This window comes from Oleisolibacter albus, from assembly GCF_003336875.1.
Taxonomy (GTDB): domain Bacteria; phylum Pseudomonadota; class Alphaproteobacteria; order Azospirillales; family Azospirillaceae; genus Niveispirillum; species Niveispirillum album.
In genome coordinates this window covers 1-112,784 of sequence record NZ_QGNJ01000008.1, presented here as the reverse complement: position 1 = coordinate 112,784, position 112,784 = coordinate 1, and the positions used below count along the sequence as shown (strand labels likewise).

The 112,784-nt window shown below is 67.6% G+C and carries 106 protein-coding genes, 1 tRNA gene and 1 rRNA gene (1 of these 108 running past the window's edge); 59 read left to right on the top strand and 49 right to left on the bottom strand.

Going from position 1 to position 112,784, the window contains the following annotated elements:
- Positions 1–587 carry the start of a glycosyltransferase gene (locus DK368_RS12580; protein WP_193552288.1) on the bottom strand. 2,026 nt of this gene lie to the left of the window's left edge, so only the first 587 of its 2,613 coding nucleotides appear in the window; its start codon is at positions 585–587; the stop codon falls past the left edge of the window.
- A gap of 336 nt (positions 588–923) precedes the next feature.
- Positions 924–2,018: an alpha/beta fold hydrolase gene (locus DK368_RS12575; protein ID WP_240002476.1), complete on the bottom strand. Its 1,095-nt coding sequence runs from the start codon at positions 2,016–2,018 to the stop codon at positions 924–926.
- Positions 2,019–2,536: 518 nt separating this feature from the next.
- On the opposite strand from DK368_RS12575, the gene phaR reads away from it, so the two are divergent.
- The 4 genes from phaR (at position 2,537) to DK368_RS12555 (ending at position 6,502) form a co-directional block, all read left to right on the top strand.
- Entirely contained in the window at positions 2,537–3,154 is a 618-nt protein-coding gene (gene phaR / locus DK368_RS12570; RefSeq protein WP_114394306.1) for a polyhydroxyalkanoate synthesis repressor PhaR, read from the top strand.
- 506 nt (positions 3,155–3,660) lie between these two features.
- On the top strand, positions 3,661–4,419 hold the full coding sequence (locus tag DK368_RS12565) for a glucose 1-dehydrogenase (protein WP_114394305.1): 759 nt from the start codon (positions 3,661–3,663) through the stop codon (positions 4,417–4,419).
- Positions 4,420–4,469: 50 nt separating this feature from the next.
- Positions 4,470–5,252 carry an SDR family NAD(P)-dependent oxidoreductase gene (locus tag DK368_RS12560; protein ID WP_114394304.1) on the top strand — a complete coding sequence of 261 codons (783 nt, stop codon included), beginning with the start codon at positions 4,470–4,472 and terminating at the stop codon, positions 5,250–5,252.
- A gap of 8 nt (positions 5,253–5,260) precedes the next feature.
- Positions 5,261–6,502 (top strand): phosphotransferase, encoded by a 1,242-nt coding sequence (locus tag DK368_RS12555; protein ID WP_240002475.1) that lies wholly within the window; start codon positions 5,261–5,263, stop codon positions 6,500–6,502.
- On the opposite strand, the gene DK368_RS12550 is transcribed toward DK368_RS12555, so the two are convergent.
- From DK368_RS12550 to rocD, 4 genes are all read right to left on the bottom strand, one after another.
- Positions 6,426–7,160, bottom strand: coding sequence for a type 1 glutamine amidotransferase domain-containing protein (locus DK368_RS12550; protein WP_114394303.1), 735 nt, complete (start codon positions 7,158–7,160; stop codon positions 6,426–6,428). The genes DK368_RS12555 and DK368_RS12550 overlap by 77 nt on opposite strands.
- A gap of 164 nt (positions 7,161–7,324) precedes the next feature.
- Positions 7,325–7,807: an Lrp/AsnC family transcriptional regulator gene (locus DK368_RS12545; protein ID WP_114394302.1), complete on the bottom strand. Its 483-nt coding sequence runs from the start codon at positions 7,805–7,807 to the stop codon at positions 7,325–7,327.
- Positions 7,808–7,851: 44 nt separating this feature from the next.
- A complete protein-coding gene (locus DK368_RS12540) occupies positions 7,852–8,784 on the bottom strand; it encodes a dimethylarginine dimethylaminohydrolase family protein (RefSeq protein WP_114394301.1) in 933 nt (310 codons plus the stop codon).
- Positions 8,785–8,850: 66 nt separating this feature from the next.
- The gene (rocD, locus tag DK368_RS12535) at positions 8,851–10,104 is read right to left on the bottom strand and encodes an ornithine--oxo-acid transaminase (protein ID WP_114394300.1); all 1,254 of its coding nucleotides are present in this window, start codon (positions 10,102–10,104) and stop codon (positions 8,851–8,853) included.
- Positions 10,105–10,438: 334 nt separating this feature from the next.
- On the opposite strand from rocD, the gene DK368_RS12530 reads away from it, so the two are divergent.
- The 4 genes from DK368_RS12530 (at position 10,439) to DK368_RS12515 (ending at position 18,147) form a co-directional block, all read left to right on the top strand.
- Complete coding sequence (locus tag DK368_RS12530; protein WP_162306019.1) at positions 10,439–11,662, top strand: murein hydrolase activator EnvC family protein; 1,224 nt, start codon at positions 10,439–10,441, stop codon at positions 11,660–11,662.
- 1 nt (position 11,663) lies between these two features.
- Positions 11,664–13,079 carry a S41 family peptidase gene (locus DK368_RS12525; protein WP_114394298.1) on the top strand — a complete coding sequence of 472 codons (1,416 nt, stop codon included), beginning with the start codon at positions 11,664–11,666 and terminating at the stop codon, positions 13,077–13,079.
- A gap of 14 nt (positions 13,080–13,093) precedes the next feature.
- Positions 13,094–14,344 (top strand): divergent polysaccharide deacetylase family protein, encoded by a 1,251-nt coding sequence (locus DK368_RS12520; RefSeq protein ID WP_114394297.1) that lies wholly within the window; start codon positions 13,094–13,096, stop codon positions 14,342–14,344.
- A 299-nt stretch (positions 14,345–14,643) separates the two neighbouring features.
- On the top strand, positions 14,644–18,147 hold the full coding sequence (locus tag DK368_RS12515; RefSeq protein WP_162306018.1) for an autotransporter domain-containing protein: 3,504 nt from the start codon (positions 14,644–14,646) through the stop codon (positions 18,145–18,147).
- 137 nt (positions 18,148–18,284) lie between these two features.
- Here the strand turns inward: DK368_RS12515 and rlmH are convergent, their stop codons facing one another.
- From rlmH to DK368_RS12495, 4 genes are all read right to left on the bottom strand, one after another.
- A complete protein-coding gene (gene rlmH / locus DK368_RS12510) occupies positions 18,285–18,743 on the bottom strand; it encodes a 23S rRNA (pseudouridine(1915)-N(3))-methyltransferase RlmH (protein ID WP_114394295.1) in 459 nt (152 codons plus the stop codon).
- Positions 18,744–18,758: 15 nt separating this feature from the next.
- The gene (gene rsfS, locus DK368_RS12505) at positions 18,759–19,130 is read right to left on the bottom strand and encodes a ribosome silencing factor (RefSeq protein WP_114394434.1); all 372 of its coding nucleotides are present in this window, start codon (positions 19,128–19,130) and stop codon (positions 18,759–18,761) included.
- A 72-nt stretch (positions 19,131–19,202) separates the two neighbouring features.
- Positions 19,203–19,844 carry a nicotinate-nucleotide adenylyltransferase gene (locus DK368_RS12500; RefSeq protein WP_114394294.1) on the bottom strand — a complete coding sequence of 214 codons (642 nt, stop codon included), beginning with the start codon at positions 19,842–19,844 and terminating at the stop codon, positions 19,203–19,205.
- On the bottom strand, positions 19,841–21,121 hold the full coding sequence (locus DK368_RS12495) for a glutamate-5-semialdehyde dehydrogenase (RefSeq protein WP_114394293.1): 1,281 nt from the start codon (positions 21,119–21,121) through the stop codon (positions 19,841–19,843). The genes DK368_RS12500 and DK368_RS12495 overlap by 4 nt, the downstream gene beginning before the upstream one ends.
- Before the next feature lie 112 nt (positions 21,122–21,233).
- Here DK368_RS12495 and DK368_RS12490 point away from each other — a divergent pair, with 112 nt between their 5' ends.
- A complete protein-coding gene (locus DK368_RS12490) occupies positions 21,234–21,464 on the top strand; it encodes a hypothetical protein (RefSeq protein ID WP_155524568.1) in 231 nt (76 codons plus the stop codon).
- Between the two features lie 61 nt (positions 21,465–21,525).
- Here the strand turns inward: DK368_RS12490 and pth are convergent, their stop codons facing one another.
- The 7 genes from pth to rfaD all read right to left on the bottom strand — a co-directional run bounded on the left by pth (position 21,526) and on the right by rfaD (position 27,875).
- Positions 21,526–22,143, bottom strand: a complete 618-nt coding sequence (pth, locus tag DK368_RS12485; protein WP_114394291.1) for an aminoacyl-tRNA hydrolase — start codon at positions 22,141–22,143, stop codon at positions 21,526–21,528.
- A gap of 19 nt (positions 22,144–22,162) precedes the next feature.
- On the bottom strand, positions 22,163–22,786 hold the full coding sequence (locus tag DK368_RS12480) for a 50S ribosomal protein L25/general stress protein Ctc (protein WP_114394290.1): 624 nt from the start codon (positions 22,784–22,786) through the stop codon (positions 22,163–22,165).
- A gap of 173 nt (positions 22,787–22,959) precedes the next feature.
- Positions 22,960–23,892 (bottom strand): ribose-phosphate pyrophosphokinase, encoded by a 933-nt coding sequence (locus DK368_RS12475; RefSeq protein ID WP_114394289.1) that lies wholly within the window; start codon positions 23,890–23,892, stop codon positions 22,960–22,962.
- A 265-nt stretch (positions 23,893–24,157) separates the two neighbouring features.
- Positions 24,158–24,925, bottom strand: a complete 768-nt coding sequence (pgeF, locus tag DK368_RS12470; RefSeq protein WP_114394288.1) for a peptidoglycan editing factor PgeF — start codon at positions 24,923–24,925, stop codon at positions 24,158–24,160.
- Positions 24,922–26,040, bottom strand: coding sequence for a class I SAM-dependent methyltransferase (locus DK368_RS12465; protein ID WP_114394287.1), 1,119 nt, complete (start codon positions 26,038–26,040; stop codon positions 24,922–24,924). Before DK368_RS12465 ends, pgeF begins: the two co-directional genes overlap by 4 nt.
- Positions 26,041–26,045: 5 nt before the next feature.
- Positions 26,046–26,858, bottom strand: coding sequence for a prolipoprotein diacylglyceryl transferase (gene lgt, locus DK368_RS12460; RefSeq protein ID WP_193552287.1), 813 nt, complete (start codon positions 26,856–26,858; stop codon positions 26,046–26,048).
- A 30-nt stretch (positions 26,859–26,888) separates the two neighbouring features.
- Positions 26,889–27,875, bottom strand: coding sequence for an ADP-glyceromanno-heptose 6-epimerase (gene rfaD / locus DK368_RS12455; protein ID WP_114394286.1), 987 nt, complete (start codon positions 27,873–27,875; stop codon positions 26,889–26,891).
- A gap of 214 nt (positions 27,876–28,089) precedes the next feature.
- Here rfaD and DK368_RS12450 point away from each other — a divergent pair, with 214 nt between their 5' ends.
- From DK368_RS12450 to DK368_RS12435, 4 genes are all read left to right on the top strand, one after another.
- A complete protein-coding gene (locus DK368_RS12450; protein WP_114394432.1) occupies positions 28,090–28,470 on the top strand; it encodes an accessory factor UbiK family protein in 381 nt (126 codons plus the stop codon).
- A 222-nt stretch (positions 28,471–28,692) separates the two neighbouring features.
- A complete protein-coding gene (locus DK368_RS12445) occupies positions 28,693–29,196 on the top strand; it encodes a type III secretion system chaperone family protein (RefSeq protein WP_114394285.1) in 504 nt (167 codons plus the stop codon).
- 52 nt (positions 29,197–29,248) lie between these two features.
- A complete protein-coding gene (gene proC, locus DK368_RS12440; protein ID WP_114394284.1) occupies positions 29,249–30,052 on the top strand; it encodes a pyrroline-5-carboxylate reductase in 804 nt (267 codons plus the stop codon).
- A gap of 4 nt (positions 30,053–30,056) precedes the next feature.
- Positions 30,057–30,551 (top strand): YbaK/EbsC family protein, encoded by a 495-nt coding sequence (locus DK368_RS12435; RefSeq protein WP_114394283.1) that lies wholly within the window; start codon positions 30,057–30,059, stop codon positions 30,549–30,551.
- A 24-nt stretch (positions 30,552–30,575) separates the two neighbouring features.
- On the opposite strand, the gene DK368_RS12430 is transcribed toward DK368_RS12435, so the two are convergent.
- Positions 30,576–31,448 (bottom strand): sigma-70 family RNA polymerase sigma factor, encoded by an 873-nt coding sequence (locus tag DK368_RS12430; RefSeq protein WP_114394282.1) that lies wholly within the window; start codon positions 31,446–31,448, stop codon positions 30,576–30,578.
- A 140-nt stretch (positions 31,449–31,588) separates the two neighbouring features.
- On the opposite strand from DK368_RS12430, the gene DK368_RS12425 reads away from it, so the two are divergent.
- A complete protein-coding gene (locus DK368_RS12425) occupies positions 31,589–32,197 on the top strand; it encodes a TetR/AcrR family transcriptional regulator (protein ID WP_162306017.1) in 609 nt (202 codons plus the stop codon).
- A gap of 121 nt (positions 32,198–32,318) precedes the next feature.
- The gene (locus tag DK368_RS12420) at positions 32,319–32,795 is read left to right on the top strand and encodes a phasin family protein (RefSeq protein WP_114394280.1); all 477 of its coding nucleotides are present in this window, start codon (positions 32,319–32,321) and stop codon (positions 32,793–32,795) included.
- 98 nt (positions 32,796–32,893) lie between these two features.
- Here the strand turns inward: DK368_RS12420 and DK368_RS12415 are convergent, their stop codons facing one another.
- The 3 genes from DK368_RS12415 to DK368_RS12405 are packed head-to-tail and all read right to left on the bottom strand — an operon-like array spanning position 32,894 to position 35,563.
- The gene (locus DK368_RS12415; protein ID WP_114394279.1) at positions 32,894–34,300 is read right to left on the bottom strand and encodes an ATP-binding protein; all 1,407 of its coding nucleotides are present in this window, start codon (positions 34,298–34,300) and stop codon (positions 32,894–32,896) included.
- Positions 34,301–34,330: 30 nt separating this feature from the next.
- The gene (locus DK368_RS12410) at positions 34,331–35,017 is read right to left on the bottom strand and encodes a response regulator (RefSeq protein WP_114394278.1); all 687 of its coding nucleotides are present in this window, start codon (positions 35,015–35,017) and stop codon (positions 34,331–34,333) included.
- Between the two features lie 48 nt (positions 35,018–35,065).
- Positions 35,066–35,563: a MarR family winged helix-turn-helix transcriptional regulator gene (locus DK368_RS12405; RefSeq protein WP_114394277.1), complete on the bottom strand. Its 498-nt coding sequence runs from the start codon at positions 35,561–35,563 to the stop codon at positions 35,066–35,068.
- Positions 35,564–35,638: 75 nt separating this feature from the next.
- Between DK368_RS12405 and DK368_RS12400 the strand changes: the two genes are divergently transcribed.
- Positions 35,639–36,538, top strand: a complete 900-nt coding sequence (locus DK368_RS12400; protein ID WP_114394276.1) for a branched-chain amino acid aminotransferase — start codon at positions 35,639–35,641, stop codon at positions 36,536–36,538.
- Positions 36,539–36,839: 301 nt separating this feature from the next.
- On the opposite strand, the gene DK368_RS12395 is transcribed toward DK368_RS12400, so the two are convergent.
- The 6 genes from DK368_RS12395 to DK368_RS12370 all read right to left on the bottom strand — a co-directional run bounded on the left by DK368_RS12395 (position 36,840) and on the right by DK368_RS12370 (position 42,735).
- Entirely contained in the window at positions 36,840–38,117 is a 1,278-nt protein-coding gene (locus tag DK368_RS12395; RefSeq protein WP_162306016.1) for an ATP-binding response regulator, read from the bottom strand.
- A gap of 83 nt (positions 38,118–38,200) precedes the next feature.
- Entirely contained in the window at positions 38,201–38,674 is a 474-nt protein-coding gene (locus tag DK368_RS12390; RefSeq protein ID WP_114394274.1) for a molybdenum cofactor biosynthesis protein MoaE, read from the bottom strand.
- Positions 38,675–38,699: 25 nt separating this feature from the next.
- Complete coding sequence (moaD, locus tag DK368_RS12385; protein ID WP_114394273.1) at positions 38,700–38,951, bottom strand: molybdopterin converting factor subunit 1; 252 nt, start codon at positions 38,949–38,951, stop codon at positions 38,700–38,702.
- Between the two features lie 31 nt (positions 38,952–38,982).
- Positions 38,983–39,582: a CDP-diacylglycerol--glycerol-3-phosphate 3-phosphatidyltransferase gene (pgsA, locus tag DK368_RS12380; protein WP_114394272.1), complete on the bottom strand. Its 600-nt coding sequence runs from the start codon at positions 39,580–39,582 to the stop codon at positions 38,983–38,985.
- 33 nt (positions 39,583–39,615) lie between these two features.
- A complete protein-coding gene (gene uvrC, locus DK368_RS12375) occupies positions 39,616–41,514 on the bottom strand; it encodes an excinuclease ABC subunit UvrC (RefSeq protein WP_162306023.1) in 1,899 nt (632 codons plus the stop codon).
- 426 nt (positions 41,515–41,940) lie between these two features.
- Positions 41,941–42,735, bottom strand: a complete 795-nt coding sequence (locus DK368_RS12370; protein WP_162306015.1) for an SDR family NAD(P)-dependent oxidoreductase — start codon at positions 42,733–42,735, stop codon at positions 41,941–41,943.
- 61 nt (positions 42,736–42,796) lie between these two features.
- Between DK368_RS12370 and DK368_RS12365 the strand changes: the two genes are divergently transcribed.
- Positions 42,797–43,534 (top strand): extensin-like domain-containing protein, encoded by a 738-nt coding sequence (locus tag DK368_RS12365; protein WP_114394269.1) that lies wholly within the window; start codon positions 42,797–42,799, stop codon positions 43,532–43,534.
- A 28-nt stretch (positions 43,535–43,562) separates the two neighbouring features.
- On the opposite strand, the gene msrA is transcribed toward DK368_RS12365, so the two are convergent.
- The 3 genes from msrA to DK368_RS12350 form a co-directional block, all read right to left on the bottom strand.
- Positions 43,563–44,246, bottom strand: a complete 684-nt coding sequence (gene msrA, locus DK368_RS12360; RefSeq protein WP_114394268.1) for a peptide-methionine (S)-S-oxide reductase MsrA — start codon at positions 44,244–44,246, stop codon at positions 43,563–43,565.
- 11 nt (positions 44,247–44,257) lie between these two features.
- Entirely contained in the window at positions 44,258–44,740 is a 483-nt protein-coding gene (gene msrB / locus DK368_RS12355) for a peptide-methionine (R)-S-oxide reductase MsrB (RefSeq protein WP_114394267.1), read from the bottom strand.
- Between the two features lie 181 nt (positions 44,741–44,921).
- Positions 44,922–46,820 (bottom strand): sensor domain-containing diguanylate cyclase, encoded by a 1,899-nt coding sequence (locus DK368_RS12350; RefSeq protein WP_114394266.1) that lies wholly within the window; start codon positions 46,818–46,820, stop codon positions 44,922–44,924.
- Positions 46,821–47,325: 505 nt separating this feature from the next.
- Between DK368_RS12350 and DK368_RS12345 the strand changes: the two genes are divergently transcribed.
- Complete coding sequence (locus DK368_RS12345; RefSeq protein ID WP_338045702.1) at positions 47,326–47,850, top strand: PAS domain-containing protein; 525 nt, start codon at positions 47,326–47,328, stop codon at positions 47,848–47,850.
- Entirely contained in the window at positions 47,819–49,123 is a 1,305-nt protein-coding gene (locus tag DK368_RS12340; protein WP_155524567.1) for a methyl-accepting chemotaxis protein, read from the top strand. Before DK368_RS12345 ends, DK368_RS12340 begins: the two co-directional genes overlap by 32 nt.
- A gap of 77 nt (positions 49,124–49,200) precedes the next feature.
- Here DK368_RS12340 and uvrB read toward each other — a convergent pair whose 3' ends face one another.
- Both uvrB and DK368_RS12330 read right to left on the bottom strand, forming a co-directional pair.
- Positions 49,201–51,510, bottom strand: a complete 2,310-nt coding sequence (gene uvrB / locus DK368_RS12335; RefSeq protein ID WP_114394263.1) for an excinuclease ABC subunit UvrB — start codon at positions 51,508–51,510, stop codon at positions 49,201–49,203.
- Between the two features lie 94 nt (positions 51,511–51,604).
- Positions 51,605–52,243 carry a hypothetical protein gene (locus DK368_RS12330; RefSeq protein WP_114394262.1) on the bottom strand — a complete coding sequence of 213 codons (639 nt, stop codon included), beginning with the start codon at positions 52,241–52,243 and terminating at the stop codon, positions 51,605–51,607.
- 195 nt (positions 52,244–52,438) lie between these two features.
- On the opposite strand from DK368_RS12330, the gene DK368_RS12325 reads away from it, so the two are divergent.
- Positions 52,439–53,644: a pyridoxal phosphate-dependent aminotransferase gene (locus DK368_RS12325; RefSeq protein ID WP_114394261.1), complete on the top strand. Its 1,206-nt coding sequence runs from the start codon at positions 52,439–52,441 to the stop codon at positions 53,642–53,644.
- A gap of 79 nt (positions 53,645–53,723) precedes the next feature.
- Here the strand turns inward: DK368_RS12325 and DK368_RS12320 are convergent, their stop codons facing one another.
- A complete protein-coding gene (locus DK368_RS12320; protein WP_114394260.1) occupies positions 53,724–54,293 on the bottom strand; it encodes a hypothetical protein in 570 nt (189 codons plus the stop codon).
- A gap of 210 nt (positions 54,294–54,503) precedes the next feature.
- On the opposite strand from DK368_RS12320, the gene DK368_RS12315 reads away from it, so the two are divergent.
- Positions 54,504–55,316, top strand: coding sequence for a universal stress protein (locus DK368_RS12315; RefSeq protein WP_114394259.1), 813 nt, complete (start codon positions 54,504–54,506; stop codon positions 55,314–55,316).
- A 110-nt stretch (positions 55,317–55,426) separates the two neighbouring features.
- Here the strand turns inward: DK368_RS12315 and DK368_RS12310 are convergent, their stop codons facing one another.
- Positions 55,427–55,906 carry a Dps family protein gene (locus DK368_RS12310; RefSeq protein ID WP_114394258.1) on the bottom strand — a complete coding sequence of 160 codons (480 nt, stop codon included), beginning with the start codon at positions 55,904–55,906 and terminating at the stop codon, positions 55,427–55,429.
- Positions 55,907–56,187: 281 nt separating this feature from the next.
- On the bottom strand, positions 56,188–56,553 hold the full coding sequence (locus DK368_RS12305; RefSeq protein WP_114394257.1) for a hypothetical protein: 366 nt from the start codon (positions 56,551–56,553) through the stop codon (positions 56,188–56,190).
- Between the two features lie 276 nt (positions 56,554–56,829).
- Between DK368_RS12305 and DK368_RS12300 the strand changes: the two genes are divergently transcribed.
- Positions 56,830–57,159, top strand: coding sequence for an SMR family transporter (locus tag DK368_RS12300; protein WP_114394256.1), 330 nt, complete (start codon positions 56,830–56,832; stop codon positions 57,157–57,159).
- A gap of 21 nt (positions 57,160–57,180) precedes the next feature.
- Here DK368_RS12300 and DK368_RS12295 read toward each other — a convergent pair whose 3' ends face one another.
- Positions 57,181–59,679: a ligase-associated DNA damage response DEXH box helicase gene (locus tag DK368_RS12295; RefSeq protein WP_114394255.1), complete on the bottom strand. Its 2,499-nt coding sequence runs from the start codon at positions 59,677–59,679 to the stop codon at positions 57,181–57,183.
- 120 nt (positions 59,680–59,799) lie between these two features.
- Here DK368_RS12295 and DK368_RS21850 point away from each other — a divergent pair, with 120 nt between their 5' ends.
- Positions 59,800–61,227 carry a 5'-methylthioadenosine/adenosylhomocysteine nucleosidase gene (locus tag DK368_RS21850; protein ID WP_205028207.1) on the top strand — a complete coding sequence of 476 codons (1,428 nt, stop codon included), beginning with the start codon at positions 59,800–59,802 and terminating at the stop codon, positions 61,225–61,227.
- 14 nt (positions 61,228–61,241) lie between these two features.
- On the opposite strand, the gene DK368_RS12285 is transcribed toward DK368_RS21850, so the two are convergent.
- Entirely contained in the window at positions 61,242–61,892 is a 651-nt protein-coding gene (locus tag DK368_RS12285; RefSeq protein WP_162306014.1) for a TenA family protein, read from the bottom strand.
- A 114-nt stretch (positions 61,893–62,006) separates the two neighbouring features.
- Between DK368_RS12285 and DK368_RS12280 the strand changes: the two genes are divergently transcribed.
- A complete protein-coding gene (locus DK368_RS12280; protein ID WP_114394429.1) occupies positions 62,007–63,299 on the top strand; it encodes a replication-associated recombination protein A in 1,293 nt (430 codons plus the stop codon).
- Between the two features lie 403 nt (positions 63,300–63,702).
- Complete coding sequence (locus tag DK368_RS12275) at positions 63,703–65,928, top strand: TonB-dependent receptor (RefSeq protein WP_193552286.1); 2,226 nt, start codon at positions 63,703–63,705, stop codon at positions 65,926–65,928.
- Between the two features lie 88 nt (positions 65,929–66,016).
- On the opposite strand, the gene DK368_RS12270 is transcribed toward DK368_RS12275, so the two are convergent.
- Complete coding sequence (locus tag DK368_RS12270; protein WP_114394253.1) at positions 66,017–66,346, bottom strand: hypothetical protein; 330 nt, start codon at positions 66,344–66,346, stop codon at positions 66,017–66,019.
- Positions 66,347–66,428: 82 nt separating this feature from the next.
- Here DK368_RS12270 and DK368_RS12265 point away from each other — a divergent pair, with 82 nt between their 5' ends.
- The 3 genes from DK368_RS12265 to DK368_RS12255 are packed head-to-tail and all read left to right on the top strand — an operon-like array spanning position 66,429 to position 68,742.
- Positions 66,429–67,349, top strand: a complete 921-nt coding sequence (locus DK368_RS12265; RefSeq protein WP_114394252.1) for a hypothetical protein — start codon at positions 66,429–66,431, stop codon at positions 67,347–67,349.
- Positions 67,346–67,723: a fluoride efflux transporter CrcB gene (crcB, locus tag DK368_RS12260; RefSeq protein ID WP_114394251.1), complete on the top strand. Its 378-nt coding sequence runs from the start codon at positions 67,346–67,348 to the stop codon at positions 67,721–67,723. Before DK368_RS12265 ends, crcB begins: the two co-directional genes overlap by 4 nt.
- On the top strand, positions 67,723–68,742 hold the full coding sequence (locus tag DK368_RS12255) for an RluA family pseudouridine synthase (RefSeq protein WP_114394250.1): 1,020 nt from the start codon (positions 67,723–67,725) through the stop codon (positions 68,740–68,742). Before crcB ends, DK368_RS12255 begins: the two co-directional genes overlap by 1 nt.
- Positions 68,743–68,770: 28 nt before the next feature.
- Here the strand turns inward: DK368_RS12255 and DK368_RS12250 are convergent, their stop codons facing one another.
- A complete protein-coding gene (locus DK368_RS12250; protein ID WP_205028206.1) occupies positions 68,771–69,082 on the bottom strand; it encodes a hypothetical protein in 312 nt (103 codons plus the stop codon).
- A gap of 252 nt (positions 69,083–69,334) precedes the next feature.
- On the opposite strand from DK368_RS12250, the gene DK368_RS12245 reads away from it, so the two are divergent.
- The 5 genes from DK368_RS12245 (at position 69,335) to DK368_RS12225 (ending at position 73,719) form a co-directional block, all read left to right on the top strand.
- The gene (locus tag DK368_RS12245; protein WP_114394248.1) at positions 69,335–70,015 is read left to right on the top strand and encodes an HAD-IA family hydrolase; all 681 of its coding nucleotides are present in this window, start codon (positions 69,335–69,337) and stop codon (positions 70,013–70,015) included.
- Positions 70,016–70,040: 25 nt separating this feature from the next.
- Entirely contained in the window at positions 70,041–70,736 is a 696-nt protein-coding gene (locus tag DK368_RS12240; RefSeq protein WP_114394247.1) for an ATP12 family chaperone protein, read from the top strand.
- Positions 70,737–70,813: 77 nt separating this feature from the next.
- Positions 70,814–72,847, top strand: a complete 2,034-nt coding sequence (locus DK368_RS12235) for an OPT family oligopeptide transporter (protein WP_114394246.1) — start codon at positions 70,814–70,816, stop codon at positions 72,845–72,847.
- A 166-nt stretch (positions 72,848–73,013) separates the two neighbouring features.
- Positions 73,014–73,301: a hypothetical protein gene (locus tag DK368_RS12230; protein WP_155524565.1), complete on the top strand. Its 288-nt coding sequence runs from the start codon at positions 73,014–73,016 to the stop codon at positions 73,299–73,301.
- Between the two features lie 115 nt (positions 73,302–73,416).
- Positions 73,417–73,719: an SCP2 sterol-binding domain-containing protein gene (locus tag DK368_RS12225; RefSeq protein WP_114394244.1), complete on the top strand. Its 303-nt coding sequence runs from the start codon at positions 73,417–73,419 to the stop codon at positions 73,717–73,719.
- A 104-nt stretch (positions 73,720–73,823) separates the two neighbouring features.
- Here DK368_RS12225 and DK368_RS12220 read toward each other — a convergent pair whose 3' ends face one another.
- From DK368_RS12220 to DK368_RS12210, 3 genes are all read right to left on the bottom strand, one after another.
- A complete protein-coding gene (locus tag DK368_RS12220) occupies positions 73,824–75,518 on the bottom strand; it encodes a methyl-accepting chemotaxis protein (RefSeq protein WP_240002474.1) in 1,695 nt (564 codons plus the stop codon).
- A gap of 302 nt (positions 75,519–75,820) precedes the next feature.
- A complete protein-coding gene (gene cydB / locus DK368_RS12215) occupies positions 75,821–76,831 on the bottom strand; it encodes a cytochrome d ubiquinol oxidase subunit II (protein WP_114394243.1) in 1,011 nt (336 codons plus the stop codon).
- Between the two features lie 12 nt (positions 76,832–76,843).
- Positions 76,844–78,265 (bottom strand): cytochrome ubiquinol oxidase subunit I, encoded by a 1,422-nt coding sequence (locus DK368_RS12210; RefSeq protein WP_193552285.1) that lies wholly within the window; start codon positions 78,263–78,265, stop codon positions 76,844–76,846.
- Between the two features lie 203 nt (positions 78,266–78,468).
- On the opposite strand from DK368_RS12210, the gene DK368_RS21655 reads away from it, so the two are divergent.
- Positions 78,469–78,723, top strand: coding sequence for a 2TM domain-containing protein (locus DK368_RS21655; protein ID WP_162306013.1), 255 nt, complete (start codon positions 78,469–78,471; stop codon positions 78,721–78,723).
- Positions 78,724–78,726: 3 nt separating this feature from the next.
- On the opposite strand, the gene lepB is transcribed toward DK368_RS21655, so the two are convergent.
- A complete protein-coding gene (lepB, locus tag DK368_RS12200; RefSeq protein ID WP_114394241.1) occupies positions 78,727–79,500 on the bottom strand; it encodes a signal peptidase I in 774 nt (257 codons plus the stop codon).
- A 310-nt stretch (positions 79,501–79,810) separates the two neighbouring features.
- Here lepB and DK368_RS12195 point away from each other — a divergent pair, with 310 nt between their 5' ends.
- Positions 79,811–80,095 (top strand): acylphosphatase, encoded by a 285-nt coding sequence (locus DK368_RS12195; RefSeq protein WP_114394240.1) that lies wholly within the window; start codon positions 79,811–79,813, stop codon positions 80,093–80,095.
- Positions 80,096–80,193: 98 nt separating this feature from the next.
- On the opposite strand, the gene DK368_RS12190 is transcribed toward DK368_RS12195, so the two are convergent.
- Positions 80,194–80,682 (bottom strand): hypothetical protein, encoded by a 489-nt coding sequence (locus DK368_RS12190; RefSeq protein ID WP_114394239.1) that lies wholly within the window; start codon positions 80,680–80,682, stop codon positions 80,194–80,196.
- A gap of 191 nt (positions 80,683–80,873) precedes the next feature.
- Between DK368_RS12190 and mscL the strand changes: the two genes are divergently transcribed.
- Entirely contained in the window at positions 80,874–81,323 is a 450-nt protein-coding gene (mscL, locus tag DK368_RS12185) for a large conductance mechanosensitive channel protein MscL (RefSeq protein WP_114394238.1), read from the top strand.
- A gap of 5 nt (positions 81,324–81,328) precedes the next feature.
- Here the strand turns inward: mscL and DK368_RS12180 are convergent, their stop codons facing one another.
- Both DK368_RS12180 and lipB read right to left on the bottom strand, forming a co-directional pair.
- Positions 81,329–81,538, bottom strand: a complete 210-nt coding sequence (locus tag DK368_RS12180; RefSeq protein WP_114394237.1) for a hypothetical protein — start codon at positions 81,536–81,538, stop codon at positions 81,329–81,331.
- Complete coding sequence (gene lipB, locus DK368_RS12175; RefSeq protein ID WP_275668515.1) at positions 81,538–82,233, bottom strand: lipoyl(octanoyl) transferase LipB; 696 nt, start codon at positions 82,231–82,233, stop codon at positions 81,538–81,540. The genes DK368_RS12180 and lipB overlap by 1 nt, the downstream gene beginning before the upstream one ends.
- 198 nt (positions 82,234–82,431) lie before the next feature.
- Between lipB and DK368_RS12170 the strand changes: the two genes are divergently transcribed.
- Positions 82,432–82,516: transfer RNA gene (locus DK368_RS12170), tRNA-Leu, on the top strand.
- A gap of 88 nt (positions 82,517–82,604) precedes the next feature.
- Here DK368_RS12170 and DK368_RS12165 read toward each other — a convergent pair.
- Positions 82,605–83,444, bottom strand: coding sequence for a LysR family transcriptional regulator (locus DK368_RS12165; protein WP_114394235.1), 840 nt, complete (start codon positions 83,442–83,444; stop codon positions 82,605–82,607).
- A 127-nt stretch (positions 83,445–83,571) separates the two neighbouring features.
- Here DK368_RS12165 and DK368_RS12160 point away from each other — a divergent pair, with 127 nt between their 5' ends.
- The 5 genes from DK368_RS12160 to DK368_RS12140 all read left to right on the top strand — a co-directional run bounded on the left by DK368_RS12160 (position 83,572) and on the right by DK368_RS12140 (position 92,481).
- Positions 83,572–83,973, top strand: a complete 402-nt coding sequence (locus DK368_RS12160; RefSeq protein ID WP_114394234.1) for a tautomerase family protein — start codon at positions 83,572–83,574, stop codon at positions 83,971–83,973.
- Positions 83,974–84,181: 208 nt separating this feature from the next.
- Complete coding sequence (locus DK368_RS12155) at positions 84,182–86,461, top strand: NADP-dependent malic enzyme (protein ID WP_114394233.1); 2,280 nt, start codon at positions 84,182–84,184, stop codon at positions 86,459–86,461.
- Complete coding sequence (gene mgtE / locus DK368_RS12150) at positions 86,458–87,864, top strand: magnesium transporter (protein WP_114394232.1); 1,407 nt, start codon at positions 86,458–86,460, stop codon at positions 87,862–87,864. Before DK368_RS12155 ends, mgtE begins: the two co-directional genes overlap by 4 nt.
- Before the next feature lie 327 nt (positions 87,865–88,191).
- Complete coding sequence (locus DK368_RS12145; protein WP_114394231.1) at positions 88,192–91,128, top strand: TonB-dependent receptor domain-containing protein; 2,937 nt, start codon at positions 88,192–88,194, stop codon at positions 91,126–91,128.
- Positions 91,129–91,308: 180 nt separating this feature from the next.
- On the top strand, positions 91,309–92,481 hold the full coding sequence (locus tag DK368_RS12140) for an isovaleryl-CoA dehydrogenase (RefSeq protein ID WP_114394230.1): 1,173 nt from the start codon (positions 91,309–91,311) through the stop codon (positions 92,479–92,481).
- Positions 92,482–92,540: 59 nt separating this feature from the next.
- Here the strand turns inward: DK368_RS12140 and DK368_RS12135 are convergent, their stop codons facing one another.
- Entirely contained in the window at positions 92,541–92,933 is a 393-nt protein-coding gene (locus tag DK368_RS12135; protein ID WP_162306012.1) for a Crp/Fnr family transcriptional regulator, read from the bottom strand.
- Between the two features lie 203 nt (positions 92,934–93,136).
- Here DK368_RS12135 and DK368_RS12130 point away from each other — a divergent pair, with 203 nt between their 5' ends.
- The 8 genes from DK368_RS12130 (at position 93,137) to DK368_RS12095 (ending at position 101,755) form a co-directional block, all read left to right on the top strand.
- A complete protein-coding gene (locus tag DK368_RS12130) occupies positions 93,137–93,736 on the top strand; it encodes a TetR/AcrR family transcriptional regulator (RefSeq protein ID WP_114394228.1) in 600 nt (199 codons plus the stop codon).
- A 122-nt stretch (positions 93,737–93,858) separates the two neighbouring features.
- The gene (locus tag DK368_RS12125; protein ID WP_162306011.1) at positions 93,859–94,674 is read left to right on the top strand and encodes an alpha/beta fold hydrolase; all 816 of its coding nucleotides are present in this window, start codon (positions 93,859–93,861) and stop codon (positions 94,672–94,674) included.
- 84 nt (positions 94,675–94,758) lie between these two features.
- Positions 94,759–95,151: an MAPEG family protein gene (locus DK368_RS12120; RefSeq protein WP_205028204.1), complete on the top strand. Its 393-nt coding sequence runs from the start codon at positions 94,759–94,761 to the stop codon at positions 95,149–95,151.
- Positions 95,152–95,214: 63 nt separating this feature from the next.
- Positions 95,215–96,402, top strand: a complete 1,188-nt coding sequence (locus tag DK368_RS12115; RefSeq protein WP_114394425.1) for an acetyl-CoA C-acyltransferase — start codon at positions 95,215–95,217, stop codon at positions 96,400–96,402.
- Positions 96,403–96,515: 113 nt separating this feature from the next.
- Positions 96,516–97,202, top strand: coding sequence for an SDR family oxidoreductase (locus tag DK368_RS12110; protein ID WP_114394226.1), 687 nt, complete (start codon positions 96,516–96,518; stop codon positions 97,200–97,202).
- Positions 97,203–97,224: 22 nt separating this feature from the next.
- Positions 97,225–97,854 (top strand): 2-hydroxychromene-2-carboxylate isomerase, encoded by a 630-nt coding sequence (locus DK368_RS12105; protein ID WP_240002473.1) that lies wholly within the window; start codon positions 97,225–97,227, stop codon positions 97,852–97,854.
- A 95-nt stretch (positions 97,855–97,949) separates the two neighbouring features.
- Positions 97,950–99,938: a S9 family peptidase gene (locus DK368_RS12100; RefSeq protein WP_205028202.1), complete on the top strand. Its 1,989-nt coding sequence runs from the start codon at positions 97,950–97,952 to the stop codon at positions 99,936–99,938.
- Between the two features lie 209 nt (positions 99,939–100,147).
- Positions 100,148–101,755: a carboxyl transferase domain-containing protein gene (locus DK368_RS12095; RefSeq protein ID WP_114394225.1), complete on the top strand. Its 1,608-nt coding sequence runs from the start codon at positions 100,148–100,150 to the stop codon at positions 101,753–101,755.
- A gap of 41 nt (positions 101,756–101,796) precedes the next feature.
- Here DK368_RS12095 and DK368_RS12090 read toward each other — a convergent pair whose 3' ends face one another.
- Complete coding sequence (locus DK368_RS12090) at positions 101,797–102,528, bottom strand: hypothetical protein (RefSeq protein ID WP_114394224.1); 732 nt, start codon at positions 102,526–102,528, stop codon at positions 101,797–101,799.
- A 138-nt stretch (positions 102,529–102,666) separates the two neighbouring features.
- On the opposite strand from DK368_RS12090, the gene DK368_RS12085 reads away from it, so the two are divergent.
- The 9 genes from DK368_RS12085 to DK368_RS12045 form a co-directional block, all read left to right on the top strand.
- A complete protein-coding gene (locus DK368_RS12085; protein WP_114394223.1) occupies positions 102,667–103,452 on the top strand; it encodes an enoyl-CoA hydratase/isomerase family protein in 786 nt (261 codons plus the stop codon).
- A 318-nt stretch (positions 103,453–103,770) separates the two neighbouring features.
- Positions 103,771–105,459 carry a methyl-accepting chemotaxis protein gene (locus DK368_RS12080; protein WP_162306010.1) on the top strand — a complete coding sequence of 563 codons (1,689 nt, stop codon included), beginning with the start codon at positions 103,771–103,773 and terminating at the stop codon, positions 105,457–105,459.
- Positions 105,460–105,578: 119 nt separating this feature from the next.
- Positions 105,579–107,297 (top strand): monovalent cation:proton antiporter-2 (CPA2) family protein, encoded by a 1,719-nt coding sequence (locus DK368_RS12075; RefSeq protein WP_114394221.1) that lies wholly within the window; start codon positions 105,579–105,581, stop codon positions 107,295–107,297.
- A gap of 29 nt (positions 107,298–107,326) precedes the next feature.
- The gene (locus tag DK368_RS12070; protein WP_114394220.1) at positions 107,327–109,327 is read left to right on the top strand and encodes an acetyl/propionyl/methylcrotonyl-CoA carboxylase subunit alpha; all 2,001 of its coding nucleotides are present in this window, start codon (positions 107,327–107,329) and stop codon (positions 109,325–109,327) included.
- Complete coding sequence (locus DK368_RS12065; protein ID WP_114394219.1) at positions 109,324–109,938, top strand: class I SAM-dependent methyltransferase; 615 nt, start codon at positions 109,324–109,326, stop codon at positions 109,936–109,938. The genes DK368_RS12070 and DK368_RS12065 overlap by 4 nt, the downstream gene beginning before the upstream one ends.
- Positions 109,939–110,025: 87 nt before the next feature.
- The gene (locus DK368_RS12060; protein WP_114394218.1) at positions 110,026–110,922 is read left to right on the top strand and encodes a hydroxymethylglutaryl-CoA lyase; all 897 of its coding nucleotides are present in this window, start codon (positions 110,026–110,028) and stop codon (positions 110,920–110,922) included.
- 108 nt (positions 110,923–111,030) lie between these two features.
- Complete coding sequence (locus DK368_RS12055; protein ID WP_114394217.1) at positions 111,031–111,372, top strand: acyl carrier protein; 342 nt, start codon at positions 111,031–111,033, stop codon at positions 111,370–111,372.
- 102 nt (positions 111,373–111,474) lie between these two features.
- On the top strand, positions 111,475–111,900 hold the full coding sequence (locus DK368_RS12050) for a DUF1489 family protein (RefSeq protein WP_114394216.1): 426 nt from the start codon (positions 111,475–111,477) through the stop codon (positions 111,898–111,900).
- 778 nt (positions 111,901–112,678) lie between these two features.
- Positions 112,679–112,784, top strand: a 16S ribosomal RNA gene (locus tag DK368_RS12045); the annotation flags it as partial.

Below are 112,784 nucleotides of genomic sequence, written 5' to 3'. Positions count from 1 at the left end.
TGGATGGTGATGTAGTCCACCGCATCGGCCAGCTCGGGATGCTCATGCCAGACATAGGGCGGCTCGGCCGTGGAAACCGGGACGTTGACCTGCCGCTTGACCCGCTCGATGTAGTCGATCAGCTGCGAGATCTCCAGATCCCCGCGGAACATGACCTCGTTGCCCACCATCACCCGCTTGATGGTGTCGGGATGGGTGCGGGCCATGCGGACGAGGTTGTTGATCTCCTGCTCGTTGACGGCCAGGTTGCCGTCCAGCCAAGCGCCGGCCGTGACCTCCAGCCCCACCCGGGATGCCAGCTCGGGGATCTGCTCGAAGCCGTTCAGCGATGAATAGCTGCGGATGGAGCGGACATAGGGGGCCACCACCCGCACATCGCGCTCGATCTCGGCGCGGCTGGGGAACTTCCTCTCGATCGGACCCTGGTTTTCCTGATAGGGGCTGAAGGCGACGCCGGCAATGGTGCCGGACCACAGCTTCTCCAGTTCGGCCGGACGGTTCGACAGCGACCAGCCCAGGATGTTGCCCAGGACCAGCAGGATCAGGACGATCCAGGCCGAACCGCGCATCTTCAGAATATTGCGCATCGCTCTCTCAATGCCCCTTCACGAACGCCACCGGATTAGCGCCCCGGCGGGCCTCTGGCTCCATCCCGCCCCTGCCAGGAGGGACGGTGGAGCCAGAGAAGACAACAGCAATGGCGTCCGTTTTTGGTATTTTCGTGATACCCCGGTGATCCTGCCGGAGAGGCTGGCCCGCATGCTCCGCATGCCGGCGCTCCACCGCGCAGGGTCGAACCACCATAAGCAAATCCACAGCAGCGTCCAGAGGCGGGCCTCTGCGTCCACGCTCTGTCACCCGTGCTTGCAAAGAACGGCACAAGGGTGCCCGTGGGTTCCACCGCTGAAGACTTGCCCGATGCTTCAGCGTCCGCCAGCGGAATGGGTGACCAGCCAGTCGCGCAGGGGCGCCCACATCGCGGCCTCGGCCGTGGCGCTGACGATCATGCCGATATGGCCCAGCGGCGGCGTCCAGCAGTCGGCGCCCGGGATGGCCGACGCCAGGGCCGTGGCCGAGCCGGGGGGCACGATGCGGTCGCGGGCCGGCACCACCACCAGCGCCGGCAGCCGCAGACCCTGCGGCCGGACCGGTTGACCCTCGACGCACCAGCGGCCGGCCGCCGGGTCGTTGCGGCCGTACCAGCCCTCCAGGCACTCCCGCGCCACGGCGGCCGGCAGGGGGACGCCGTCATTCAGCCAGTCCTCCAGCGCCACGAACTCCTCCACCTCGGGCGCGTCCGGCGGCAGGGTGGCGAAGCGGGTGAATTTCTTCAGGGCCAGAAGCGGATCGAGCTGGGCGAACAGGGTCTGGAGAGCATCCACCGGCAAGGCCCCGAGCAGGTGCAGGGCCGGTTCGAACACCGGCAGGGCCGCAGCAGTGCGGCGCGCCCCGGCGGGATCGTCGGCGTGGAAGTCCCAGGGGGTGGCCAGGGCCACGAAGCAGGCGAAATCATCGGGCTGACGCAGTGCCGCGGCCAGGGCCAGATTGCCGCCCATGCAATAGCCGACCAGCGCCGGCCGTGCCCCGCCCAGAACCTGCCGGGCCGCGGCAACGGCCCGGCCCAGCCGCCCGGCGATGACGTCGGTCAGGGTGAAGCCGCGTTCCTGGCCGCCCGGTGCGCCCCAGTCCAGCAGCAGCGGCCGGAGCCCGTGGGCCGCCAGCCAGCGCAGCAGGCTCTTGCGGGCTGACAGATCCAGGATATAGCCGCGGTTGACCAGCGAGGGCACGAACAGCACGGGCATGCCGCTGCCGCCGAAATCCAGCAGCCGGGTGCTGCCCTCCTGCCACGGCACCGGAGGGTCGGCGAGGTCGCGGCGATAGGGGTGATGCCGGTAACGCTCCAGCCCGGTCAGGAACAGGTCAAGGCGTCGGCGCATCTCCCGGTCGACGGCGGCGGCCAGACTCTCCGGCGGGACGTTTGCGAGGTCCGCGCGCAGTGCGGCCACCTTGTCCGCCATCGCCCCTGACCAGGGCAGCGACCTGTTGTTCAAGAGCGGCAACCCGCCCGGCGAGCTCAGCAAGACCGTCAGGGCACTGCCCAGGTGGAGGTTCAGCGGGCGTGGACCCAGACGGGACCGGGGTCGGGGCGGAGGGGGACTCATGGCCGGACTTCCGCGCTGCGGCAGCGGCGGACCCGGGCGGTGACATACCCGGACCCGCCGACAGGAACGGATTGAGCATCAGGGCCGACTGGCCCATGGCCTGGGCCATGCGGGCGACGCTGTCGGCCATGTCGGGATCGGCACTGACTGTGGCCCACTGCTCCTGCCACAGATCCAGATAACGCCGGGCCAGATCCTCCAGCGACGGGGGCTCCTCGCGCGACATCGAACGCATTTCCTTCCGCTCTGTCTGGGGTTGCGACGTCATAACCCTTCGGGCATGCCGGGGCATGGCCGCGGGATGCTTGCGCTGCGAATGCGAAATCGCGTACTTCTAGCGATAACGGGACGAACATCGCCGGGAAGCGCCTTCGATGGCCGAGAAAGAAGAGACCAAACCCGCGCCGGTGACCATCAAGAAGTACGCCAACCGGCGCCTCTATAATACCGCGACCAGCAGTTATGTGACCCTCGATCATCTGTGCCAGATGGTCAAGGATGGAACCGATTTTGTCGTCTACGACGCCAAGACGGGGGATGACATCACCCGCTCGGTGCTGACGCAGATCATCGTGGAGGAAGAGGCCAAGGGGCAGAACCTGCTCCCCATCCCCTTCCTGCGCCAGTTGATCAGCTTCTATGGCGACAACATGCAATGGCTCGTGCCGCGCTATCTCGAGCACAGCATGCAGTCCTTCACCCGCAACCAGGAAAAGATGCGGGACTATTTCCAGAACGCCTTCGGCGGGGTCTTCCCCTTCGGCACGTTCGAGGAGATGGGCAAGCAGAACATCGCCATGTTCGAACGGGCCATGCGCATGTTCAGCCCCTTCGCCGGCAGCGAGGGCGGCCTCGTCAAGCCGGAGGGGACGCCGGCCACGGCGGCGCCCGAACCGCGCAAGGCCGTCGACGACAAGTTCGGCGAATTGCAGAAGCGCCTGGATGAGCTGCAGTCGCAGCTGGAGAATCTGACCCGGCGCAAGGGCGACTGACCGCCCGCAATTCCGGAGAAAGGCGCGGGCGGCTTCGGCCGCCCGTCGCATGTCCGGGGGCCATTGGCGCATCATCCTTCGCCTGCGGATCAGGGGCGGGGAAGCGGGCGTTAGGCTGGGGCATGCCGCCCCACCTGCCCATTCCCGCCGGAGCGTCCCAGACCGCGCTGCCACGCCGCCAAGGACCGGGGCCGCCGACCCCGCTGATCATCGAGGGGGACTGGCGGGCATCACCCCCCGGCCCCGGACCGCCCTGTCCGCCGCCATCCGCCCTGCCGCCACCGCCAGACCGTGCGGCTTTCGCCCGGGCCTGCCGCGCCTATGACCGGCGCGCCCGCGCCGCCGGGCCGGTGACCGGGCCCGGCATCCAGATAGCTCCGGTCTGACCGGCATGCATATTTTCAGCACCACCGCAGAGAAGCATTTTCGTCCCGCACAAGCTGGGCTATCGTCCGGCAAAGGCCGACCTCGATGCCGGCCGTAACAACAAACACGGGAGGATGCCCATGAGCGGGCGCATGCAGGACAAGGTCATTATTGTCACCGGCGCGGCCTCGGGAATCGGGCTAGCCACGGCGCGCCGTCTGGCGCAGGAAGGCGCCAAGGTCGTGATGACCGACCGCAACCCGGCCGGTGAGTCCGCCGCCGCCGCCATTCCCGGTGCCCTGTTCCTCAGCCATGACGTCACCAGCGAGGCGCGCTGGGTCGAGGTGGTGCAGGCCACGCTCGACCGCCATGGCCGCATCGACGGGCTGGTCAACAATGCCGGCGTCGGCTCGATGAAGACCATCGAGGAGGAGACGCTGGAAGGCTGGCGCTTCGTCCACGCCGTCAATGTCGAAGGCGTGTTCCTGGGCTGCAAGCACGCCATCCGCGCCATGAAGACCACCGGCGGCGGCGCCATCGTCAACCTGTCCTCGGTCGCCGGCCTGATCGGCGCGCCCATGCTGCCGGCCTATTGCTCCAGCAAGGGGGCGGTGCGACTGCTGACGAAGTCGGTGGCCGTCTATTGCGCCGGCGCCAATTACAATATCCGCGTGAACTCGGTGCATCCGTCCTTCCTGCAGACGGCCATGGTCGAGCAGATGATCGCCGGCGCCCCCAACCCGGAGAAGATGCGCCGCGGGCTGGAAACCACGGCGCCGCTGAACCGCATGGGTGAGGCCGAGGACGCCGCCAACATGGTGCTGTTCCTGCTGTCGGACGAGGCCAAGTTCGTCACCGGCGCCGAGTTCGTGGTCGATGGTGGCACCACCGCCCGCTGAGCGGCGCGGCAGTCCCATAAAACAAAAATACTTCGGGAGGAGCAGTCCAGATGAGCAATCCCCTGTTCGACCTGACCGGCAAGGTCGCCCTGATCACCGGCTCCAGCCGCGGCATCGGCAGATCCATCGCCGAGGAGTTCGCCCGCGTCGGCGCCAAGGTCGTGATCTCCTCGCGCAAGCAGGAGGCCTGTGACGCCGTGCGGGCCGAGATCGAGGCGGCGGGCGGCGAGGCCATCGCCGTTCCCTGCAACATCGGCCGCAAGGAGGAACTGGAGCGGCTGGTGCGGACGACCCTGGACACCTGGGGCCGCATCGATGTGCTGGTGGCCAACGCCGCCATCAATCCGGTCTATGGTCCGCTGGCCGGCGTCAGCGACGAGGCCTGGGACAAGATCATGGGCACCAACCTGCGCAGCACCTGGCAGCTGTGCAACCTGCTGATCCCCGGCATGGTCGAGCGCAAGGACGGCAGCGTCATCATCCTGTCCAGCATCGCCGGCCTGCGCGGCAATCCGGTCATCGGTGCCTATGGCGTGTCCAAGGCGGCCGAGGCGGCCCTGGTGCGCAATCTGGCGGTGGAGCATGGCCGCGCCAATGTGCGCGTCAACGCCATCGCGCCCGGCATCATCGAGACCGATTTCGCCAAGGCTCTGACCGATAATCCCGACATTGCCAAGGCGGTAATGCGCCGGGCGCCGCTGGGCCGCTTCGGCACACCGGTGGAGATCGCCGGCGTGGCGCTGATGCTGGCCGGGGCCGCGGGCCGTTTCGTCACCGGGCAGGTGATCGTCGCCGATGGCGGCGCCACCATCGGCGATCCCACGGCGGTCTGAGGCCGGCCATGACGGGCGCCATCCTCATCGATGTGCTGCCGCAGCACCGCTTCGACGAAGCGGCGCTGTGGTCCCATCTCACCGCCGCCCTGCCGGACTTCCGCACCCCGGCCACGCTGCAGCAGTTCCAGGGCGGGCAGAGCAATCCCACCTTCCTGATCACCGCGGCGGACGGGCGCAAGCTGGTGCTGCGCAAGAAGCCGCCGGGCACGCTGCTGCCCAGCGCCCATATGGTCGAGCGGGAGTACCGGGTGATGCGGGCGCTGGCCGGCACGGCGGCGCCGGTGCCGTCGGTGCGGCTGCTGTGCGAGGATGCGTCCGTCATCGGCACGCCCTTCTATGTCATGGACCATGTGGATGGGCGCGTGCTGACCGATGTGGCCCTGGCCGGCATGGCGCCGGCGGAGCGCGCGGCCATCTACGACGCCATGAACGCCACGCTGGCCGCCCTGCACGGGGTGGACTGGCAGGCGGCGGGGCTGGGCGATTTCGGCAAGCCGGACCAGTATGTGGCCCGGCAGGTGGAGCGCTGGTCCAAGCAGTATGCGGCGGCCCGGACCGACGAGATCCCGGCCATGGACCGGCTGATGGCGTGGCTGCCCCGCCATGTGCCGGCGGGGGACGAGACCACCATCGCCCATGGTGATTTCCGCCTGGGCAATCTCATGCTGCACCCGACGGAACCGCGGGTCGTGGCCATCCTGGACTGGGAACTGGCCACGTTGGGCCACCCGCTGTCGGATCTGGCCTACAACTGCATGGCCTATCACCTGCCGGCGGGGATCAAGGAGTTCCCGGGGCTGAAGGGGTTGGACCTGCCGGCCCTGGGCATCCCGTCGGAAGCCGATTATGTGGCGGCCTATTGCCGGCGCACCGGCCGCGACGGCATTCCCGACTGGCCCTTCTTTCTGGCCTTCAGCTTCTTCCGCATCGCCAGCATCTGCCAGGGCGTCTATGCCCGGGCGCTTGCCGGCAATGCCGCGGACCGCAAGGCCCGGATGTATGGCGAGGTGGCGCGCGCCACCGCCGAGGGGGGCGGGAGCTGCGTGAGGGGAGAGGGGGCAACCCCGCGCCCGGAGCCGAACACCCCGCGCCTGTGTCACAAGGGGAAGGCGCGGGGAGGGGCGGGCAGCGGCTGGGGAGCCGCTGCCCGCTTTCATTCCCCATGCCGGCTTACCGACCGCCGTCCGCCAGGGCCTCCAGCACCAGTGCCGCCACCTTTTCCGAGGATTGCGGGTTCTGGCCGGTGATGAGGTGACCGTCGCGCACGGCGAAGGGCTGCCAGTCCGGTCCGCTTTCGTAGCGGCCGCCCAGCTGCTTCAGCCGGTCCTCCAGCAGGAAGGGGACGACCCGGGTCAGGCCGACGCCCTCTTCCTCGCTGTTGGTGAAGCCGGCGACACGGCGGCCGTCGACGATGGGCTTGCCGTCGGCGCGGCGGGCCGAGACCAGGCCGGCCGGTCCGTGGCAGACGGCGGCGACGACGCGGCCGGCATCGAACTGGCGGCCCAGCAGCCGGGCCAGGGTGGTGCTCTCCGGCAGGTCCCACATGGTGCCGTGTCCACCCGGCAGCAGCACGGCATCGAAGGTCTGGTCGGCCACGCTGTCCAGCGACGGACTGTTGCGTGCCACCGCCATGGCCTGTTCATCGGCCAGGAAACGGCGGACGGAGGCGGGGACCTCCTGCTGTCCGGCCGGCTCGTCTCCGTGTCCCTGTCCGGCGTCCGCCGGGACGCTGCGCGGATCGAAGGGGATGGGGCCGCCCTTGATCGACACCAGCGTGACCGTGGCGCCGCCATCGACCAGGGCGTAATAGGGCGTGGACAACTCTTCCAGCCAGACGCCGGTCCTGTGTCCGGTCGTGCCCATGTCGGCATGGGAGGTGGTCACCACGAGAACAGTCTTGGCCATTGCTTCGGCTCCTGCGGTTTCACTGCCACATCGTCATCGCGGGACGGCCCTGCCGGGGCCGCCGCCGTTGCGTGGCAGGGAGATGGGAGCGCAGCACCGCCGGCGGAAGGGGGGATGGAGCCATCCGCCCCATCACATCGGCGTGTCGGCCTGGCGCCGGGCCGTCAGGGCGGGGAGTCGAAGATCGGCAGCGGGCCGGTGTCGCGCACCGGACGCAGCACGATGTTGCTGGTGACACGGCTGACACCCAGCTGCACCTCGTCGATCCAGCCCTGGGTCAGGGCCTGATAGGCGGCAATGTCCGGGCAGACCAGCTTGGCGATGTAGTCGTATTCGCCGCTGACCTCGAAACACTCGACGACTTCCGGCGTCCCGCGCAGGGCGCGCTCGAACAGCAGGCGGGCTTCGCGGCCGTGGCGCTCCAGGCTGATCTGGGCCAGGACGACGACACAGGATTGCAGCCGCCGCAGATCCAGCACCGCCTGGTAGCGCTGGATCAGCCCCTCCCGCTCCAGCCGGCGCACCCGGTCCAGGCAGGGGCGGGGGGACAGCCCCACCCGCTCCGACAGGGCCTGGTTGGTGATGCGGCCATCGGCCTGGAGTTCGCGCAGGATGCGGATATCGATCTGGTCGAGCTTGCGGCGCATGCGGGCTGTATACCCCGAACGCCGGCCGGCCACCAGACGGCGCCTCAGTCCCCGGCGGCTGCCAGCGATCCGGCCTCTGCTCCCAGAAGGGCGGTGGCAGTGCCCCGCAGCGACGGGCGGTCCAGCCGCAGCACCAGGCACCAGGCGGAGCCGCCGGACAGGCCGAAACTGCGGATCGGCACCTCATGGACCTGATAGCCGCGTTCGGCCAGCATGGATTTCAGCCGGGACGAGGCCTCGGCCAGCACGATGTCGCGGTCCAGGTTGACGGAGTTGCAGGCCAGCTTGGCCGCATCCTCCATCGGCACCTCGATCAGCCGGTCGGTGCCGACGATCTCCCGCAATTGGCCCTGGCCCTGGGCGGAAAAGGCGCAGGGCACCCACATCACCTCGCCGCCGGCCAGCGGGTTCAGGCAGGTGTCCATATGGTAGAAGCGGGCATCCACCAGCTCCAGCGGCACCACCGCCTCGCCGAACAGCTCCGCCACCAGCGGCGCCGCCGCCTTGTCCGAGCGGAAGCCGTGGCCGAGGAAGAACATCTCCCGCCCGCGGTCATGCACACAGTCGCCGGCGCCTTCCAGGCAGAGGCCGGGGGGCATGTCCACCACCTGCCGCACCAGCCCGCGGGCCGCCAGCTGCTCGAAGGCCCGGCGGAAATGGGCGGTTTCGCCCTGGCGCTCGGCATGGCGGAAGCTGGCCACCAGCACGGTCCCGTCCAGCGCCACGGCGGCGTTGGCGGTGAACACCATGTCGGGCAGGGCCGGCTGGGGCGGCACCAGCTCGATGGCGGCCCCCAGCCGCTCCAGCGTGTGGCGCAGCATGGACCAGCCGTCGCGGGAGCGGCCGGTCAGCTCGTCGCGCCGGGACGACCACTGGTCCGGGTGCATCCAGGGATTGATGCTGTACCTGACCTCGAAATGCTCCGGGGCGCACATCAGGATGCGGGCGCGCGGGGTGGCCGGCCGGTGGTCCTGCATGGAAGTCTGCCTCTTGGCTGCCAGGGCGGTTGGGAAAGGGCGGATGCGGGTCTGCCGGCAGGCGGGTCAGGCCGGCGCCGGCACGGACGCGGAGGGGGAGGTGGCCAGGGCGTCAAGGCTTTCCGCCAGACGGTCGACGGCCCAGTCCAGCTCCTCCCGGGTGATGACCAGGGGCGGGGCCAGACGGATCACCGTTTCGTGGGTTTCCTTGCTCAGGACACCCCGGCGCATCAGGTCCTCGCAGACGGCGCGGGCGGACACACGGGCCGGGTCGATCTCCAGGCCCAGCCACAGCCCCTTGCCCCGCACATCCCGGATCAGCGGTGAGGAGAGCGCGTGCAGCCGCCGCCGCAGATGCTCGCCCAGCTCGGCCGAGCGCTGCACCAGCCCTTCCTCTTCGATCACGATCAGCGCCTCCAGCCCGACGGCGGCGGCCAGCGGATTGCCGCCGAAGGTGCTGCCATGGTTGCCGGGCTTGAACACGCCGATGACATCGCGGCGGGCGACGAAGGCCGACACCGGCAGCACGCCGCCGCCCAGGGCCTTGCCCAGGCAGAGGCCGTCGGGCTTCACCCCCTCATGCTGGTGGGCGAACCAGCGTCCGGTGCGGCCCAGGCCCGACTGGATCTCGTCCAGGATCATCAGCACATTGTTCTGGTCGCAGAGCCGGCGCACGGCGGCGAGATAGCCGGCCGGCGGCACCACGATCCCGGCCTCGCCCTGGATCGGCTCCAGCAGCACGGCGGCGGTGTTCGGGGTGATGGCGGCGGCCAGTGCGTCCGCGTCGCCATAGGGCACCAGGCAGAAGCCGGGGGCGAAGGGGCCGAAGCCGTCCCGGTACTCCGCCTCGCTGGAGAAGCCGACGATGGTGGTGGTGCGGCCGTGGAAGTTGCCGTGGGCGACGATGATCTCGGCCTGATCGCGGGCGACGCCCTTGACCGTGCCGGCCCAGCGGCGGGCGGCCTTGATGGCGGTCTCGACAGCTTCGGCGCCGGTGTTCATGGGGCAGGCGCCATCAAGCCCGGTCAGGTCGCACAGGCGGGCCAGGAACGGGCCGAGCCGGTCGGTGTGGAAGGCGCGGGAGACGACGGCCACCTGTTCCGCCTGCCGTTGCAGCGCCGCCAGGATGCGGGGATGGCCATGGCCGGTGTTCACGGCGGAATAGGCCGACATCATGTCGAGATAACGCCGCCCGTCCGTGTCCCAGAGCCAGACGCCCTTGGCGCGGGAGATCACCACCGGCAGGGGCTTGTAATTGCGGGCGCACCAGCGCTCCTCGACGGCGATGGCATCGGCTGCGGTCGTTGCGCGCATGTCCATGGGCGGCCTCCCTGCCTGCGTCCGTATCTGTCTTCAGTCCAGCATGGCAAAGGGCCGCAGCCGAAACGGCTGAAGGCGGCGGATGCGGCGACAGGATCGGCCACGCCCCACCCGCCGCCCGCCCGATCCGGTGGTGCCTGCGATCCGAACCGATTGGGACATTCGTGGGCCGGGGGCGGCACATATCCGCTGCTAGGCATCGACGCGGGCGTGGTGTGCCCCTAGTATGCCGCCCCGTCGATGCATATGTGGCGGCCGCAGCATGGCCCCGCCGGAGTGACCAGGTCCCTGTCCGCTGATGGTTTCATCTCGTCCGCCGATACCGGCCCCGGCCGTGACCGCAGTGCCAGCCCTGGTGCTGATGCTGCTGCTCGGAAGTGGCGGCGCGGCCGTCGCGGCCAAGGACGACCCGGCCCGGCAGCTGGACAGCGTGCAGAAGGATCTGAAGGCCGGGCAGGCCCGGCAGCAGGAACTGGACGCCCGTGCCGAGGCGCTGGAGAAGGAGCTGGCGGATCTGCGCGCCAAGCTGATCCAGTCCGCGGAGGAGTCGCGGCGCCAGGAAGAGGATCTGGCCCGGCTGGAACAGGCGCTGGATGGCCTTGCCCGGGATGAGCAGCAGCGCAGCGCCCGCATCGAGGCCGACCGGGCGGCCTTGGCCGAGCTGCTGGGTGCGCTGCAGCGCTTGTCGCGGGTCCCGCCCGAGGCGTTGATCGCCCGGCCCGGTGCGCCCGCCGATACGGTGAAGAGTGCCTTGCTGCTGCGGGCGGCGGTGCCGGAGCTGAAGGCGCGGGCCGATGCCCTGTCCGCCGAGCTGGCCGGGCTGGCGGCCGCACGGGAGAAGCTGGCGGCCCAGCGCCGACGCACGGAAGTGGCGGCGAAAGCCCTGGCAGCCCGGCAGGCGGAGATGCAGCGTCTGGCCGCCAAGCGCGAGGCGCTGTTGAACGCCACCGACGCCGAGCGGCAGCAGGTGGTCCAGCGCGTGGCCGCCCTGGCGACCCAGGCGGCCGATCTCAAGGATCTGCTGGAAAAGCTGGAGGCCGAGCGCCGCGCCGCCGAGGCCCGGCGGCAGGCCGCCGAGGCGGCCAAGCGGGCGGCGGCCGAGGCGGAACGCGAACAGCGGGCCAAGCAGAAGGTGGCACAGCTCGGCCGCGCCCCGGGAAAGTCAGATTTGGGCGGCATGGTGCTGCCCGTCGGCGGTGAGGTGCAGACCCGCTATGGCGAGCAGGATAGTCTCGGCACCACCAGCCGGGGCGTCACGCTGACCGGGCGGGCCGGCAGCGCCGTGGTGGCGCCCTATGAGGGATCGGTGATGTTTGCCGGCCCGTTCAAGGGCTATGGGCTCATCTTGATCCTGGATCACGGCCATGGATATCATTCCCTGCTGGCCGGATTGGGAAAGATCGACGCCGGTGTCGGCCAGAGGGTGCTGACCGGCGAGCCTGTGGGCACCATGGCGGGTGATGGCCGTCCGACATTGTATTTCGAACTTCGCCGGGGGGGGCAGCCGATCAACCCCCTGCGCGGCCTCGCGGCTTCCGACGGCAAAGGACAAGGGTGACATGACGAAGCTTTTCTCCACGGTGGCCGCAGCGGCTCTGCTGATGATGGTGCCGGCCTGCGCCGAGGCGCAGAACAAGACCCCGGTCAAGGCGGACACCTACAAGCAGCTGGACCTGTTCGCCGATGTGTTCGAGCGGGTGCGCTCCGAATATGTGGAGGAGGTTTCCGACGAGCAGCTGATCGAGGCGGCCATCGACGGCATGCTGACCTCGCTGGACCCGCATTCCAGCTTCCTCAACAAGAAGAACTTCGAGGATATGCGGGTGCAGACCCGCGGCGAGTTCGGCGGCCTGGGCATCGAGGTCACCAGCGAGAGCGGGGTGGTCAAGGTCATCTCCCCCATGGACGACACGCCGGCCTTCCGGGCCGGGGTGCAGCCCGGCGACTACATCACCCACCTCAACGATGAACCGATCGTCGGCCTGTCGCTGAACGAGGCGGTGGAGAAGATGCGCGGCCCCGTGGGCAGCGACATCAAGCTGACCATCCGCCGCGGCCAGTCGCCCGACCCGATCCAGCTGACGCTGACCCGCGCCGTGATCAAGGTGCAGTCGGTCCGCTATCGTGTGGAGGCGGAGAATATCGGCTATATCCGTGTCTCCAGCTTCAACGAGCAGACCCAGCCGGGGCTGGAAAAGGCCATCAAGGCCATCAAGGAGAAGGTCGGCGACAAGCTGGCCGGTTATGTGCTGGACCTGCGCAACAATCCGGGCGGCCTGCTGGATCAGGCCATCTCCGTGTCCGATACCTTCCTGGACAAGGGCGAGGTGGTCTCGACCCGTGGCCGCGACCCCAACAAGAGCGAGCGCTACAACGCCAAGCCCGGCGACATGACCGGTGGCCTGCCGGTGGTGGTGCTGATCAATGGCGGCTCGGCCTCGGCCTCGGAGATCGTGGCCGGTGCGCTGCAGGACCATAAGCGGGCCATCATCATGGGGACCCAGAGCTTCGGCAAGGGATCGGTCCAGACCATCATCCCGTTGCAGGGGCAGGCCGGTGCCATGCGGCTGACGACGGCGCGCTACTACACGCCCAGCGGCCGCTCGATCCAGCAGTTGGGCATTTCGCCCGACATCGAGGTGCAGCCGGCCCGGGTGGAGGAGATCGCCCAGGGCATGCGCCGGCGCGAGGCCGACCTGCCGCATTCCCTGCGCAACACCGATCCCGACGCGGCCAAGCGCCAGCAGCAGCCGGCGCCGCAGCCGGGAGCGCAGCCGCCGGCCGCACCGGCCACGCCGCCGGGCACCGGTGCCCCTGGAACCCCGACCAGCGAAGCCGCGCCGCCGACGGGGGGCGATGGTCAGGCGACGGCCCAGGCCCCCGGTGCCGATCAGCCGGTGGATTACCAGCTGGCCCGCGCCGTGGATCTGCTCCGGGGCGTCTCGCTTTTCGCCACCAGCAAGCATGTGAACTGACGGGCTGAGGCATCGTGGCCCGCTTGTCCCTGCGCAGGAAGCCGGTTGAGGCCGAAGCCCTTCCCCCGTCGGAAGGGCCGCCCTCGGCGGCTATTCTGGCGGCCCGCTTCGGCGTCGAGCACCCGGCCTCGGCCCGGTCGGAGGCGCGGCCCGGCCTGTTGGCGCGCTGGCGCCGTCCGACCGCGGATGGCGGTGGTGGCCCCCGCCCCCCGCGGCCGACGGGCTTCCTGGTCACCAGCCTTGTCCTGGTCGCCGGCCTTGCCGCCGTGGCCGGCTGGCTGGTCGGGGGCGCCGACGACACGGCCTCCCGCCGCGTGGCGGCGGAGCAACCCCGGGCCACCGCCGACATTCTGCTGCCCGATGGCAGCAAACGCTTTCCCGATCCGGTGCCGGCGGCGGAGGTGGCCGTCGATCCCGTCGATCCCGTCGATCCCGTCGATATGGATGTGGAACTGTCGCCATCCCGGAACGAAGCCCTGCTGGAACGCGGAAGGGCCGGTTTCCTGCCGAAGATCGGCCCCGACGGGCTGGCACCCTGGCAATATTATGCGCGCCCCTTCCCGCAGAATGATCCGCGTCCGCGGATCGCCCTGGTGGTGACCGGTATGGGCCAGTCCATCGCCCAGACCGAATCCGCGCTCGACCGGCTGCCCGGCGTGGTGACCTTCAGCTTCGTGCCGCAGGTGGCCGGTCTGCAGGACATGATCGACCGGTCCCGCCGGGACGGCCATGAGGTCCTGCTGGCCGTGCCGATGGAGCCGCTGGGCTTTCCCCGCAACGATCCGGGGCCGGGTGCCCTGCTGACGGCCTTGAGCGACGAGGAGAATGTCCGGCGTCTCGAGGATGTGATGGCCAAGGCCACCGGCTATGTGGGGCTGACGGCCAAGACGGACAGCGGCACCAAGTTCCTGACCCGGCGCGAGAGTGTCGAGGCGACCCTGGCCCAGGTGAAGCGCCGCGGGCTGATGTTCTTCGATCTGTGGCAGGTGCGCGAGAGCTTTGCCACGCGCGTGGCGGACCAGGTGCAGATGCCGCGCGCCGTCAGCGATGTGCAGATCGACCGGGTGGCCAGCCCGCAGGCCATCGAAGCCCAGCTGGCGGAGCTGGAACGGTTGGCCAAGGCCAACGGGATCGCGGTCGGTTTCATCGAGGCGCAGAACCCCGTGTCGATCGAACGGGTCGCCGCCTGGACGGTGGGGCTGCGCGACCGCGGCATCGTCCTCGCTCCGCTGACCGCCGTGGCCGGACGGCAGCCGACCCGGTAGAGCATCCGCCGGCAGGGCCGATCCCCGAGTCGTACCTATTGCACCGGCCGAGACCAGCGGTTGTTTGGCGACGCCGACGGGCTGTCGCGCGAGGCGACCACGACCGTATGCCTTTGGTGGGGGGCGCTGCGGCACGGAACCGCCACAGTCCCGTTCCTTCGCGTGGCGGTGGTAACCTTTCGGTTATAATTCGCTTGCGAAATCCGAAAGGACGCGGTCTCGTAGACCGGTCATAAGCACTCCGGTGGGGACCGGATGTGCAGGGGTAAAGTCTGGGAGCGAAAATGAGGAATAGTGCGATGCGGCCGCGCCTGCGCGCGGCGTCTCTGCTTGGCTGCGTCAGTGCCACGGCGCTGCTGGCCTTGGCAGCCGCTGGTCCGGCAGGCGCCGTTGTCGCCCGCGATGATCAGGCGGGCGCGGGAAGCGTCACCATCCCTTCCATGAATAATCTCACGGTCAATAACGTTCCTGCCGCCGCCTTGGTGGACAAGAATAATCTCTACAGCTATGTCGGCCGTCTTCTGGTTGATCTTCAGCCGATCTTGGGTGAAGGCTATGGCGGCAGCTGCACCGGCACGCTGATCAATCCGCGCTTCTATATTACGGCTGCGCATTGCGTGAACGACTATGCCGCCGAGCGGTATGGCGTTGGTGGCGACCTTCGGGCCGGCGTGAGCTTCGCGGTGGCGCCGAACGCCAACAGTGCGGCGCTGAACTGGCTCGCCGGTCAGGCCAATACCGGCTATGTCGACGTCGTCGACGTTCAGATCCATCCCAGCAATATCGAATTCCAGCAGGCCGATATCGCCATCCTGGCGCTGAAGACGCCGGTGACCAATGTCGGCTTCGGCAATCTGCTGATCTCGCCGGTCGACCAGGGCAGCCTTATCACCATGGTCGGGTACGGCCGGACCGGCAGCGGCACCAGCGGCGGCACCGTCAACTCGACGATCCGGCGCGTGGGCGAGAACACGCTGGGCCTGCGTGGCTCCATCGACGATCTGATCCTGACCCTGTTCGGTGAAACGGAAGGGCTGCCGCAGACCCTGTACTGGGCCGACTTCGACGATCCCACCTATGTGACCCAGGGGCAGGACCGCTACCGCGCCAACCCCTATGACTTCGACCTGTTCCCGGGTGCCGCGGTTCCCAACGAGGCGGTGACCGCCCAGGGTGATTCCGGCGGGCCGCTGTTCGCGACGATCAACGGCCAGAAGGTGCAGATCGGCGTGCTGTCGGGCGGCTACCGCTTCTTCCGCGGACAGGAGTTCGGGGCCTACGGCACCGCCAGCTTCTGGCAGCCGGCCTATCTCTATGCCAACTGGATCGCCCAGAACAATCCGTACCGCTATATGGGCGCCAAGGCCGGGACCTTCACCTGGGGCGACAAGGCGGCATGGACCGAGTATCTCGATCCGGCCTTCGTGATGCTGGCCGACGGCAAGCTGGTCAATGCGCTGCCGGCCACCGATCTGGGGGCCACCCCGACCAATCCGCAGGGCACCATCAATGATGGCTCGCTGGCACCGGCGGCCGGCAAGGTGGCCAGCGCGGACGTGACCAGCGTGGCCGCCGCCGCCGCGTCGTCCACCATCACCCTGACCGCCAACACGGATGCCACCCGCGGCAAGCCGCAGATCGCCGAAGGGGCGGCCCATGGGGCCAGCCCGGAGGTCGCCGAGGGCGCCGCCCAGGCCAGCCCGACCACGGCGGAAGGCCAGGCCCAGGGTCCCGCCACCGCCGTCGCCACGCCCATCGGCCTGGAGGTCAGCAAGTTCGAGGCCGACAACAGCGCCGGAACACAGGACAGCCAGCCCGTTGCCGATTCGGCCGCCATGGCGGCGCCGACGATTCCGGGCATCATCAGCGCCGGTCCCACCGGGAGTGTGCTCGGCAACTTCAACATCAGCGTGCCGAACAACGATTACGGAACCGTCCTGGGCACGCTGCAGAATGGCCTGCCGAATGTCAGCGCGGCCCGCTTCTATGATGTCCGTCTGGCCAATGCCACCGATCTGACGGTGACGGGCAACACCGCCTACACCATCGACCGGCTGAATCTGGTCAACCAGAATGCCCGCCTGACCGTGGCCCAGGCTGGCCGGCTGACCATGGAGATCGGTGCGGCCATGACGGCCGGCACGCTGGCGGTCAACGGTACCTTCGCGCCCAACCTGTATCTGCAGACGGGCGGTACGCTGACCGGCACGGGCACGATCCAGACCAATGGCGCCCTGATCAGCGGCGGTGCCGTCATCCCCGGCAGCCTGACCAGTGTCGGCACCCTGACCATCGCGGGCAATACCGCCTTCGGCAGCCAGTCACTGCTGGTGATCAATGCCGGCGCCGGCAACACCTTCAGCCGCCTGAACGTCACCGGTTCGCTGACGCTGGGCGGCGCGCTGGCGCTGAACGCCCTCAACGGCTATATCCCGACCTATGGTCAGACCCTGGCCGTGGTTGCCGCCACCAACGGTATCGATGGCAACTTCTCCTCCAGCGTCTCCAACATCGGTGTGCTGGTGCCGACGATCCGCGTGGCCAACGGTGTGGCCACGGCCATGGTCGATGCGCTGCCCTATGCGGCCACGGCGACCCCGAGCAGCCAGAGTGGCAAAGCATTCGCCAAGACGCTCGATGCGGCCCGCGCCGGCAACTACACCGCCCTGAAGGGTGTCTATGACAGCCTCGACCCGCGGCCGGTCAATCAGTTGGGTGCCGCGCTGGACAGTCTCGCTCCGGACGTGGTCGGGCAGGCCCAGAGCAATGCCCGGGCGCAGATGGGCTTCCTGGCCAAGGGTCTGGGCAGCCGCATCAACGCCGCGCGTAACGGCGCCCAGGGCGTGACCATGGCCGGTCTGGCCCCGAAGCTGATGAATGAGGGGGGCGAGGGCCGTGCGGCGCTGCTGGCCCTGCAGAACGATCCCGAGACCCAGGCCAAGGGCGAGGCCCGCGAGAAGCTGGCCGATCTGAAGGAGGGCTACGGCCTGTTCTTCGATCTGCGCCACATGGATGGTGACGGGCGGCTGATCTCGGGCCGCAAGAGCGACCTGTCCAACACCCAGGCCACCATCGGCCTGGACAAGATGATCACCGACAAGCTGCTGGCCGGCGTCGCGTTCACGTATGGCTGGGGCGATAGCACCGACAAGGCGCTGGGCGCCAAATCCGACAACGATACCTATGCCGCCAGCGCCTATGGCAGCTACTTCGACGGTCAGTTCTTTGCCGAGAGCTATCTGTCGGTGGGCAAGGCCAAGGCGGATACCAGCCGTGTGGCCCTGGGCAGCGTGCTGAAGGGCGATACGGACGGCACGCTCTGGGCCGGCGGTGGCGCGCTCGGTTTTGATCATTACGCCGGTGCGGTCGGTATCCAGCCGTTCATGCGCTATGATTTCGCCTCGGCCAAATTCGGGGCCATCGATGAAAAGGGTGGGGCTGCGGCCCTGCGCTTCGACTCCAACCGGGTGTCCATCAGCGAGTGGCGTCTGGGCACGACGCTGTACAGCAAGCTGGATCTGGGTGACGGCATGCAGCTGCGTCCGCAGCTGACGGCCAGCTATGTGCGCGATTTCAACCACAAGGCCGACGGCGCCCGGTCTGCCAGCTTCGCCGCCGCGCCGACGGTGATCGTCAACGGCTTGGCCACCACACCGCGTGATCGCGATTGGGTGGAACTGTCCGGTGGTCTCGACCTGCAGGTGAGCGACATGACCTCCATCAGCCTGTCCTATGAGGCCACGGACGGGCGTGACGACCTGAAGACCCACGCCTATGTGGGATCGGTCCGCATCCGCTTCTGAGCGGGCGTGGCCTGACAATCAAGGGCGGTTCCCTCCGGGGGGCCGCCCTTTTTCTTTGGGATGCTCCGCCTGTACCGCGTTCGACTCACATCGAACCGGCCCGCGGGCCGGGCGCTGTCGGTGCGCTATCGGCGGTGTCAGGCCCGGTGATAGGGGTGGCCGGCCAGGATCTGTTGAGCGCGGTAGAGCTGTTCGGCCAGCAGGCCGCGCACCAGCATGTGCGGCCAGGTCATGGGGCCGAAGGCCAGGACCAGGGCGGCCCGGCGGCGGACCTCGTCGGCGAGACCGTCGGCCCCGCCGATGATGAAGGCGAGGTCGGCGACGCCGCCATCGCGCCATTGGCCGATACGCTGGGCGAAGGCTTCAGACGAGACGGTGCGCCCGCGCTCATCCAGGGCCACCAGGGTGGCGCCGTCGGGGATGGCCGACAGCAGCAGCTCGGCTTCCAGCCGCTTCAGCTCCTCGCCCTCGACCCGCTTCTTGCTTTCGACTTCCTTGAGGGTCAGGGGCCAGCTCAAGCGCCCCCGATACTCCTCGAACAGGTCACGCGCGGGTCCAGGCCGGGCCCGCCCGATGGCGGCCAGCCACAGGCGCATGGTCCCGCGCTCCCGTCAGACCGTCGTGTACTCGGTGGTGCTGCCAGCCAGCAGCACCGAGGCCGGCGGCTCCACGCCCCACATCTTCTCGATGTTGTAGAAGGCGCGGACCTCGGGACGGAACAGGTGGACGATCACGTCGCCGGCATCGACCAGCACCCAGTCGCACTGGGGATAGCCTTCCGCGTCGGCACCGTGCACACCCAGCGCCTTGAGCTTCTCCAGGAGATGCTCCGCCATGGCGCCGACCTGCCGGGCCGAGCGGCCCGAGGTCACGACCATGTAGTCCGCCAGCGTGGTCTTGCCGCGCAGATCAATAACGACGGTATCTTCCGCCTTGTCTTCGTCGAGGGACTGCTGAATCAGGTCCCGGATACGGTCCGGCATGTCGGCGGGCGCGTGCTGCTGCCCTTGGGTGCCGGTGGTTGCAGGGGTCGCGATGGTTGTCACCTCTGGTCCTTAACGCTGCGAGACCCACGCCCCGGGCAGTCCGAGGCGGCGAATCTCCGTGGCCGAAGCCGGATGCAGCGGACCATGCACGAAAGTCCAGGCCGGCGGGTCCATCTCGGCCAACTCGCGTGCCCGACCCGCATCCACCCGGGCTTTGGCAAAACGCCGGGCGACCTTGCCGCCCAGCGCCCTGATAGAATAGGGATGCCGCGGCAGGACTGCAACGGGCACCATAGCGAAGATCCGGGTCCAGTCATGCCAGCGTGGCAACTGCTCCAGATTGTCGGCCCCCATCAGCCAGACGAAGCGGGTGCGGGCATAGCGCTGTCGCAAGGCCGCCAGCGTATCCACGGTGTAACGGGTGCCGAGATCGGCCTCGATGGCGGTGACGCGGATGCGGGGATGCCGGGCCCGTTGCCGGGCGGTCGCCACCCGCAGGTCCAGCTCGGCCATGCCCGCCCGTGGCTTCAGCGGATTCTGCGGGCTGACCAGCCACCAGACCTCATCCAGGGCCAGGCGGCGCAGCGCCTCGATGCTGATGAAGCGGTGGCCCTCATGGGCCGGGTTGAACGACCCGCCCAGCAGGCCGATACGGCGTCCGGCCCAGGCCGGGCCGGTGTGCAGACCGGGAACCAAGGCCGTGCCGCTCACGCCCGGACCTGCCCATCGCCCCGGACCACATATTTGTAGCTGGTCAGCTGGTCCGCCCCCACCGGCCCGCGGGCATGCAGCTTGCCGGTGCTGATGCCGATCTCCGCCCCGAAGCCGAACTCGCCGCCATCGGCGAACTGGGTGGAGGCGTTGACCAGGACGATGCCGCTGTCCACCTGCGCCAGGAAGCGGTCCGCCGTGGCCGCCTCCTCGGTGACGATGCTGTCGGTATGATGGCTGCCATGGCGGCCGATATGGGCGATGGCGGCATCGACCCCATCCACCACCCGCACGGACAGGATGGCGTCGAGATATTCGGTGTCCCAATCCTCTGCCGTGGCCGGCTTCACCGCGGGGTCCAGGGCCTGCACCGTCTCGTCGCCGCGGATCTCGCAGCCGGCGGCCAGCAGGTCGGCCAGAATGGGGCGCAGATGGCTGTCCACCACCGGCCGGTCCACCAGCAGCGTCTCCATGGCGCCGCAGATGCCGGTGCGGCGCATCTTGCTGTTCAGCGCCACGGCCCGCGCCTTGTCCAGATCGGCGGCGCGGTCGATGAAGACATGGCAGAGGCCGTCCAGGTGATAGATCACCGGCACCCGGCTTTCCGCCGCCACCCGGCCGGTCAGCGACTTGCCGCCGCGCGGGATGACCACGTCGATCCAGCGGGTCATGGTCAGCAGATGGCCGACCGCGGCGCGGTCGGTGGTGGGGACGGACTGGATGGCGTCGCGGGGCAGGTCCGCCTCGGCCAGGCCGCGATGCAGGGCGGCCAGAATGGCGGCGCTGCTGTGGAAGCTCTCCGACCCGCCGCGCAGGAGGGCGGCGTTGCCCGACTTCAGGCAGAGGCCGCCGGCATCGGCGGTCACATTGGGCCGGCTTTCATAGATGATGCCGATGACGCCCAGCGGCACCCGCACCTTCTGGATGCGCAGGCCGTTGGGCCGCGTCCAGGCCTCCAGCACGGCACCCACCGGGTCCGGCCGTTCGGCGATATCCTCCAGGCCCTTGGCCATGGCCTCGACCCGCGCGGGGGTCAGCAGCAGCCGGTCGAGCAGGGCGGGGGAAAGCCCCTTGGCGCGGGCGGCATCCATGTCGCGGGCGTTGGCGGCCAGGATTCCGGCCGAGGTGGTGCGGATGGCGGCGGCGGCGGCACGGAGTGCCCGGTCCTTGGCATCGGACGGGGCGATGGCCAGAACCGCGGACGCGCCGCGCGCCCGGCGCCCCAGATCCTCCATCACCGCGGCCAGATCGGCCGTGCTCTTCACGCTGTTGTCCATGGCATCCTCCCGCGAAGGGGGCAGACTGTAGCCCAGAGCCCACGGCGTTTCACGCGCTTTGCGGACGGGACTGCCGCTGCCGGCGGGATCATGCTATAGATCGGATATGGAGATGCGATCGACCCTCGGCACCGGGATGCCATCGGCCTTCACGGCCGCAGCCAGCGGCTTTTCCGCTGCCCAGGCGCGCGTGGCCGAGGATGCGGCGGCCCTGGCCGCCGGCGAACTGGACCCGGCGGTCATCGTCGATCTGCGCCAGGGGCAGGTGGCGGCCGCGGCCAGCGCCAAGGTGCTGCGCAGCCAGCAGGACAGCTTCTCCCGGCTTCTCGACATCCTGGTCTGATGGCCCGGATCGGTTCCGCTCGGGGGCGATCACGGCCATGCGGCCAGATGACCGATATCCGTCAGGCCGCGGGTGGGGCAGGGGGCGCCTTGGCCGGTTTCGGCGGCTTGGGCGGCGCCGTCAGCAGGGCGATGCGGGAGGCGTATTTCTCGGCTTCACCCGCCGCCATCAGCGGGAACTCGGCCGCCAGCATGTCCAGCAGTGTCGGCAGCCAGGATTCGTCAGCCTTGGCGAAGTTCGACAACACCCAGCCCTGCACCTTTTCCTTGCTGCCGGGATGGCCGATGCCGACGCGGACGCGCCAGTAATCCTTGCCGATATGGTCGTCGATGGAGCGCAGGCCGTTGTGGCCGCCATGTCCGCCGCCGCGCTTGACCCGGATCTTGCCGGGGACGACGTCAAGCTCGTCGTGGAAGACGATGACCTGATCGGGAATCAGCTTGTAAAAGCGCATGGCCTCGCCGACCGCCTGGCCGGAGAGATTCATGAAGGTCTGGGGTTTCAGCAGCCAGGATTTCTCCCGGGCGATGCTCCCCTCGGCGATCAGCCCCTGGAAGCGCTTCTTCCAGGGGCCGAAGCCGTGGCGGCGATGGAGTTCGTCCACCGCCATGAAGCCGACATTGTGCCGGTGACGTTCGTATTCCGGGCCAGGGTTGCCCAGTCCGACCACCAAGCGCATATCGGCCTCTTGTCCAGCGTCAGTCGTCCGAGGCTTCGGTCTCGGCCGGAACCTCCGCCACCGCCTCATCCGTCATGCCCGACGGGGCGGCGATGGTGACGATGGTGAAGTCGCGGTCGGTGATGGTCGGGCGCACGCCCTCCGGCAGCTTCACGGCGCTGATGTGGATCGAGGCATTGATGTCGGCGCCGGACAGATCGATCTCGATCTTCTCGGGAATGGCGGCCGCACGGCAATGCACTTCGATGTCATGGCGGACGGCGTTGATGACGCCACCACGCTTCAGGCCCGGGGACTGCTCGGCGTTCACGAACTCGACCGGGATCTTCACGATGATCTCGGTGGTCTCCGACACGCGCAGGAAGTCGGCATGGATCGGGCGATCGCTGACCGGGTCCAGCTGCAGGTCACGGGGCAGCACGCGATGGGTGGTGCCGTCCACGGTGATGTCGAACAGGTGGGTGAAGAAGCCAGGACGATGGATCTCGCGGAAGAACTTGGCGAAATCCAGGGAAATCATCACCGGCTTTTCCTTGTTGCCGTAGATGACGGCCGGAATGCGGCCCTGGCGACGGGTGGACCGGGCGGTCCCCTTTCCGGCCCGGTCACGGGCCTCGGCGGCCAGCGCGATAATCTGGGTCATGGGTGTGCTCCTCAACGCAAAAGGACCCGACGGGCAGAACGGCCCGGGGTCCGGGACTGGCGGCAGCCTCCAGGGGTGCTGCTCGCCCGCAAATCGAACCGCGCGTGTAGGTCAAACCGCGCGGAAAGTCAAGCGCCGGCCCGTCCGTTTCCGGAGGCGGGCCGGCGGATGCATCAATCGAACAGGCTGGAGACCGAGCGCTCGTTGCTGATGCGCTCGATGGCATCGGCCATCAGCCGGGAGATCGACAGCTTGCGGATATTGGGGCTGTCCAGCACGGGCTGGGTGGCCTCGATGCTGTCGGTGGTCACCAACTCGTCCAGCGGGCTCTTGGCCACGCGGTCGACGGCGCCGCCGGACAGCACGCCATGGGTGACATAGGCCCGCACGGACTTGGCGCCGCGCTCCTTCAGGGCGACGGCGGCGTTGCAGAGGGTGCCGGCGCTGTCGACGATGTCGTCGATCATGATGCAGTCGCGGCCATTGACGTCACCGATGACGTTCATGACCTCGGATACGCCGGCGCGCTCGCGGCGCTTGTCGATGATGGCCAGATCGGCCTCAAGGCGGCGTGCGATGGCACGGGCACGCACCACACCGCCCACGTCCGGCGAGACGATCATCAGGTTGCGGGTGTCGAGCCGCTCCTTGATGTCGCGGGTGAAGACGGGGGCTGCCACCAGATTGTCGGTGGGAATGTCGAAGAAACCCTGGATCTGGCCGGCATGCAGATCCAGCGTCAGCACGCGGTTGGCGCCGGCCGTCGTCAACAGGTTGGCCACCAGCTTGGCCGAGATCGGCGTGCGCGGGCCGGTCTTGCGATCCTGGCGGGCATAGCCGAAATAGGGAATGACGGCGGTGATGCGCCGGGCCGATCCGCGGCGCAGGGCGTCGACAGTGACCAGCAGCTCCATCAGATGGTCGTTGGCGGGGAAGGAGGTCGATTGGATCACGAACACGTCCTCACCGCGGACGTTTTCCTGGATCTCGACAAAAACCTCCATATCCGCGAAGCGGCGGATGCTTGCCTTGGTCAGCGGGACCTCAAGGCAGGTGGAGATAGCTTCGGCCAACGGCCGATTGCTGTTCCCGGCGATCAGCTTCATGAGGTCCGCCCGTTTTTCCAGTCATGTTGAAAGAAGATCCATTTGGATCAAGGCATTAGCCCTGACTCCGACGCCCCTGTCGTCTAACCGTCACAAAGGCGGGCGCACCATATCAATGGCCCCTGCGGCTGTAAACGCCACCCCAACTGAGATCACCCATGTGTGGCAGTGATGCCTCAACCACTGCACATGGCCAGCAGGGCCAGCATCAGAAAAAACACACAGAACATCCATATATAGTGCATCGGCCGCTCCACGATCCTGCTTATGGAGTCAGGGCGATGGCGGACAGACCCCGGCCATAATCGGGCTCGCCCCGCAGCGTGGCGCGGCGGTAGCTGAAGAACAGGTCCTCCTCGCCCGCCGTGTCATGGGGCGCGTGCCCGCAGCTGCTGACGCCGGCTGCGGCCAGACGCTGTTCCACATAGCGGCCAAGGTCGAACAGCCAATGGTCCGGCCGCGTCGACGGCAGGAACAGGGCGGCATGGCCGGCATTCTCGGCCAGGAAGCGGGCGCGGAACTCGGGCCCGACCTCATAGGAGCGCTGGGCGATGTGTGGGCCGATGCCAGCCCGGATGTGCTCGATGCGGGCACCCAGGCCCGCCATGGCCGCCAGCGTCGCCTCCAGCACGCCGCCGACGGCGCCCTTCCAGCCGGCATGGGCGGCGCCGATGACACCAGCCTCGGGATCGCAGAACAGGACGGGGACGCAGTCGGCGGTGAGGATGCCCAGGGCGAGACCGGGCCGCGCCGTGACCATGGCGTCGGCACGGGGGGGCTGACCCGGCGGGAACGGCGTATCGACGGTGACCACGTCCGGGCTGTGGATCTGGTAGCAGGTGACCAGCCGGTCCGGGGACAGGCCCAGCATCCCCATGGCCCGGGTGCGGTTCTCGGCCACGGCCTCGGGCGCATCGTTGGAGCCGAGGCCGCAATTGAGACCGGCATAGAGTCCGGCGGAGACGCCGCCGGCGCGGGTGAAGAAGGCGTGGCGGATCCCGGGCAGGCCGGCCAGCGGCTCAAGGGTGATCACGGTCGGTCCGCTCCCGTCGTCGCATCGAATCCGGCCGGACCGTCGAAACCGGCCGGGGCCGGCAGAGCGGGACTGGTCAGGGCCAGCACCTTGAACAGCCGGCCCATGGCGTCATCCCCGGTGAGACGGTGCCGGGCCAGTTCTATATCGGTGGCCTGGGCCGGTGTGGCAACCCGTTTCAGGGCGGCGGCCCGCATGTCGATGCCCAGCCGGCGCAGGAAGTCGCCCTGGGTCCGTGTCCCCCAGGCGGCGGCGCCCGCCTGGCGCGCCGACCCGGCCAGGGCGGTGAAATCCACATGGGCGGTCAGATCGGCCTCGCCCGGTCGCTCCAGCACGGGGACGAAGGCGTGGGACCGCATGGCTTGGAGCGTGTCGCCCAGGGCCGGCCCCTCATAGCCGTAATCGACGATCAGAGCCGATCCGGGGCAGCGGGCCAGACGGGCACCGATCTCCGCCGCGATGGCCTCACCCAGGGGGGCGCGCTCGACCACGCTGCCGGGCGGCGCCGGGCGCAGCGGGGGGGGCACCAGACAGTCGCCCGGCCGGCGGTCCAGCCGCCAGACCAGCGCGCCCGTCTCGTCAAGGCCAACCTTGCGTTCCCCCCATCCAAGCGGTCCGCGCTCGAACTGGCGGATGGGCAGGGCATCGAAGAACTCGTTGGCCAGCAGCAGCAGCGGCCCCTCGGGGACCTCGGCCAGCCGGTCGTGCCAGACCGGGGCGACGCTCCGCAGGGCGGCAGCCTGACGCTGCCGCAGCACCGGACTGGTCTCTACCAGATGCAGCCGCAGGGCGGCATGGAATCCGGGAATGCGGGCTGTGGCCCGCAGCGCATCGGCCATCAGCGTGCCGCGCCCCGGCCCGAGTTCGACCAGATGCACCGGTGCGGGCTGGCCCATCTGCAACCAGCACTGGGCGGCCCAGACCCCCAGCAACTCCCCGAACATCTGGCTGATCTCGGGCGCGGTGGTGAAGTCACCGGCCGTGCCCAGCGGGTCCCGCGTCGTGTAATAGCCGTGCTGCGGATGGCCCAGGCACAGCGCCATGTAGTCACCCACACCCAGCGGACCGTCCAGGGTGATGCGCCGGGCAATCAGCGCCTGCAGGGGCGTGGGCATGCGGTTCAGCCGGCCAGGGCGCGCCGGCCCCAGGGCGCGCGGGCGATGAGAAACAAGCCGATCAGCACCATCGGGACCGACAGCAGCTGCCCCATGGTGACGCCGAAGGCCAGGAACCCGATATTGGCGTCGGGCTCGCGGAAGAACTCGCCGGTGATGCGGGCAAGGCCGTAGCCGACCAGGAAGCAGCCCGACAGGGTGCCGGTCCGATCCAGCATGCCGGGACGGCGGGCCAGGATGAACAGGGCGAGGAACAGGACGATGCCCTCCAGCCCGGCCTGATAGAGCTGGCTGGGGTGGCGCGGCAGCCCGTCGCTGTGGGGGAAGATCATGGCCCAGGGCACGTCCGTCGGCCGCCCCCATAGCTCGCCGTTCACGAAATTGGCCAGGCGCCCCAGGAACAGGCCGACCGGTGCGGCACAGGCCAGCAGATCGCCCAGGGCAAAGGGGGAGAAGCCGAGACGGCGGCTGAACAGGATGGTGGCCACGACCACACCCAGGAAGCCGCCGTGGAAGGACATGCCGCCCTTCCAGATCATGAAGGCTTCCAGCGGATTCTGCAGATAATAGAAGGGATGGTAGAACAGCACATTGCCCAGCCGGCCGCCCAGAATGACGCCGATCACGGCCCAGGTCAGGAAATCGGACAGATCATCGGGATTGGGGCGGCAGCCCGGACGCCACAGCGACAGCCGGCTGCAATACCACCAGGCAAACAGGAAGCCGCCGAGATAGGCCAGGGCATACCAGCGGATCACCAGCGGCCCCAGCGCCAGGGCGACGGGGTCAATCTGGGGAAACGGGATGGCGAGCATCATGACAGCAAACTCCGGCCGACGGTCGGCCCGTCAGACATAGGGATCGGGGGCGGACAGATAATCCTGCACATACCGGCGCACCCCGTCCTCCAGGCTGGTGAAGGGGGCGGTGTAGCCGGCGGCCCGCAGCCTGTCCATCCGCGCCTCGGTGAAGTACTGGTACTTGCCGCTCAGATGGGGCGGCATCGGGATGTAATCGATCCGCTGTGGCCGATTCATGGCGGCAAAGACGGCGGCGGCCAGATCGTTCCAGCTGCGGGCCTGCCCGGTGCCGAGATTGAACAGGCCGTTGACCGTGGGCGTGGCGTGCAGCCACAGCATCACGTCCACGCAGTCGCCGACCCAGACAAAGTCGCGTTTCTGGCCGCCATCGGGATAGTCGGGCCGGTCGCTGGCGAACAGGCGCGCCGGTTCGCCGGCCGCCAGCAGCGGGTAGAGCTTCGCCACCACGCTCTGCATCTCGCCCTTGTGGTGCTCGTTCGGGCCGTAGACATTGAAGAACTTCAGTCCGGCCCACTGCGGCGGCCGCCGGCCGCTGAGGGCGAGGCCGGCCAGGATGCGGCGGTCGAACAGGTGCTTGGACCAGCCATAGGGATTGAGCGGACGCAGCCGGGCCAGGGCCGCCGGTGCCGGATCATCGTCAAATCCGGCCGACCCGTCACCGTAGGTGGCGGCCGACGAGGCATAGATCAGCCGTGTTTCCGTGCGCTGGCACCAGTCCCACAGATCCAGCGACAGGCGGAAATTGTTGGCGGTGATCAGATCCGCGTCGCGCTCGGTGGTGGCGGAGATGGCGCCCAGATGAAAGACGGACTCCACTTCGCCGGCATGACGGTCGAGATAGGCGAACAGTGCCTGGGGCGGGATCAGGTCGTGCAGGCAGCGCTTGGCCAGATTGCGCCACTTGTCGCCGCTGCCCAGCTGGTCACAGACCACGATGGGGCCGAGGCCGCGTGCCTCCAGGGCCGCCACCAGATTCGAACCGATGAAGCCGGCGCCGCCGGTCACCACGAGCATGCCGATTGCGCCCTCGTCTGCGTTCCGCACCGCCGGGACCCCGGCGGACCCGGCTTGTTATAGGGGGGGAGCCGTGGCAACGGCAAGCCGCAGGCGTGCCGTGTCGGGGATGCGGTGCCGGTCTGCGCCGTCCCCGGCCCCATTGGACAGTGTACCGTGGACAGGTCCGGGGTGGATCTCCATAATGCCGGCCATTTTTCAGGGGGTTGGACCGATGCAGGTCGAAAACAAGCTGCTGGACGATCTGGCGCGCCTGGCGAGCGGGGCCGCAGGCGCCCTCTCCGGTATCCGTGGCGAGGTCGAGGCCCAGTTCCGCCAGCAGTTCGAGCGGATTCTGGCGCAGATGGATGTGGTCTCGCGCGAGGAGTTCGAGGCGGTCAAGGCCATGGCCGCCGCGGCCCGGACGCAGCAGGAGGAGATCGAGGACGTCTTCAAGCTGAAGGCGGACCTGGAGGATCGAGTCGTCCAGCTGGAGGCGCTGGTGGCCACGCTGATGGCTCATCTGGAGTTGAGCGGGCCGGAGCCGGCGCCGAAGCGGCCGGCCCATGCGGCCAGCCCGGCTCCGGCTGATCCCGACACGCAGCCCGAGGCGTAAGGCCGGGACGGGTGCGCCCGCGGTTTCCGCCGGAACCGCTGTCCCGCCGGCACAGATGATCATGAAACCGGGGCCGTCCGGAAATCCGGTTGCGCCGAGGCGGAAGCTTCTGGCACCGTATTTTCGTAGCCCCGCGGCCCATGCCCACCATATCTGGGGTGGCCGGGCCGGTACGGGGGATGGGTCATCCCTTCCCACCGCGCACGAGATGGAGGGCGCAAGATGACGGCAGTCACCGTCGAGACCGCAACCAGCACCCATAATCCGCTGGATATGCTGGAGGAGATCGTCGTCGCCAATGAATGGGCGTTCGAACGGTCCAGCGACGAGGAGATGATCGTCGAGATCAATGGCCGCTGGTGCGATTACCGTCTGTTCTTCCTCTGGCAGACGGAAGTCAGCGCCATGCAGTTCTCCTGCCAGTTCGACATGAAGGTGCCCGCCGCCCGCCGCGCCCAGGTCAATGAATTGCTGGCCGAGGTGAATGCCAAGATGTGGCTGGGTCATTTCGACGTGGACCCGGACGAGTGTACGCCCATGTTCCGGCAGACGACGCTGTTGCGTGGTGCCCGTGCCGCCAGTGTCGAGCAGTTGGAAGACTTGGTGGACATCGCCCTGTCGGAGTGCGAGCGTTACTATCCGGCCTTCCAGTTTGTCATCTGGGGCGGGAAAACGGCGCAGGAGGCGGTGACCGCCGCCATCCTGGATACGGTGGGCGAGGCGTAAGGCCGGCCGGTCCGGCGCCGCCCGGGACGGTGTGGGAGCGGATTGGACGGACATGAGCGCGACCTTGCTTCTCGTCGGATGTGGCCGCATGGGCGGTGCCCTGCTGTCGGGGTGGCTGGCCAGGGGGACCGCGCAGCGCGTGGTCGTGGTTGAACCGGCGGGGCGAATTCCCGGTCCGCCCCTGGCCGGGGTCGAGGTGGTGACCGACGCCGCGGCCATTCCGGCCGGCTTCACGCCCGACGCCGTGGTCCTGGCGGTGAAGCCGCAGACCATGCCATCCGTCATCGCCGATTATGCACGCTTCGCCGGTACGGCCGTGTTCCTGTCGATCGCGGCCGGCAAGCCCATCGTTTGGTTCGAGGAGCGGCTGGGGCCGGACGCTGCCATTGTCCGCGCCATGCCCAATACGCCGGCATCGGTGGGCCGGGGCATGACGGTGGCTGTCGAGAATGCCAGGGTCAGCCGGGCGCAGCATGCGCTGTGCAACGGGCTTCTGGCCGCGGTGGGGCAGGTGGCCTGGACTCAGCGGGAGCCACATCTCGACGCGGTGACGGCCGTATCCGGCAGTGGGCCGGCCTATGTCTTCCTTCTGGCCGAGGCCCTGGCCCATGCGGGAGAGGCGGCGGGCCTGCCGGCGGATCTGGCGGCGCAACTGGCGCGGGCCACGGTGGCGGGGGCCGGCGAATTGCTGCAGCAGAGCCACGAATCCGCGGAGCAGCTGCGCCGCAACGTGACCAGCCCCAAGGGAACGACCGAAGCCGCCCTGGCGGTGCTGATGGCATCCGACGGGTTGGGGCCGCTGCTGGACCGGGCTGTGGCCGCGGCGGCGGCCCGATCACGGGAACTGGCCGGGTGAGATCATGGCCGGTCCCTTGAGCCCCAGTGCCCAGATGATTCAGAATCTGCTGAACGATCTGGGCCACCCCATCCATGTGCTGGAATTCGCCGCCACCACCCGGACCGCCGCCGAAGCGGCGGCGGTGATCGGCTGCGACGTGGCCCAGATCGCCAAATCCATCCTGTTCCGCACCCGGGACAGCGCCCGCCCCGTTCTGGTGGTGGCCAGCGGCAGCAACCGCGTCAACGAGGCCGCCGTGGCGCGGCATCTGGCCGGACGGATCGGGGGCGAACGCCTGCTCAAGGCCGAGGCGGATTTCGTGCGCAGCCATGCCGGCTATGCCATCGGCGGCGTCCCGCCGATCGGTCATCTGGTGCCGCCGGTGACGCTGTTCGACCGCGATCTTCTGGACTTCGATACGGTCTGGGCGGCGGCGGGCACGCCGAACAGCGTGTTTCCCATCGCCCCCTCGATCCTGCTGGGGCTGACAGGGGGGCAGACCGGGCCGGTGACCTGATCCGGCCTCTTTCCGCCGAGGCCCTCAGCCGAGAGCGGTACGCAGCAGCGCCTGCTGCGGTTGCAGCAGGGTGCGCAGGCGGGTGATGGCGCGCTGTTCCAGCTGCCGCACCCGGTCCTTGCTGATGCCCAGGTCCCGGCCGATGGAGTCGAAGGTGGGGGCCGGATCGATCAGGTGGCGGATGCGGATGATATAGGCCTCCCGCTCCGGCAGCAGACGCAGCGCGCCGTCCAGCAGCCGGTGGCGCAGACGGGACAGGCTGTCCTCCTCTGCCAGATCCTCCGGCGTCGGCTGCGCGTCGGCGAGCTGGTCCGCCAGAGTCGGCCCCTCTTCCCCCTCCGCTGCGGTGCCCATCGGTGCGTCCAGGGCCTGGTCCGGCAGCAGCAGCCGGCGGGCCATGGTGGCGATTTCGGCGGCCGGCAGGCGGAAGCGCTCGACAAGCCGCGGCAACAGCTCGTCGGGAATGGCAGCGGCCGGGTCCGGCCGGCCCACCGCTGCCGGACCGGCCATGAACCGGCGCAGCGACAGGAACAGGCTGCGGTGCGATGCCGTCTTGCCCACACGCACCAGCGACCAGGTGCGGACCACATGCTCCTGCATGGCGGCGCGCACCCACCAGCTGGCATAGGTGCTGAGGCGGTTATGGCAATCGGGATTGAATTTGCGGATGGCCTGGATCAGGCCGATGGTCCCTTCCTGCACCAGATCGGCCACGGGAATCCCCAGGCGTCCATAAAGACGGGCCGATTTCCAGACCAGACGCAGATGTGACAGGACAAGCTGGGTTTCCGCCGACCGGTCGCCCGCCGCCAGCTGCTGGGCGAGGCGGCGCTCCTCCTCCGGCGACAGATAAGGGTGGCGGTCGGCGCCGGCAGCATTTGCCAGAGGGTCCGTCATGTCCGCAGCGTTCGCTCTGTTCCAACCTGTCCGTGATGGCCGGGCGCACGGTTTGCGGCATGCGACTGGCCGAATGCCTTCTGATACCCCACCTTGAGCGCAGACAACAGTGGATTGGGCCGTTTTGTCGGAGCGAGACCATGGCGAAGAAGTCTGACCCTACCGCCCGCCTTGTGGCGGCGGCGATGCAGCTGGCGGCCGAGCAGGGATGGCGGGCCACCAGCCTGGCCGACATCGCGCTGCGGGCCGAGGTTCCCCTGGCCGACCTGTATCGGGAGACACCGTCGAAGGCGGCCATCCTGGAAGCGGTTGCCCGCCAGGCCGATGCAATGGTGCTGGCCGCCGGCCCCGCCGATGCGGAGGAAAGCCGGCATGACCGCATGTTCGACGTGTTGATGCGTCGCTTTGACGCGCTGGCGCCCCACAAGGCGGGGCTGCACGCCGTCTGGCGCGAGCTGCGCCATCATCCGCTGGACGGGCTGTGCCTGACGGCGCAACTGCATCGCTCCATGCGCTGGATGCTGGAAGCGGCCGGGATCGCCCGCGCCGGATTCGGCGGAGTGCTGCAAGTCAAAGGACTTAGCGCCGTCTGGCTGGCGACGCTGCGCCCCTGGTTCGGGGATGACAGTGAGGACATGGCCAAGACCATGGCCGCCCTGGATGCCAATCTGCGACGCGCGGAGGAGCTGTGGAACAGTCTGCCATTGCAGCGCAGCGGTTTCATCGGGCGTAAATCCGCATCTCCTTGATCCGAAAGCGATTTTGTGCATCGCAACATAACGATTGACGAAAAATGCGGCAAATTGCATTATCCCACCGCTATTGCTGCATTGCAGCAGAATGGAAACCGCCAGCCGAGGGACCCGGACCATGGCCACCACGAAGAACCCGTTCCTGGATTTCGACCCGACGAAATTCTTCGATCCGAGCAAGTTCATGGATCTGAGCAAGCTCATGTCCGACTACCGGCTGCCGGGCATGGATATCGAGGCCATGCTGGCCGCCCAGCGCCGCAATGTCGAGGCGCTGACTGCCGCCAATCAGCTGGCGGTCGAGGGTGTCCAGGCCGTCCTGCGCCGTCAGGGCGAGATCCTGCGCCAGTCGCTGGAAGAGGCCTCCTCCATGATGTCGGAGCTGATGGCTGCCGGCACGCCGGAAGACAAGGTGGCCAAGCAGGCCGAACTGGTGAAGGGCGCGTTCGAGAAGGCCATCGCCAACATGAAGGAAATGGCCGAGATGGTGGCCAAGTCCAACAGCGAGGCGGCCGAGGTTCTCTCCAACCGCGTGAAGGAGAGCATCGAGGAAGTGAAGATCCAGATCGCCAAGTCGATGCCGAAGAAGGGCTGACGGCTCTTCCACCCTGGCGCAGGCCGGTCCCTGGTGTCCGGCCTGCGCCAGTGGCCATGGACGGGGTAGTCTCAGCGTGGCACCTCAGCGTGACAGCCTCAGCGGGGCAGGCGGACCGTCGCCTTCAATCCGCCATGCGGGCTGTCGCTCAGCAGGATTTCGCCCCCATGCAGGCGGGCGGCATCGCGGGCGATGGACAAGCCCAGCCCGACGCCGCCGGTACTGCTGTTGCGTGACGGCTCCAACCGGTGGAATGGCCGGAACACCTCGCCGCGCTTGTCGGCCGGGATGCCCGGCCCGTCATCTTCCACCACGATGTCGATGACAGTGGCCGTTGTCAGCAGCGTCAGCCAGACATTGGTGCCATAGCGCCGGGCATTGCTGACCAGATTGGTGATGCAGCGCCGCAGCGCCACGGGGCGCAGGGGCAGGATGATCTCCTCGCCGAGTTCCCCTTCCGCTCCGTTCTCCGCCCCCAGCGCCAGGGTCAGATTGGTCCCCTCGCGCCGGGCATTGGCGGCGATCTCCTCCACCATCCGGGTCAGATCGACGGGCTGGGGCGCTTCGGCCCCTTCACCGCTGGCGAAGGCCAGATAGCCGTCGATCATGGTTTCCATGTCGGCGACATCCGCCTTCAGCTCCTCGGCCTCCGGCAGATCCGGCAGCATGGCCAGCTGGAGCTTCATCCGCGTCAGCGGGGTGCGGAGATCGTGGCTGACCCCGGCCAGCATTTCCGTGCGCTGGCTGATCTGACGGCGGATGCGTTCGCGCATGACCAGGAAGGCCAGCGCCGCCTGCCGCACCTCCGAGGCTCCCTCGGGACGGAAGGCCGGGGCATCCCGCCCCTTGCCGAAGGCGTCGGCCGCGGCCGCAAGGCGGCGGATCGGGCGGATCTGGTTGCGCATGAACAGGATGGCCACGGCGAACAGCACCAGCGAGCTGCCGATCATCCAGAGGATGAAGAGATAGCTGGTGAAGCTGTAGAGGCGGCGTTCCGGCGAGATCACGGTCAGGACGCCGTCGGGAAGCTGGACCCGGATTTCGACCCGCTCCTGCCCGATGCGGGTGTTGATGCGCCAGGGCCGGCCGATCCGCTCATCCAGCGCCTTGGCCAGCATCGAATCCAGCAGGCTGTGGACCCGCTGGCGGCCCGGGGGCAGGTGGGCGCCGCCATTCCAGTGTACGGACAGGTCGGTGCTGCGGCGGGCCATGGCCATGGTTGTGGCCCGCTCCGCCGGCGTTGCGTCCCGCTGCAACTGCTCGATGGTGAAGGCGATGTCGCCGACGACACCATAGGCCAGCCGGTTGGTGATGGTCTGCCAGTGCCGGTCGTAGAAGACGAAGGTGGCGATGGCCTGGGCCAGAACCACCGGCGTCATCATGATCAGCAGGGAGCGGGCGAACAGGGTGCGCGGCAGGAACCGCTTGATCCAGCGGAACAGCCGGGGGCGCCGCCGCCAGAGCGATGCCGGGGAGAGGGCGGATGCGGCGGTCACATCGGGCATGGGGTCCCCGGCATCTGGGCGTTCTGTGGGTCAGTCCGGCCGCAGCACATAGCCTTCGCCGCGGACGGTGACGAGATAGCGCGGTTCACGCGGATCATCTTCCAGCTTGCGCCGTAGCCGGGTGACCTGCACATCGATGGTCCGGGCATTGGCGGCATCGACTCCCGCCCGCTCCACCAGGGCTTCGCGGGACAGCACCGTGCCGGGTTCGGCCGCCAGCGCCTTCAACAGCGCCGCCTCGCCGGTGGTCAGGCGCACGCTCTCCTCGCCGCAGCGCAGTTCCTCACGCTGGGCGTTGAACAGCCAGCGTCCCAGACGGATCTCCAGCGGAGCTGTGGCCGGCTTCGGCAGGCGACGCAGGATGGCATTGAGGCGGAGGACCAGCTCGCGCGGCTCGAACGGCTTGGGCAGATAATCGTCGGCGCCGGCTTCCAGCCCGGCGATGCGCTCGTCGGCACCTCCCCGTGCCGTCAGCAGCAGCACGGGAATGGTCCCTGTCGCCGTCAGGTCGCGGCAGAGGTCGAGACCGCTCTCGCCCGGCATCATCACATCGAGAACCAGAAGGTCGAAGGCGAGGGCGGCCAGCTTGGCCCGGGCGTCGGCGGCATCGGCGGCGGTGCTGACCAGAAATCCGTTCTGACCGAGATAGCGGCGCAGCGCTTCACGCAGGCGGGTGTCGTCATCGACCACAAGGATATGCGGCAGGTCTTCCATCATGGCGCCATTCTAGCGGGCGGCGGGCCGGAACGCAGCCTTTGCCGGCGATCATCCGCGTTTGCCAGCCCCGCCCGGGAACTTGCCACGTTCCGCCTCGTCCATGATGCCGAGCATCACCGTGCGGAAGCCCTCCACCGCCTGGGCGCCGGCTGCGCGATAGGCCCGGGCGATGCGGGCGCGTTGTGCGTCGGACAGCTGCCGCTCCAGGTCCATCCCCTTGTCCGTGAGGCTGAGCAGGCGCTGGCGCCGGTCGCGGGTCCCGGTGCGCTGGACCACATAGTCCTGGCCGATCAGCTCCGACAGCACCCGTGACAGGCTCTGCTTGGTGATCTGCAAAATGCCCAAAAGGTCAGAAACCGTTATCTCCGGGTAGCGTCCAACGAAATAGACAACCCGGTGATGCGCCCGGCCGAGACCGATTTTTGCGAGCATGGCATCCGGTTCGGCGGTAAAGTCCCGGTAGGCGTAGAACAGCAGTTCCATGCCCTGGCGCAGGTCCTCCTCGCGCAGGAACAGGGGGTTGGGGCCGATCTTTACGTCAGTCATATTGACTTATATCCGCAATTCCGTAACCTGGGTCAAGCCCTGGCGGACATAAAATAACCCAAGGAAGCGAGCGCGATGTCTCTGATTCCCTTCCACGACCGTGATGGCGTGATCTGGTTCGACGGCCAGATGGTGCCCTGGCGCGATGCCACGGTGCATGTGCTGACCCATGGCCTGCACTACGGCAGTTGTGTATTCGAAGGGGAGCGGGTTTACAACGGGTCCGTATTCAAGCTGGCGGAGCATTCCGCGCGGCTGGTCAAGTCCGCGGACCTGTTGGGCTTCACCATCCCGTACAGCGCCGCCGAGATCGAGCAGGCGACGCGGGACGTGGTCAAGGCCATGGACATGGTCAATGGCTATGTCCGGCCGGTGGCCTGGCGCGGCAGCGAGATGATGGGCGTGTCGGCCCAGCACAACCGCATCCATCTGGCCATCGCCTGCTGGGAATGGCCGAGCTATTGGAGCCCGGAAGCCCGGATGAAGGGCATTTCCCTCCAGGTCTCGAAATGGCACCGCCCGGCGCCCGATACGGCGCCGACCGCCTCCAAGGCGGCGGGGCTCTATATGATCTGCACCCTGTCGAAGCATACGGCGGAACAGGCCGGTTTCCAGGATGCGCTGATGCTGGATTATCGTGGCCAGATCGCCGAGGCCACCGGCGCCAACATCTTCCTGGTCCGTGACGGCGTGCTGCATACGCCCAAGCCTGACTGCTTCCTGGACGGCATCACCCGTCAGACCGTGATCGAACTGGCCAGGCGCCGCGGCTATCAGGTGGTGGAGCGTGCCATCTTCCCGGACGAACTGCCGACCTTCAGCGAGGTGTTCCTGACCGGCACGGCGGCCGAGGTCACGCCGGTGGGACGGATCGAGGACATGACGTTCACACCGGGCGAGATCTGCAAGACGCTGATGCTGGACTACGACGCCCTGGTCAATGGCCGTCTGTCGCTGGTCCAGGCGGCCGAATAAGCGGCGACTTTCGCGATTCCAGTGCCGACAGCCCCCGGTCCTGGCCGGGGGCTGTTTTCGTTCGGGGTGCAGCCCTTCTCTGGTGCCTTCCGGGGGTGTCGTCCCGCTTGCCGGGAACCGTCCCCAGACTCTGTGGATAAGCCTGCGTGTAACCCGAAGGAAAGGGGATGGGAGGCCGGCGGTTCGGGCGTTCGTGCAGATTTGCCTATTTTTTAGGCACGGAAGATCCTGGGTGGTAATCCACCGGCGCTGTTCACGGCAAACGGGGCGGCCGTTCCGGTGATCGCAGGGGATCTCCGTTTCAGGCAAGGGCGCCGGCGTGGTCTGGCGCGGTCTGTGAGTGTGCGGAAGCGACCGGCAGGCGCACCACCACCATCGTTCCCCGTCCGACCTGGCTGAGGATTTCCAGGGTTCCTCCCAGCATCTCGACGAACCGCTTGGTCAGCGGCAATCCCAGGCCCGTCCCTTTTGGCGCGGGATGGTCGCTGCGGCGGATCTGGCCGAAAGGCTTCATGGCCGTCGGAATGTCATTGGCCGCCATGCCGATCCCGGTATCGCGGATGACCAGGATGACGGCGCCGCCGTCCGGCGCGGCCTTGACCTCCACCGTGACCTGGCCACCCCGTGGGGTGAACTTGATGGCATTGGACGCCAGATTGACGATGATCTGGCGGACCTTGTCGGGGTCGGTCCGGATCTTCACCATGTGATCGGGAAGATTGACCACCAGCCTGACCCCGCCCGTATCCGCCATCTGCCGCAGCAGCCGGGTGGCATCGTGGATGGTCCGGCCGATATCGACGTCCCCGATCTCCAGCTGTTCCTGACCATTGGCCATCCGGCTCAGATCCAGCGTGCCATTGACCAGGACCAGAAGATGGCTGGCCGCTTCGTGAATGTCGTTGGCATATTCGGCGTAGCGGGGGTCCCCGGCCTGCCCATAGACCTCCTGGCGGATGAGGTCGGCAAACCCGATGATGGCATGCAAAGGCGTGCGGAGTTCGTGGGCCACGCTTGCCAGCATGTCGGACCCGGGCGGCAGCGCCTCCTGCTCCGGTTGCCGTTGCAGACTCGCCACATGCTTTTCGGCCTGATGCAGCAGGGCCAGGGCTTCGGCCAAGCGCTGGTTGCGGTCGTTAATGCTGGCTTCCAGCGCGCTCACCCGTTCGGCCACCTCGCCGTAGCGCCCATGCATGTGCAGCAGCGTGTTGAGACGGTCCAGCACCAGGGCGGGGTGCGCATCATGGGGCAGGACATCCCACGCGCCGGCCCGCCGCAGCAGATCGGCGCTCCGGGCGGCCTGCTCCGGCGGGGCCATGACCAGGATGGCGGGTTCCACCGGCAGGCCGCTGGCCCGGATCTGCGCCAGCAACCCCAGGGGAGACCCCATCATGGCGCTGTCGATCACCAGCAGATCGGGACTCAGCGCCTCGCACAGGCGCAACGCGTCGGCTTCGCTGGAGAAGGTGGCGACCGAGGGCGGCCCCGGCAGTTCCCGCGCCAGAACCACCGTCGACCACGCACAGTCCGGATCGCTGCTGGTCGTCAGAAGAGTGGCGGCGCGGTGGACAGCGTGCATGGAGCGGAGTCCGGACATAATTCGAACTCTATCCTAACCTTTAGGACAGGGTTTGTCTTGATCCAATCCCTTTGCTTGCGCGGTCAGGGACTCTGCCCGCTGTTCCAACGCTCGGCAGCATGATCGTCGCTGTCCTTGGCCGCCACCCAATGCTGCCCGGACTCCGTCTCCTCCAGCTTCCAGAACGGGGCCTTGGTCTTCAGCCAGTCCATCAGGAACTGGCAGGCGGCGAATGCCGCGTCCCGATGGGCGCTGGCACAGGCCACCAGGACGATGCGATCCCCCGGTTCCAGGCGGCCATAGCGGTGGATGATCAGGGTCGCATCAAGGGGCCAGCGGGCACGGGCCTCTGCCTCGATGGCCTCCAACTGGCGCTCGGTCATGCCCGGGTAATGTTCCAGCGTCATGGACCGGACGGCCGAAGCGTCATGGCCGGGGTGCAGATCGCGCACCAGCCCGACGAAGCTGGCCAGACCGCCGATGCCGTGATTGTCGCGGGTCAGCGACTCCAGGGCTTGCCCCAGATCGAAATCCTCGCGCTGGACATGAACGACCATGACCGTTCTTCCTACCGTTCCGGGGTCAGCCGCCGGTGACCGGCGGGAACAGGGCCACCTCGTCACCGGCCCGAAGCGGGTGGTCGAACAGCACATACTCCTGGTTCACGGCAACCTTGACCACGCTGAGATTGGCCAGGGCCTCGGCATAGCCAGGCCCGCGCGTCTGCAGCCAGCCGATGAGATCGGCCACGGTGGAGATGCCGGCGGGCAGTGCCACAGTCTCCTCGGCCAGCCCGATCTTGGTGCGCAGCCAGGCGAAATAGAGCAGCTTCACGACGGGACTCCTTTGCATCCGCTCACGGCCCTCAGGCGCGCAACTCCGTATGCCCGTCCGGCAGCTTCTTCACGGCCGGGGTCATCATGTATTTGAGACCGGCCCGCAGATAATCCCAGCCCGTGATCAGCGTCAGCGCCGCCGCGATCCACAGCCCGATCTCCCCGACGGTTTCGGTCGGGAAGCCGGATGGTCCGTCCCGGCCGACGATCAGAACGCCGATGGCAACCATCTGGATGGCGGTCTTCCATTTCGCCAGCCGGCTGACCGGAACCCCGACCTGGAGGCCGGCCAGGAATTCGCGCAGGCCGGAGACCATGACCTCGCGCAGCAGAATGATGACCGCCGGGATCACCGCCAACCCGTCCACCTTGTCGACGGCGACCAGCATCATCAGCACGGCCGCCACCAGCAACTTGTCGGCGATCGGGTCCAGGAACTTGCCGATGACGCTTTCCTCCTGCCAGGCCCGGGCCAGATAGCCGTCGAACCAGTCGGTGATGCAGGCAAGCGCAAACAGGCCGCACGCCGTCCAGGCCGGCCAGGGGCCGGCGAAGAAGAACAGGGCCACCACCACAGGAATGGCGGCGATGCGGGACAGGGTCAGGATATTCGGCAGGCTGCTCAGCATGATCTCGACAGGCGTTGGGAGCCGCGCGGCATCCTAGTCGGTGGGATGGAAGTGGTCATAGATGATTTTGGCGACACTTTCATTGATGCCGTCGACCGCAGCCAGGTCCTGCAGGCCGGCCCGGGACACCGCCCTGGCCGATCCGAAGTGCAGCAGCAGGGCCTTCTTGCGCTTCGGCCCGATGCCGGCGATCTCATCCAGGGGCGACTGGCCGATCGCCTTCTCCCGCCGCGCCCGGTGGGTGCCGATGGCGAAACGGTGCGCCTCATCGCGCAGCCGCTGCAGAAAATAGAGCACGGGGCTGCGTGGCTCGATGCCGAAGGGTGGGCGGTCCGGCATGAAGAAACGCTCGCGGCCGGCCTCACGGTCGGCTCCCTTGGCGATGGCGACCAGGGGCACATCCTCGATGCCGAGATCGGCGCAGACCTCCATGGCCACCTTCAGCTGGCCTTCGCCGCCGTCGATCAGCACCAGATCCGGCCAGGTGCCGCCCGTCCGTTCGGGGTCCTCCTTGACCGCGCGCTCGAAGCGGCGGGTCAGGACCTCGCGCATCATGGCGTAATCGTCGCCCATGGCCTCGGGATCGCGGATGTTGAACTTGCGGTAGGCGTTCTTGATGAAGCCCTCCGGCCCGGCCACGATCATGCCGCCGATGGCGTTGGTGCCCTGGATATGACTGTTGTCATAGACCTCGATGCGCTGGGGCGGTTCGGACAGGCCGAACAGGTCGGCAAGGCCGGCCAGCAGCTTCGACTGGCTGCTGCTTTCCGCCAGACGGCGGCCCAGGGCCTCCTTGGCGTTGTTCAGGGCATGGTCGATGACGCGGCGCTTGTCGCCGCGCTTGGGGGCGTGCAACTCCACGCGGCCGCCGGCCCGGACCGACAGCGCCTCCTGCAGCAGCTCATGCTCGGCCAGATCGTGGCTGACCAGCACCAGCCCCGGTGCCGTCTTGTTCTCGTAGAACTGGGCGATGAAGGCGGCCAGCACCTCCGGCAGCTCCTGGCTGCGGTCATGGCTGGGGAAATAGGCGCGGTTGCCGTAATTGCGCCCGCCGCGGAAGAAGAAGACCTGGATGCAGGTCAAGCCGCCATCCTGATAGGCGGCGATGACGTCGGCATCCTCGACGCCCTCGACATTGATGTCCTGGTGCGCCTGGATCGCGGTCAGGGCGCGGATGCGGTCGCGCAGCTTGGCTGCGCGCTCGAATTCCAGATTCTCCGAGGCCTCCATCATGGCGGCGGCGATGCGCTGCTGCACCTCGTTGCTCTTGCCGCTGAGAAAGGCCTTGGCCTCGGCCACCTGCTCGGCATAGTCGGCGGCGCTGACCCGGCCGACACAGGGCGCGGTGCAGCGCTTGATCTGGAACTGCAGGCAGGGACGGGTGCGGGTGGAGAAGACCGCGTCGCTGCAATTGCGGATCTGGAAGGCGCGCTGGAGCGCCGTCATCACCCGGTTGACGCTGCCGGCCGAGGCGAAGGGGCCGTAATAGCTGCCGGCCTGGTCCCGGGCGCCGCGATGCTTGATCAGCTGCGGAAACGCGTCCTCGGCCGTGATCAGGATGTGCGGAAAGGTCTTGTCGTCCCGCAGCAGCACATTGTAGCGCGGCATCAGCCGCTTGATCAGGTTCGACTCCAGCAGCAGCGCCTCCACCTCGGTGTGGGTGGTGACGAACTCCATCACAGTCGTTTCGGCGACCATGCGCTGCAGCCGGATGGGCAGCTTGCCGACCTGGGTATAGTTGGTGACGCGGCGGCGCAGATTGCGGGCCTTGCCGACATAGAGCACGTCCCCGTCGGCATTCATCATGCGATAGACGCCCGGCCGTTCCGGCAGCGTGCGCAGATAGGCCTTGATGGTCTCCACCCCGCGCTGGAGATCGGCTGTCGTGCGCTTGCGGGGTGACGCCGCCGCAGGGGCGGCAGGGTCGGTCATCAGATCGGGGTCGGCCTGGTCCATGCCCCCTCATGTGGCCGATCCGGCCAGGGCGGTCAATCGTTCACAGCGGGGCATTCCCGGGCGGCCGCCATTCTCTGGCAGCAGGCACCGGGTCCGAATCGGGGTGGAACCGGCCCGGCAGCCGGGGCCGGTGCAATCATCCACCAAAGCTGTGGATAAGTTTGCGGAAAACCGGGGGTGTTCCCTGTGCGACCCCAAGCCAACCGCGGGTTTGACCGCATTGCCCAAAAAATAGGCATAAAAAGTCAACACATTGAAAAATATCGATATTTTGTCTGTCAATTCATCATCGGACTGTCACAAGCCCGAATTTTCGGCTTGACAGGACAGGAGACGGGGGCGGGCCGCTGCCAGCGGCGCCGATGTGCAAAACTGTAGGACCATTGAGCCAGCAGCAGGACTCTAATCAGGAACCGTCTGCTGCAATCCCTGGCCTGCGGGGTAATCCGCCTGCCGAATCCAGCCGGTTTCCGCCATGGGCGAGAGGAGGGGCCACCCCATTTCCTCACGCCCGTCGAGGGCGAGGATCTGCCCGCTGAGGCAGGGCGTTTCGAGAATGAAGCGCAAGGTCCGGCAAATCTCCACACCGGCATCGTGACCGGCGATGGGGGCTGCGGCAGAAGCGGGGAGAGGCCGGGCCGGGCCGAGTCCATTGACGCGAATCCGCGGTGCAAGCCCGGCAGCAAGGGCGCGGACCAGCGCCGCGGCCCCGGCCTGGGCCAAGCCATAGGACAGAAAATGCGGGGCCAGGGACTCGGGGCGCTGATCGACATGCAGGACGATTGTCCCGTCCTGCCCTGACGGAAGTTGCGCTGCCAGATGCCGGGCCAGCAGCAGCGGCGCCCGCACATGGGTGGCGGTAAGACGGTCCCAGATGCCGCGGTCGGCGCACTGCACGGTGTCGTCGATGACCAGACTGGCCATATGGGCCAGAAGGCTGACGGCTCCCAGGCGGAGCCCCGCTTCCGACATCAGCAGAGCGGCTTCACCATCACGGCTGAGATCCGCCTGGATGGCGGTGGCGATACCGCCCAGCCGTTCGATGGCGGCAACGGCCGCATCGGCCGCCGGCTTGTCGGCCGCATCGTGCTGAAGTGCCACGGCCCAGCCTTGCCGGGCCAGCTCCTGTGCCACCAGCGCACCAATCCCCAGGGCGCCGCCGGTCACCACGGCAGTTCTGCGGGTCAGGACGGTCATGCTGCCTCCCAATTCGACGGCCATACCGGGAGCAACATCCCCAGGCCGGCGTTGTTTGCCCATGCGCGTCCTGATCCCCGTTTTTGTCCTTCTGCTCCTGGGTGGCTGGTGGCTGCTGGACACCGGCCGGGTGCCGGCGCGATGGACACCATGGGCCGTTCCCGATCCGGCGGAACCGCCGGGCCTGCTGACCGCCTGGCAGTTGAACCGGCTGGGGCAGGAGCCGGCCGCCTGCTTCGACTGGCTGGACCGGGCTGATGTCGGCGTGTCGGTGTTACCGGATCGGGAGGATGGGGACGGATGCGGGCTGGAAGGGGCGGGGCGATTGCTCCAGGCCGCCAGCGGCATCCGCTACGGGGCGGGCGTCACTGCCCGGTGTCCGGTCCTGGCGGCCCTGGCCCTGTGGGAGCGCCATGTGCTGCAGCCGGCAGCGGTGCAGCATCTGGGCAGCCGGGTCGCCCGGGTGACCCATCTCGGAACCTATGCCTGCCGTGATATCCGCACGACCGGCGGGACCGGCGGGACGGGCGGGATGGGCGGCGGGCGACGCAGCGAACATGCCACGGCCAACGCCATCGACATTGCCGGCGTGACCCTTGCCGACGGGCGGGTCCTGACCATCCTGCGGGACTGGGACCGGCAGCGTCCCGACGGGAAGCCGGTGTCGGAGGCCCGGTTCTGGCGGGCCGTGCGCGATGGCGCCTGCGACCTGTTCAAGGTCGTGCTGAGCCCGGACTACAATGATCTGCACCGGGACCATCTGCACCTGGACATGGGGCCGTTCAAGACCTGCCGCTGATGCCGGCCAGGCGCAGAGCGCCTGCCCGTCAGCTTCCGGGCAGGCGATGGGCATCCCCGCCCCAGAGGTCCGCCAGCCGGGCATCGCGGCCGCAGGAATAGCGGTAATATTTGTACCGCAGCGGGTTCTTCTCGTAATAGTCCTGGTGGTAATCCTCCGCCGGCCAGAACCGTGTTTCCGCACGGATCTCGGTCACCACCGGGGCCGGCAGGCGGTGGGACGCGGTCAGCGCCTCCAGGCTGGCCCTGGCCTCGGCCTGCTGCTGCGCCGACTGGGTGAAGATGGCGGTGGTGTAGCTGTCGCCGCGGTCACAGAACTGGCCGCCGGCATCGGTGGGATCGACGGTGCGCCAGAAATAGTCGACCAGGGTGCGGTAACTGACCCGGGCGGGGTCGAACACGACCTTCACCACCTCGCGATGCCCGGTGCCGCCGGCGGAGACCTGCCGGTAGCTGGGATGGTCCAGGGCACCGCCAGCGAAGCCGGAGATGGTCTCCAGCACGCCGGGGACCTTGTCGAAGTCGCTTTCCACGCACCAGAAACAGCCGCCGGCGAACAGGGCGGTCTCGGTCCGGGCGGTCCCCGCCGGCGCAGGTTCGGCCGCGTGCGCCACCGGCCCGGCCAGCACCAGGCCCAGCAGGGCGGCGCGGGGAACGGCCCGGCGCAGCCGGTGCCACAATCCGGTGGCGGGGTCGGGATATGTGCTGCCCATCTCCATCCTCCTCAGCCGGCGGCGGAAACGAAGGTCATGGCCACGCCATTCATGCAGTAGCGCAGACCGGTCGGGGGCGGACCATCCTCGAACACATGGCCGAGATGGCCGCCGCAATTGGCGCAATGCACCTCGGTCCGGGGCATGAAGAAGAAGCTGCGGTCGCTGCGTGTGCCGACGCCGCCCGGCAGCGGCTGCCAGAAGCTGGGCCACCCGGTGCCGCTGTCATATTTCGAGGCCGCGTCGAACAGGGGATGGTCGCAACCGGCGCAGTGGAACCGTCCCGGCCGCTTCTCCCGGTCCAGCGGGCTGCTGCCGGCCCGCTCGGTCTCATGCTGACGCAGCACGGCATAGGCGGCCGGGCTGAGACGCTGGCGCCATTCGGCGTCGCTGAGACGGAACGGAAAGCTCTCCTCGCCGGCAGCCCCGGCCTGGCTGGAGGAAAGGGCGGCGCCTCCCGCCAGCAGAGCGCCCAGGAACCCACGCTTGGTCATCACGGCCTGTCTCCTTGCCTGGAATTGCCGATCACGTGGGGTAAATCTGGGGGCAATGACGGTCCTGGACCACTCACGCTTTCCCTCTGCCGCGTCACGGCTGCGTGAGCGGCTGGTGAAATGCGCACCGCCGGCCCGGGCGGTCCGGGACATGGCCGCCGGCGGTCCCTTCGGGGTGCGATCAGATCGCCACCGCATGCAGGGCGGCCGCTGCGACCACGCGGTTGCGGTCTTCTTTGGCGCGGTAGAGGGCCTGATCCGCGGCCATGATCAGAGCGGAAATGCCGATGGCCGGATCGGGAATGGCCCGGGGAAAGGTGGTGGCCACACCGAAGCTGGCGGTCACGATCCCGCCATGCGCCTCATTGCCTTCGTGCAGGATTTCGGCCGCCTCCAGGGCCATGCGGATGTGCTCCGCTATGTCCTCGGCCCCGGGGGAGTCGGTGCCGGGCAGAACCAGCAGCATCTCCTCGCCACCATAGCGGGCGGCGAGGTCTCCGGGACGGCGGGCCGCGGCCTTCAGCAGCGCGGCGACACGGATCAGGCAGTCGTCGCCGGCAAGATGGCCGTAGCGATCATTGAAGGCCTTGAAGTGATCCACGTCCAGGAGGATCAGGGACAGGGGAAGGCGCTCGCGCGCGGCCCGGCGCCATTCCAGCCGCAGCATCTCCTCCAGCTGGCGCCGGTTGGCCAGACCTGTCAGGGCATCCTGGCTGGCCAGAAGGCGCAATTCACGGTTGGCGTCTTCGAGCTGCTGCTCCAGGGCCTTGCGGCGGGACACATCGCGGAGATTGGCGACCAAGCGGGGAGTCGGGCCGTCCGGCGCCAGCTGGAACTTGGCTTCCGTCCACAGGCTGTCGCCATCGGTCCGCAGCAGACGGAACACACAGCTGACATGGTCCTGTCCATGCCAGGCGGCCGCCAGCGTGGCACCGAAATCGGCACGATCCTCCGTCTGGACGAACCGGGTCCAGGACTGGTTCACCAGGCTGTCGCTCTCGGCCCGGCCGGTCATGGCGATGAAGGCCGGCGAGGCATAGAGACAGCGTCCGGCACTGTCGATACAGACAATGCCGTCGCTGGAATTCTCGGCCAGCAGGCGGTACTGGGTCTCCGCCTCGAACAGCTGGTGTCCCCGGCGGGTCAGACGCAGGCCCAGTATCCCGACGCCCAGCGCGGCCAGCCCCGTCAGGATCATCCGGTGGATACTCTGGCTGCGCCAGGTGGACAGGGTGGAGTCGAGGGTGCGCGACACCACGATGACCAGGGGATAGCCATTGATGTGGCGGTAACTGCCGATGCGGCGCTGCTGGTCCAGCGTTGAGACGAAATCGACGCTGCCGGCGGGGGCCTGAGGCAGGAATTTGGAGAAGATCATGCCAGTCGAGGCGTCCCGTCCCACCATGTCGGCCTGGGCCGGGGAACGGGCAACGACGATGCCCTGGCTGTTCATCAGGGTGATGTTGCCGTCGAAGCTGGCATCAAAGGTGTTGAAATAGGTCTGAAGCGCCTCCAGCGACAGGGTCGCGGCGACAAGGCCGCCGAAGGAGCCATCGGGCCGGTCGATGCGGCGTGTCACGATGACAAGCGGCCCGCCCGCGTCTCCGGTCGGCGGCGGGACTGTGATCAGAGCGTCCCGATCCGCATTCATGGCATGGAAGCGGAAGCAGGAGAGGTTGGCATAGTTGAGGCGCCCCGGCAGCCCGGACCCGGTGACCACGGCTCCATCGGCCCCGATGATGGCGAGGCTGTTGACGAGGACCGGCACCTTGCTCTCGGCCTTCAGGATCCGGTGCAGTTGCATGATGCTGTCCTGGGGCGAGGATTCGGCTTCGTTGAGGTCGCGCAGCGCCCGGACAATGAGATCGGCCTCGTCCACCGTGTGATGGACATGCTGGGAGATGGCGTAGGCCAGATTGGCGGTCTCGCTGCGGGTCTCCTCCAACTCGTCGATCCGTGCCCCCCAGCAGCGCAGCCCCTCAAGGCCCAGCAGCAGGGCGCAGACAAACCCGATGAAAAGCAGGGTCCGAGCCTCGAACGATGTCTGGCTGCCGGCAGGACGGGGAAGGAAAACGGACATCACCTGCTCCGGGTGTCGGAAATCGCAGACAGTCGTAAGGGGTGTGCCTTAACGTAGAGTGTCAGTGGCCGCCTGTCATGGCGGAGTCCTATACCTAGAAGGACAGGGTCTTTCCCCATAGCCGCTTCTCCAGACGCATCCGTATTCTTTCAATCCATGCGGTATGGCCGACATGGAGGGATGGAATTTTGAAGATGGCGCCGCGTCCGGCTGGCTGCGCCGGGGCTGAAGGCAGAATGCAGCGTCTCGATGCGCTGTCTTTTGTTTGTCATGAATTTTGGGTCGTGTGCGCGACCTATTCTTATGAATAGGGTGTTGTGTGGCACTATATTTGGCCAGTTAATTTTTGTTTAGCAATATATGTGCGTTGATGGGCTTGTTCAGATGAGTGTCCATGCGAGTAACATTCGCGCCTATACGTCAGGATATATCGATCATTGGTAATGATGATTGACCGGAGATCAACTCAAAGGACATATTTTCGTGCGGTCTGGTGGAGATGGCGATGACGAGAATTCTGACCGGACGAGAGCGGTTATTCTCTGAAGATGAGCTGATCGTTACGAAGACGGACCCGAATGGCCGTCTGACGTATGCCAATGATGTTTTCCTGAATATCTCCGGCCTTACCGAAGAGCAGGCGCTGGGGGCGCCGCACAGCATCATCCGGCATCCGGATATGCCCAAGACCATCTTCCGTCTGCTCTGGGACACTGTGAAGAGCGGGCACGAAATATTCGCCTATGTCGTCAATCGGGCCAGCAATGGCGACCATTACTGGGTGTTTGCCCATGTGACGCCGACCTTCGCCAGCGATGGCGGCATTTCGGGCTTCCACTCCAACCGGCGTGTCCCTGACCGCCGCATCATCGGTGCGGTGATCCAGCCGCTCTACCGGGACATCCTGGCCATCGAGGCGCGGCACGGCCGCGCGGCGGATGGAATGGCGGCCGGGCTGGCGCATCTGCAGGAAATCCTGAAGGGAAAGGGTGTTAGCTATGACCGGTTCATCTTTTCTCTCCAGGGCTAGTCAACTGGCCGCCGTGGCCGGCCTGGCCGGTTCCGCCGCCATGGCGGCCGGGCTGGCCGGTGCGGCGGAAATCGCCGGACTTTTCGGCGTCATGGCTGCCGGTGCCGCGGCGGCTGCGTTCTGGATGATGCGCCGGACCGCTGCCGAAATCGCCCGTGCCCGGGATGTGGTCCGGGCGTTGGCGGCCGGCAATTTCGACCGGCGGATCACCGGTATCCGGGATCGCGGGGACCTGGGGGGCGTGCTGCGGGGGGTGAACGACTTCGCCGATCGGGCCGACGCCTTTGTGCGCGAGGCCGGCGCGTCCCTGCAGGCGGTCAACGAGCAGCGCTATTACCGCCGTGTCCTGGAACGCGGCATGGTCGGCGCCTTCGGGCAGGCCAGCGCCACCATCAATACCGCCACGGCCGGCATGGCCACGCGGATTGCCGACCTGAAGCAGGCCGCGGACGGGTTCGAACAGGAAATCCGCGGCATTGTCCAGGCGGTGGCGGCCTCGGCCACCCAGCTCCGCGGGTCGGCGGAGGCGTTGACGGGGATCTCCCGGACCACGGATGGCGAAGCCCGCGCCGTGTCCCAGGCCTGTCAGCAGGCCAGTGGCAATGTCAACACGGTGGCGGGGGCGGCGGAAGAACTGTCGGCCGCCATCCGTGAGATCACGCTCCAGGTGACCCGCTCCTCCACCCTGGCCCGCACCGCCAGCGAAGGGGCCGGGTTCACGCGGGGACAGGTCGGCAGTCTGGCCGACGCGGCGAGCCGGATCGGGGAGGTCGTGACCCTGATCACTGATATCGCCAGCCAGACCAACCTTCTGGCCCTGAACGCCACCATCGAGGCGGCCCGGGCCGGCGAGGCCGGCAAGGGCTTCAGTATCGTGGCGGCCGAGGTGAAGGCGCTGGCCACCCAGACGGCCCAGGCAACGGAAGACATCCGTGCCCAGGTGGCGGCCATCCAGCAGGCGACGACTGGCGTGCAACAGGCCGTCTCCGGTCTGGCCGGCATGGTCGGCGAGGTGGGGCAGATCAGCAATGCCATCGCGGCAGCCGTGGAGGAACAGAGCGCGGCAACGGCGGAGATCGCCCGCAATATCGAACAGGCCGCCGGCAGCACCGGTGCCGTGACCACACGGCTGGCCAGCGTGTCGACCGCGGCGGGAGAGGCGAGCCACGCCGCCGGTGAGGTCCTGGGGGCGGCCACCGACCTGTCCGTCCGCTCGGAAAGCCTGGGCGAGGATGTCGAGCGGTTCCTGCAGCGGCTCCGTCACGCAGTCTGAGCGGTTGCCGGCAGCGCCGGCGCATGGGCAGTGACAGGCCGATCCCAGGATCTTCCCGTCAGGGCGACCCGGTCGCGTCAGCGCCGGGGCTTGCGCGTGCGGGTGCCGCCGAACTGGATGCCGCCGACCTCCACCCCGCCATCGTCGGTGGCATGGGCGGCCCGGGGACCCTTGCCGCCCGGGTCCTTGCCCCCATGGTCCCTGTCGGCGCGGCCCTTGCCGGCGCGAGCCCGGTCGCCGCGGCCGCGCGGGCGTTCCCCTTGGGCCGAGGCGCGGATGGGGCTGGCCCCGGCGGTGCCGGGTCCGGCCAGCCCCAGATCCATGGCTTCCAGCCGGCGGATCTCATCGCGGATGCTGGCGGCGGTCTCGAATTCCAGGTCGGCCGCGGCCTGCCGCATCTTCTTCTCCAGATCGGCGATGACGGCCTTGATGTCCTTGCCGGCCAGGGTGATGCCGGCGGCCCCGGTATCCACCTCCACCCGGTCGCCGCGCTCATAGACGCTGCCCAGCACGTCGGCGATGTTCTTCTTCACCGATTCCGGCGTGATGCCGTGCTCGGCATTGTAGGCCAGCTGCCGGGCCCGGCGCCGTGCCGTCTCCTCCAGCGCCGCCTTCATGCTGGCCGTCTCCCGGTCGGCATAGAGGATGGCGCGGCCTTCCACGTTGCGGGCCGCGCGGCCGATGGTCTGGATCAGCGAGGTGCGGCTGCGCAGATAGCCTTCCTTGTCGGCATCCAGGATGGCGACCAGCCCGCATTCCGGGATGTCCAAACCTTCCCGCAGCAGGTTGATGCCGATCAGCACGTCGAACACGCCCAGGCGCAGATCGCGGATGATCTCGATGCGCTCCAGCGTCTCCACATCGGAGTGGATGTAGCGGACCTTGATGCCCGCCTCCATCATGTACTCGGTCAGCGCCTCGGCCATCTTCTTGGTCAGGGTGGTGACCAGCACGCGCAGGCCCTTGGCCACGACCTCCTTCACCTCGGCCATGACATCGTCCACCTGGGTCTCGGTGGGGCGGACGATGACCTCCGGATCGACCAGGCCGGTGGGGCGCACCACCTGTTCGGTGAAGACGCCGCCGGTGCGCTCCATCTCCCATGGGCCGGGCGTGGCCGAGACGAAGACCGTGGGCGGACGCATGGCCTCCCATTCCTCGAACTTCAGCGGACGGTTGTCGGCGCAGGAGGGCAGGCGGAAGCCGAACTCCGACAGTGTCGATTTGCGCATGAAGTCGCCGCGGAACATGCCGCCGATCTGCGGCACCATGACGTGGCTTTCATCCACGATCAGCAGCGCGTCCTCCGGCAGGTACTCGAACAGCGTCGGCGGCGGCTCGCCGGGATTCCGGCCCGACAGGTAGCGGGAATAGTTCTCGATGCCGGCGCAGGAGCCGGTGGCCACCATCATCTCGATATCGAACTGGGTGCGCTGCTCCAGCCGCTGCGCCTCCAGCAGCTTACCCTGGGCGTAGAACTCCTCCAGCCGGATCTTCAGGTCGCGCTTGATCTGCTCCACGGCCTGATTGAGCGTGGGCTTGGGCGTGACATAGTGGCTGTTGGCATAGACCCGCACCTCCTTCATGGAGGCCAGCTTCTCGCCGGTCAGCGGGTCGATCTCATGGATGGCCTCCACCTCATCCCCGAACAGGGAGAAGCGCCAGGCCCGGTCCTCCATATGGGCCGGGAACAGCTCCACCGTGTCGCCGCGCACGCGGAAGGAGCCGCGGGCGAAACCGGCATCGTTGCGGCGGTATTGCAGCTCCACCAGCTGGCCCAGGAACTGCTGCCGGTTCAGCAGCTGGCCGACCGCCACGTCCACGGTCATGGCCTGATAGGTCTCGACCGAGCCGATACCGTAGATGCAGCTGACCGAGGCGACGATGATGCAGTCCCGCCGCTCCAGCAGCGCCCGCGTGGCGGCGTGGCGCATGCGGTCGATCTGCTCGTTGATCGAGCTTTCCTTCTCGATATAGGTGTCGGTGCGCGGGACGTAGGCCTCCGGCTGGTAATAGTCGTAGTAGGAGACGAAGTACTCCACCGCGTTGTCGGGGAAAAAACTCTTCATCTCGCCATAGAGCTGGGCCGCCAACGTCTTGTTCGGCGCCAGAATCAGGGTCGGGCGCTGCAGCCGCTGGATGACATGGGCCATGGTGAAGGTCTTGCCGGAGCCGGTGACGCCCAGCAGCACCTGATCCCGCTCGCCCCGTTGCAGCCCCTCCGTCAGCTCCTCGATGGCCCGCGGCTGGTCGCCGGCGGGCGTGTAGTCCGACACCACCGTCAGCGGCATGCGCATGGGCGGCGTCTCCAGCCGGGCGCGCCAGGGCATGGGCGCGGGCTGGAGCACGGGCTGGGTGTCGGCGGGGAAGGGGGCGTCCTGTGGCATGGCAGAGAAGATAGGCCTGTCCGCCGCCGGATGCCAGGGGGGATGATCCGGGTTTGTTCCCATGGCCGACCACCCTTGCGGCCGCCACGGACCGTCAGGCGACCGGCGCACCGCCAGCGTCCCGCAACGCCGTGCTCAACGGTTCCCAGGCCTCCTCCATGGCCTCGCTGGCGGGGCCATCGTCGGCGGCCATGGCCCGCACGGCAGCCACAACGCCGTCCGCATGGCAGCAGCCGCGGGGCGGGCGTCCGCGGAAATCGGCGGTCTGCGGGAACACGGTCAGCAGCCGGATGCGCACCAGCGGAAAGCGCGAGCGGATGGCATGGATCAGCGGCCGCAGGGACACGACCGGATTCGGCATGGTGCCGACGGTTCCCTGGCCGTTGATGTAGCGCCATTGGCCGGCACGGCTGTTGACCATGACCTGTCCCGCCACGTCGGCCGGTGCCGAGGTGACCAGAAGCACGGAGGAGGGCAGGCGGATGACCTGGTCCAGCTTCAGCACCTTGCCCTTGCCGGCGCGGATGCGCACCTCGTTCAGCAGGGGATAGGACAGTTCCTCCAGCGCCATGCGCCGCTTGAACAGCTCGGCGTTGTACTGCCGTTCCGACAGGGGGCGGCGGCGGTGCGGACGGAGCGCCAGGGCAATGCTGACAACGAGCACCACCACCACCGCGGTCGCGGTGCCGATGCTGACGAGATCAACGAGATCAAGACGCTGTAGGACGGGCATTCCGATGGATTACCGCAGGACCGGCCAGCTGTCACGGTCACACCGGCCCCGCATCGGCCGGGGGGCGCGACGGCCAGCGGCATCCGGCGCTTTGCCGAAAACGGGGATGTGCCCCGACAAAGGGGCTGTTGCTGATGAATCCGGGGACTCCTAGGCTGCGGTCGGCCATTTTTCGCCGTAACCCGGGGTGCCTCCATGCCATTTCTTGCCGATCGCCTCTCCCGTATCAAGCCGTCCGCCACCATCGCCGTGACCAGCAAGGCGCGGGCGCTGAAAGCGGCGGGGCGCGACGTGATCGGCCTTGGCGCCGGCGAGCCCGACTTCGATACACCCGAGAGCATCCGCGAGGCGGCCAAGGCCGGTATCGACCGCGGCCAGACCCGCTATACTGACGTGGACGGCACGGCCGAGCTGAAGAAGGCCATCGCCGCCAAGTTCAAGCGGGAGAACGGGCTGGAGTATGATCCGGCCTCGCAGATCAGCGTCGGTACCGGCGGCAAGCAGGTGCTCTACAACGGCCTGATGGCCACGCTCAATCCGGGGGACGAGGTCATCATCCCTGCGCCCTACTGGGTCAGCTATCCCGACATGGTGCTGCTGGCCGAGGGAACGCCGGTGGTGGTGCCCTGCGGGGCCGAGAACGGCTTCAAACTGCAGCCGCAGCAGTTGGAACAGGCCATCACGCCGAAGACCAAATGGCTGATCCTGAACAGCCCCAGCAACCCCACCGGCGCCGCCTACACCGCGGCGGAGCTGAAGGCCCTGGGCGCGGTGCTGCTGCGTCATCCCCAGGTCTGGGTCATGACCGACGACATGTACGAGCACCTGGTGTTCGATGACTTCCCCTTCGCCACCATGGCCCAGGTCGTGCCGGAGCTGCATGACCGCACCCTGACGGTCAATGGCGTGTCCAAGGCCTATAGCATGACCGGCTGGCGCATCGGTTATGCCGGCGGTCCGAAGGCGTTGATCAAGGCCATGGCCGTGATCCAGAGCCAGAGCACCAGCAATCCCAGCAGCGTCAGCCAGGTGGCGGCCCTGGAAGCCCTGAACGGCCCGCAGGATTTCCTGAAGGAGCGGGCCAAGGTGTTCCAGCAGCGCCGTGACCTGGTGGTCTCCATGATCAACCAGGCGCCGGGCCTGCATTGTCCCACGCCCGAAGGCGCCTTCTACGTCTATCCCAGCTGCGCCGCCACCATCGGCAAGACCACCCCGGATGGTACGGTGATCAAGACGGATGAGGATTTCGTCACCTATCTGCTGGAAGCGGCGGGTGTGGCTGTGGTCCAGGGTGCCGCCTTCGGCCTGTCTCCCTTCTTCCGCATCAGCTACGCCACCAGCACCGACGTGCTGGAGGAAGCCTGCCGGCGCATCCAGCGCGCCTGCGCCGCGCTGCGCTGACCCTATGGCCGGGGGCGGGCGCAGCCGCCCGTCCCCCCCCACACACGGCATCGCACCGCCCTTCAGCCACGGACGGCGTTTACGGCCGCCCGGCCCGCGGGCTGGCCGGGTCCTCGGCCGGCGCGGTCAGCGGCTTGGCCAGCACCAGCACCCACAGGATCTCGTCATTCGGCCCCTTGGCCCGCGTGTTGAACTCACGGGCGATGCCGATCTCGGTAAAGGCCGGGTCCGACAGCGGAAAGGCCGTGAGCAGGTCCGATTGCAGCAGGGCAATGGCCTGGGCCGGATCTGCGGAGGAATAGGCCTGGATCGTCGTGTCCAGCATCGGAATATAGAGGTGCCGGATCAGGTCGGCATGGACGGCCGTTCCGTCCGGCTGCGTCGCGCCCGTCTGTACCAGCCGCAATGCCTCCGCCGCCGCGACCCGGTCCAGGCTGGCCACACGCCGCCAGGGGGTGGGGCGCTGAGCCTGTAGACCCTCCAGCAACTGGGCCGTGGGGTCAGAGGCCGTCATCACCGTTGGCGGTGTGGGGGAGGTCAGAGGCTCGGTCTCCACCGGAACGGCGGTTTGCGCCGAACCGGCCGGCGACAGCAGGGACAGCGGCACGACGCACGAGAACAGGGCGGCCGACAGCGGGCGGATGGTCATCCTGCGTTCCTTTCCGAACGATGGTCCCCTCCCCGAATTCTTCCATTGAGAATCAGCCTTCACCGGCAGCGGGTCCTTGACCTGGGTCAAGGACGCAAGGGGCTTGGCGCGGCAGGCTGTTTGCCATCATAAGACATCGAGCCAACGGTTGGGGCGGAATATGAACCGCCTCCGCGTGCAACACGCTCGCAGGTGAAGGGGAGAGAAACCATGGGCTTCAAGACAGTGCTGGTGCATCTGGGGCTGGATGCGGAGGCGCCGCGGCGCTTGGCGGCTGCCGTTGCGTTCGCGCGCCAGCAGGATGCGCTGCTGCGCGGTGCGTTCATCGTGTTGCCCATGCATGTGCCGGGTGTTCCGCTGGGCGCCAGCCTCAGCGATGCCCGCGAGATTGCCGCCCCCATGGCGACGGAGAAGCGGGCGGCGTTTGAGGAAACCTGTCGGCGCGAAGGGGTCCGGTGCGACTGGGTGTTCGATCTCGGCGACATGGCGGAGCAGCTGGCGATCCATGGCCGTTGCGCCGATGCCATCATCATCAGCCAGGGGGCGTCCAAGGGACCCTTGCAGGACTATCATGCCAGCCTGACCGAGTTCCTGCCTTTCGCGGCCAGCGCGCCGGTCATCGTGCTGCCGCGCGGCAAGGACAGCATCATTGATCCCAGCCGCATCGCCATCGCCTGGAAATCCTCCAAGGAAGCGGCCGCCGCCGTGCGCGATGCGCTTCCCTTGCTGAAGGAAGCGGGCAAGGTGACGGTGGTCACGGTGCGGGAGCCGGGCAGCCAAGAAATCCAGGGCCAGGATCTGTCGGCGTTCCTGGCCGAACATGGGGTCGCCGTGGACGTCCGCACCCTGACCGCACGGGAAACCGGAACCGGCGACGCCATCCTGGCCGAGGCGGCCAGCGTGCAGGCCGGTCTGATCGTCATGGGCGTCTACGGCCATTCCCGTCTGCGCCTGCGCATCCTGGGTGGTGTCAGCCGGTATATTCTGGCCAACAGCCCAGTGCCCCTCCTGGTGACGCACTGACGCCCGGCCACCCGGGTCGCGCCGGCTGACGGCGGGAAGAGGGCTGGCACGACAGCAAAAAGGGGCGTCCCGCGGGGCGCCCCTTTCGTTCGGGCGATGCGAGTGCCCGACTATTCCAGCAGCGAGCGCAGCATCCAGGCGGTCTTCTCATGGATCTGCAGGCGCTGGGTCAGCAGGTCGGCCGTGGCCTCGTCCCCGCCCGTCTCGGCCAGCGGGAAGACGCTGCGCGCCGTGCGGGCCACCGTCTCATGCCCCTCGACCAGCTGGCGCACCATGTCCATGGCGCTCGGAACCGACGGCTCCTCCTGCACCGAGGTCAGGGCGCCGAACTGGCCGCCGCTGCCGGGCGCGAAATGGCCAAGCGAGCGGATACGCTCGGCGATCTCGTCCAGGGCGTTCCAAAGCTCCGTGTACTGCCCCATGAACATGGTGTGGAGCGTGTTGAACATCGGGCCGGTGACGTTCCAATGGAAGCCATGGGTCTTCAAATAGAGCGAGAAAGTGTCGGCCAGCAGGCGCGACAGGCCCTCGGCGATCGCCTTGCGGTCGGTTTCATTGATGCCGATATCGATGGCGACGGATTTGGCCATGATGTCCTCTCCGTTTGGTTTGTTGCTGGATGTCAGGATGGGCCTGCCGGTCGGATACGGCAAGTCGTTTTTAGAAAGATTCTAAAGAGCCTGCCCTGCCGAGATCGCAAGGCTGGCGCAGGATAACGGGTTCGTCGGTCGGGGACATCCCGTGCGTCGTCGCATCCACACGTTTTCCCGCCAGCCGAGACGGTCCGGACCATTGGCGGGGAGGGCGGCATGAAAAAGCCCCCGCCGGGGAGGCGGGGGCTTCACAGGCCCGGGGGGCGGCCGGCGTTCTGTCAGCGCGGCAGGGCCGCGACCTGATCCATGGCAACTTCCGCCGTCCGGCTTGTCGCGCGGATGGCGGTGCCATAGTCGATGCGCAGCTTGCGTTCGGCATAGGCGGCGCGGCTCATCTGTGCGGCCAGGGCCTCCTTTTCGGCCCGGCTCAGGCTGTCGCGCCGCGCATTGACCTGCTGGCGCAGACAATCGATGTGGTTCTGAACCGCGGCGCTGTAGTCCCGTACCACGCGGGCCGGGGTTTCCGCACTGACGGCGGGAGCAGCCGGCAAGGCGGCGCAGGTTTCGGTGGCGCCGGCGCTGCCGGCGGTGAAGAGAAGGGCGGCGGACAACAGGGACGCGGCCAGGGGGGCGACGAGGCGCATGGCTGTCTCTTTCTCTCTATCTCTATCTCAGGAAGTGCTGCACGGCCCGGCGCGCGGTTTTGTATGCGCTGCGGCAATGACCGGCTATGGGGTCACTATGGCGGTTCGATCGGCAAAGGGCTGTGACCGCAGCCACAGGTGCCATGCACCGAACGCGGGGGCGCCCCTCCACCCACGGCAGGCGGTGTGATGGGCATCACCCGGCACTGGGGCGGTTCCATGGCAGGGAAGCCGCCGGCCTCATCACTCCCGTTTCAGCAAGGGACCTGCACCGTCATGGCCTATCTCTATCTGGCTGTCGCCATCATCGCCGAGGTCATCGGCACAACGGCGATGAAGCTGTCGGACGGGTTCACCCGGCCGGTGCCGAGCGCGGTCACGGCTGTCGGCTACGGTGTCGCCTTCTTGCTGCTGTCCTGGACCTTGCGCAGCGTGCCGGTGGGCATCGCCTACGCCATCTGGTCCGGTGCCGGCATCGTGCTGATCTCCGCCATCGGCTGGGTCTGGTTCAAGCAGGTCCTCGATCTGCCGGCCCTGGCCGGGCTGGGCCTGATCCTGGCCGGCATCCTGGTCATCAACCTGTTCTCGAAATCCGCGGGGCACTGACACCGGAGCGTCAGCGGGCGGTCACAGGGCCAGGTGTCCCTGCCGGTTCTGCGGGCGACGCATCAGCTCCGGAGCCGCTTCCGCCACCAGTTCCTGGGCCGCCTCCTCCAGCAGCGCCTCGGTGGCGCTGCCGGCCACCTGTTCCCGCCCGATCTCCAGGATGACGGGGACGGCCAGCGGGGAGATCCGGTCCAGCCGCCGGTGCTGGATGCGGCCTTTCACCCGGGCCAGCATGTCCGACAGGCGGCGCACATCGGTCAGTCCGGCGGCGGCGTCGGCGCGGGTGGCGCGCAGCAGCACATGGCCGGGCTCGTGCTTGCGCAGCACGTCATAGATGAGATCGCTGCTGAAGGTGACCTGACGCCCGCTCTTCTCCAGACCGGGGTGTCGCCGCTCGATCAGGCCGGAGATCACCGCCACAGTGCGGAACATGCGCTTCAGCATGGAGGATTCCTCCATCCACGCCTCCAGATCGTCGCCCAGCATGTCCTGGTCGAACAGCATGTCGAGATCGGTGCCGCTCGGCGCCTTCAAGGCCCAGGTGGCCAACACGTAATCGGTGGCGACAAAGCCCAGCGGCTGCAGGCCCAGCCGCTCCATGCGCCGCGTCAGCAGCATGCCCAGCGTCTGGTGGGCATTGCGTCCCTCGAAGCAATAGGCGACCAGGAACTCCTTGCCGGCGCGCGGGAAACTCTCCACCAGCAGGGAGGAGCCGTCCGGCAGGACGGAACTGTGGCGTTGCAGGCGCAGCCAGTCCTGCACCGCCGGCGGCAGGGCGATCCAGCGACCGGGATCGGCCAGGATGCCGCGCACGCGCTCGGCCAGATGGGTCGACAATGGCAGCCGGCCGCCGGCATAGGCCGGCACCTTGGGGTCGCCGCCCTTGCCCTTGGCCACCTGAACCTCCATGTCGCGCACGCCCAGGAAGGTCAGCAATTGCCCGGCGAAGAGGAAACTGTCGCCCGGTGTCAGGCCATTGACGAAATACTCCTCCACCTTGCCCAGCACGGCGCCGCGGTTCATGCGGACATTCAGCATGATCTCCTCGACGATGGTGCCGACATTGAGCCGGTATTGCCGTGCCACCTGGGGCGAGGCCGCGGACCACAGGCCGGTGTCCGCATCCCGGACCAGCCGCTTGAAGCGGTCATAGGCGCCCAGCGCGTAGCCGCCGGTGGACACGAAGTCGAACACGTCGTCGAAGCCGTCCCGGTCCAGGTCGGCATAGGGAGCGGCGCGCACCACCTCGGCATAGAGCGCATCGGCGGAAAAGGGGCCGGCACAGGCGACGCCGGTGATGTGCTGGGCCAGCACGTCCAGCGCACCGGGACGCGGCGGTTCCCCGTCCAGGGTGCGGGCGCGGATGGCCTCCACCGCCGCCTCGCATTCCAGCACCTCGAAGCGGTTGGCCGGCACCAGCAGGGCACGGCTGGGCTCGTCCAGCCGGTGGTTGGCGCGGCCGATGCGTTGCAGCAGCCGCGACACGCCCTTGGGCGCGCCCACCTGCACCACCAGATCCACCGCCGCCCAGTCGATGCCCAGATCCAGCGACGAGGTGGCGACCACGGCCCGCAGCCTGCCGGCGGCCATGGCCGCCTCCACCTTGCGGCGCTGCTCCACCGCCAGCGAACCGTGGTGGAGGGCGATGGGCAGATTGTCCTCGTTCAGCCGCCACAGCTCCTGGAAGGCCAGCTCAGCCTGGGCGCGGGTGTTGACGAAGACCAGCGTGGTGCCGTGGCGCTTGATGCGCTGATAGACCTCGGCCAGGGCGTGCAGCGCCATATGCCCGGCCCAGGGCAGGTACTCCTCCGTGGCCAGGATCTCGACCTCGGCCCTGGCGCCGGTGCGGCCCAGCACCGTGCGCACCGGCGCCAGCTCGCCCTGGCCGTCATGCAGGCGGCCGGTGGGCGACAGCCAGGCCACCAGATCGTCGGGCCGGGCCACGGTGGCCGACAGGCCGACACGGCGCAGATGCGGCGCCAAGCCGTGCAGGCGCGACAGGCCCAGCGCCAGCAGGTCGCCGCGCTTGGTTCCGGCCAGGGCGTGCAGCTCGTCGATGATGACGCAGCGCAGGCCGCGGAAGATGTCGCCGGCATCGGGGTAGGACAGCAGCAGCGCCAGGCTTTCGGGCGTGGTCATCAGGATGTGCGGCGGCTTGCTGCGCTGGCGCGCCCGCTTGGCCCCCGGCGTGTCGCCGGTGCGCGTCTCCGCCCGGATCGGCAGCCGCAGTTCGGCAATGGGCTGTTCCAGATTGCGCTGGATGTCCACGGCCAGCGCCTTCAGCGGCGAGATGTAGAGGGTGTGCAGCCCGTCGCGCGGACGTTCGGACAGTTCGATCAGGCTGGGCAGGAATCCCGCCAGGGTCTTGCCGCCGCCGGTGGGGGCGATCAGCAGGGCGTTCACCCCGTCTTGTGCCGCATCCACCATGGCCAGCTGATGGGCATGGGGCGCCCAGCCGCGGCTGCGGAACCAGCCGGCGATGGATGGCGGGATAAGGTCGGACTCGGTCGGGACGGACATGCGGGGCGCTCGGGCGGGAGATCCGGGTGGTGAACGTGTCGCCGGGAGCCTCCCTTGACAAGGCCCTGCGGAACGGGGTTCGGTGCAGGATAGAAAGCCGAAGACGGTGGGAGGTCCAAGATGGCGGCAATGGAGCAGCTTCTGGCAGCGGTGGTCGCCGGCGATGCGGCCGAAGCGGTACACCTGGCCCTGGCCGACCGCACGCTGCTGTCGGTACGCGGACCCGGCGGCGCCACGCCGATCCTGACCGCCCTCTATCACCATCAGACCGTGGTGGCCGATGCGCTGGCCGAGCTGAAGCCGGAACTGGAGCTGTGCGAGGCGGCGGCGCTGGGTGATGTGCAGCGCGTGGCGGGCCTGATTTCCCAGGAGCCCGGCTGCATCAACGCGCCGGGCGGGGACGGTTTCGCCCCGCTGGGGCTGGCCTGCTTCTTCGGACGGACGGAGGTCGCCGACCTGCTGCTGGCCCGTGGTGCCGATGCCAACCAGGTTTCGCTGAACGCCATGCGGGTGCAGCCGCTGCACAGCGCCGTGGCCGGGCGCCATACCGCCATCGTCCGCATGCTGCTCAGTCACGGTGCCGACGCCAATGCCCGTCAGCAGGCCGGGGTGACGCCGTTGCAGGCCGCGGCCCGGCATGGGCATCTGGACATGGTGACCCTGCTGCTGGAGCACGGGGCCGACCCGCACCAGACCAACGAGGCCGGTGAAACCGCCCTGGGGCTGGCGGAGAAGCATGGGAACGGTCCCGTGGTCGAGCTGATCCGGGTGGCATTGGCCGCCTGTGATCCACGCCCCTTCGGCCTGATCTGTGCCATCCCCGAGGAGATCGCCCATTTCGGTGCCCATTTCACCGAGGCGGAGGCGGAGACCCTGGGCGGTTTCACCTTCCGCCGGGGCCGGCTGGATGGCCGCGCGGCCGTGGTGGTGGAGGCCGGGATCGGCAAGGTCAATGCGGCCATCGTGGCGACGCTGCTGCTGTCGCATTTCGGCTGCCGTGCCCTGCTGTTCAGCGGTGTCGCCGGTGGCCTGGACCCGGCACTGGGGATCGGCGATGTGGTGGTGGCCACACGGCTGATCCAGCACGACTATGGCCAGTTCGTCGATGGCCGGCTGGTGGTGTACCAGCCCGGCATACCGCCGTTGCCGGGCGTGGACTCAACCCACGGCTACATCATGCCGCCGGACCTGGAGAAGACGGTGCGCGCCGCGTTGGCGGGGGTTCAGCTTCCACCGATGCCGGCCGCGGCTACCGGCGGCGGTGAGCGCCGTCCGGCGCTGCTGTTCGGAACGGTGCTGACCGGCGACCAGTTCCTGAACTGTGCCGCCACCCGCGATGACCTGTTCGCGCGGTTCCAGGCCCAGGCCGTGGAGATGGAAGGGGCGTCGGTGGCGCAGGTGGCGGCGGCCTGGGGCGTGCCGGTGCTGGTGGTCCGGTCGCTGTCGGATCTGGCCGGGGCCGAAAGCCATATGGATTTCCCCGCCTTCGTGCGCATGGCCGCCGCCGGCGCGGCCACCGTGGTCCGGCGGCTGGCGGCGGCGATCTGATCCCGACCCGGCGGTCAGCCCCGGTACATGGCGTCGAAGAAGGCCACTTCCAGCTCCACCATGGTCCGGAAGCGGGCGGCGACGCGGGTCTGGTCCGCGGCCGACAGGGTTGGCGCCAGAGTGTCCAGCTCCTGCCGCAGCCCCTGCACGAAGGCACGGAAGGCCGGGTTGGCGTGCAGATCGATCCATTCCCGGTGGACGAAGCGCGGCGGGGCTTTGCCCGCCTGCCGCAGCCCCCAGTCCAGATAGATCCACTCCGCCGGCAGCAGCGTGGCCAGGATCTCGGCATAGCTGCCCTGGGCGCCGGCATCGGCCATGGCCTGGATGAAGGAACGGGCCACCGGATGCAGATCCGGCGCGGTCCGGTCCGCGGCCGGCACGCCCAGATCGTCGAAGCTGCGCAGGAAATAGGTGTTCTCGGCCGAGGTCAGCGCGGCCAGAAACCCGGAGAGTAGGGCCTTGCCGGCCATGGTCGGGGCCTTGGCCACGCCGTAGCCGGCCATGGAGGTCAGGGTGAAGATGAACTGGTAATCCTGGACCAGATAGCGGCGCATGACCGCGTCCGCCAGCGTGCCGTCGCCCAGCTCGACGGTGAAGGGGTGGCTGCTGGCCCGCTCCCACAGCGCGGCATTGTCCCGGCGCAAGGTTTCGGCAAAGCTGGTCATCCAACGGTTCCCTTGTCTGCGGCCTGTGCTGGCCGGGTATAGTCGGTCTTGCACGGATTGCGAAGGGTGGCCGTCGCGGCGGCCACACGGGGACGAGGGAGACGGGTGGTGGCCATGGGTGGACTGTTCGAGAGCCAGGCGCCGCGGCCGCTGGCGGACCGGCTGCGGCCCGCCAGCCTGGAGGCGGTGGTGGGGCAGGAGCATCTGCTGAAGCCCGATGGCCCGATCGGCCGCATGGTCAAGGCCCGGCGTCTGACCAGCATGATCCTGTGGGGGCCGCCGGGTGTGGGCAAGACCACCATCGCGCGGCTGCTGGCCCAGGCCAGCGACCTGCATTTCGAACCGCTGTCGGCGGTGTTCAGCGGTGTGGCCGATCTGCGCAAGGTCTTCGAGGCGGCCAGGGCCCGCCGGGCCGGCGGCCAGGGCACGCTGCTGTTCATCGACGAGATCCACCGCTTCAACCGCGCGCAGCAGGACGGCTTCCTGCCCTATGTGGAGGACGGGACCGTCACGCTGGTGGGGGCCACCACCGAGAATCCCAGCTTCGAACTCAATGCGGCGCTGCTGTCCCGCGCCCAGGTCTTCGTGCTGAACCGGCTGGACGAGGCGGCGCTGGAAAAACTGCTGGGCCGGGCGGAGGCGGAGGAGGGGCGGCCGCTGCCGGTGGACGCCGATGCCCGCACCGCCCTGAAGGCCATGGCCGATGGCGACGGGCGCTATTGCCTTAACCTGTGCGAGGAGCTGTTTGCCCTGCCGGAGGGCACCATGCTGGATACGGCGGGTCTGGCCACGGCGGTGCAGCGGCGGCTGCCGCTCTATGACAAGGCGCAGGAGGGGCATTACAACCTGATCTCCGCCCTGCACAAATCGCTGCGCGGGTCGGATACCGATGCCGCCCTGTACTGGTATGGGCGCATGCTGGCCGGGGGCGAGGACCCGCGCTACATCGCCCGCCGTCTCTGCCGTTTCGCCGTGGAGGATGTGGGCATGGCCGATCCCGGCGCCCTGACCCAGGCCATCGCCGCCTGGGAAGCCTATGAGCGGCTGGGCAGCCCCGAGGGCGAACTGGCCATCGCCCAGCTGGTCATCTATCTGGGCACCGCGCCCAAATCCAATGCCGGCTACAAGGCCTATGGCGCGGCCGTGCGGGCGGCCAAGGAAACCGGCAGCCTGATGCCGCCCAAGCATATCCTGAATGCGCCGACCAAGCTGATGAAGGAGCTGGGATACGGCCACGGCTATGCCTACGACCATGACACGGCCGATGGCTTCAGCGGCCAGAACTATTTCCCGGACGGCATGGAACGGCAGACCTTCTACAAGCCGGTCGAACGCGGTTTCGAGCGCGAGATCCGCAAGCGTCAGGATTATTGGGCCAAGCTGCGGGCGGAACGGCAGGAGCGGTGAGGCTCCGTCCGGACCCTTTGCATTTTGCTGGTGTCTGCGGGATTTTTGGATCGAAAGTTCCCATTTTCGCGAATGGAAGAAACGGATTTGCTGATTTCAGGTTGAGTCCAGGAATTGAAGCAATGTCCGGTGTATTCTTTGTCTAGCGTTTCGAGTGATGCTGCGGCGCAACAGTTTGGGTGTGTCATTTTGCTGTAATATCTTTACGGTCGCTGATTTTGAGGTCTTGGAGTATTGCCCTCCGCCCGGAGGATCTGCCCGGGCATTGGACGGTGATCGGCCTGCTGTGCGTTGCCAGCGCCGCGGTCCATCGGTCCGCTGCGGGCTCATCCTCCACAGGTTGGGCGCCTGTCCCAGGACGGGCCAGCATAATGGGGAAGCGAAATTGCGGTTTAAGCAGATCATGAAGGCGGGCCTGTCGGTCGCCGCACTTCTGGCGCCGGCTGCCGCCATGGCCCAGACCACGGCGGATGGCACGCTGGAGGAGATCATCGTCACGGCCCAGCGCCGCAGCGAGAATATCCAGGAGGTTCCGGTTTCCGTGGCCGCCATCGACGGCGACCAGCTGCGCGATTTCCTGTCCGGTGGCGCCGACGTGCTGGCCCTGTCGGCCCGCGTTCCCGGCCTCTATGCCGAGACCTCCACGGGCCGCATTTTCCCGCGCTTCTACATCCGCGGCCTGGGCAACAGCGATTTCTATCTCGGCGCCTCGCAGCCCGTCTCCGTCATCATCGATGACGTGGTGATGGAGCATGTGGTGCTGAAGAGCTCGCCCATCTTCGACACCCAGCAGGTCGAAGTGCTGCGCGGGCCGCAGGGCACCCTGTTCGGCCGCAACACCACGGCCGGCATCATCAAGTTCGACAGCATCGCGCCGAGCCAGGACACCGAGGGTCGCGCCACGCTGACCTACGGCACCTACAACACCATCACCGCCGATGCCGGCGTGGGCGGGTCGCTGATCGACGGCGTGCTGTCGGTGCGCGCTTCTGCCATGGTGCAGCGCCGTGAGGATTGGGTCACCAACACCGTCAACGGTGACAAGCTCGGCGGCTATCAGGACCGGGCGGCCCGCCTGCAGTTCCTGCTGACCCCCAGCGAGAAGACGGACGTGCTGCTGAACCTGCACGGCCGCGATCTGGACGGGACCTCGTCGCTGTTCCGCGGCTTCGCGATGACCAAGGGCAGCCACAAGCTGAACGACAACTACATCAAGGACAAGGTCGCCTATAACGACGGCGACCATAACGACCAGGAATATTCGGGCTGGGGCAGCTCGCTGAAGATCAACCACGATTTCGGCCCGGTCGTGCTGACCTCCATCACCGGCTACGAGACCACCGACGGTCACAGCCGCGGCGATACGGACGGTCTGGCGCTGAACGCCGCCGAATCCCAGGGCAATGTGGACGATCTGGACCAGTGGACCCAGGAAGTGCGTCTGGCCAGCAATAGCACCGGCCCCTGGAACTGGCAGGTTGGCGGCTTCTACTTCAATTCCAAGGATGAGACCTCCTTCCGTCCGTACAATTTCTTCGAGACGGGCGGGAAGAGCGGTTTCGTCACTCTGGGTAACAAGAACACCTCCTGGGCAGTGTTCGGTCAGACCGGCTATCAGATCACCAGCGATCTGAAAATCACCGGCGGCGTGCGCTACACCGACGACACCAAGAAGATGGATGTGCTGAAGGCCCTGCAGGCCGGCAGCTTCACCAGTGTCGAGGATGGCCGCACGATCAACCAGGCCTCCTACACCGGCGGCCGTCACTTCAAGCTGTCGGACGATCAGGTCAGCTGGGATGCCAGCCTGTTCTACGACCTGACCGACGACGCCTCGGTCTATGCCCGGGTCGCCCGCGGCTTCCGCGGCCCGACCATCCAGGGCCGTACCGTGTCGTTCAACGGCGCGCCCACCTCGGCCACGTCGGAGACCATCCTCTCCTACGAAGTCGGCATGAAGACCCGTCTGCTGAATGACCGGCTGCGTCTGAACGGTGCTGCCTATACCTACGATCTGGACGACATCCAGCTGACCGCCTTCGACTCCAACGGCACCGCCCGCCTGCTGAATGCCAACAAGGGCGTAGCCTATGGCCTGGAAGTGGATGCCGAACTGTCCGTGACCCGGGATTTCCTGGTGACGGCCGGCTTCAGCTACACCGACACGGAGATCAAGGACAAGAACGTGACGTCCTCGGTCTGCGGCAACTTCCCTGGAACCGCTCCGGGCGTCAGCAACCCGGTTTGCACCGTGACCGACCCGATGGTCGGCGGCCGCGCCAAGATCGATGGCAACCCGTTCCCGAACGCGCCGGAATACATGCTGAACTTCACGGCGCGCTATAATGTTCCGCTGGCCACGGGCGCGACCGTCTATGCCTTCACCGACTGGAACGTGACGGGCAAGACCAACTTCGTGCTGTATGACTCGAAGGAGTTCTACAGCAAGGGCGATTTCGAGGGGAACCTGCGCATCGGTTATGAGAGCCCGAACAAGGGCTATGACGTGGCGCTGTTCGTCAAGAACATCACCAACGAGAAGAACATCAAGGGCGTGATCGAGAACTATCTGGCCCCGGTGGTCAACGATCCGCGTACCTTCGGCATCTCGCTGTCGGCCAAGCTGTAAGATCGCGGCGGAAGTCGACGGTTCTCAGCACCCCCGGTGCCCGGCGCCGGGGGTGTTTTCATTCAGGTTGTGCGCCGCCTGGGACACATCAGTCCGTGCGCTCCATCAGCGTCGGCCGGCCGATCTGGGTGGCGCTGACGGCTTCGGGCATGCGCAGCTTGCGCTCGCCGGCGCTGAAACGCTGTTCCGGCTCCTGCACATAGATGGAGCGCAGCCGCTCATATTCCTGCTTGTGATAGAGGTAATCCTCGGTCATGTCGGGCACCACAGGGCGGCGTCCGGTGACGACCACCTCGTCCAGGGTCTGTGGCGTTTCCGCCTGCGGGGTCGCCGGTGCGGGCTGCTGCGCCAGGGCCTGGGCCGGAAGCGTCAGCAGAAGCAGCACAGCCAGCGCCGGACGGGTGCGTTGTTTGGTCATGGACTGCCACCTCCGTGGCGGGGCCGTTGATTCGGCCTGCTTCACCCGATACGGTCGCATGGCATCGACGAGTTGCACAGTGATGTCCATCGCTTCCAGCGGAAATTTATCCCAGGATTTCGACCTGTTCGTCGGTATCGACTGGACCGGGGCACAGCCGGCCCGGGGTGTTGCGGTTGCGGCCTGTGATGCCGGCGGGCTGGTCTCGATGGTCCGGTCCGCCGGGCGCCACTGGCAACGGGCGGAGGCGATGGGCTGGCTGGCCGGTCAGGTGGAGTCCGGGCGCCGGGTCCTGGCCGGCATCGATTGCGGCTTCAGCCTGCCCTGGGTGCCCGGTGTCGGTTATCTCGACGGCCGCGTGCCGGCGGCAGCGACTCTGTTCGATCTCTGGCAACTGGTGGAGGACGCCAGTGCCGGCGCCCCCGATGATTTCGCCGGGCCGGCGGTGTGGCATCCGCTGTTGGCGCCGTCCTTCTGGATCAATGGCCCGACCCCGGCCCACTGGGGCGACGGGCGGACCAAGCGCCGGCGCACGGAGGTGGTGGCGGCCGAGACCGGGGCGGGAACGCCGGTTTCCGTGTTCAAGCTGGCTGCGGCCGCCAAGCAGGTGGGCAAGGCGTCCCTGGCGGGGATGCGCAGCCTGCTGCGGCTGAAGCGGCGCCTGGGAGACAGGATCGCCATCTGGCCGGCCGAAGCCCCCGTCGGGACCGACGGGCGGCCGCGGTCGGTCGTCTGCGAGATCTACCCGACGCTGTTCCGCAAACAGGCCCTGGCCTCGGTGCGCAAGGTGACGGCCGGCACAGTGCTGGCACCGGCGCTGGTGCGATATGGCGCCAGACTCGCCGCCGATGTGCCGGAGCTGTTCGACGACCATCTGGGCGATGCCCTGATCTCCGCGGCAGGGCTCCGGGTCCTGGCGCGGCACACCTCCGCCTGGAACCCGCCAGCCCTGGACGGGGAGACGGCATGCCGCGAAGGCTGGATTTTTGGAGTTGGAGCATGAAGGTCATTCTGGCCGTGGCCGCCGGTGGTGCCATCGGGTCCGTCGCCCGCTACCTCTGCATGAAGGTTGTGGCCGGGTGGATCGGCGGGGAGTTCCCCTGGGGCACGCTGACGGTGAACATCGTCGGCGGTCTCATCATGGGCATCGTCGCCGGTGCGGCCGGTACGATCTGGTCGCCCTCGCCGGAACTGCGGGCCTTCGTCGCCGTGGGCATCCTCGGCGGATTCACCACCTTCTCGACCTTCTCGCTGGACGTCATGCTGATGATGCAGCGCGGAGAGCTTGCGGGAGCGGCGGCCTATGTGGTTGCTTCCGTGCTTCTGTCGGTCGGCGGTCTGTTCGCCGGGCTGCAAGCGGTGCGGATGGTGGCGTGATGGCGAACGACGGTTCGGTCAAGGTGGTGGAAACCCGTCTGGTGGACGCGGACGAGGCGGAGATGCGCCTGGACCGCTGGTTCAAGCGCCATTTCCCGCAGCTGTCGCATATCCAGTTGCAGAAGCTGCTGCGCACCGGGCAGGTCCGGGTCGACGGCAAGCGGGCCGAGGCCAATTCCCGACTGGCCGCCGGCCAGTCCGTGCGCATCCCGCCGCTGCCCGACGCGCCGCCGCCTCCCGCCGAGGGCGCGCGTCCGGTCAAACGTCCGGCCATCAGCGACAAGGAGGCCGAGGCGCTGCGCCGCCGTGTGCTCTACCGTGACAGCGACGTCATCGTGCTGGACAAGCCCGCCGGCATGGCGGTGCAGGGCGGAACCGGCCAGTCGAAGCATCTGGACGCCATGCTGGATGCGCTGATGTTCGATGCCACCGAGCGGCCGAAGCTGGTGCATCGCCTGGACAAGGATACCAGCGGCTGTCTGGTGCTGGCCCGCACCAGTTTCGCTGCCACGCGCCTGACCAGTGCCTTCCGCAGCCGCGACGCCCGCAAGATCTACTGGGCGGTGACGGTAGGGGTGCCCGACCCGCGCCAGGGCCGTATCGATCTGGCCCTGGCCAAGGAGGCGGCCAGCGGCGGCGAACGCATGGCCGTCGACGAGGAAGAGGGGCAGCACGCCATCACCTATTACACGGTGCTGGAACATGCCCACCGCCGGGCGGCCTTCGTGGCCCTGTGGCCGCGCACCGGCCGCACGCATCAGCTGCGCGTGCATATGAACGCCATCGGCACGCCGATCCTGGGCGACGGCAAATATGCCGGCCAGAACGCGTTCCTGGAGGGGGGCGCCGAGGTGAAGCGGCAGTTGCACCTGCATGCCCGCCGCATCATCCTGCCGCATCCGCGTCACGGCACCATCGATGTGACGGCGCCGCTGCCGGAGCATATGCGCCCGGCCTGGGATTATTTCGGCTTCAGCGCCAACCTGAAGGAAGACCCGTTCCAGGCGCTGGAATTCTGATCCCCCGCGGGTGGCCGCGGGCAGAGCCTCAGCAGCCGTTGCCGTCACGCCGGTAGGACGTCACCTGGCTGTTGCTGACGGTCATGCTTTCCCGGCAGCTGAGGGTCGCACCGCTGTGCCGGTCACGTTCAGCCTGAACAAGCGTGATCTGCTGGCTGCCATTGTCGGCGGTGTTCCGCTGGATGATGGCCGGGCCTGCGGCCTTGACGATGGCAGACTCGGGCTGGCCAAGGATCTGTTCATCCAATCGCGCCCGGATCTCAGGGCGCCCTTCCACGGCCCCCCAACTGCAGCCTGTCAGCAGGGCGGAGCATGCAACGACCCGAATGATCAGCACCATGGATCGCATTTGAGCGGAAACCCCCGAAATTAAAGCGCAAATGGCTTTTACCGGCCTTGATGTCGTTTTGCAATCATGCGCTGTTGTTTTACAGCGTTAACACGCGGATCGGGCGCAGGGGCCGGCCGGTCGGAGGCAGGGAAACTGCATTGCCGCCCGGTCGAGCCGACACTTGCCGTGTCGCGTCCTGGCCGTTATCTGCTCCATGAGCAATAGCCGGCCCCGCCGGTAGTTCCCTGGGGACTCCACCTGATGACCCGTTCCTTGTCTCTGGCCCTGTTCGACTGCGACGGCACCCTGGTCGACAGTCAGAACGCCATCCTGGCCGCCATGCGTGCGGGTTTCGCGGCGGTCGGTCTCGCCGCCCCGGAGGCGCGGGCGGTGCGGCGCGTCGTCGGGCTGCCACTGGTGCAGGCGGTGGCCGTGCTGCTGCCCGAGGCGGACTCGGCGCTGCATGGACAGGTGGCCGAAGCCTACAAGGTCGCCTTCCACGACAACCGGGTGCGTGACCACCAGCCCGAGCCGCTCTTTCCCGGCATCCGCGAGACGCTGGACCGGCTCGACGCGCAGGGGGTGCTGCTGGGCGTGGCCACGGGCAAGAGCCGGCGCGGGCTGCTGGCGACGCTGGAGCTTCATGGGTTGCTCGACCGCTTTGTCACGTTGCAGACCAGCGACATCCGGCCGGGCAAGCCGCATCCGGACATGGTCTACCATGCCATGGCCGAAGCCGGTGCCACGGCGGAAACCACGGTGGTGATCGGCGACACGACGTTCGATGTGGAGATGGCGCGCAATGCCAGTGTGCCGGCGCTGGGCGTCACCTGGGGCTATCACGAGCCGGCCGAGTTGATCGGCGCCGGGGCGCAGGGGCTGGTGCGGAGTGGCGACACGCTGGCCACGGCCATCCTGGACCTGCTGCCGGCCGCCGTCTGACGCCGGCGGGACAAGGGAATCGGAGATGAAGCGCTTCTACAAGACCGTATCCGTTGTGCCGGCGGGTGCCGCCTTCGCCGTGCATCTCGATGGCAGGCCGGTACGGACCCCGGCCAAGGCTCCCCTGGACCTGCCGACCCGTGCCCTGGCGGACGCGATTGCCGCGGAGTGGGAGGCCCAGGGCGAGGAACTGGTGCCGCAGACCATGCCGATGACGCAACTGGCCAGCACGGCGCTGGACGGGGTGCATCTGCGGCGCGAGGCAGTGGCGGATGCCGCGGCTGCCTATGCCGGTACGGACCTGCTGTGTTACCGGGCCGAGCATCCTCAGGAACTGGCCGAGCGGCAGGCGGCGCTGTGGCAGCCGCTGCTGGACTGGGCCGCCGTGCGTTTCGATGCCGTCCTGGTGCCGACGGCGGGCATTCTGCACCGTCCGCAGGACCCCGACGCCCTGGCGCGGCTGCGGCAGGCGCTGGATGCCTATGATCCCTGGCGCCTGACGGCCCTGCAGAATGCCGTCGGCATCTGCGGCTCGCTGATCGTGGCCCTGGCCCTGCTTGACGGGCGGATCAGCGCGGCGGAAGCCTTCGCCATCGCACAGCTGGACGAGACCTTCCAGATCGAGCAATGGGGGGAGGATGCCGAGGCAACCCGGCGCCGCACCGCCCAGCGCGAGGATCTGGAGGCGACGGCCTGTTTCCTGGCGCTCCTGGGCAAATGACGCAGGGGGCAGCGTCGCCTCGACGCGAAAGGGGCGGGAGCCTATAGTCCCGCTTCCTTTCTGTCTTGGACCGGATCATGCAACAGGAACAAGAGGCCGCCCTGCCGGAGTTGACTCTGCGGGGCATCGTCCTGGGCGCGCTGATCACCGTGGTTTTCACGGCGGCCAACGTCTTTCTCGGGTTAAAGGTCGGGCTGACCTTCGCGTCGTCCATTCCGGCCGCCGTGATTTCCATGGCCGTGCTGCGGCTGGCCAAGGGCAGCAACATCCGCGAAAACAACATCGTCCAGACCATCGCGTCGTCGGCGGGGACGCTGTCCTCCATCATCTTCGTGCTGCCGGGTCTGGTCATGGTCGGATACTGGACCGGCTTTCCCTTCTGGCAGTCGGCGGTGCTCTGCGCCGTCGGCGGCATCCTGGGCGTGCTCTATACCGTGCCGCTGCGCCGGGCCATGGTGGTGCAGGGCGACCTGCCCTATCCCGAAGGGGTGGCGGCGGCCGAGATCCTGAAGGTCGGCAGTCCCGATCCGCTGCAGCAGGGGGGGGCGGCCGACGGCGGTCTGGCCGCAGCCGGAATGCGGGACGTCGTCGCCGGTGGTCTTGCCAGCGCCGGCATGGCGCTGCTGACGGCGCTGCGGGCCATCGCCGGGGAAAGCACCCTCTGGTTCAAGCTCGGCGGCGGTGCCATCACCAGCCTGGGAACGGCCATGTCGCTGGCCATGGTCGGGGTTGGTTATCTTGTCGGCATCGGTGTCGGCATCGCCATGCTGATCGGCATCTTCATCGCCTGGGGCATCGCCGTGCCGGTGCTGACCAGCCTGACACCGATCCCGGACGGGATCAGCATCGCCGACCATGCCTCGGCTCTCTGGCGCTCGCAGGTCAGGCTGATCGGGGCTGGCGCCATCGCCGTGGCGGCGGTCTGGACCCTGATCCTGCTGGCCCGCCCCATGGTGGACGGCATCCGCGCCAGTCTTGCCGCCATGGCCACCATCAAGACCAGCGGCAGCGCCGGCCTGCCGCGGACCGAGCGCGACATTCCCTTCAACTGGGTGACGCTGGGGGCCGGGCTCTGCCTGCTGCCATTGGCCGGCCTGTTCCTGGTGTTCATGCTGGGAGCCGGCCCGGCCATCCAGGACCATCTGCCGGTGCTGGTCATCGGCGGCGTGGTGTTCGCCGCCCTGGTCGGCTTCATCGTCGCGTCGGCCTGCGGCTACATGGCCGGGCTGATCGGCAGTTCCAATAGCCCGATCTCCGGCATCGGCATCGTCGCCGTCATCAGCGGATCGGTCCTGCTGCTGTTGCTGCTGGGGGCCCATCTGACCGATCCCGCCGTCCGCGGGGCCGCCGTGGCCTTCGCCCTGTTCGCCACCTCGGTCGTGCTGGCCATCGCCACCATCGCCAACGACAATCTCCAGGACCTCAAGACCGGCCAACTGGTGGGGGCGACCCCGTGGCGCCAGCAGGTGGCGCTGATCATCGGCGTGCTGGTGGGGGCGGCGGTCATCCCGCCCATCCTGGACCTGATGCTGAAGGCCTGGGGCTTCGCCGGCATGGCGCTGCCGCCCGGCATGGACCCGGCCAAGGCGCTGGCGGCGCCGCAGGCCACGCTGATGGCCACGCTGGCTCAGGGCATCCTGTCTGGCGACATGAACTGGACCATGCTGGGCATCGGCGCCCTGGTCGGCATCGGTCTGGTCGTGGCCGATGAAGGGCTGCGCCGGACCACCCGGACCCTGCGCCTGCCGCCCCTGGCCGTGGCGCTGGGCATCTATCTGCCCATGGCCTCCGCCACCATGCCGGTGGTCGTCGGCACGGTGGTCGGCTGGTTCACCGAGCGGACCCTGGCCCGGCGGGCACGGCAGGCCGGCAGGCCGCTGCTCGAGGTCGCGGAGGGTCCGCGCCGGCGCGGGACGCTGCTGGCATCCGGTCTGATCGTGGGCGAGGGGCTGTTCGGCATCGTGCTGGCCGCACTCATCGTCGCCACCGGTGAACAGGAGCCGCTGGGCCTGCTGCCCGCCAGTTTCGGGCCAGTGGCCGAGGCGTTGGGGGCCGCCCTGTTCCTGCTGGCCTGCCTGCGCATCTACCGCTGGATCGTCGGCCGGTCCTGACCGGACCGGTCCCCCCTGCCCGCGAAGAGCGCACCATCCGCCCGGGGCGACGCCGGATCAGGCCCAACAGCTGGCAACGGGCCGTCCGCTTGCCCATATGCCGTCGGCGGCGATGGGGCATGGCAGGACCGATGATGCGCGAAAAGGACCGGATGTGAGCGGACATGTGACGATCGCGGATCTGCTCGAACCGGTGCTGCGGGCCGCCGAGGCCGAAGAAGCGGAACTGGCCTGGGCCGTGACCCTGGTGGCGGAGGCCATGGCCGTTCTGGGGATCACCGTGACCGCCGGCCGGAACCGGGTGCTGTCCGGACTTTCCGATGAAAAGGCCGTTCTCCATCTGCTGCGCCGCCACCGGCAGATGCTCGTCTATGAAGGGCGCATGGAGGAGGCGCTGCTGCTGCGCGACCTGGCCCGCCGAATCGAACGCATGGATGCGGGCTGGCTCCACTGACGACGGCTTGCCTGGGAAGCGTGCCCTCTGTTAGGATCGAAACATCACCTTTACGTAAACGTAATATGGCACTCCGGTTCAGCCGGATCGGGGGCCGGTTCCAGGGAGCATGCCCATGACCCTCGATCAGGTCGAAGCGCAGATGAAGGCCCGCGCGATGCAGTTCAGCGGGCTGAACGCCCGTGTGAAGTTCGATTTCGGCAGCGCCGGCAGCCTGTTCCTCGACGGCAAAGCCTCGCCGCCGGCGGTGTCGCGGGAGGGGACGGACCCGGACACCACCCTGATCATCTCCCTGCCGGACTTCGTGAAGCTCAGCCAGGGGCAGCTGGCACCGACCATGGCCTTCATGATGGGCAAGCTGAAGGTGCAGGGGAACATGGGCGTGGCCATGAAGCTGTCGAACATGCTGGAGGACTGATCCTCCCTGGCCGCCACAGCCGTTGGCTTCACCATGAAAAAGGCCCGCGCCGGTATCGGTGCGGGCCTTTTCTGTCGCCGTCTGCCGGGCAGGACCGCCGCTGGTCAGGCGGCGCCGCGGATGCCGGCCAGGAAGCCGTCCACCTGGGTGCCCAGCAGGGCGGCCTGCTTCGACAGATCGTCCGAGGCCACCAGCAGTTCGGCCGAGGCGCTGCCCGTCTGGTCGGCGGCATCGCGCATGTCATTCACGGCCGCCGTGACCTCGCCGCTGGCACCGGAGGCGGCGTCGGCATTGCTGGCGATCTCCGCCGTGGCGGCATTCTGCTGCTCCACGGCACCGGCAATGGCGGCGCCGATGCGGTCCACCTCGGTGATGGCGGCCGCGATGTCCTTGATGGCCCGGACGGCATCGGACGTGGCCGCCTGAATCTCGCCGATGCGCTCGGCGATTTCCGAGGTGGCCCGCGATGTCTGGTTGGCCAGGGATTTGACTTCGTTGGCCACCACGGCAAAGCCTTTTCCCGCCTCGCCGGCACGGGCCGCCTCGATGGTGGCGTTCAGCGCCAGCAGGTTGGTCTGGGCGGCGATATCGGTGATGAGCTGGACCACCTCGCCGATGCGGTCGGCCTTGCCTGACAGCCCGTCGACGATGCGGTTTGTGTTCTCCGCCTCGACGGCGGCATGCCGTGTCCGGTTGGTGCTTTCGACGATGCGCTGACCGATCTCGGCGATGGAGGCCGACAGCTGCTGCGCCGCCGCGGCGACCGTTTCGACCGCGTCCGAGGCGCGGCTGGACGATCCGGCGGCGGTCACGGCCTTCTGTGTGGTGCCGCTGGCAGCGGAACTCAGGGACTCGGCCGAACTGCGGAGCTGGCTGGCCGAGGCCGATACGGTTTCCACCACCACCTTGACCTGTTCCTCGAAGCTGCGGGCGAGGGCAGCCATTTCCGCGCGTTTGCGCTGCTCGGCCTCGGCTGCGGCCTGGGCCTGACTGCGGCGCAGCGCTGCCGCTTCGATGGCATTGGTCTTGAAGACCTGGACCGCGCCGGTGATCTCGCCGACCTCGTCACGGGAGCGGACGCTGGGGATCTCCACATCGAGGGCACCGCCGGCCAGGGCCAGCATGGTATCCGTCAGCCGGCGCAGCGGCCGGATCGAGCCGATGGTCCACCAGGCGAAGCCCGTTCCGATCACCAGACAGATGGCGCAGAGCGCGATCATCAGCGTGGCGAAGCGTTTGGCGATGTGACCGGCATGGTCGGCGATGGCGCGGCTGTTCTTCTCCTGCAGGTCGATGAACTGATTGATCCGGTTCAGCCATTCCACGAAGCCGGGCCGGGCCTCCTGCAGCACCTGCTGCCGGGCGGCTTCCGTCTCCCCGGCCTCGGCCTTTGCGGTGACCTGGGCGATGATCGGCAGCATCCGCGCTTCGGTTTCCTTGATCGATGCCAGGATGCTGCGCTCCTCGGCCGAGGCGTCCTTCGACAGCATGGCGTCGAGCGGGCTTGCGGACTGGGTGTAGGCATCGGCCAGCCGCTTGATCAGAGCGATGGAGGCCGACCGGTCCTGCGTATCGGTGGCCAGGACCACGTCGCGCAGGGCGATGGCGCGGTCATGCACGCTGCCACGGAAGTTGATGGCGTAGCGCTGCTTGACGTTGTTGACCTCGCTCACCTGGGTCAGGCTGGCATCGATGCGGGCGACCTCGCGGACTCCGGTTCCGGTGAGCACCACCAGCAAGGTCAGCACGATCCCGAAGCCGAACAGCAGGCGGGTTCTGATTTTTGCGTCGCGGAGCATCTGCACGGTTTTCTGGCTCTCTTCGATGGAGCATTGGGCTGCCAGCCGGCATGGCGGCATCTGCTCACGGGTGGGACGATTACACTGTCCCGGGAGCCGAAGCAGATGGGTGACCGTCATCACAGCGTAAGGTTGGGCCGCGACATGGCGGCTTTGCGTTTCGCATATACGGGTGTATGTGCCGAGAGGCGTGCTTTATCGAGATATTCGGCCTAAATTAGAAGTTTTATCGGCGCGCTTCGGCCGCCGCCCGCACCGGAGGCGGACCCGCCGGCTGCGCCTGATATCAGACAGGCCCTGGTCTAATGGTGATAGCCTTCGCCCGGCCGGACCTTGCCGCGGAAGACCCAATAGGTGAACGCCGTGTAGGCCAGGATGGTGGGGATCAGGATCACCAGCCCGACCAGCAGGAAGATCTGGCTTTCGGGCGGGGATGCGGCCTCCCAGATGGTGATGCTGGGCGGGATGATGTAGGGCCACAGGCTGATGGCCAGCCCGCCATAGGCCAGTAGGAACAGCAGCATGGCCAGCACGAACGGTGTCCCCTCGCGCCGCAGGCGCACGGCCCGGTACTGCAGCCCGGCCACGGCCAGGGTGATGATCGGCACCGGGGAGAGATAGAGGATGTTCGGCCAGGTGAACCAGCGGGCGCGGACGTCCAGGTTGGTCAGGGGCGTCCACAGGCTGACGATGCCAACGAACAGCAGCACGGCCAGCAGCAGCTTCGGTGCCAGCCGGTAGCACCAGTCCTGCAACGGCCCGGTGGTCTTCCAGATCAGCCAGCAGCTGCCCAACAGGGCATAGCCGAACACCATGGCCACGCCCACCATCAGCGCGAAGGGGGAAAGCCAGCCCCAGATGCTGCCGGTGAAATCGCGGCCCGTGACCTCGAACCCCTGGATGAAGGCGCCCAGGATGATGCCCTGGGAGAAGGTGGCGGCCACGGAGCCGACGAAGAAACTCGTCGTCCACAGATATTTCGAGCTGTCCGCCTTGAAGCGGAACTCGAAGGCGACACCGCGGAAGATCAGGGCGATCAGCATCAGCAGCACCGGCAGATACAGCGCCGGCAGCAGTACCGAATAGGCCAGGGGGAAGCCGGCGAACAGGGCGGCGGCACCCAGGATCAGCCAGGTCTCGTTGCCGTCCCAGATCGGTGCCACCGTGTTCATCATGGTATCGCGGTCGCCGTCCCCGCCGGGGGCGAAGGGAAACAGGATGCCGACGCCCAGGTCGAACCCGTCCATCAGCACATACATGAACACGGCCAGCGCGGCGATGCCGGCGAAGGTCAGGGTCAGGTCGAAATCCATGGGGATGTCTCCTTACTCCGCCGGGCGGGACTGGGGGCGGGGTGGCGGGCGGCCCAACTCCTCATCCGCCTTGGACAGCGGGCGCTTGGGCCGCCCCGCTGCGGGGTCCGCCGGTTTCACCGCTCCCTGCGGTCCGCGCTGGAACAGGCGGACGATGTAGTAGGTGCCGGCGGTGAAGATGATGGCGTAGGTGATGAAGAAGGTGATGAGCGAGGCCAGGACGCCACCGCCGGTGATGGCGGGGGAGATGCTCTGCTCCGTGCGCAGCAGGCCGTAGACGGTCCAGGGCTGGCGGCCGATCTCGGTGGTGAACCAGCCGAACAGCACGGCCAGGAAGCCGATGGGTGTGGTCAGCACCAGCAGACGCAGGAACCAGCGCGTGTCATAGAGCCGCCTGCGCACACGCAGCCACAGGCTGACCGCCGCCACGCCCAGCATGACAAGGCCCAGGCCGACCATGGCGCGGAAGGACCAGAACACCGGCCAGACCGGCGGCCGGTCCTGGGGCGGAATCTCCTTCAGGCCCCGGATCAACCCGTCCCATTCATGGGTCAGGATCAGGCTGCCCAGTTTGGGCACGCTGATCTCGAAATGGTTCATCTCCGCCTCCTGGTCCGGCCAGGCGAACAGGATCAGAGGGGCGCCGCGGTGGGTTTCCCAATGGCCCTCGATGGCGGCCAGCTTTGCCGGCTGGTGCTCCAGCGTGTTCAACCCGGTCATGTCGCCCACCAGGATCTGGGCCGGGGCCAGCACCGCGATCAGCCCCAGCGCCATGCTGAGCGCGATGCGGGCATGGTCCTGGAACCGCCCCTTCAACAGATGCCAGGCGCTGATCCCGGCCACCACGAAGCTGGTGGTCAGGAAGCAGGCCATGACCATGTGGAAATAGCGGTAGGGGAAGCTGGGGTTGAAGACGATCTGCCACCAGTCCGTCGGGAACAGGCGGCCGTCCCGCACCTCGTAGCCGGCCGGCGTCTGCATGAAGCTGTTGGCCGACAGAATCCAGAACGCACTCAGCAGCGTGCCGAAGGCCACCATGCAGGCGGCCAGGAAATGCACCCAGCGTGGCACCCGGTCCCGCCCGAACAGCAGAATGCCGAGGAAGGTCGCCTCCAGGAAGAAGGCGGTGACGACTTCGTAATTGATGAGGGGACCCAGGATGTTGCCGCCGATGTCGGAAAAGCGGCTCCAGTTGGTGCCGAACTGGTAGGACATGACGATGCCGGAGACCACGCCCATGCCGAAGGACACGGCGAAGACCTTGGTCCAGAACTCAGACAGGGTGTGGTAGACATCCTTGCCGCTGAACAGCCAGCGCCCTTCCAGCACGGCGATCCAGGCCGCAAGGCCGATGGTGAAGGCGGGAAACAGGATGTGGAACGAGATGGTGAAGGCGAACTGCAGACGCGCCAACACAACGGGATCAAGGTCCATGGTGATACCCCTGGCCTGCCGCTGGAAAACCCCGGACATGGGTGCGAATGACGGATGCTGTGATCCGCCGGCGTTCCTCTAACAAATGCGGACGACACATCGTTCGCCCAGGGGCCGAAATGACGCTGCGGCAAAATGGTTCACTTGCCATGCGATTGCCCCGTGCGCACAAAGCCGCTATCGAAGCGGCGGGCAGGACAGGGATGCCATCGATGCCGCAGCAGGACAGGGACCGCTTACAGGCGCGTGTTGAGGAGGCGGACCGGGGCCGCCGGCGCCGCTCCGCCCTTTTGAATCACTTCATCGCCTATTTCGGCGTGATGGTGCTGCTGGTTCCGTTGAACTTCGCGACCACGCCGGACCGAATCTGGTTCGTCTGGCCCCTGGTGCTGTGGATGGCGCCGCTGGCCCTGCACACGGCCTGGGCCATGGGGCTGGTCGGCGGCAAGGGACGCTGATTCTCAGTCGACCGAGCGGGCCAGCCGGTCGAGCCAGCCGCCGCCGGGGCAGGCCAGGCCCGGCTCATCGGTGCAGCCGGTCCAACTGAAGGCGACGAGGCCCACCCGGCCCAGCACGCGCTCGGCCGGGATATAGCCGACCGCATCCAGGAAACGGCTGTCCTCGGAATTGTCGCGGTTGTCGCCCATCATGAACAGATGGCCCGGCGGCACCACATAGTCCGGCGTGTTGTCCGCCGGTCCTTCATCGCTCTGTTCCAGGATCAGATGCGCGTGACCGCCGGGCAGCGTCTCGCGGTACTCCGTCGCCGTGACAACCCGGCCGCCCTGCTGCCGATAGCTGTAGCGGCGCACCTCTTCCCGCGGGATCAGGGTCCCGTTGAGGAACAGACGGCCATGGCTGACCCGGATGTGGTCGCCGGGCAGGCCGATCACCCGCTTGACATAATCTTCCTCGACGCCCGGCACGCGGAAGACCACGACATCGCCGCGATCCGGCAGCTGGTCGGGATAGCGGCCGCTGCCGGTGGGAAAGCGGTCCACCGGCAAACGGGTGAAGGCGGAGGAGAAGCGGCTGTACCCATAGGCCCATTTGGCCGCGTAGAACTGGTCCCCGACCTTCAAAGTCGGCAGCATGCTTTCGGACGGCACATGGAAACCGGCGAAGGCGAAGCTGTTCATCACCAGATAGAACAGGGCCGCCCCGCCGACCACGCCGGCCCATTCCCTGAGGCTGCTCCTGATGCCGGCCCTGATGCTGGATTCCCGCGATGCCATGCCTGTTCTCCTGTGCCGGTCGGCAGCCTGAGCATGCGGTCGCCGGACCCCGATTGACAAGAGCACGCGGTCGCCACGCCGCGGCAGGGTTGGGCGGTCAGGGTTGCTGCGGCGGAGTGACAGGGCCGCATGACGGAGTCATGACGGGCTGTTCCACACAGTTTACCATTCCAATATCAAGGAGATGCTGCCGCGGCAGCAACCGGCACGGAACCCGGCCACGATCCGCGGGCCGATCCTGCCGCCGGTTCCTCCGGTCTTCCCCGTGGGAGCGCCGGGTTTCTTCTCATCTCTGGGGGGAGGTGATGACATGAATGGGCGGATCGCGGTTCGAGCCTGTATCAGCGGGCATGTGCAAGGGGTCTGGTTCCGCGGATGGGCCATCCAGCGGGCCGAGTTGCTGGGGCTGGACGGCTGGGTGCGCAATCGTCGCGACGGCACGGTCGAAGCGCTGTTCGCCGGTCCGGTCGGCGTGGTGGAGACCATGCTGGCCGACTGTCAGGACGGACCCCCGGCTGCCGAGGTCGCATCCATTGTGACCGAGACGGCGGATGATCCCGGCTTCATCGGCTTCGTCCAGCGCCCGACCGTCTGATCGGGGCCACAGGGCGGCAACCGGGGCCTGCGTCCCCGGCCCCTGTCCCTCGGCCCCTGTCCCCCCGGTCCGTGCGCCTCGGGGCCGTGCGCCGCAGGTCAGTGGATGGTGGCGTGTTCCGGCATGATCAAGGCAAACGGCGGCGGCATCGGCGCCGCCAGGGTCTCGTCGGTCAGGCGCAGCCCGCACTGGGCCAGGGCGGTGGCGGCCATACGGAAGACCGGGCCGGACACACGGGCGGCGGACGGCGTCAGCAGGCCCCGGGCCTCGAACAGGGCGGGCAGGTCCCGGCCAGCCTGGTAGAGCGCCAGCAGGCGCAGCAGCAACCGCTCGTCAGCGGTGACATCCGGGCATTGCGGACATTTCACCTCCACGGTCCGCGCTGCGCCACGGCCGATGAAGACGACCAGTGCTTCCAGCGGGCCGGCCGCATCTTCCGCCATGGCCTGGGCGAAGGTGGCGCGCACGGGTTCGCTGACAGGAACGCCCATACGCATTCCGGCGGCATGGACGCGCAGGCCCCAGAGGACAAGCTGTGTCTGCGGGTCGAGGGCGACGGCGGCGCGGCAATCATGGCTTCCGGTCATGGCGGTTCCTCTGGTGCTCGGGTCCGCTGACGCTAACGCGAGTGATAATGACTCGCAATAACAGTTTTATCACTGCTCCTTCTTCGTGCCGTCCGCCGCGGCGGCACCGGATTATCCGACCGGGGTGCTGTGCATGACGGCGCGTCTGAGGTATTCAGTCGGGCCGAGGCAGGCACAGGGGGAAGGAAGCGATGCTGAAGGAATTCCGGGAGTTCATCAGCCGGGGCAATGTCATCGACCTCGCCGTCGGCATCATCATCGGTGCCGCCTTCACCGGCATCGTCAATTCGCTGGTCAACGATGTGCTGATGCCGCCGCTGGGCTTCATCATGGGCGGCATCGACTTTTCCAGCTACTTCATCAACCTGTCCGGCGGGGATTACGCTTCGCTGAAGGCGGCGCAGGACGCCGGGGCGACGACCATCAATTACGGCCTGTTCGTCAATGCCGTGATCAAGTTCTTCATCGTATCGGTCTCCGTCTTCATCCTGGTGAAGCAGGTCAACCGCTTGCACCGCCGGGAACAGGCCAAACCCAGCGCGCCGCCGGCCCAGGAAGTGCTGCTGCGGGAAATCCGCGACCTGCTGCGGGACGGCGCGCCGCCGCGCGTGATCCCGGCCGCGGACAGCCGCACGGTCTGACCTGCCTATCCCCGCTTTTCCAGCAGATCGCGGATGCGGGCCACATGGGCGCAGACACGCCCCAGCCCGATCAGCATGGTGCCCAGCAGCAGCGATACCAGGCCGGGGCCGAAGGTGGCCTCGGCCGGTGCCGTCAGCAGGTACAGGCTGATGAGGATGGCAAGGCCTCCCACCATGTACAGGACCAGGGCGGTGACGGAACCGCGGCGCGGCATCAGTCCGCCGCCGCGCAGGAGGGGACGGCCGGCAGTCGGGGCTGGGTAGCGGGGCTGTCGCCGAAGATCTCCAGGAAGCTGGCCCGCAGGGCCATGTCCACCTCGTCCATGCTGACGATGTGGCCGAGATCGGCCAGCGAGGTTACCCCGAATTCGCTGATGCCGCAGGGGACAATGCCGGCGAAGTGGGACAGGTCGGGTTCCACATTCAGTGAAACACCATGGAAGCTGACGCCACGGCGGACCCGCACGCCAAGCGCCCCGATCTTGGCCTCCTGGCCCGGACGGCCATAGGGGGACAGGTCGACCCAGACACCGACGCGGCCGCAGCGCCGCTCGCCCTTGACGGCGAAACCAGCCAGGGTCCGGATCAGCCATTCTTCCAGGCGCCAGACGAAATTGTGCAGGTCGCCGCCCCGGGCCTGGACATCCATCATGACATAGCCGACCCGCTGGCCCGGTCCGTGATAGGTGTACTGGCCTCCGCGCCCGGCCTCATAGACCGGAAACCGGTCTGGCCGCAGCAGATCGGATGGCTTGGCGCTGGTCCCCGCCGTGTAGAGCGGGGGGTGCTCCAGCAGCCAGATGGTTTCCGGGGCCGTCGCGGCCCGGATGTCGGCCGCCCGCTGTTCCATGAAGGCCAGGGCCTCGGGATAGGCCACGGGCTCGTCGCTGATACGCCACTCGATGGACACGCTTTGCCACTCCGCCAGTCGCCGCCGCGGACGGGCCGCGGTGCAGATCATTCCCGCTATGTAGGACATTCGCCGGCCGGCTTCCATGACTTCGGAACAGGGCTGTTGGAATAGCTTGAACCCGCCCGCGGGATTTGCTATCTCCCCCGCACCCGACGGTGTCCTCCTCAAGCACCGTCGTTCGCTGAGTGCCGGTGTGCGGTCGTGGCGGAACTGGTAGACGCGCAGCGTTGAGGTCGCTGTGGGGCAACCCGTGGAAGTTCGAGTCTTCTCGACCGCACCATCCCGGCAAGAGTTCAGTTGGCGCTAGCTGACGTTGAGCGATGAAAAGGGTGACGCCGTCCGGCGTCGCCCTTTTCGCTTTTCCGGGATCAGGCCAGGGCCGCACGCATGCCGGCGGCGATGCCGCGCAACGCCGCGGCCAGTGTCGGCGTGCCCGACCGGCCCAGCAGGACAACCTCCGACGGTGGCAGGGGCGGCAGCCCCAGGGCCGGCCCGATGTCCGGCGCCTGGTGACTGCCGAACCGGCCCATGGGGGCAATGCCGAAGCCCGCCGTGATGCCGGCGAGCAACACGGCGCAGCTTCCCGCCACCAGGCTTTCCCGCCAGGCAAGGCCGGCGCGGTCCAAGGCCCTGATGGCGGCGGCCCGCACGGCACACGGGGGACCCAATGTCGCCAGGGGCAGAGGCTGGTCCGGGTGAACCGACGCCATGTCGCCACGCCAGCCCAACGGGTCGATGCCCAGCACATCGCCCTCCAGCCCCCCGGCCTCGCGCCGGATGAGGGCCGCATCCAACTCCCCCTCGTCAAAGGCGATCCGCAAGGGTTGCGACAGGGAGACCTTGACCTCCAGATCGATCTCGCTCCCCAGCGCCGCCCGCAATCGTGCCAGAACCACGCCCGTCGCGCCGCCCATCACATGGTCGCTGATCCCGAGCCGGAGGCGTGTCGGTGTCCGCCGGCGGAACCCCGCCGCACGATCATGGGCAGCCAGCAGCAGCCGGGCTTCAGCCAGAAAGCGCAGGCCCTCCGCCGTGGGACGGACAAAGCGGGGAGAGCGATCAAGGAGGCGGGTTCCCAACCGCTCCTCCAGGGCTTTGATGCGCTGGCTGACGACGGGCTGCACCGTTCCCGCCGCCTCCGCCGCGCGGGTGAGGCCGCCGAGATCAATGGTCATCACGAACAGACGTACCGATTCGAGATCCAGCATCACCCTGGGCTCATCTGGCTATCATAGTGATCTGCAATGATAGCAATATCTAATAATAGCGTTCCACTGGTTTTAGCGGTGGGCAAGGATATCCGGGCCAAGAAACCCGTCTGTGAGGAGAGACGATATGCCCATGATCACGATCCGCTTCATCCAGCCCGAAGGCGTCGATCTGCGCGCCACCCTTGCCGAGGCGGCGTCCGGGTGGTCGGCGCAGCATCTGGGCAAGGATAAGGATGTCACGGCTGTTCTGGTGGAGCCGGTCGATCCCGCCGGCTGGTTCATCGCCGGTCGCCGTCCGGCCGATGCGGGGCTGTCCGCGTTCTGGCTCGATGTCAAAATCACGGCCGGCACCAACACCAAGGCGGAAACCGCCCGCTTCGTCCGCGAAGCCTTCGCCGGGATGGAGCGGCTGCTGGGGCCGCTGCATCCGGAATCCTATGTCCTGGTCCATGCCGTCGACGGCCATGCCTATGGTTTTGGCGGACGCACACAGGAGCAGCGCTGGGCACAGGTGCAGGCCGGCTGAGCGGGCCGCGATCGGGCGGGCGGACTCGGCCGTCACGGCACCGGCAGCCGTGCCGAGATCGGGGGCGGGACCGCGGCGGGGACACGGCCCGACAGATTGGCATGACAGGGCGTCGGGGGCGCATTCCTCCTGGACAAGCCACATTGCCGCAGCCTAAGCAGGATGCGTTCAACTGCCAAATCCGCTCGGCTTTTCCAGGATTTCCGCCATGTCCGACAGCTTCCGCGACGCCGCCCTCGACTATCACCGGCTGCCGGTGCCCGGAAAGATCGCCGTCACCCCGACCAAGCCGCTGGCGACCCAGCGCGATCTGGCTCTGGCCTATTCGCCGGGCGTGGCCGCGGCCTGCGAGGAGATCGTCAAGGACGAGGCCAACGCGGCCAAATACACCAGCCGTGGCAATCTGGTGGCCGTCATCAGCAACGGCACGGCCGTGCTGGGCCTGGGCGACATCGGTCCGCTGGCGTCGAAGCCGGTGATGGAGGGCAAGGGCGTCCTGTTCAAGAAGTTCGCCGGCATCGACGTCTTCGACATCGAGGTCAACGAGAAGGACCCGGACAGGCTGGTGGAGGTGATCGCTGCGCTGGAGCCCAGCTTCGGTGGCATCAACCTGGAGGACATCAAGGCGCCCGAATGCTTCTATGTCGAGAAGAAGCTGCGCGAGCGCATGAAGATCCCGGTCTTCCATGACGACCAGCACGGCACGGCCATCATCGTGGCCGCCGCCATCACCAATGCGCTGAAGCTGACCGGCCGTGACATCGGCTCGGTCAAGCTGGTGGCCAGCGGCGCCGGTGCCGCGGCGCTGGCCTGTCTCGACCTGCTGGTGGATCTGGGCCTGCCGGTGGAGAACATCTGGGTCAGCGATATCGCCGGCGTGGTCTATGAGGGCCGCACCGAGCTGATGGACCCGCGCAAGGCCCGCTACGCCAAGAAGACCAACGCCCGTACCCTGGGCGACATCATCGGCGACGCCGACGTCTTCCTGGGGCTGTCGGCGCCGCGGGTGCTGACCGGGGAGATGGTGCAGCGCATGGCCAAGGCGCCCATCGTCATGGCCCTGGCCAATCCGACGCCGGAGATCATGCCGGAGGAGGCGCGGGCGGCCCGTCCGGACGCCATCATCGCCACTGGCCGCTCCGACTATCCCAACCAGGTCAACAATGTCCTCTGCTTCCCCTTCATCTTCCGCGGCGCGCTGGATGTGGGGGCCACCACCATCAACGAGGCGATGAAGATCGCCGCGGTCAAGGCCATCGCCCGGCTGGCCCAGGCCGAGGTGCATGATGTGGTCGCCACCGCCTATGGCGGTACGCCGCCCAGCTTCGGTGCCGACTATCTGATCCCGCGCCCGTTCGATCCGCGGCTGATGCTGGAGATCGCGCCGGCCGTGGCCAAGGCCGCCATGGACAGCGGCGTCGCCACCCGTCCCATCGCCGATTTCGCCGCCTATCGCGAGCAGCTGGGCCAGTTCGTCTTCCGCTCCGGCCTGACCATGAAGCCGGTCTTCGCCAAGGCCAAGGCTGATCCCCGGCGCATCGTCTATGCCGAGGGCGAGGAGGAGCGGGTGCTGCGGGCCGCCCAGCAGGTTCTGGACGACCGGCTGGCCCAGCCCGTGCTGATCGGCCGGCGCGAGGTGGTGCAGCGCCGCATCGACAAGCTGGGGCTGCGCCTGCGCGTGGGCGAGAATGTGCGGCTGATCGATCCGCAGAACGATCCCGCCTACAGCGACTACTGGCAGAGCTACCATCGCATCATGGAGCGGCGCGGCGTCAGCCCCGACCGGGCCCGGCAGGTCCTGCGCACCAACACCACCGTCATTGGCGCGCTGATGGTGGAGAAGGGGGATGCCGATGCCCTGATCTGCGGCACTGTCGGCCTGTATGACTGGCACCTGAAGCATGTCATGGATGTCATCGGCCTGCGGCCCGGCGCCCGTGTGGCGGCGGCGCTCAGCGTGCTGATCCTCAACCGCGGCACCTTCTTCCTGACCGACACCTATGTGAATGCCGATCCCAGCGCCCAGGATCTGGCCGAGATCACCGAACTGGCGGCGGAGGAGGTCCGGCGCTTCGGTCTGGCGCCCAAGGTGGCGCTGCTGTCCCATTCCAGCTTCGGCAGCCATGGCGACGAATCGGCCCTGAAGATGCGGGCGGCGCTGCAGGCCATCACCAGCCGGTGCCCGGCGCTGGAGGTGGAGGGCGAGATGCATGCCGATGCCGCCATCAGCCCGGAGATCCGCCAGCGCATCTTCCCGAACTCGCGCCTGTCCGGTGCGGCCAACCTGCTGGTCATGCCCGACCGCGACAGCGCCAATGTCTCCTTCAACCTGCTGAAGGTTCTGGGCGACGGGCTGGCGGTCGGCCCGGTGCTGCTGGGGGCGGCCAAGCCGGCGCACATCCTGACGCCCAGCGTGACCGTGCGCGGCATCGTCAACATGTCCGCCCTGGCCGTCGTCGACGCCCAGATGCACACGAAAGGCGCATGAGCGGCGGGGCGGATCTTCCCCCGGGCGACAACCGGCCCCACCGGGTGGGGCCGGAGCAGGCGGGTGATGGCCTGGCCATCATCCACGATTGTCTTGCGGCCGGTGACACGGTTCAGGCGGCACGGCTGCTGGCCGGGGAACACCCGTCCGATGTGGCCCAGCTGCTGGAGCAGCTGGACGCCGACGGCCGGGCGCAGGTGGTGGATCTGCTGCGCCCGGATTTCGATGCGGAGATCCTGGCCTATCTGCCGGGCGATCTGCGCGACGAGCTGATCGAGCAGCTGAATCCGGCCGAACTGGCGGCGGCCGTGGCCGAGCTGGAGACCGACGACGCCGTCGACGTCATCCAGGATCTGGACGAGCAGGCCCAGGCCGAGATTCTGGCCAACCTGCCGCCGGAGGCGCGGGCGCTGGTCGAGGAAGGCCTGACCTTCCCGGAATATTCGGCCGGCCGTCTGATGAGCCGGGCGTTCGTCTCGGTGCCCGTGTTCTGGACCGTCGGCGGCCTGCTGGACTATCTGCGCGCCGCCGCGGTCAGCGCGGACAGCGACGTTCCCGAGCAGTTCTACGATATCATCGTTGTCGATCCCATGCTGCGGGTGGCGGGCACCGTGCCGCTGTCGCGGGTCCTGCGGGCCAAGCGCGGAGTCAAGCTGGCGGACATCCTGCACGAGGATGTCCACCGCATCCCGGCCACCATGGACCAGGAGGAGGTGGCGCGCTGCTTCCGCAAATATGGCCTGGTCTCAGCCCCGGTGGTGGATGGTGCGGGCCGGCTTCTGGGTGTCATCACCGTCGACGACGTGGTGGATGTGATCGAGGAGGAGGCCGAGGCCGACCTTCTGGCCCTGGGCGGCGTGGAGGAGGGCGACCTCTACCGCGCCGTGCTGGACACCACGAAAAGCCGGTTCCGCTGGCTGGCCGTCAATCTGGTCACGGCCATCGTGGCCAGTCTGGTCATCGGCCTGTTCGAGGCCACCATCCAGCAGGTGGTGGCCCTGGCCGTGCTGATGCCCATCGTCGCCAGCATGGGCGGCAATGCCGGGACCCAGACCCTGACCGTGGCCGTGCGTGCCCTGGCCACGCGGGAACTGTCCCAGGCCAATGCCCTGCGCGTGGTCGGCAAGGAGGTGCTGGTCGGCGCCGCCAACGGCACCCTGTTCGCCGTGATCGCCGGCGGCGTGGCCTATGCCTGGTTCCATGATCCGCTGATCGGGCTGGTGATCGCCGCCGCCATGGTTGTCAACCTCCTCTGCGCCGGCCTGTTCGGCGCCTTGATCCCCCTGGTGCTGGACCGGCTGAAGATCGACCCGGCCGTGGCCTCCGGCGTCTTCCTGACCACCGTCACCGATGTGGTGGGTTTCCTGGCCTTTCTGGGGCTGGCGAGTTGGGTGCTGACCTGATCTGGCAGATTATGACCTGTAAGGCATTGCCTGCGCCTGCGGCGTGGAGCGGGGTATCTTTTTTGCGCAATAAAATTTCCTGAAACGTGAAGTTTGCCCAACATCGGTGAAGAAAAATTTCTTATCCGTCTTTTCTGTCGGCATAAGATTGCGATTGCTGCTGGATTGTTTGACATTTCTGCCACATGCAGCGTCAGATTCCCACGGCCGATTGCATAAAGATTGCGCACAGATAGACGTATTGGCTTAATCTCTATGGGCTTCTAGAAGGGATAATATCCTTTCTTTTGGTTGCTATAAAACAAACTGTTGAATGGGGAATAAACGATGAAGGGTAATCAAGCAGCCGTTGGGCGCTGCTTCCGCACCGCGTTGTTGGCTGGATCTGCCATCGTCCTGGCGGCTGGTGTAGCCAATGCGCAGGGAAGCGATACTCTGGAAGAAATTGTTGTGACCGGCTCGCGCATTGCCAGGTCCAACCTCACGGAAACTTCCCCGCTCCAGGTGATCGGTTCCGATAAGATTGAGGCGCAGGGTATTATCAATATCCAGGATGCGCTCATTCAGAATCCGACTTTCGGCACGCCGGGCTTTTCGCGAACCAATTCGAACTTCGACATCCAGAACTCGGGTGTTGCAACGGTTGATCTCCGTAATCTGGGGTCGAGCCGCACACTGGTGCTGGTCAACGGTCGCCGCTTTGTCGCCGGCATTCCTGGTTCCTCCGCCGTTGACCTGAATACCATCCCAACCGCGATGGTCGAGCGCGTCGAAATTCTGACGGGTGGTTCGTCCTCCGTCTACGGCTCCGACGCTGTGGCCGGTGTGGTCAACTTCATTATGAAGAAGGACTTCGAAGGCGTTCAGGCGGAAGCCCGCTATGGCATTTCCGAAGAAAGCGACGATATCGAAAAGGTCGGCAATGTCATGATCGGGGGCAAGATCGGCTCCCGCGGTCACGCCCTGGCCTATTTCGGCTATACTGAGCAGGGAGCGGTCTATTCCCGTAACCGGAGCCGGTCGGCCATCGACCAGCAGTCTCTGGGGACACTCACCGGCAACCCGGACGATGCGTTCTCCGTGCGTCGCCCCTATTATTCGACGAATCCGCCTCAGGGCCGTTTCGTCGCCGGCAACGGGGCTGGCACGAACTTCACGTTCGACCGCAACAACAATCTGCTGAACAGCTTCTCTCAGAACGGGTCGGACACGCGTGAGGCCGATGGCTACAACCGTAGCGCCATGCGCACCATCGCCATCCCGACGACCCGGTATGTTGCGGCGACCAATGCCGACTACGAAGTGACGGATTGGGCGAAGGCCTTTGTCGAACTGAATTATTCCAAGACCCGCACCCAGTCGCGGCTGGAGCCCTTCCCGCTGGCGACCAACAACGTCTTCCCGTCCAACCGCTGGAACGTCCAATACCGCAACTCGGCCGGCACGATTATCGATAACCCTCTGGTCCCCGCCGCGATTATGGCTGCGGCAACCGACCGTGACGGCGATGGCCTCAAGGACATCCAGTTCAACCGCCGTCTGAGCGAGATCGACAACCGCGGTTCACAGAACAACCGCGAGACCTTCCGTGCGGCAATCGGGCTTGACGGACAGATTCCGGGGATTGAAAGGGTCATCCCGACATTCAGCAACTGGCGTTGGGACACCTCCTATGTCTATGGGCAGACGACCCAGTCCCAGACCAGCACGGGCGCGGTCAATGTTCTGAATTTCCGACAGGCCCTGGACGTCGAAAGCGTCGGTGGTGTTCTGCAGTGCCGTGACGCCGTGGCGCGCGCTCAGGGATGCGTTCCGCTGAACATGTTCGGCTATAACACGATCAGCAAGGCTGCCGCCGACTATGTTCGTGCCGACCAGTCCCGGAATGCCGTAATCAATCAGAAGGTCGTTCAGGCCAACGCATCCGGCACGATTTTTGAGCTGCCCGCCGGCCCGGTGGGAATCGCCTTCGGCTATGAAAATCGCCTGGAGGAAAGCGATGCCAAGAATGACGCGCTGACCCAGGCCGGCCTGAATGGAAGCAATAAGAACCCGAACATTAAGGGCTCTTTCCGCGTTTCGGAGTTCTATGGCGAGACGAATGTCCCGCTGCTTGCCGATCTGCCGATGGTGAAAGAGTTGACGGCGAACGGTGCCATCCGTTTTGCCGATTATTCCACTGTCGGCAATGTGACCAGCTGGAGTGCCGGTGGCGACTATGCCCCGATCTCGGACGTTCGCTTCCGTCTCAGCTACGCCCAGTCCATTCGCGCTCCGAATATCGGCGAGCTTTATAATCCCGGTATCCAGACCTTCCCGACGGGCTTGATCGATCCTTGCTCGGGCGTGACTGCAACCACGGCTGGTCAGACGGCGGCCACCTGCCGCTCGATCCAGTCCATTGCAGACCGCATTGCCGCCCAGGGTTCTTTTACGCCGACCCAGTCGGAATTGCAGGGCATTAGCGGCTTCAACCGTGGTAATCCGAACCTTGGGGAAGAAACCGGTAAGAGCTGGACGATCGGCACGGTGCTGACTCCGAGATTCGCGCCTGATTTCGCATTCACCGTCGACTACTTTAATATCAAGATTGAAGATGCCGCGGCTTCCGTCGGTCGTCAGTATGCTCTGGACCAGTGCTATCGTAACGGCGATGGCAAGTCCGGTATGTATTGCTCTCTGATTACGCGTAACGGAGACGGTGCACTGCAGTATATCGATCAGTCGTCTCTCAACGTTGGTGTTGTGAAAACGACCGGTATCGATTTTACGGCTACTTATAACCTGGATCTGGAGGAAAATTTCAACCTCCCGGGCCAGCTTGGCTTCCGTGCTGCCTACACGCTGATGCTCAAGGGGTACCAGATCAACGTGCCGGGTGAAGATCCGGATCCGTTTGTCGGTGAAATCGGCGCATCCAAGCATCGTGCCAATATCGATGTGAATTATGCCTGGAACGACCTCTCCCTTAACGTGACAACTCGCTATATCGGGCCGGCTCGTCTGGAGAATACCTTCCTTACGAGCAACGGCTGGCCCGATGGCAAGGGCATCGGTGCCAAGATCTATAACGATGCCCAGATCCGCTATCGTCTGTTCGACGACAAGCTGGAGATGTTCTTCGGCGTGGATAACATCTTCAATACCAAGGCCCCGAATCTTGTGTCGGGTCTGCCGTCGAGCGTCACCGGTGCGGAAACCGACTCCGCCACTTATGACGTGATCGGCCGCGGCTATTACGGCGGTGTGAAGGTCACGTTCTGATCTCAACTTCAAGTGCCAAGATCCCTTATATGGGGTCTGTGGCGGAAATTCCGGGCCGCGTCTTCCTGTGAAGGCGCGGCCCCTTCTTTTTGCCGGTCGGTCTGTGTCTCTCTCCGGGCTTCCCCCGCGCCGCTGGTGGGGCTAGTGTCGGCGGCAAAATGTTACGGGAGAAACGACCACATGCTGCGCAACAGCCTGCCCCTGTTCGATTTCGGCCTTGGTGAAACGGCCGACGCGCTGCGCGATGCCGTGTCCGGCTTCGCCGGGGATGAGATCGCACCGCGGGCCGCGGAAATCGACCGCACCGACCAGTTCCCCATGGATCTCTGGCCCAAGATGGGGGCCATGGGCCTGCTCGGCGTCACCGTCGAGGAGGAGTATGGCGGGGCCGGCATGGGCTATGTGGAGCACATGGTGGCCATGGAGGAGATCAGCCGGGCCAGCGCCTCGGTCGGTCTCTCCTACGGCGCCCATTCCAATCTCTGCGTCAACCAGATCCGCCTCAACGGGCGAGAGGAGCAGCGCCGCCGCTATCTGCCCAAGCTGATCTCCGGCGAGCATGTGGGCGCCCTGGCCATGAGCGAGCCGGGGGCCGGGTCGGATGTGGTGTCGATGACGCTGCGGGCGGAGAAGCGGGGGGACCGCTTCATCCTCAATGGCAGCAAGATGTGGATCACCAACGGCCCCGATGCCGATACGCTGGTGGTCTATGCCAAGACCGATCCGGCGGCCGGTCCCAGGGGCATCACCGCCTTCATCATCGAGAAGGGCTTCAAGGGCTTCCGCGTCGCCCAGAAGCTCGACAAGCTGGGCATGCGCGGCAGCCACACGGGCGAGCTGGTGTTCGACGCGTGCGAGGTCCCGGAGGAGAACATCCTGGGCCAGCTGAACGGCGGCGTGCGCGTGCTGATGAGCGGGCTGGACTATGAGCGGGCGGTGCTGGCGGCGGGGCCGCTGGGCATCATGCAGGCCTGCCTGGATGTGGTGCTGCCCTATGTGCATGAGCGCCGCCAGTTCGGGCAGGCCATCGGCGAATTCCAGTTCATCCAGGGCAAGGTGGCCGACCTCTATGTGGCCCTGAACAGCGCCCGCGCCTATGTCTATGCCGTAGGCAAGGCGGCCGACCGCAAGCAGATCACCCGCAAGGACGCGGCTGGCGCCATCCTGCTGGCGGCGGAAAGCGCCACCAGATGCGCCCTGGATGCCATCCAGATCCTGGGGGGCAACGGCTACATCAATGATTATCCGACAGGGCGCCTGCTGCGCGACGCCAAGCTCTACGAGATCGGGGCAGGCACCTCGGAGATCCGGCGCATGCTGATCGGCCGCGAACTGTTCCGCGAGACGGCCTGAGTCCTGAGGCCAGCGGCATGACGCATCGGGGCCTGCCGCTGGCCCGCCTATACGCCCTGTCAGGCGTCAGCGGCCGGCGGAACACGCCCTTCCAACTCGTCCAGGCGGCGGGCCATGGTGCGGATATTGTCGATGAGGATCTGGACCAGCTGGCGCAGCAGCGGGTCGGCACCGTACAGGCTCTCCCGCAGGATGCTGGTCGGCATGCGCATCAGCACGCAGTCCTCCAGCGCCGTGGCATGGGCCATGCGCGGCTTGCGGTCGAAGATGGCCATTTCGCCGAACACGCCGCCGGCCTCGACGCGGCCGATCACTGTGGGGTGGTCCGCGCGCCCGCGCCAGATGCGGACGGCGCCCTGTTCGACCACATACAGGCTGTCGCCGGGGTCCCCTTCGTTGAAGATGGTTTCTCCTGGCGCGAAGCTGCGGCGCTGGAAGGCGGCAGAGGCCATGGGATCACTCCGCGGAGGAAAGACGGGACGGCAAGGGGCGGGAACTGCCCGCCCGGCACGCAGGGAGTGTTCTGTATCGGTCATGGTCTTGTAAAGCATGGTCGCTGTGCGGACGGCGAGGGGGACGGCTGCATTTTTCGCGCCGGGCACCGGATGCCGGGTCCGGCTTGACAAAAGAACGATCGTTCGTTTTACATGTTGGCATGAGCAAGGGCGAACGCACCAGGGCCGCCATCCTGGATCAGGCGCTGGCACTGACCAGCACGGACGGACTGTCGGGGTTGACCATCGGCACCCTGGCCGAGCAGCTGGGCATGTCGAAAAGCGGCCTGTTCGCGCATTTCGGCAGCAAGGAGCAGTTGCAGCAGGCGGTTGTCGACCATGCGGCCGCGCTGTTCGCCGAGACCGTGGTGAAGCCGGCGCTGGACAAGCCGCGTGGATTGCCGCGACTGCTGGCCTTCTTCGATGGCTGGATCGCCTGGTCGAAGGAACCACCGTTGCCGGGCGGCTGCCCGCTGCAGGCGGCCAGCTTCGAGCTGGATGACCGGCCCGGCCCATTGCGGGACGTGGTGGCGCGCACGCAGGGCGAATTGCGGCAGTTCGTGGCCGGCGGCGCCCGGCGGGCGATCGAGGCCGGGCACTTCCGCAGCGATCTCGATGTGGACCAGTTTGCGTTCGAAGCCATTGCCATCGCCTATGCCTTCACCATGAACCAGCGGCTGCTGCGCCATCCCTTGGCCGAGGGGTGGGCGCGGACGGCAATCGACGGTCTGGTGCAGCGGGCAAGCCGCCGCGTGGTCTGATCACCCCGGTGGACAATGGGTCCACCCGTTCGGAGGACTGGATGATGGTTGCCCCTGACAATGCGGCCGGCCCTTTTTCTGCATCACGTAAAAGCACGAACGTTCGTGATATTGAGGGCGGAATGCCAGAGAACTTGCCCGGTGGTGCAGGCGTGATCCGGTCCTGGACCGCGCCCGCGCGGGCGGCGCGGGCCTTCCTGACCCCTCGGCGTCTGGTGGTTCCGCCGGCTCTGCCCGAGCCGCCCGGCGGACAGGTCATCCCCGTGCCTGGATTCGCACCGCATCTCAATGTCCGCGGCTGGGGGCCGGCGGCGGCGCCGGCCGTGCTGCTGGTGCATGGATGGGAACGCAGCCTGTATGACATGGTGCCGCTGGTGCCGCTGCTGCTGGCGCAGGGCCTGCGTGTCCTCGCCGTCGATGCGCCGGCGCATGGCCGCAGCGGCGGCGACACGGCCAGCCTCATCGACATCGCCCGCGCTATCTCCGCCGTGGTCGCCACGGTCGGTGGCGTGGCCGCTGCTGTCGGGCATTCGCTGGGGGCGGCCGCCCTGGTGCTGTCCATGGCGGAGGGGATGGACCCCGGCCGCGTCGTCCTGTTGGCCCCGGCTCCGGCACCTTTGCCCTATGCCCTGGACTGTGCCCGGCAGCATGGGCTGGATGCCGACCAGACGATGGAGATGCTGGCCCTGCTGGATCAGGCCTTCGGCTGTCCGGTGGCGGCTCTGTCCACGGCGGTGGCGGCGGAGGGCCTGCGGCAGCCGGCGCTGCTGATCCACGCGCTGGATGACCGCGTGACGCCGGTGGCGGACAGCCTGCACCTCGCCGCCTGCTGGCCCGGCGCGCGTCTGCATCTGGTGGAGGGGCTGGGGCACAACCGGCTGCTGCGCGATCCCGGTGTGCTGCAGCAGGTTGCCGCCTTTGTGATCGGAGCCGCATGAGCCGGCGGTCGACCAAACCGTGCGGGCGCTTTATCTTCCTCCCGCAGAATAAGCGGGCGGAACGCCCGAAGAACGGAGACGGTGATGGCCAGTGTGATGATTACGCCCCTCTATGCCGGGATCCTGGGGCTGCTGCTGATGCTGCTGTCGCTGCTGGTGGTGAAGCAGCGGATGAAGCACAAGGTGCTTCTGGGTGATGACGGTGTGCCGGCCCTGAGGCTGGCCATCCGGGTTCACGCCAACTTCATCGAATATGTGCCGCTGGCCCTGGTTCTGATCCTGCTGCTGGAGCTGATGGCCGCTCCACCGGCGTTGTTGCACGGGCTGGGGATCGCGCTGCTGGCCGGCCGCATCGGCCATGCCCAGGGGCTTGGCCGGACGGCGAAGCCCTCGGTGGGGCGTTTCCTCGGCACCATCCTGACCTGGGGGGCGATTCTGGTCGCCTCTGTTGCGCTGCTGGCGCGGACCATGCTGTAAGCATCCGCGAAACCGGTCGTCCGGCCCAGAAGAGGCCGGGACCCAATCGGGAGTGAAATGCCGATGTCTGCTGATCCGATCGTGATCGTATCCGCCGCCCGCACCGCCATGGGCGGCATGATGGGCGACCTGTCCGGCCTGACCGCGGCCCAGCTGGGGGCCGCCGCCGTCAAGGCCGCCATTGAGCGGGCCGGTATCGCCGGCGATGACGTGGGCGAACTGGTCATGGGCAATGTGCTCCAGGCCGGGCAGGGGCAGGCGCCCGGCCGGCAGGCGGCGCTGGGCGCGGGGCTGCCGCAGTCGGTGCCCTGCAGCACCCTGAACAAAATGTGCGGCAGCGGCATGAAGGCGGCCATGCTGGCCCATGACCTGATCCGCGCCGGCAGTGCCGACATCGTGGTGGCCGCTGGCATGGAGAGCATGTCCAACGCCCCCTATCTGCTGGACCGGGCCCGCAGCGGCTACCGCTATGGCCACGGCACCATCTACGATCATATGGCGCTGGACGGGCTGGAGGACGCCTATAACCGTGGCCGCGCCATGGGCACCTATGCCGAGGACACCGCCACCCACTACCAGTTCACCCGCGAGATGCAGGATGCCTATGCGCTGGAGTCCCTGCGCCGGGCCAAGGCTGCCATTGAGGGTGGCCGCTTCGAGGGCGAGGTGGTGCCGGTCACGGTGACGTCCCGCGCCGGGGAGAGTGTGGTGGCCCGGGACGAGCAGCCGCTGAAGGCCAAGCCGGAGAAGATTCCCGGCCTGAAGCCGGCCTTCCGCAAGGACGGCACCGTCACCGCCGCCAACAGCAGCTCCATCAGCGATGGGGCCGCCGCCCTGGTGCTGATGACGCGGTCGCAGGCGGAAAAGCGGGGGCTGAAGATCCTGGCCGAGATCGTCGGCCATGCCAGCCACGCCCGCGCCCCGGCCTGGTTCACCACGGCCCCGGTCGGGGCCATGCAGACCCTGTTCGAGAAGACCGGCTGGACCGCGCGCGACGTGGATCTGTTCGAGATCAACGAGGCCTTCGCCGTGGTCGCCATGGCCGCCATGCGCGATCTCGACATCCCGCACGACAAGGTCAACGTCCATGGCGGGGCCTGCGCCCTGGGCCATCCCATCGGCGCCTCGGGCGCCCGGATCCTGGTGACGCTGCTGGCGGCGCTGGAAACCTACGGCCTCAAGCGCGGGGTGGCGTCCCTGTGCATCGGCGGCGGCGAGGCCACCGCCATGGCCGTGCAGCGGGTGCAGTAACGCCCGCCGCGATCACGACACCCGCCGCCCCTGCCACCGCCGCACCGGTGACAGGGGCGGCGATGGAGGACTAGGCTCACCGGATCGACCATCGCAGAGTCAGGACAAGATCCATGCCGACCGTCATCGTCACCGGAGCCAACCGCGGGATCGGGCTGGAGTTCGCCCGCCAGTACGCCGCGGATGGCTGGCGCGTCATCGCCACCTGCCGCCGTCCCGACGAGGCGGCAACCCTCAAGGCCATTGCCGGGGTCGAGGTCCATACGCTCGATGTGGGCGATGCCACGGCCATCCAGGGCTTCGCCGCGGCCCTGGCCGGGGAGCGGGTCGACCTGCTGCTCAACAATGCCGGGATCTTCGGTCCCGACCATCCCCGCCAGTCCAAGGACGGGATCGACCCGGAGGGCTGGCTGCAGACCTTGCGCATCAATGCCCTGGCGCCGGTGCTGCTGACCCTGGCTCTGCGCGACAACCTGGCCAAGGCCGAGGCGCCGAAGGTGGCCACCGTCAGCAGCCAGCTGGGCAGCATCGGGGAGAACGGCTCCGGCGGCATGTACGCCTATCGCGCCTCCAAGGCCGCCATCAATGCCGGCAACCGCAGCTTGGCGGTGGACCTGAAGGAGCGCAACATCGCCTGCGTCGTCCTGCATCCCGGTTGGGTCCAGACCGATATGGGCGGGGCCAATGCGCCGGTGAAGCCGGCGGACAGTGTGGCCGGCATGCGACGGGTCATCGCCCGCATCGGGCTGGACGACAGCGGCTGCTTCTATGGCTATGACGGGCGTGAAATCCCGTGGTGAGACCAGGCCCGGAGAACGGGCGATGATGATGGGCGAGGGGGTGGCGATGCCGGAACCGATCAGCTTCTATTTCGACTTCGCGTCCCCTTACGCCTATCTGGCGGCCACGCAGATCGAGGCCATGGCCGACCGCTGCGGCCGCGCCGTCGACTGGCGCCCCATCCTGCTGGGGGCGGTGTTCAAGTCCACGGGCAGCCAGCCGTTGCTGCAGGTGCCGCTGAAAGGCCCGTATCTGCAGCGGGATGTGCCGCGTTTCGCCCGGCTGCTGCATGTGCCGCTGCACATGCCCTTGCCGGTGCCCTTCGCCGCGCTGGCCGCGGCGCGGGGCGTCTACTGGCTGCTGGACCGGGGCGATGCCCATCGGGCCAAGGCCTTCGCCCTGGCCGTATTCCAGGCCCATTGGGCCGACGGGCGCGACATGGCCCTGCCCGAGAATGTGCTGGATGTGGCCGCCGGGCTGGAGATCGACCGCGCCGCCCTGGAGGCGGGCATGACCGATCCGGCGGTCAAGCAGCGGCTGCGCCAGGAAACCGACGACGCCATCGCCCGCGGCGTCTTCGGTGCCCCCTTCTTCATCGTCGATGGCGAGCCGTTCTGGGGCGTGGATCGTCTGCCCCAGCTCGAGCGCTGGCTGCAGACCGGCGGCTGGTGAGTCCGTCCGGTTGCGACAGGTCTTGCTCCGGGACTGCAACCGGTTAGTCTGCCGGGAACAGGTCCGTCAGGATCGGTGGAACAGGAAGGCAAGACGTGAAGAACCGGACTTTGTGGGTGCGGGCCGCCCTGGTGGCACTGGGACTCGGCACGGCGATGCCGCTGGTGATGGCGGCGGCCCAGGCACAGACGACGCCCGCGGTCCAGCGGGTCGAGCGCGGCAATCTGGTGACGGAGAATCTGCCGGAATTCGACGCGGTCCTGTCCGACCGGCTGCGCGCCTATCTTAACGCCCGCTCGGCCAGCGTCGTCGATTGGACGGCGGATGGAAAAGGGCTGCTGATCTCCACCCGCTTCGGGGAAACGGGGCAGTTGCATCTGGTGACCCAGTCCATGGGCGCGCGCACCCAGCTGACCTTCGCCGAGGAGCCGGTGGGCAACGGCGCCTTCCAGCCCGGCGGCAGCAAACTGGTCTATGTCTGGGACAAGGGCGGCAGCGAGAATTTCCAGCTGTTCCAGCTGGACCCGGCCACCGGCGCCACCACGCTGCTGACCGACGGCAAGTCGCGCAACCAGACCTTCCGCTGGTCGCACAAGGGCGACCGCATCGCCTTCAGCAGCACGCGCCGCGACGACAAGAACACCGACATCTATGTGGCCGCACCCGAGCAGGTCCGCACCGTCCAGCCGCTGCTGGCCGACACCGGCAGCTTCAGCCCGGTGGCCTGGTCCCAGGATGACGGCCGACTGCTGATCGGCCAGTATGTCTCCGTCGCCCGCGCCATGCTCTATGTGGTCGACACCCGCACCGGCGAGCGCACCCGGATCAAGCCGGACAAGGATGTCTATCTGGGCGGCGTCGGTTTCAGCCCGGATGGCAAGGGCGTGTTCCTGATCTCCGACGAGGAGGGGGAATACCGCAAGCTCGGCCTGCATGATCTGGCCAGCAACAGCACGCGCTGGATTTCCGGCGATCTGAACTGGGACGTGGAAGAGGCGGAACTGGCCGACACCGGCAAGACCCTGGCCTATGTGGTGAACGAGGGCGGCTGGTCCACCCTGCATCTGGTCGACACGAAGACCCTGAAGCCGCTGAAGGCGCCGGTTCTGCCCAAGGGCATCGTCACCGGACTGAAGTTCAGCCCCGACGGCACAAGGCTGGCCGTCAGCATCTCCCGTCCCACCGCGCCCAGCGACGTGTTCGTGGCCGACCTGAAGTCCGGTGCCGTCGAGCAGTGGACGCGCAGCGAGGTCGGCGGCCTCAACACCGACGGCTTCGCCGATGCCAGCATCATCCAGTATCCCAGCTTCGATCAGGTGGACGGCAAGCCGCGGTCGATCCCGGCCGTGGTCTACCGCCCCAAGGCGGCCAAGGCCGGTGCCCGGCTGCCGGTCATCGTCAGCATCCATGGCGGGCCGGAGGGGCAGAGCCGTCCCGGCTTCAGCAGCACCATCCAGTTCTGGGCCAACGAACTGGGCGCCGTGGTCATCGCCCCCAACGTCCGCGGCTCGGAAGGCTACGGCAAGACCTACCTGTCGCTGGACAACGGCTTCAAGCGCGAGGACAGCGTCAAGGACATCGGCGCGCTGCTGGACTGGATCGCCACCCAGCCGGATCTGGACCCGGCCCGCGTGGTGGTGGCCGGCGGGTCCTATGGCGGCTACATGACGCTGGCCAGCATGACCCATTACAATGACCGCTTCGCCGGTGGGGCCAGCACGGTCGGCATCTCCAACTTCGTCACCTTCCTGGAAAGCACCGCCCCCTACCGCCGCGACCTGCGGCGGCCGGAATATGGCGATGAGCGCGATCCGGCCATGCGCGACTTCCTGCAGAAGATCTCGCCGCTGACCAATGTAAGCAAGATCAGCAAGCCGATGCTGATCATTCAGGGCAAGAACGACCCCCGCGTCCCCGTCGGCGAGGCCGAGCAGATGGTGGCCGGCATCCGCAAGAATGGCGGCGACGTCTGGTATGTGCTGGCCCTGGACGAAGGGCACGGCTTCAGGAAGAAGTCCAACCAGTTCTACGGTTCCATGGCCCAGGCCATGTTCTTCCGCAAGCTGTTCGGGCCGGCGGGGTAAAGGAACCGGTCCCTGGGCGCCGTGTCCGCATGGACGGGCGCCCGGGGACCCGCGGGATCGAGGTGCCGGTCTGCGGCTCCCGGACCCGCCGCCTGCGTGGAGGATGACGCCGAACGGGCTGGACCGCGCTCGGCTGCCCGTGCAATCTCGCGCCCCAACGTTCCAATGCAGGACCGGCGACCGCACGCCGGCCGCCCAAGGGAGAGACCATGCCCGTCCTGTCCACCAGCATCGACCGGCGCAGCCCGGACTTCGCGGACAATGCCGCCGCCCTGTCGGCCCAGGTGGCCGATCTCAAGGCCGTGGTGGCGACGATCAAACAGGGCGGCGGGGAGAAGGCGCGCGACAAGCATCTGGCCCGCGGCAAGCTGCTGCCGCGCGACCGCGTCCGCTACCTGCTGGACCCCGGCGCGCCCTTCCTGGAACTGAGCCAGCTGGCCGCGCACAAGGTCTATGAGGATGCCGTGCCCGCGGCCGGCATCCTGACCGGCATCGGCCGTGTCGCCGGGCAGGAATGCGTGATCGTGGCCAATGACGCCACGGTCAAGGGCGGCACCTATTATCCGCTGACGGTGAAGAAGCATCTGCGGGCGCAGGAGATCGCCCGCGAGAACAATCTGCCCTGCCTGTATCTGGTGGACAGCGGCGGCGCCAATCTGCCGAACCAGGACGAGGTGTTCCCGGACAAGGAGCATTTCGGCCGCATCTTCTACAACCAGGCCACCATGAGCGCTGCCGGTATTCCGCAGATCGCGCTAGTCATGGGCAGCTGCACTGCCGGCGGCGCCTATGTGCCGGCCATGGCCGACGAGAGCATCATTGTCAAGGGGCAGGGCACCATCTTCCTGGGCGGTCCGCCGCTGGTGAAGGCCGCCACCGGCGAGGTGGTCAGCGCCGAGGATCTGGGCGGGGCCGATGTGCATACGCGCCTGTCCGGCGTGGCCGACCATTACGCCCAGGACGACCGCCACGCCCTGGCCCTGGCGCGGCAGATCGTCGGTCATCTGAACCGGCGCAAGCACCCGGAGGTGAGCCTGGCCGAACCGCGGGAGCCGCTCTACCCGGCGGAGGAGCTGTACGGGCTGATCCCGGCCGACACCCGCAAACCCTATGATGTGCGCGAGGTCATCGCCCGCATCGTTGACGGCTCGGAACTGGACGAGTTCAAGGCCAATTACGGCACCACCCTGGTCTGCGGCTTCGCCCGCATCATGGGCTATCCCGTCGGCATCATCGCCAACAACGGCATCCTGTTCAGCGAAAGCGCCCTGAAGGGCGCGCATTTCGTCGAGCTGTGCTGCCAGCGCGGCATTCCGCTGGTGTTCCTGCAGAACATCACCGGCTTCATGGTCGGCCGGAAGTACGAAAATGCCGGCATCGCCAAGGATGGCGCCAAGCTGGTGACGGCGGTGGCCTGCGCCGCCGTGCCGAAATTCACCGTGGTCATCGGCGGCAGCTTCGGCGCCGGCAATTACGGCATGTGCGGCCGCGCCTTCGGCCCGCGGTTTCTTTATATGTGGCCGAACGCCCGTATCAGCGTCATGGGCGGGGAGCAGGCGGCGAGCGTGCTGGCCACGGTCCGCCGCGACGGGCTGGAAGCCCAGGGCAAAGCCTGGAGCGCCGAGGAGGAGGATGCCTTCAAGGCTCCGATCCGCCGGCAGTATGAGGAGCAGGGCCATCCCTACTATGCCAGCGCCCGCCTGTGGGACGATGGCATCATCGATCCGGCGGATACCCGCATGGTGCTGGGCCTGTCCATCAGCGCCAGCCTGAACGCCCCCATCCCGAAGACGAGTTTCGGCGTGTTCCGGATGTGAGGGCCGGCCGTGCCGTGCGGTCCCGGCCGGCCCTGACGGGCTCAGATTCCGGCGCCGGCCATGTAGCCGCGGCGGGCATCGATGCCGACGGTGTCGCCGTCCTGGTGGGTGTTGCGGCCGGCGGCCGCCTTCTGGGCCGTGGCGGCGTCGGGGCGTGCGCGCTGCCATTCCCGTCCGCGCAGGTCGCCGGCTCCCGCATCGCTGCCGGTGCCGGCGGCCTTGGCGGCGTCGGCGGTGCGCCGCTGTCTGGCGGCGCCGCGGGCGGCCTGGCGCCATTCGCTTTCCGCCACCCGGGGGCGGCCTTCCGGCTGGCCGCCGCGGGTCAGGGGGTCGAGATGCATGGTCGTGTCCTCCTCTTCCTCGTCTTCCATGATCCAGGCGCCGGAACGGGTGCGGAAGCCCCCGCCGGTCCGGACCGCATCCTCTCCGGGATGTCCGGATGCATGATGGTCGGTCAGCAGCGCCGCGGACAAGGCGAAAAGGCCGTACCCCGCCAGGGCGGCCCGCACCGGGGCCGGTTCCTCATCCAGCATCCAGGCGGCGGACAGGAAGGCGGCTCCCTCCAGCGCATCCAGGGCCAGATGGGCGCCCATGGGCAGCAGCGGATAGGCGCCGCGCTCGTAATCGGTCAGGTGGGCATAGGCCAGGGTTCCGGCCGCCGCCGCATCCATGAGATGGCGGGGGCGGCCGTGCCAGCCCATGGCCCGGGGCAGGCCATAGAGCAGTGCGGCGGAGGCATAGTCGAGCCAACCATGGGTGCGGGTCGAGATCATGGCAGCGGGTATCCCGATACGGCTTGGTTTCCAGACGCAGCATCAACCCGCGGGCACAAGGCGGGTTCCCGCCGCCCGCCGGGCCGGCTATAGCAAGGGCAATATCAGAAGATCGGGCCGAAGCCCGGGGGAGGGTCCATGAGTGAGAGCGTGCGGATCAGCACAGACGCCCGCGGTGTCGCCTGCGTGACCCTGAACCGGCCGACCGTCCACAACGCCTTCAATGACGCGGTCATTGCCCGCCTGACGGAGATCTTCCGCGACCTGGGCGCGGACCGGTCCGTTCGGCTGGTGCAGCTGCGCGGCGCCGGCGCCAGCTTCAGTGCCGGCGCCGATCTGTCCTGGATGCAGCGCATGGCCGGGTTCGGGCGGGAGGAGAACCGGGAGGACGCCCTGGCGCTGGCCACCATGCTGCGCACATTGAACGAGATGCCGAAGCCCACGCTGGCCGTCGTCCAGGGGCCGGCGCTGGCCGGGGGCTGCGGGCTGGTCGCCGCCTGCGACATCGCCATCGCCGCCGAGACGGCGTTGTTCGGGCTGACGGAGGTGCGGCTGGGCCTGATCCCGGCCACTATCGGTCCCTATGTCGCCGCCGCCATCGGGCCGCGCGCCTGCCGCCGCTATTTCCTGACCGGGGAACGGTTCGATGCGGCGGAGGCGCACCGGCTGGGGCTGGTGCAGGCGCTGGTGCCGCCGGACCGGCTGGAGCAGACGGCGGCGGTGCTGACCGACAGTCTGTTGGCGGGCGGACCGCGGGCCCAGGCCGCGGCCAAGGCGCTGATCGCCGCCATCGCCTTCCGTCCCATGGACGACGCGCTGGTGGCCGATACGGCGGAGCGGATCGCCGATGCCCGCGCCAGTGCCGAAGGGCGCGAAGGCATTGCCAGCTTCCTGGAGCGACGCCGGCCTTCCTGGCAGCTCTGATGCACCCGGAGGGGGCCGGACGCTTGTCCTGGCTTTGAACCATCCCGGATCGGGCGGTTCCCGCATCCACGTGGGTTCCCGCGCCTGCGCGCACCGTGCGCCCGCGTCTGCCGGTCTGACGGCATCTTTATGTGTGCTGTGGGATCATTAAAACTGTGTCTCGGCAGAAGCGCCGAGCAAAGGGATAGTTGTCCTTAGAATCAGCGGCTTAGCTGCCCTATCAGAACGATTGTGAACCGACGGATAGATTGTTGATTGCGTTCCATGGGGTTAGGTGACGGGTACAGGTTGTCGGGCATATGTCCCAGGGAGAGAAAAATGATTCTCGTTTCGAAGTTGAAGATCACGGGCAAGATCTACGCTGTTGTGGCGCTTCTGGCCCTGGTGGCGGTGGTCGTCGGCGTTGTCTCCGCGATCCAGCTTCGGGCGTTCAACACGGAGGTCGCCATCATCCAGAATGCCGCCGAGCGCGCCCGCATCGGTGAGCAGGTCAACACGCTGATCATGGCCGTGGTCATGGATTCCCGCGGCGTCTACATGGCGAAGGAGAAGGCCGACGCCGAGAAATTCGGCAAGCCGCTGCTGGCCAATCTCGACAAGCTGGATGAGTTGATGGCGCGGTGGAAGCAGATGACCCCCGCTTCCGAACAGGACGATATGAAGGCGGCGCTGGAGCAGGTGGCCGCCTTCCGGGTGAAGCGGGTGGAAACCGTCCGTCTGGGCATCGAAGAGGGTGGCCCGGCGGCCCGTGTCTTCGGCGACAACGATGCCAACCGGGCCTCGCGCAAAGCCCTGAACGCCGCCATCGAAAAGCTGGCCGCCAACAATGCCAGGGATGTTGCTGAGGGTGCCCAGGCCGTGCATGCCGCCTACAAGGGGGGCCTCTGGACCATCGCCCTGATCGTTCTGGGCGGTGTTGCCGGTGGTGTCGCTCTGTCGAGCCTGGTGTCTGCGCGGGAAATTGCCGGTCCTGTCCGCCGGATCACTCTCTGCACCGGGGAGATGGCACGGGGCAATCTGGCGGTCACCGTCCCGGGACAGGATAAGCATGACGAGATCGGCGAGATGGCGCGCTCGATCGAGATCTTCCGGGCCGGGCTGGAGGAGGCCAACCGCCTCAGCGCCCAGCAGGCCGCCGAGCAGGCCGAGAAGGAGCGCCGGGCCGCCACCCTGGAAAAGCTGCTGGAAACGTTCGACAGCACGGCGACCGGTGTGCTGGGGGCTGTCGCCCAGGCGGCGGAAACCATGGGGGCAACGGCGCAGGACATGGCCTCGCTGGCCGAACAGACCAATGACCAGGCCATGGCGTCCGCCTCGGCGGCGGAACAGACCTCGGCCAATGTCCAGACCGTGGCCGCCGCCACCGAGGAAATGGCGGCCTCCATCCAGGAGATCAGCCGCCAGGTGGCGCACAATACCCGCATCGCCACCGAGGCCGTGGCCCAGGCGCGGGAAACCGGCAACACCGTGTCCGGTCTCAGCGAGGCGGTGCAGCGCATCGGCACCGTGGTGCAACTGATCAACTCCATCGCCAGCCAGACCAACCTGCTGGCGCTGAACGCCACCATCGAGGCGGCCCGTGCCGGCGAGGCCGGCAAGGGCTTCGCCGTGGTGGCCGGCGAGGTCAAGGCTCTGGCCACGCAGACCGCCAAGGCCACGGAGGAGATTTCGCAGCAGATCGGCAGCATCCAGACGGCGACGCATGGCACGGTCGAAGCGATGCAGACCATCGGCCAGACCATCGGTTCCATCAGTGAGGTGTCCGCTGCCATCGCTGCCGCCATTGAGGAGCAGAATGCGACGACCTCCGAGATCACGCGCAGCGTGCAGCAGGCGGCCGAAGGCACCCAGATGGTCAGCCGCAATGTCTCCCTGGTCAGCGGAGCCGCCACGCGGACCGGCGAGGCTGCGGGTGACGTGCTCCGCTCCGCCTCGGAACTGGCCGGACAGAGCGATCTGCTGCGCCGCGAGGTGGAAGGTTTCCTGAAGGGTATCCGCTCCGCCTGAGCGGACGGTTCCGCCGAATTGTGGGGGCGCTGGCGATCAGCGCCCCTTTTTTTCTCGCCCGGCGTCCGGAATGCTCTACCCTCCCGGCCAAAAATGCAGGCCCGCCGGAGAGGATAGCGATGCCGGATGTCCATCACGCCACACTGCCCTTTGTTCAGGAGGCTTTGCTGTTCCTGACCACGGGGGTGCTGGCCATCCTGGTCCTCTACCGGTTGCGACTCAGTCCCGTCCTGGGATATCTCGCCGCCGGTCTGGTGATCGGGCCATCCGGCCTTGAGCTGGTTGCCAATGTGGAGGATGTCAGGGCCTTCGCCGAACTCGGTGTGGTGTTTCTGCTGTTCCTCATCGGCCTTGAGCTCTCGGTGGAGCGCCTGACGGCCATGCGTCGCTGGGTGTTCGGGCTGGGGACGGGACAGGTCTTGCTCAGCGGGTTTGCCATCGGCGGCATCGCTCTGCTGGCCGGCGTGCCGCCGGCGGCGGCCATCGTCCTCGGCGCCTGTCTGGCCCTGTCCTCCACCGCCGTCGTGGTTCAGCTGCTGGTCGAGCGGGGCGAGGTGGCATCGCCTGCCGGACGCCTGACTTTCGCTGTCCTGCTGCTTCAGGATCTGGCCGTGGTGCCCATCCTGTTGCTGGTCGAGGTTCTGGCCTCCCCCGGCGACCAGTCGATCGGCATCACCCTGGCCCTGGCGGTGGGCAAGGCCGGTCTTGCCGTGGTCCTGATCCTGCTGATCGGGCGCTTCACGCTGGAGCCGCTGCTGCGGCAGGTGGCGCTGACGCGCAGCGCCGAGTTGTTCACGGCGACGGCCCTGCTGATCGTGCTGGGTACCGGCTGGGCCACCAATCTGGCGGGGCTGTCCGCCGCCCTGGGCGCCTTCCTGGCCGGTCTTGTTCTTGCCGGAACGGAATTCCGGCATCAGGTCGAATCCGACATCCAGCCCTTCAAGGGGTTGCTGCTGGGCCTGTTCTTCCTGACCGTCGGTCTGGGCATCGACCTGCACGCCATCGCCGGCCAGCTCGGCTGGATCCTGCTGTGCGTGGTCGGCCTGATCCTGGTCAAGGCCTCCGTCGCCGCCATCCTTGCCCGTGCCTTGGGCGCGACCAGCGCCGTGGCGCTGCGCACGGGGCTGCTGCTGGGCGAGGGAGGGGAATTCGCCTTTGTCGTCATCAGTACGGCTCTGGGCCTGCGCCTGCTGACGCCGGACCTGTCCCAGATGATGTTCGCCGTCGTCGGCCTGTCGATCATGGTGACGCCGTTCCTGCCCGGGATCGCGGACCGTCTGGTCAAGCTGCTGCCGGCGCCCGCGGACAGTGAGGAGGGGGCGCGCGAGGGGGAGCAGCTGTCCGGTCATGTCATCGTCTGCGGCTTCGGCCGCGTCGGGCGGACCGTGGCCCAGCTGCTGGCCGGCCAGCAGGTGCCGTTCGTCGCCCTGGACACCAATCCGGAGCTGGTGCGGCAGATGCGGGCCGACGGTCTGCCGCTGCATTTCGGTGATGGCAGCCGTCCGGATGTGCTGCGCCATCTCTGCATCGACAAGGCGTCGGCCGTCATCGTCACCCTGGACCAGCCGGCGGCCGCCGAGCGCACGGTGGCGGCCATCCGCCGTCACTGGCCGGAGCTGCGGGTCTTCGCCCGCTCCCGCGACCGCGCCCATGCCACCATCCTGGAACAGATGGGCGTGGCGGGTGTGGTGCCCGAAACCTTTGAAAGCAGTGTGACCCTGGCCCGGGGTGCCCTGGAGGCGCTGGGCGTGCCGTCGGTGGCCGTCGAAGAACTGGTGACGCGCTATCGGGAATCCGCTACCACCAGCAAGCCGGGAACCGGCAACAAGACGGCCTGAACAAGAACGGGGCCGATGAGGGAGGAAGGATGTTCCGGACATTGCTGATCGCAAACCGGGGCGAGATCGCCTGTCGTGTCATCCGCACGGCCCGCCGCCTGGGCATACGGACGGTGGCGGTCTGCTCCACGGCCGACCGCGATGCGCGGCATGTGGCCATGGCCGACCGGGCCGTGGAGATCGGGCCGGCCGCGGCCCGTGACAGCTATCTGCGCATCGAGGCCGTGCTCGACGCCTGCCGCCGCAGCGGTGCCGAGGCCGTGCATCCCGGCTATGGCTTCCTGTCGGAAAATGCCGCCTTCGCCGAGGCCTGCGCCGGAGCCGGTCTGGTCTTCGTCGGCCCGCCGGCCGCCGCCATCCGCGCCATGGGCGGCAAGTCCGAGGCCAAGGCCCTGATGCAGGCCGCCGGGGTGCCGCTGGTGCCCGGCTACCATGGGGAGGAGCAGGACCCGGCGCGGCTGGCGCAGGAGGCGGATCGGATCGGCTATCCCGTGCTGATCAAGGCCAGCGCCGGCGGCGGCGGCAAGGGCATGAAGGTGGCTGCCGGCGCGGCTGAGTTCCCCGACCAGCTGGCCAGCGCCCGGCGCGAGGCCAAGGCCGCCTTCGGCGACGACCGGGTGCTGATCGAGCGCTATCTCGCCCGGCCCCGCCATGTGGAGATCCAGGTCTTCGCCGATGGTCACGGCCAGTGCGTCCATCTGTTCGAGCGCGACTGCTCGATCCAGCGCCGGCACCAGAAGGTGGTGGAGGAGGCGCCGGCCCCCGGCATGGACCCGGCGCTGCGCCGGCGCATGGGCGAGGCGGCGGTGGCCGCTGCCCGCGCCATCGGCTATGTCGGCGCCGGCACGGTGGAATTCCTGCTGGATGAGGATGGTCGCTTCTACTTCATGGAGATGAACACCCGGCTGCAGGTGGAGCATCCCGTGACCGAGATGATCACCGGCCAGGATCTGGTGGAGTGGCAGCTGCGTGTGGCCGCCGGTGAGCCGCTGCCCCTGCCGCAGGAACAGCTGTCCATCGGCGGCCATGCCATCGAGGCCCGCATTTACGCCGAAGACCCGGCCAAGGGCTTCCTGCCGCAGACGGGAACGCTGCACCATCTGCGCTTCCCGGTAGAGGATGCGCATGTGCGGGTCGAAACCGGGGTGCGCCCGGGCGATGGCATCTCCATCCATTACGATCCCATGATCGCCAAGCTGGTGGTCTGGGATCGGGACCGGCCCGCCGCCGTGCGCCGGCTGTCCGCCGCGCTGGCGCAAACGGAGATCGCTGGTCTGACGACCAATGTGCCGTTCCTGGCCGCCATCGCCGGCCATCCGGCCTTCGCCGCCGCGGCGCTGGACACCCGCTTCATCGACCGGCACGAGGCCGATCTGCTGCCGGCCGCGCGGGCGGTGCCCGCGTTGGCGGTGCGGCTGGCGGCGCTGGGCTTGCTGCTTGACCGGGCGCAGGCCGCGCGCGCCACGCTGGCGACCAGCGCGGACCCCTGGAGCCCGTGGGGCGGCACCGACGGCTGGCGGCTCGACGCGCCCGCCGAGGACGGCGTGGCGCTGCGCGCGGCCGATGGCACCGACCATGTCCTGGATCTGACCTATGCCGCCGATGGCTATCATCTCCGGGATGCCGGCGGCGATGTGCCGCTGCGGGGGGCGCTGACAGCCGATGGGCGGCTGGCGGCGGAGGTGGACGGCCTGACCGTCAAGGCCGGCTGGGTTCGCCTCGGTGCCGAGATCATCCTGTTCCTGGAGGGGGACACGCACCGCTTCCATCTGCTGGAGCCGCTGGCCGCCGCCGGCGATGAGGCGGCCGGGGCCGGCCGGCTGACGGCGCCCATGCCGGGCAAGGTCATCGCTGTGCTGGTGACAGTGGGAACGGCGGTGGAGAAGGGTCAGGCACTGCTGGTGCTGGAGGCCATGAAGATGGAACACACCATCAAGGCGCCGGCGGCTGGGACCGTGGTCCGTTACCGGTACGGGGTGGGCGACCAGGTGCCGGACGGTGCCGAACTGATCGAGATGGAGGCGGCATGACCAGCAGCGCGGACAGGTTCTGGGACGAGCGCTACAGCCAGCCCGGCTATCTCTACGGCACCGAGCCTAACGCCTTCCTGCGCGGTCAGGCCTGGCGGTTTCCCGCCACGGGGGCTGCCCTGTCGGTGGCCGATGGCGAGGGGCGGAACGGGGTGTTCCTGGCCGAGTCCGGCCTGGCGGTGACAACGGTCGACGGGGCGGCGGTCGGGGTGGAGAAGGCGCGGGCTCTGGCCCGGCAGCGCGGTGTGGACCTGCGGGCCGAGCATGCCGACCTGTTCGCCTGGGACTGGCCGGAGGCCGCGTTCGATCTGGCCGTGTCGATCTTCCTGCATCTGCCGGAGCCGCAGCGGCAGCTGCTGCACCGGCATCTGGTGCGGGCGCTGAAACCCGGCGGCTTGCTGCTGTTGCAGGCCTACCGGCCGGATCAGATCGGGCGCGGCACCGGAGGGCCGCCGGACCGGGCGCTGACCTACACTGCCGACCTGCTATCGGCCGACTTCGCCGGTCTCCAGCGGATCGAATTGTTGGAAGGGGAGGCCTGGATCGAGGAGGGCAGCGGGCACCGCGGCATGAGCGCGGTGATTCAGCTGGTGGCGCGCAAGCCGGGCTGACCGGCGGACCGGGGGCGCGCGTGCAGGCATCGGGCCGGGACCTTCCGTGGCAGACTGCGGACAGGCGCCGGGCACAGGGAGGAAACAATGACGGCGGTGCGTATCGTGGAGGTCGGCCCGCGCGACGGGTTGCAGAATGAGCCGGCGCCCCTGGCGCTGGAGGCGCGGATCGCGCTGATCGACCGTCTGTCGGCCACCGGTCTCGCCAGCATCGAGGCCGGGGCCTTCGTCTCGCCGAAATGGGTGCCGCAGATGGCGGGAACGGCGGAGGTGCTGGCCGGGATCAGCCGCCGGCCCGGTGTCGCCTATCCCGTGCTGGTGCCCAACGAGACCGGGCTGGATGCGGCCCTGGCGGCCGGGGCCGGGGAGATCGCCGTGTTCGCGGCGGCGTCGGAGAGCTTCAGCCGCAAGAACATCAACTGTTCCATCGCCGAGAGTCTGACGCGCTTCCGCCCGGTGCTGTCGCGGGCACTGGCCGCCGGCGTCAAGGTCCGCGGCTATGTCTCCTGCGTCCTCGGCTGCCCCTATGAGGGGCGGGTCGAGTCGGGGGCGGTGGCCCGGGTTGCGGCCGAACTGGCGGCCCTGGGCTGTTACGAGATCAGCCTGGGCGACACCATCGGCGTCGGCACACCGCGCCAGGCCGCCGACATGGTCCGGCGTGTGGCCCGCGACGTGCCGGTCTCGCGTCTGGCCGTGCATTTCCACGACACCTATGGCCAGGCCCTGGCCAATATCCTGGCCTGTCTGGAGGCGGGGGTCGGAGTCGTCGACAGTGCCGTGGCCGGACTCGGCGGCTGCCCCTATGCCAAGGGGGCCAGCGGCAATGTGGCCACCGAGGATGTGCTCTACATGCTGGCCGGCCTCGGTCATGACACCGGGGTCGACCTCGACGCCGTGGCCGGCATCGGCGGCTGGATCAGCGCGCTCCTGGGGCGCGCCAACAGCAGCCGGGCCGGGCGGGCGCTGCTGGCCCGCTCCCAATGACGCGGACCTATCCATAAAAACCGCTTACCTCTTCTGCGCAAGAATGCGAATGTCTGCGCCGGGCTTCCCCTGCGGCGGCCCTTGTCAGCGGCGGCGTGGAGCAGGGTGGTGAGCCGGTCCATCGAAGGCGTATCCAACTGGATGCACATGTTCCGTTGGATCGTGAAGCTGATCCGGGACGAATACGGGATCGACGAGAAGCTCCTGACCCGCACGGCCGTTCTGGAAAGCGACTGTGGCCTGTCCATCGAGCAGGTGGAAGAGGTCCTGGAGGCCATTTCCGAGAGTTTCAGCATCACCTTTCCCGGCGGCACCCTGGACGAGGTGGTGAAGCTGGAAGAGCTGTGCATGCTGGCGGCCTGGCTGAAGGGGCTGTTCAAGAAGCCTGACTTCCTGTCAACCGGTTTCGAGGAGCAATGCCGGGCCTCCAACGCCACCGTCGGGGCGTGATGCCCCGCGGCCCTAATCGGTGCCGCCGCCCGGTTTGACGCTGGACGCGGCGGTGCCTCGGCGCTAGGCCTGACGGCCGGTTCCGCAGCGCAGTGCCTGATCATGACCCTCCATCTTCTTCGCCTTGCCGTTGGTGCCGACAGCCTGGAGGCCATGCGCGCCTGGCGGGCCGAGCACCAGATCGATTGGCAGGGGCGGCCTGTCGTTCCCACCTATACCCGGCGTCCCCCCAGCCGGCAGGCCGAGCTGCTGCAGGGCGGCTGCATCTACTGGGTGGTGAAAGGGTTCATCCGCTGCCGTCAGCGCTTCATCGGTTTCGATACGGTCGATGACAGTGACGGCACCAGCTATTGCCGCATGCTGATGGATCCGGAGCTGGTGGAAACCGACGCCGTGCCCAAACGCCCCTTCCAGGGCTGGCGCTATCTCAAGCCAGAGGATGCGCCGGCGGATCTGGGGGAGGGGAGGGGAGGGGGCGCCTTGCCCGAGCACCTGCTGGCCGAACTGCGGGCCTTGGGGCTGGCCTGATCCGGCGCCGGGGGAGCGAACTGTCATCGCTCTGTAAAAAACCTCTTGCCAGGGGCGGCGGGAAGGCCTACATAGCCGCTCCCCGCGGTTGGTCTGGGTTGTTGATCTGGTCTGGCGGTTGGGGTGGATCTTTGGACAAGGTGTAGCGATCTCCACGTTGGAGGGTGCGGAGTGATCCGGGTGATTCTGGATTGGTCTGGCGGGTTCTGTTGTTGCTTTTGTGGATTTGGTTGGCTGGATGGCTGGCTGAAGAAAGATGAAAAAAGCGGTTGACAGGGTCTGCGGTGGCGATTAGAAAGCCGCTCACCGACACGCCGGACGACGTTCGGCGGCGACGGTGGAGCGATCCCGAAATTCGGGGCTTGACGGCGGTAAGCTGGATGGCTAGATAAGGGGTCGAGTGCTTCGGCGGCATGGGCTGGATGGTCCGACGGTCGGGGATGCGTCCCTGGCGTGTTTTGCTGTTCGGGGTGCTGTCAAACGGAATTCGCCTCCCGCCTTGAGGATGGTCAGGGCTGATCCGGATGGATCGGTTCGCTCCTTGGTGTGGTGTGCGCTGGCTCCTTGTGGGGTCGCCGGTTCTTGGACAAGTGAAGTTGGTGTTGAGAAGGGATGCGCAGGCGGCGGATCTTTGGTTGGGCCATGTTGGTTCGATTGGGGATGCTGGCGCATGTGCATCGGGTTGGGGCTTTGGCTCTGGCCCATGTAGTTTAGCGTTGAAGTATCCCTGTCATGGAGATTGCGTTTCTGGGGTATTCCTTGGAGATGTGATCGCATCAAACCTGAGAGTTTGATCCTGGCTCAGAACGAACGCTGGCGGCAGGCCTAACACATGCAAGTCGAACGCCCCTTCGGGGGAGTGGCGCACGGGTGAGTAACACGTG

Bases quoted from the DNA above. Each gene is read 5' to 3' on its own strand.
- DK368_RS12575 (WP_240002476.1), bottom strand. From the start codon at position 2,018: ATGGCGGACAAGGTGGCCGCACTGCGCGCGGACCTCGCAAACGTCCCG.
- phaR (WP_114394306.1), top strand. From the start codon at position 2,537: ATGGCCGAGAAAGAAGAGACCAAACCCGCGCCGGTGACCATCAAGAAG.
- DK368_RS12565 (WP_114394305.1), top strand. From the start codon at position 3,661: ATGAGCGGGCGCATGCAGGACAAGGTCATTATTGTCACCGGCGCGGCC.
- DK368_RS12560 (WP_114394304.1), top strand. From the start codon at position 4,470: ATGAGCAATCCCCTGTTCGACCTGACCGGCAAGGTCGCCCTGATCACC.
- DK368_RS12555 (WP_240002475.1), top strand. From the start codon at position 5,261: ATGACGGGCGCCATCCTCATCGATGTGCTGCCGCAGCACCGCTTCGAC.
- DK368_RS12550 (WP_114394303.1), bottom strand. From the start codon at position 7,160: ATGGCCAAGACTGTTCTCGTGGTGACCACCTCCCATGCCGACATGGGC.
- DK368_RS12545 (WP_114394302.1), bottom strand. From the start codon at position 7,807: ATGCGCCGCAAGCTCGACCAGATCGATATCCGCATCCTGCGCGAACTC.
- DK368_RS12540 (WP_114394301.1), bottom strand. From the start codon at position 8,784: ATGCAGGACCACCGGCCGGCCACCCCGCGCGCCCGCATCCTGATGTGC.
- rocD (WP_114394300.1), bottom strand. From the start codon at position 10,104: ATGGACATGCGCGCAACGACCGCAGCCGATGCCATCGCCGTCGAGGAG.
- DK368_RS12525 (WP_114394298.1), top strand. From the start codon at position 11,664: ATGACGAAGCTTTTCTCCACGGTGGCCGCAGCGGCTCTGCTGATGATG.
- DK368_RS12515 (WP_162306018.1), top strand. From the start codon at position 14,644: ATGCGGCCGCGCCTGCGCGCGGCGTCTCTGCTTGGCTGCGTCAGTGCC.
- rlmH (WP_114394295.1), bottom strand. From the start codon at position 18,743: ATGCGCCTGTGGCTGGCCGCCATCGGGCGGGCCCGGCCTGGACCCGCG.
- rsfS (WP_114394434.1), bottom strand. From the start codon at position 19,130: ATGCCGGACCGTATCCGGGACCTGATTCAGCAGTCCCTCGACGAAGAC.
- DK368_RS12495 (WP_114394293.1), bottom strand. From the start codon at position 21,121: ATGGACAACAGCGTGAAGAGCACGGCCGATCTGGCCGCGGTGATGGAG.
- DK368_RS12490 (WP_155524568.1), top strand. From the start codon at position 21,234: ATGCGATCGACCCTCGGCACCGGGATGCCATCGGCCTTCACGGCCGCA.
- pth (WP_114394291.1), bottom strand. From the start codon at position 22,143: ATGCGCTTGGTGGTCGGACTGGGCAACCCTGGCCCGGAATACGAACGT.
- DK368_RS12480 (WP_114394290.1), bottom strand. From the start codon at position 22,786: ATGACCCAGATTATCGCGCTGGCCGCCGAGGCCCGTGACCGGGCCGGA.
- DK368_RS12475 (WP_114394289.1), bottom strand. From the start codon at position 23,892: ATGAAGCTGATCGCCGGGAACAGCAATCGGCCGTTGGCCGAAGCTATC.
- DK368_RS12465 (WP_114394287.1), bottom strand. From the start codon at position 26,040: ATGCCCACGCCCCTGCAGGCGCTGATTGCCCGGCGCATCACCCTGGAC.
- lgt (WP_193552287.1), bottom strand. From the start codon at position 26,858: ATGATGCTCGCCATCCCGTTTCCCCAGATTGACCCCGTCGCCCTGGCG.
- rfaD (WP_114394286.1), bottom strand. From the start codon at position 27,875: ATGCTCGTGGTGACCGGCGGCGCCGGCTTCATCGGTTCGAATCTGGTG.
- DK368_RS12450 (WP_114394432.1), top strand. From the start codon at position 28,090: ATGCAGGTCGAAAACAAGCTGCTGGACGATCTGGCGCGCCTGGCGAGC.
- DK368_RS12445 (WP_114394285.1), top strand. From the start codon at position 28,693: ATGACGGCAGTCACCGTCGAGACCGCAACCAGCACCCATAATCCGCTG.
- proC (WP_114394284.1), top strand. From the start codon at position 29,249: ATGAGCGCGACCTTGCTTCTCGTCGGATGTGGCCGCATGGGCGGTGCC.
- DK368_RS12435 (WP_114394283.1), top strand. From the start codon at position 30,057: ATGGCCGGTCCCTTGAGCCCCAGTGCCCAGATGATTCAGAATCTGCTG.
- DK368_RS12430 (WP_114394282.1), bottom strand. From the start codon at position 31,448: ATGACGGACCCTCTGGCAAATGCTGCCGGCGCCGACCGCCACCCTTAT.
- DK368_RS12425 (WP_162306017.1), top strand. From the start codon at position 31,589: ATGGCGAAGAAGTCTGACCCTACCGCCCGCCTTGTGGCGGCGGCGATG.
- DK368_RS12420 (WP_114394280.1), top strand. From the start codon at position 32,319: ATGGCCACCACGAAGAACCCGTTCCTGGATTTCGACCCGACGAAATTC.
- DK368_RS12415 (WP_114394279.1), bottom strand. From the start codon at position 34,300: ATGCCCGATGTGACCGCCGCATCCGCCCTCTCCCCGGCATCGCTCTGG.
- DK368_RS12410 (WP_114394278.1), bottom strand. From the start codon at position 35,017: ATGATGGAAGACCTGCCGCATATCCTTGTGGTCGATGACGACACCCGC.
- DK368_RS12405 (WP_114394277.1), bottom strand. From the start codon at position 35,563: ATGACTGACGTAAAGATCGGCCCCAACCCCCTGTTCCTGCGCGAGGAG.
- DK368_RS12400 (WP_114394276.1), top strand. From the start codon at position 35,639: ATGTCTCTGATTCCCTTCCACGACCGTGATGGCGTGATCTGGTTCGAC.
- DK368_RS12395 (WP_162306016.1), bottom strand. From the start codon at position 38,117: ATGCACGCTGTCCACCGCGCCGCCACTCTTCTGACGACCAGCAGCGAT.
- DK368_RS12390 (WP_114394274.1), bottom strand. From the start codon at position 38,674: ATGGTCGTTCATGTCCAGCGCGAGGATTTCGATCTGGGGCAAGCCCTG.
- pgsA (WP_114394272.1), bottom strand. From the start codon at position 39,582: ATGCTGAGCAGCCTGCCGAATATCCTGACCCTGTCCCGCATCGCCGCC.
- uvrC (WP_162306023.1), bottom strand. From the start codon at position 41,514: ATGACCGACCCTGCCGCCCCTGCGGCGGCGTCACCCCGCAAGCGCACG.
- DK368_RS12370 (WP_162306015.1), bottom strand. From the start codon at position 42,735: ATGACCGTCCTGACCCGCAGAACTGCCGTGGTGACCGGCGGCGCCCTG.
- DK368_RS12365 (WP_114394269.1), top strand. From the start codon at position 42,797: ATGCGCGTCCTGATCCCCGTTTTTGTCCTTCTGCTCCTGGGTGGCTGG.
- msrA (WP_114394268.1), bottom strand. From the start codon at position 44,246: ATGGGCAGCACATATCCCGACCCCGCCACCGGATTGTGGCACCGGCTG.
- msrB (WP_114394267.1), bottom strand. From the start codon at position 44,740: ATGACCAAGCGTGGGTTCCTGGGCGCTCTGCTGGCGGGAGGCGCCGCC.
- DK368_RS12350 (WP_114394266.1), bottom strand. From the start codon at position 46,820: ATGTCCGTTTTCCTTCCCCGTCCTGCCGGCAGCCAGACATCGTTCGAG.
- DK368_RS12345 (WP_338045702.1), top strand. From the start codon at position 47,326: ATGACGAGAATTCTGACCGGACGAGAGCGGTTATTCTCTGAAGATGAG.
- DK368_RS12340 (WP_155524567.1), top strand. From the start codon at position 47,819: ATGACCGGTTCATCTTTTCTCTCCAGGGCTAGTCAACTGGCCGCCGTG.
- uvrB (WP_114394263.1), bottom strand. From the start codon at position 51,510: ATGCCACAGGACGCCCCCTTCCCCGCCGACACCCAGCCCGTGCTCCAG.
- DK368_RS12330 (WP_114394262.1), bottom strand. From the start codon at position 52,243: ATGCCCGTCCTACAGCGTCTTGATCTCGTTGATCTCGTCAGCATCGGC.
- DK368_RS12325 (WP_114394261.1), top strand. From the start codon at position 52,439: ATGCCATTTCTTGCCGATCGCCTCTCCCGTATCAAGCCGTCCGCCACC.
- DK368_RS12320 (WP_114394260.1), bottom strand. From the start codon at position 54,293: ATGACCATCCGCCCGCTGTCGGCCGCCCTGTTCTCGTGCGTCGTGCCG.
- DK368_RS12315 (WP_114394259.1), top strand. From the start codon at position 54,504: ATGGGCTTCAAGACAGTGCTGGTGCATCTGGGGCTGGATGCGGAGGCG.
- DK368_RS12310 (WP_114394258.1), bottom strand. From the start codon at position 55,906: ATGGCCAAATCCGTCGCCATCGATATCGGCATCAATGAAACCGACCGC.
- DK368_RS12305 (WP_114394257.1), bottom strand. From the start codon at position 56,553: ATGCGCCTCGTCGCCCCCCTGGCCGCGTCCCTGTTGTCCGCCGCCCTT.
- DK368_RS12300 (WP_114394256.1), top strand. From the start codon at position 56,830: ATGGCCTATCTCTATCTGGCTGTCGCCATCATCGCCGAGGTCATCGGC.
- DK368_RS12295 (WP_114394255.1), bottom strand. From the start codon at position 59,679: ATGTCCGTCCCGACCGAGTCCGACCTTATCCCGCCATCCATCGCCGGC.
- DK368_RS21850 (WP_205028207.1), top strand. From the start codon at position 59,800: ATGGCGGCAATGGAGCAGCTTCTGGCAGCGGTGGTCGCCGGCGATGCG.
- DK368_RS12285 (WP_162306014.1), bottom strand. From the start codon at position 61,892: ATGACCAGCTTTGCCGAAACCTTGCGCCGGGACAATGCCGCGCTGTGG.
- DK368_RS12280 (WP_114394429.1), top strand. From the start codon at position 62,007: ATGGGTGGACTGTTCGAGAGCCAGGCGCCGCGGCCGCTGGCGGACCGG.
- DK368_RS12275 (WP_193552286.1), top strand. From the start codon at position 63,703: ATGAAGGCGGGCCTGTCGGTCGCCGCACTTCTGGCGCCGGCTGCCGCC.
- DK368_RS12270 (WP_114394253.1), bottom strand. From the start codon at position 66,346: ATGACCAAACAACGCACCCGTCCGGCGCTGGCTGTGCTGCTTCTGCTG.
- DK368_RS12265 (WP_114394252.1), top strand. From the start codon at position 66,429: ATGTCCATCGCTTCCAGCGGAAATTTATCCCAGGATTTCGACCTGTTC.
- crcB (WP_114394251.1), top strand. From the start codon at position 67,346: ATGAAGGTCATTCTGGCCGTGGCCGCCGGTGGTGCCATCGGGTCCGTC.
- DK368_RS12255 (WP_114394250.1), top strand. From the start codon at position 67,723: ATGGCGAACGACGGTTCGGTCAAGGTGGTGGAAACCCGTCTGGTGGAC.
- DK368_RS12250 (WP_205028206.1), bottom strand. From the start codon at position 69,082: ATGGTGCTGATCATTCGGGTCGTTGCATGCTCCGCCCTGCTGACAGGC.
- DK368_RS12245 (WP_114394248.1), top strand. From the start codon at position 69,335: ATGACCCGTTCCTTGTCTCTGGCCCTGTTCGACTGCGACGGCACCCTG.
- DK368_RS12240 (WP_114394247.1), top strand. From the start codon at position 70,041: ATGAAGCGCTTCTACAAGACCGTATCCGTTGTGCCGGCGGGTGCCGCC.
- DK368_RS12235 (WP_114394246.1), top strand. From the start codon at position 70,814: ATGCAACAGGAACAAGAGGCCGCCCTGCCGGAGTTGACTCTGCGGGGC.
- DK368_RS12225 (WP_114394244.1), top strand. From the start codon at position 73,417: ATGACCCTCGATCAGGTCGAAGCGCAGATGAAGGCCCGCGCGATGCAG.
- DK368_RS12220 (WP_240002474.1), bottom strand. From the start codon at position 75,518: ATGCTCCGCGACGCAAAAATCAGAACCCGCCTGCTGTTCGGCTTCGGG.
- cydB (WP_114394243.1), bottom strand. From the start codon at position 76,831: ATGGATTTCGACCTGACCCTGACCTTCGCCGGCATCGCCGCGCTGGCC.
- DK368_RS12210 (WP_193552285.1), bottom strand. From the start codon at position 78,265: ATGGACCTTGATCCCGTTGTGTTGGCGCGTCTGCAGTTCGCCTTCACC.
- DK368_RS21655 (WP_162306013.1), top strand. From the start codon at position 78,469: ATGCCATCGATGCCGCAGCAGGACAGGGACCGCTTACAGGCGCGTGTT.
- lepB (WP_114394241.1), bottom strand. From the start codon at position 79,500: ATGGCATCGCGGGAATCCAGCATCAGGGCCGGCATCAGGAGCAGCCTC.
- DK368_RS12195 (WP_114394240.1), top strand. From the start codon at position 79,811: ATGAATGGGCGGATCGCGGTTCGAGCCTGTATCAGCGGGCATGTGCAA.
- DK368_RS12190 (WP_114394239.1), bottom strand. From the start codon at position 80,682: ATGACCGGAAGCCATGATTGCCGCGCCGCCGTCGCCCTCGACCCGCAG.
- mscL (WP_114394238.1), top strand. From the start codon at position 80,874: ATGCTGAAGGAATTCCGGGAGTTCATCAGCCGGGGCAATGTCATCGAC.
- DK368_RS12180 (WP_114394237.1), bottom strand. From the start codon at position 81,538: ATGCCGCGCCGCGGTTCCGTCACCGCCCTGGTCCTGTACATGGTGGGA.
- DK368_RS12165 (WP_114394235.1), bottom strand. From the start codon at position 83,444: ATGCTGGATCTCGAATCGGTACGTCTGTTCGTGATGACCATTGATCTC.
- DK368_RS12160 (WP_114394234.1), top strand. From the start codon at position 83,572: ATGCCCATGATCACGATCCGCTTCATCCAGCCCGAAGGCGTCGATCTG.
- DK368_RS12155 (WP_114394233.1), top strand. From the start codon at position 84,182: ATGTCCGACAGCTTCCGCGACGCCGCCCTCGACTATCACCGGCTGCCG.
- mgtE (WP_114394232.1), top strand. From the start codon at position 86,458: ATGAGCGGCGGGGCGGATCTTCCCCCGGGCGACAACCGGCCCCACCGG.
- DK368_RS12145 (WP_114394231.1), top strand. From the start codon at position 88,192: ATGAAGGGTAATCAAGCAGCCGTTGGGCGCTGCTTCCGCACCGCGTTG.
- DK368_RS12140 (WP_114394230.1), top strand. From the start codon at position 91,309: ATGCTGCGCAACAGCCTGCCCCTGTTCGATTTCGGCCTTGGTGAAACG.
- DK368_RS12135 (WP_162306012.1), bottom strand. From the start codon at position 92,933: ATGGCCTCTGCCGCCTTCCAGCGCCGCAGCTTCGCGCCAGGAGAAACC.
- DK368_RS12130 (WP_114394228.1), top strand. From the start codon at position 93,137: ATGAGCAAGGGCGAACGCACCAGGGCCGCCATCCTGGATCAGGCGCTG.
- DK368_RS12125 (WP_162306011.1), top strand. From the start codon at position 93,859: ATGCCAGAGAACTTGCCCGGTGGTGCAGGCGTGATCCGGTCCTGGACC.
- DK368_RS12120 (WP_205028204.1), top strand. From the start codon at position 94,759: ATGGCCAGTGTGATGATTACGCCCCTCTATGCCGGGATCCTGGGGCTG.
- DK368_RS12115 (WP_114394425.1), top strand. From the start codon at position 95,215: ATGTCTGCTGATCCGATCGTGATCGTATCCGCCGCCCGCACCGCCATG.
- DK368_RS12110 (WP_114394226.1), top strand. From the start codon at position 96,516: ATGCCGACCGTCATCGTCACCGGAGCCAACCGCGGGATCGGGCTGGAG.
- DK368_RS12105 (WP_240002473.1), top strand. From the start codon at position 97,225: ATGATGATGGGCGAGGGGGTGGCGATGCCGGAACCGATCAGCTTCTAT.
- DK368_RS12095 (WP_114394225.1), top strand. From the start codon at position 100,148: ATGCCCGTCCTGTCCACCAGCATCGACCGGCGCAGCCCGGACTTCGCG.
- DK368_RS12090 (WP_114394224.1), bottom strand. From the start codon at position 102,528: ATGATCTCGACCCGCACCCATGGTTGGCTCGACTATGCCTCCGCCGCA.
- DK368_RS12085 (WP_114394223.1), top strand. From the start codon at position 102,667: ATGAGTGAGAGCGTGCGGATCAGCACAGACGCCCGCGGTGTCGCCTGC.
- DK368_RS12080 (WP_162306010.1), top strand. From the start codon at position 103,771: ATGATTCTCGTTTCGAAGTTGAAGATCACGGGCAAGATCTACGCTGTT.
- DK368_RS12075 (WP_114394221.1), top strand. From the start codon at position 105,579: ATGCCGGATGTCCATCACGCCACACTGCCCTTTGTTCAGGAGGCTTTG.
- DK368_RS12070 (WP_114394220.1), top strand. From the start codon at position 107,327: ATGTTCCGGACATTGCTGATCGCAAACCGGGGCGAGATCGCCTGTCGT.
- DK368_RS12065 (WP_114394219.1), top strand. From the start codon at position 109,324: ATGACCAGCAGCGCGGACAGGTTCTGGGACGAGCGCTACAGCCAGCCC.
- DK368_RS12060 (WP_114394218.1), top strand. From the start codon at position 110,026: ATGACGGCGGTGCGTATCGTGGAGGTCGGCCCGCGCGACGGGTTGCAG.
- DK368_RS12050 (WP_114394216.1), top strand. From the start codon at position 111,475: ATGACCCTCCATCTTCTTCGCCTTGCCGTTGGTGCCGACAGCCTGGAG.